We start from the raw sequence: 110,645 nt of genomic DNA on the forward strand, positions 1-110,645 counted from the left end.
ACGATGCCAGGTGTACGGCCAGTGATACGCAGACGGCGGCTCGCACCCGTTCCCTGCTTAGCGCGCTCAAAAGCGACAAATTTCATAATTAACTCCAGTAAGAACCCACCGCGACCAGTGTGGCTCCAGTTTCAAAAATAGGCTGCACAAAGGCAGCCCGGGGTCGATGTTCGACGACTTGGACGTTGTTCTGTTAGAACAATTGGTCTTGGTCGGAGAACAAACTCATGACCGACTCGCCGCTGGCAATGCGTTGAATCGTCTCGGCGATCAACGGAGCCACGGTGAGTTGGCGAATCTTTTTGCAGGCGCGGCCGGCTTCGCTCAAAGGAATGGTGTTGGTCACCACAACTTCGTCGAGGGCATCGCCTTTGGCAATGCGTTCAATCGCAGGGCCGGAGAAGATGGGGTGTGTGCAGTAGGCGTAAACCTTCTTGGCACCACGAGTTTTCAGAACTTCAGCAGCTTTGACCAAAGTACCTGCGGTGTCGATCATGTCGTCCATGATCACGCAGTTGCGGCCTTCGATGTCGCCAATGACGTTCATCACTTCAGACACGTTGGCCTTGGGGCGGCGCTTGTCGATGATGGCCAAATCGCAACCAAGCTGCTTGGCCAAAGCGCGTGCACGCACTACGCCACCCACATCGGGGGATACCACGATCAGGTCTTCGTAGTTCTTGGTGCGCAAGTCGCCCAACAACACGGGAGACGCGTAAATGTTGTCGACTGGAATGTCGAAGAAGCCTTGAATTTGGTCAGCGTGCAAGTCCATGGTCAACACGCGAGCCACGCCTGCGGTTTGCAGCAAATCGGCCACCAGCTTGGCGGAGATTGGCACACGGCTTGAACGTGGGCGACGGTCTTGACGGGCGTAGCCGAAGTAAGGAATGACCGCGCTGATGCGTTCTGCTGAGGCGCGCTTTAAGGCGTCCACCATGATCAGCAGTTCCATCAAGCTCTCGTTGGTGGGGGCGCAAGTGCTTTGCACCACGAACACATCGCGGGCACGCACGTTTTGGTTGATTTCGACGGTGACTTCGCCGTCAGAGAAGCGGCCCACATGTGCTGCACCAACTTCGATGCCGAGGTGGGTTGCAATTTCGGCAGCCAAGGTTGGATTGGCGTTGCCGGTAAAGACCATGAAGTCGGGGGTGTGGTTCGACATGATGACGTATGACTTTCGCTTCAAGACCAATGACGCATGAGTCGTCACTTGCAAACCAAGCACTGATGTGCTTTTGAAATTAAGCACTTTGTGCTTTGAAACATTTGGCAGGGGAAGAAGGACTCGAACCTTCGCATGCTGGAATCAAAATCCAGTGCCTTAACCAACTTGGCGACTCCCCTACACAGGTCAACAGCTTTGCAGCTGTTCACCGTTAACTTTCACTGGCTGCCCACCCCGCTTGTGGATGAACTGCCATATTGCTGCATGTTCGCATTTGCCAGTTGTGTGGGGCTGAGTCAATCAGCACACCATCTGGTAACTTGGCAAACACTGCGCTGCCAGAACCGGTCATGCGTGGGCTTAATCCTAAAGAGCCTAGCCACTGAAGGGCTTCGGTAATCTCTGGGCACAGCGCCTGAGCGACTGGCTGCAAATCGTTACGACCAAAACCGTAATGATTAACAGCGAAGACCGGCATTGTAGCAGTTTCTGTGGCGCGTTGCAGCTCTGGAGAACGAAAAATTTTCGCAGTCTCCAACCCCGCATTGGGTTTGATCACGGCAAAGCGTGCCGCGGGCAAATCAACAGGCGTGATTTTTTCGCCAATGCCTTCGATCCAAGCGTTGTGGCCACCCAGAAAAAACGGCACATCCGCGCCCAAAGCCAAGCCCAGAGGCATGAGTTTAGACAGCGGCCAGTTCAGGCCCCACAAGCGGTTAAGGGCTAGCAAGGTGGTGGCGGCATCTGAGGAGCCGCCGCCCATGCCGGCTTGTGCGGGGATGTGTTTTTCAATGGCCATGTGCGCACCTAGGTGCGTGCCGCTGGCGCGTTTTAGCGACTGCGCCGCTCGCATGACCAAGTCATCGGCAGGCAGGGCAATAGTGAGGTCTTCGCGCTCAATCACGCCGTCGTCGCGCAAATCAAAGTGCAAGGTGTCGCACCAGTCAATCAGCATGAAGACCGATTGCAGCAAGTGGTAGCCATCGTCGCGCCTGCCTGTGATGTGCAAAAACAGGTTGAGCTTGGCAGGGGCTAAGACGTTGTGTAGCGAACGCATGGTTTACTGGTCGAGTTTGATGCGCAATGTCACTTCGGGGGCCGGTGCTGTGCGGCGTGCTGTGAGCAGGCCTTGAGACACGGCTGACAAATCAGCTAGCCAGCCGGAGGCTTGCACATCGCGACCTTGCAGCCAGCCAAAGATCGCATCCACGGGCAGTGCTGCGCCCGTAGCTTTTTCGGTCAGCTCGGACAGCGATTTGAAGTGTTGGTGCTTGCCACCGTCGCTGAGTTGCACCCACTGCGGCGTCCATTGCAAAGCACCAAGGGTGGTGCCCAGGGGGGAGTACAAATCAAGCTCGCCATGTTTGGCGTCGCCACGCAGCAAAAAGCTAGCGCTCATCGACGTTGGGTTGTCGCCTTGTACGTTTACGCTGATGCGGCCTTGCCATTCTGGGCTGTTTGGTTGCGCAGCGCTCAAAGGTTTACCCGTGCCGCTAGGCGTGGCACAGCCAGCCAGTATGGCGCCCATCAGCAGTGCAAGCCACCAAACGCGCATCGGTTACAGCGCAGGCTTGAGGCGTTGCAAAGTTTCTTGCAAGGTCTCGTTGTTAGGGGCGGTGTCTAGGCCTTCACGCCAAATTTTGATGGCTTCATCTGGGCGCTTCATCTTCCACAGCACTTCGCCTAGGTGGGCGGCAATCTCTGCATCAGCGCGGTCTTTGTAGGCCTTTTGCAAATAGCTGAGCGCTGAGCCTAAGTTGCCCAAACGAAACTCTACCCAACCCAAGCTGTCGGTGATGAACGGGTCGTCGGGTGCAAACGTCAAAGCTTTGACGATGAGTTGCTTGGCTTCTGGCAAACGCATGTTGCGGTCTGCCAGCGAGAAACCCAAGGCGTTGTATGCGTTGTAGTAGCTAGGGTTTTGCGCGATGACTTTGCGCAACAGCTTTTCCATCTCGTCGAGTTGGTTAAGCTTTTCGGCCAACATGGCTTGCTCGTAAATCAGGTCGGTGTTGTCGCCGTTGTTTGCCGCCAGCAAATCAAAAGCGGCTTGCCATTGGCGGTGCTCGCGCAAGAGTTGCACTTCGGCCAGCACGCGGCTGCGTTGCTCTTCGGCATTGCTGGCGGGAATTTGGTGAATCAGTTCACGGGCTTGGCCCATCTTGCCTTGGCGAGCCAGCAGGGCTGCGCGACGTGTTTGTGCTTGGTTTAGGCCACGTGTGCTGGTGTCGGTTGGCGTTGCGTTGGCTAGGACAACGTATCGGGACAGCGAGGCTTCGGCCTCTTTGTCTTGGCCTTGCTCAAATTGCAGCGAGCCCAGCACCAACCATGCATCGGCCAGCTTGGGGTCTTTGCGTGTGATGGCCTGCAGTTGTTCGGTGGCTTCTGGGTAGCGCTCTAGTTCAATGAGCACGCGCACATAACTCATGGCCATTTCTGTGCTGTCTTGTTTGCGCAGGCCTTGTTGCACCAAGGCCTCAGCCGCTGACACTTTTTTGCCCATCAGCTCCATGGCCAGTAACACTGGGCCTTGCGCCTTGTTATCGGCAGCTTGGGCTTTCTTTGAGGCTTCAAGTGCGCCGGCTATGTCATCGCTGGCTAATCGCATGCGGCCTAAGCTGGTCCAAGCAATAGCGCCGGTGGTGTTGTTCTTTGTTAGGTAAGGTTCAAGCGCTTGCTGCACCACGGTGGTGGCCCGTTTCTTATCGGTCACGCGTGCGTAGTGGCGGGGAATGAGGTTGATGGCAGTGTCGCGTTCAATGTCTGGCGCGAGGGCGATTTCTTTTTTGAGTGGCTCCAAGCTCTCGGCCACTTGGTTGAGGGCCAGCAAAATTTGCAGCACTTGGCTGTTGGCTTTGCGGTCTTGCGGCCAGGCTTGCGACCATGCACGTGCGGCCATCAACGCGCCGTCACCTGAGCGGGCTTGCAGAGCAATTTCTACCGCGCGGTCATACAGCACCACATCGTTGGATTTGCGGGCGGCATCGAGCAAGAGCGAAAACCCAGCAGCAGGCTCGCCTTGGCGCAGATTCATCTCGCCCAGCAAAATCTCGTAAAGCAACTCGCCGCTCATGCTTGAGTTTTCTACCTTGTCGGTGTCGCTGGCTTGTGCGCTAGCCGAGGGGGGTAGGGCGCAAGATGCGGCCGTGATGAGCGCAAGGCGCAAGGCCCAAAGACGTGCAGCAGACAAGGGGAATTTCATGTTCGCATCATAATCGCTGACTCATTTTCCTTGCCCATACATGCCTGAATTACCCGAAGTTGAAGTGACCCGTCTGAGCTTTGCCGACCGCATTGCTGGCGCACGCGTGACGGGGGTGCGTTTGGGCAAGCCCCTGCGCTGGGCGTTGGGCTACGAGCCAGATGCATTGATTGGCCGTCAGGTGTTGGGCGTGCGTAGACGTGGCAAGTATTTACTGGTCGATTTGGACGATGGCTTGTTGTTGTGGCACTTGGGCATGTCGGGCAGCTTGTTGTTTGGCAATGACCGCAGTGCCCCACAAGCCCATGACCATTTCGATTTAGACACCACCCAGGGCCTGTTGCGCCTCAACGACCCACGCCGCTTTGGTGCAGTGGTATTTGCGCCCAGCGAGCAAAGCGCCGAGGCGGTTAAGTTGCTGGGTCATTTAGGCGTGGAGCCTTTGAACGGTGGCTTCGCGCTGGACGCTTTTCACCAAGGTTTGCGCAAACGCAAAACTGCCATCAAGCAAGTTCTGCTGGGCGGCGAGCTGGTGGTGGGCGTGGGCAATATTTATGCCTCTGAAGCCTTGTTTTTGGCGGGCATTCGACCCACCACGCGTGCAGCGAACATCAGCCGACCCCGCGCTGAAAAGCTGCGCTTGGCCGTGATTGATGTGCTGACCCGTGCAGTGAAAAAAGGAGGCAGCACTTTGCGCGATTTTTCTGCTGCCGATGGCAAGAACGGCTACTTTCAACTCGAAGCCCACGTGTATGACCGCGCGGGCGAGCCTTGCCGCATGTGTGGCACGACCATTCGTCGCATTCAGCAAGGTCAGCGTTCGACCTACTTTTGCCCCACATGTCAAAAACCATGACAGCGAAAAAGAGCTTTGGCGACACCGTCGTGGCCTGGCAAAAAAAGCACGGCCGTCATGATCTGCCGTGGCAAAACACGCAAGACCCTTATGCCGTGTGGCTGTCTGAAATCATGTTGCAGCAAACACAAGTGGTCACGGTGCGCGAGTACTTTGCGCGTTTCATGGCGCGTTTCCCCACCGTGGCTGATTTGGCTGCTGCGCATCAAGACGAAGTGCTGGGTCTGTGGAGTGGTTTGGGCTACTACAGCCGAGCCCGCAACATGCACCGCGCAGCGCAAGATGTGGTGGCTTTGCACAGAGGCGTGTTTCCGCACAGCTCTGCTGCCTTGCAAACCTTGCCTGGCATTGGCCGATCCACCGCTGCTGCCGTGGCCTCGCTGTGCTTTGGCGAGTCGATTGCGATTTTGGATGGCAACGTCAAGCGCGTGCTCACACGCTATTTGGGGTTCAAGGGAGATTTGGCGTCATCGAAGGTAGAGAAAGAACTTTGGGCCATTGCCCAGACCATGCTGCCCCAGCGAGATGTGACGAATGCCATGCCGCGTTACACCCAAGGCGTGATGGATTTGGGTGCCACCGTGTGCACGCCCAAAAAACCGCAATGCGCGCAATGCCCAGTGGCGGATGCTTGTGTGGCAAAGACCGAGGGGAAGCCCGAAAATTATCCGGTGAAAACACGCAAACTCAAACGCACTTCTGAGCAGCTGTGGCTGTTGCACGCCATCACGCGCAGCGGCGATGTGTGGCTGATGCAGCGTCCTCAAACCGGTGTGTGGGCGGGTTTGTATTGCTTGCCTGTGTTTGAAAGTTTTGATGCCATGCTGGCAGCTTTGCCTGCTAAGTACCACTCTCAATTACAAGAGGGCGGTGTGTTCAAGCATGTGCTGACGCACAAAGATTTGCACTTGCATCCGGTAGAGCTGAAATTGCCTACTTCTTTGAAGCCAGGCGCTGCGATAGGTGAAGGGCAGTGGGTGGCGCAAGCTGATTGGCCCACTTTGGGATTGCCAGCGCCCATTCGTAAATTGTTAATGGCTTAAGGTGCGACGTCTAGCTCGCGGTGACGCTTGAGCGTGACCCACTCTTGTGCAAAGCGCTTCGAGAGCAACTCCACCAAATACACCGAGCGGTGTTGGCCACCTGTGCAACCAATGGCCACTGTCACATAGCTGCGATGGTCTTGGTTGAGGTCCGGCAGCCAGGTGTTCATGAAGTCGGTGATTTGACTGGCCATTTTTTCTACCGCACCGTGCTCGGCTAACCAGTCGGCCACAGGCGCATCGCGTCCGGTCAGTGGGCGCAAGGCGGGCTCGTAGTGCGGGTTGGGTAGCATGCGTACGTCAAACACATAGTCGGCGTGCACGGGAATGCCGCGTTTGAAGGCGAAAGATTCAAACATCAAGGTCAGCTGGGTGGCCGGCGCCGAGATGAGCGACTTGATGTAGCCCTGCAACTTGCTGCTACGCAACAAGCTGGTGTCGATGATGTGGGATTCTTCGCGCAACTCAGACAGCAGCTCGCGTTCAAGCTCAATCGCTTCAACCAAATCGCGTTGTTGGTCGCGAATTACGTCTTGTCCGTCTTGGCGCGACAACGGGTGGCGGCGGCGCGTTTCTGAGAAACGATGCACCAAAATTTCGGTGGTGGCATCTAAAAATAGCAACCGCACATCCACATCCATGGTGCGCAAATGGGCCAACTGTGCAGGCACCAAGGGTAGGGAGCTGGCACTGCGCACATCCATCGCAATGGCCACTTTGCTGATGCTTTGCTGTTGTTCCAATTGCACAAAAGGCAGCAGCAATTCAGGTGGTAAGTTGTCCACGCAGTAGTAGCCTGCGTCTTCCAGCGCGTTCAAGGCCACGGACTTGCCTGAGCCCGACATGCCTGTAATCAGCACCAATTCTTGTTTCATTTCGTGCCAGTCTTTGCAGAGTTTTGGAGCATTTCGCGCGCGTGGGCGAGGGTGGTGTCTGACACCTTTTCGCCGCCCAGCATGCGCGCAATTTCGTTCACACGTGCATCGGCACTCAGTGCATTTACTTGACTCGACGTGCCTTGCTCATCGGTGTGTTTAGACACCACCAAGTGGTGGTCGGCGCACGCGGCGACTTGCGGCAAGTGCGTCACAGCGAGCACTTGGCGGTCAATGCCGAGTTGCTTCATCAAGCGGCCCACGGTTTCGGCCACAGCGCCGCCCACGCCTGAGTCGACCTCGTCAAAGATGAGGGTTTGCGCCGTGCCCAGCTCGCTGGTGGTCACAGCAATGGCCAAGGCAATGCGCGACAGCTCGCCGCCCGACGCTACCTTGCCCACGGGTCGCGGTGTGCTGCCGGGGTGGCCCGCCACCAAGAAGGTAATGCTCTCTAGGCCGCTGGCCGTGGCTTGTTCGGTTTTGTCTAGCTGCACCTCAAAGCGTCCGCCTTGCATGCCTAAGCCTTGCATGGCTTGGGTGATGGCTTTGGCCAGCATGGGCGCAGCTTGCGTGCGAGCCTGAGAGACTTTGCGGGCTTCGGTTTGGTAGAACGCCGCAGCTTTGGTTTCAGTGGCTTCCAACGCATTGAGGTCAGTCGCAGCATCGAGTTGCGTCAAACGGGCTTTCCACTCAAAGTACAAAGCTGGCAGCTCTTGTGGCGTGCGCTTGAAGCGACGTGCCAAAGACATCCACAGCGACATGCGGTCGTCCAGCGTTTGTAGGCGTGCAGGGTCAAGTTCTGTGCGACCAAGGTAGGCATTGAGCGAGTGCGCCACATCGCCCGCTTGCGCGAGGCTAGAAGCCAGCACATCCACCAGCGCGGTGAATTCGGGCTCGACATCGGTTTGGTCTTGTAGCGCGTCTTGGGCTTTGGCGAGCAGGCGCAGCGCGCCGTTGTCGTCGTCTTCTAGCGCATGGATGGCGGCTTGCGCGGCATCCATCAAAGCTTGCGCGTTGGACAGGCGGGTGTGCTGGCTATTCAGTTCGTCCCACTCGCCTTCGGCAGGACTCAGCTTGTCGACTTCTGCAACTTGCCACAGCAAGCGTTCTCGCTCTTCTTGCAGGGTGGCTTGCGCGGTGCGCGCTTCGTGCAGGGCTTGGGTGGCTTGACGCCATTGCGTCCATGTTTGGGTCAGACCTTGCAGCGTCACGCCCGCATAGGCGTCGAGCAAGCCGCGCACCGCCTCGGGGCGGGTCAGGCTTTGCCAAGCGTGTTGGCCGTGAATGTCTAACACCATGTCGCCCAAGGCGCGCAGCTGGGTGGCGGTGGCGGGGCTGCCATTGATCCACGCGCGGCTTTTGCCTTGGGCGTCAATGGTGCGTCTGAGCAGCAGATGGTCATCGGCGGCGATATCGGCAAAGCCTTCTTCGTCCAACCATTTCAATATGTATGGTGTGGTGTCAAATTCGGCGCAAATTTCAGCACGGGCCGCGCCTTCGCGCACCACGCTGCTTTCAGCTCGGGCGCCCAGCACCAATTGGAGGGCGTCTATCAAGATCGATTTGCCAGCACCCGTCTCGCCGGTGAGCGCCGAAAAGCCGCTCGACAAATCGAGGTCCAGTTCTCGCACGATCACAAAATCGCGCAAAACGATGTGCTGCAAACTCATGCCACGCCCTCGTTCCAATGCAGCTTTTGACGCAAGGTGTCGTAATAGCTCCAGCCGCGTGGGTGCAAAAAGGTGGCGTGGTAGTTTGAGCGCTTGACGGTGATCCGGTCACCAATGAGCAACGAAGCCAGTGACTGCATGTCAAAGTTGGCGCTGGCATCACGCCCCGCCACCAGGTCAATCGTGATCTCACCTGTATCCGCCAACACGATGGGACGGTTTGAAAGGGTGTGCGGCGCAATGGGGGTCAGCACCCAAGCCGGCAAAGAGGGGTGCAACAAGGGGCCACCCACAGACAGCGAGTAAGCCGTGGAGCCTGTGGGCGTGGCAATGATCAAACCGTCAGCACGTTGATTCGCCACAAAGCGGCCATCGATGGCCACGCGCACTTCCAGCATGCCTGACGTTGCACCGCGGTTGACCACCACATCGTTCAATGCCAAGGCATTGAACACACAATGCCCGTCGCGCCAGACTTTGGCGCGCATCAAGGCGCGGTGATCTTCTTCATACTCCCCGGCCAGCATGGCTGTGAGGGTGTTTTTCACTTCGTTTAAGGGAATGTCTGTGATGAAACCCAAGCGTCCTTGGTTGATGCCAATCAAAGGCACCTTGTGCGATGCGAGTTGGCGGGCATAGCCCAGCATGGTGCCGTCGCCACCCAGCACAATGGCCAAGTCACACGAAGTGCCAATTTCTTCAATGCCCATCACGGTGTAGCCGCTGAGGCCGGAGCCAGCTGCTGTGTCATGCTCTAGGATGACTTCACAGCCCAGCGTGTGCAAAAACTGCGCAATTTCCTCTAGGGTTTTGCGGGAGGATGGGTTAGCGCTTGAACCCGAGTTCAAGTGGTATTTCCCAAGCAAGGCAATCTGACGAAACTTAGATTTCATAGGCAAATTACATCACTAAAATCCGACAACAGGATGACCATGCTAGACGATCGCGCCAAGTTATTGCTCAAAGCGCTGGTAGAGCGCTATATCGCTGACGGGCAACCCGTCGGCTCGCGCACGTTGTCTCGCGCCACCGGCATTGAGCTGTCGCCCGCCACCATCCGAAATGTGATGTCTGACTTGGAAGAGCTGGGCTTGATTGCCAGCCCGCACACCTCGGCGGGCCGTATCCCCACCGCGCTGGGCTACCGCTTGTTTGTAGACACCATGCTGACCGCCGAGCGCAGCCACATGCAAACCCCCATCTTGGCACCTGATCAGCCGCAAAAAGTGATTGCGAATGCAGCGCTGTTGTTGTCTGACTTGTCGCACTTTGTGGGCGTGGTCATTGCACCCAAGCGCAGCTCGGTGTTTCGCCATATTGAGTTTCTGCGCTTGTCTGATCGCCGTTTGTTGGTCATCATCGTCTCGCCCGAAGGAGACGTTCAAAACCGCGTGCTGTTTACCGAGACCGATTACTCGGCATCTCAGCTGGTGGAAGCCTCGAACTACTTGAACCATCATTTCGCAGGCATGGCCATTGAGCAGGTGCGTGAAAAGCTGCTGGCCGAGGTGGAGTCGCTGCGCGGTGAAATTGCCTCACTCATGCAAGCGGCGGTGCAGGTGAGTACCGAAGCGCTGACGCAAGTGCAAGACGACGTGGTCATCAGCGGCGAGCGCAATTTGTTGTCGGTCAGTGATTTTTCCAGCGATATGGGTAACCTGCGCCGCGCCTTTGACTTGTTTGAGCAAAAAGCGCAGCTGGTGCGTTTGCTCGACAGCTCAGCACAGGCCGAAGGTGTGCGCATCTACATCGGTGGCGAAAGCAAAATTGTGCCCATGGAAGAGCTGTCAGTGGTCAGTGCACCTTATGAGGTGGATGGCTTGGTTGTGGGCACGTTGGGTGTGATTGGCCCCACACGCATGGCCTATGACCGCATGATTCAAATTGTGGACATCACGTCTAAGTTGGTGAGCAACGCGCTCAGCCACAAATAGTCTTAGAGACTAAGAGTAAGGCGGTGCTTCAAGGTTTTGGCAGGCGCACACCAAACAAAATACCGCTAGTCACAAGCGCCAAACCTGCCAAGAGGTTGTGGCTCATCGGTTCATTCAAAAACACCACGGCACCCAACGCCGACAAACCAGGTACCAAGGCGGTGATCATGGTGGAGCGCACGGGGCCATAGTGGCGAATCATCACGTTGAAGGTGATGCCAGAAATAACGACTGAACCCACGCCTTGGTACACAGCTTGAAACAGCATTTCGCTGGCTGGCGCTGAGCCAAGGTGCGTGGGCATCCAGCCTGCATAAGCAGCCAAGGCATACAGGGGCACAAAGCTCACGCAAGCAAATGCGGTGATGGCGATGGTGGCACGCACGGGGTCAAGCGCGTGGCGGCGCACCAGCACGCTGTAGCAGGCCCAGCTAAATGCGGCGCACATGAACATCACATCACCCTTCCAAACCTCGCCACCGTCAAATGCTTTGAGCAAGCTCGCGCCACCCACGAATAAGTCGCCCAACACAATGCATGCCAAACCTATGGCGCGTGCACGCGTGATGTGTTCATGCAATAAAACGATGGCCAACAGCGATGTCCACAGCGGCAAGCTGCCTGGCATCAACACCGAGGCGTGTGCGGCAGGTGCAAAGAAAAAGCCTGAATAAGCCAGCATGGCGTAAAGCACACTGCCAAAGAAACCGGCCAAAGCGGTGATGCGCAAGGGCAGGGGGGATAAGCTCATCAGCGAGCCGACTGGCTCACCCAGCTTATTTTTTGAGCGCACAAGCCACCAGCCCCAAGGCAGCAATACGCAGCTTGCGCCGATGATGCGCAGAAAACTAATGTCGAGTGGCAGAAGGCTGTGCGACGCAGACGCACGGGCTACCACGATGAACGATGACCAAATGAGCACCGTCAAAACGGCACAAGTGAGCCCGAGGGCTCTGGGGGAGAGTTTCATGCGAGGGATGATAAATCCCTCGCCGACTTAAACCTGAAGTGGTTTAGAAATTGAAGCCGACCAAAACTGCTGCTGCGCTTTGTTTGAACTTGCCTGTTGAGCCAGCGTTGTTGTTTTCAGCGTTGCGTTGAGTCCATTCGGCTTGAATGAAATTTTGACCATAAACGTAATGCTTAATGCCAAGTCCAAAGCTGGTTCCGTTCAGGTTGCGACTTGCATTTGCGCCAGATTCAAAACGGGTGTTGTAGGTGCCCAATTTTCCGTAGAGCAAAGAATTGCTAAGTAACAAAACTCCAGGTTCAACCGTCAATTCAGTTGGTACGCTGGTTGAAAGATTTTCGGTGCTATTGATTTGAGAATTGCGCATATCAAATGTAGCGCTCACACCAAGTTTCATTGGGTAAGCCAAGGCGAACGTGTAATTCAATTTACTTTGGCCAATGCTTGTGTTGCGTGATGTTGAATTAGTCAAGTCTTTGGTGTTGTTTTGAGCAACGCCCAAGCTCAAATTGAAGCCTTCGTAATAGGCATAGCTCGGCTTTTGTGGTTGTGCCAGAACTAATGAACCCGTCATAAGCAGTCCGATTGAAATGAGAAGTTTTTTCATGTGAAGCCCTTTGTAGTGGTGAACGGTGAAATAGAAGTTATGAAAAAGATGAGACTTAAGGTGTCCAAATTTCTGTGGTGTTAGAGACTGTGCCTGTCACTCCATAGTAGGTGCCCAGCACCAAAACATTGCCATTGCTCATCAAAGTGGAGGTGTGCATGGCGCGGGCCAATGTGAGTTCTTTGTTGCCCGAGGTCGACCATGTGGGAGTAGTTCCATTGGTAAACAGCTCGGTGCTCATCAGCGTGGTTGAGGTTGAATTGTTGTAGCCCCCGATGACTAAGACCTTATCACTTGCAGGAAGATAAATGCTGGTGTGCAGTGCTCGCGCAGTAGACATGCTGGGGGTTGTTGTGCTCCAACTGGTACTTGCTATTTGAGCAGCTGTCAAAGCACCGCTGAAGTCTAATATTTCAACTTTATTTGTGCCAGCATCGTAGCCACCTGTCACCAGCAACTGGTTTGAATTGCCTATAAGTGTCGCAGCATGAGAGTAGCGTCCATACGTTAGGACAGGGCCATCTGTCCATGCTCCAGTCGTTGAGTCAGGTGTGTATATCTCGCTTGAGCGTGAAGACACCACGTTCACAAAACTACCCACTGTCGAGAGTGATCCATCGCTGTTGTTTCGGCCCACTACCAACACATGACCTGTTGGCAGCAATGTTGCGGTGTGCCCTTGACGTGAAAGACGTAGCGATGCTGCAGAGGAAAATGTGCCGGCTGTTGGGTCAAACAGTTCCACAACCGTGCTGCTAACGCCACCAGCACTCACGCTGCCGCCCACAATCAATACTTTGTCGTTCTTCAGTAAGGTGCTGGTATGCCAGCGTCGTGCTTGTATCAGCGTGCCTGTCGTGTTGGTCCACACGCCTGTGGCTGGGTCATAGGTTTCAGCCTTGTTGAGTGCCGTGGTGGCTGCTGTGCCGTCATACCCACCTGTGATCAGAACACGTCCATCGCGCAACAGCGTCGCTGCATGTCCGCGGCGTGCTGTTTTCATATCCCCTGTGCGACTCCATTTGTTGGTGACGGGGTCATAAAGCTCGACGGTTTGCTCAACGGCCCCTGCACCGTTGATGCCGCCCGCGACCATGATCATGCCGTTTGGCAAGGACGTGGTCGTGAAGTCGCTGCGTGCAATGTTTAACAAGCTGCCGGTCGAGAATTTGGTAGGGCCAGACACCACCAGAATGGTGCCGCTGGTGGCGCTTTCGCAATTAGAGGCAGACGGAATGACGCGCGTGTCTGTGTAACAAACTTTGAGCTTGTAAGTCGTGTCGATAGTGGGTGTGTGGACCACTGCCGTACCAGAGGTCGCTGCAATGGCCGCCGTGGCATCGTCATTCACCAAGATCACACTAGAGTTCATAGTCAGTCCGGCAGGTACTGAGAATGTGGGCGTGATTTGAATAGCCGTACCCGTGGTGACTGTGCCTGTTCGCGAAGTCGACAAACTTAGACTGGCGGCTAAGCTGGGCGGTGAAACAACCGTGACCGCCAGAGCCGCAGTGCCAGTGAGCATAGACGCTCGAACCGTGGTGGGGTCTTGGTATGTCACCGAGAGGGTGTAGGTGGTGGTTTGCGACGGATTCACCGACATTGGTGTGCCAGCCACGACAGGTTGGCTGTGACTGACGTTAGAGCTGTCTATCCAATTCAATACACCGTTGCCGTAATTGAACTGTGGCAACAACATGGCGGTATTGCCCGGGTAAACCGAACCTCCTGCGTCGGAGCGTGTCAATGTGATTGAAGGTAAGGCAGTCACACCGCCCGAAGCACTGCTTCCACCGCCACCCCCTCCGCCGCACGCTACGAGCAAGCAAAGGCTGCCAGCCATTAGCAAATGGCGTGGCCAGCGAATGATGTGGCTCTTGAGAGAGCTGAGAATCTCGAAGGTCATGGGTGTGATTCAGAAACAGGCTGGACGCTGAAATTAGCGTCCTACACAGATGTTTCGGCTTCACCCCTCAATACTTGAATGTCTCCAAGCCGCTGGAATTACAATTCCAAGTTCGGTTGGGACGTTAGCTCAGTTGGTTAGAGCAGAGGACTCATAATCCTTTGGTCCACGGTTCAAGTCCGTGACGTCCTACCATTTACAAAGCCACTTTTAGAGTGGCTTTTTTGTTTCCTAAAAAGGGTTATCCCTATTTAAATGACATAAATTCCCCTTTATTCTCTGTATACAGAATACGGAGTCCAGGTTATGGGCGCCACTTTTTTCGCTTTCAAAGGCAAATCAATGAATACTCGCGACAAAACCTCTCCCGTACAAGACGAATCAGAGAAAAAGCTCGTTCCCTTCGGCGGCTACTACGCTAACCGTGTGCCGGGCCATGACCCCGAGCTCACCGAATGCGGGCCTGGCACGCCGCTGGGTGAGTACATGCGTCGTTTTTGGCATCCTGTGTGCATGTCGATGGAGCTCACCGATACGCCGCGATTCCTCAAAATTTTGGGTGAGGAGTTGGTGGCATTTCGCGACGGCGCCGGCCGTATTGGCTTGTTGCACGCGCACTGTGTGCACCGCGGTGCCTCGCTGGAGTACGGCAAGATTGAGCACAACGGCATCTCGTGCTGCTACCACGGCATGGTGTTTGACATTGACGGCACCTGCCTGAGGGTGCCTTTTCCCCAAGGCGAAGAAGAAGAGGGCGAGCGTTACCGTTGCTCCATCCGTCAAGGTGCCTACAAAGCGTTTGAGCGCCATGGTTTGGTGTTTGCTTATATGGGGCCGCCAGACCAAGAGCCGCCCTTTCCTGAATGGGAATCCAATTTCACGGTGGCCGAAGGCGACGAGTTGGTGCCCTACAGCAACTTCCAGCACTGCAACTGGTTGCAGGTGCAAGACAACTCGGCTGACAACTACCACACCATGGCTTTGCATGCCAAGCGCCAAGTGACCGGTGAGCACTACCAAGGCACCACGTTTGACGAAGTGGGCGCAGCCTCGATGGAGGTGCCACCCGATATGCACTTCATGCCTGTGCATCAAGGTCGAGGTTTGGCTGCGGCGGGTGCGCGCCGTGCGGATGATGGTCACATGTTCATCCGTGTGCAGCACCAAGTGTTGCCCAACTTCAGCCTGCATGCCTACACCTCAGAAGACGGCAAAAAGAAAAAGCTCTTCAGCCGCTTTCACATGATTCGTTGGACCGTGCCCGTGGACGATCAAAACAGCAAGATGATGGGTTGGCGCGTGATGGGTCCTGGCATTGACACGCGTGGCGTGGGTGACAAGGGCATGGTGGGCTATGAGACGATTGACTTCTTAGAAGGTCAAGTGTCGATGCGCCGGCCTGAGCGCTTTGGTCAGTACGAACTCAAAGACATGCCGCCGATCCACACCGATCACCGCACACGCGCTAACTACAAAGATTGCCAATATGCGCCCGGCGACTACGAGGCCATCATCAGCCAGCGGCCGATTGCTGTGCACGCCTTAGAAAACCCCACCAAGTTTGACGCGGGCCTTTACATGTTCCGCAAGTTGTTGCGTGATGCAGTGCGCGGTTCCAACCCCAACGCGGGGCCTGAACAATTCGCGCAATGGTTGCGCGATTGCGCAGGCCAGCCCAACAGCTATTGCTCTGGCAACGTTTTCGAATTGCCCGTGGGTCGCACCACCGAGGAAGAGGTCACGCTGCGTCGCCTGTTGGCCAAGCAGGTGGTGGCGATCATCACTGAAGCAGACAAGCTCCAAGGTAAGGAGCGCGCAGAGTTTGTTCAAACCAAAATGGAAGCTTTGCAACAAGACGTGCTGGCCAAGCGCAACGCATGAGTGATGCGTTGATGACCCAAAAGCTCATGGTGCAGGCCATTCGTTGGCAAGCCAAAGGCGTTTGCTCTTACGAGTTGGCAGACCCACTTGGTCATGCGCTTGCGCCGGTTGAAGCGGGTGCGCATGTGGATGTGCATTTGCCAGGTGGGCTGGTGCGGTCTTACTCACTGGCTGGCGACCCAAATGACACCTCGAACTGGTTGTTGGGTGTGCTGCGAGAACCCAAGAGCCAAGGCGGTTCATCCGCCATGCATGACCAGGTCCGTGTGGGTGATGTGTTGGACGTGGGGCCAGTGCGCAACGCCTTTGCGCTGGCAGATCAAGCCAAACACACGGTGCTGTTGGCTGGCGGTATTGGCATCACGCCGCTCAAGGCGATGGCGCATAGCTTGGCTGCATCCGGCGCTTCTTTCGAGCTCCACTACTGTGCCCGCAGTGCCAGTCATGTGGCATTTGCCAAAGATTTAGAAGCCATCGTCCCTGCGGGGCACTTGCACTTCCACTTCGATGAGGGCGAGCCCAGCAAAGGCCTAGACATTCAAGCTTTGCTGAAAGACCACGCCTCAGGCACGCATGTTTACTATTGCGGTCCCGCGGGTTTCATGTCGGCTTGCGCTGAGGCCAGTGCCCATTGGCCACAAGAGGCGGTGCATTGCGAGCATTTCAAAGCCCCCGAGTCAGCCCCGCGCGACCTGCCGGATGGCGCTTTTGAGGTGTTCTTGGTCAAGAGCGGCGTCACCGTGCAAGTGGGACCGGATCAAACCATCGTGCGTGCCATTGAGTTGACAGGGCGACGAGTCCCCACCTCGTGTTTGTCGGGCTTGTGTGGTGCATGCAAAGTCAGCTACGTCGACGGTGACGTTGACCACCGTGACTACATACTGAACGACGACGAGCGGTCGCATTGCCTCACCGTTTGTGTGTCGCGGGCTAAGGGTAAAAGCTTGTCGTTGGATTTGTAATTTTTATCAGGAGATATCTATGTTGGATAAAGTCAAAACACCTCAGATGAATGTGCAAAAAAAGTCAATTTACGACCCAACTCAAAGTGGACTCATTTATCCCGAAATGCCCACGTTTGATAACTTTGAGGCGGAGCGCTTGCACCGCAAGCAACGCCTCGTGGCTGCTTGCAGAGCATTTGCGTTAGAGGGCTTTGATTACGGTTTTGCTGGTCACTTGACGATTCGTGACCCTGAGCATCCAGAGCTCTATTGGACCAACCCCATGTGTGTGCATTTCGCACAAGTGAAGGTGTCCAACCTCATCTTGGCAGACCACAAGGGGCATGTGGTGGAAGGTCGACACGCCATTAACAGAGCTGGTTTTGTGTTGCATGCGGCGGTGCACGAGGCCCATCCAGACATTATTTCGATGTGCCATGCGCACACTGTGTATGGCACTGCATTTGCTGCGTTGGGCCGTCCGCTGGAGCCGATCTCACAAGATGCCGCTGCGTTCTTCGAAGACCATATCGTGATCAAAGATGAAGCGGGACAAGTGGCCGTCGAAGAAAAGGCGGGCTTGGCGGTGTGTGATTGGTTCAAGGGCGTGAAAGCTGCCATCCATCAAAACCATGGCTTGTTAACGGCCAGTCGACACAGCATCGAAGCCGCTGCATTTTGGTTCATTGCGCTTGAGCGTTGCTGCCGTCAGCAAATGCTGGTGGAGGCTTCTGGCCATAAGCCTGTGCTTGTGGCTCCTGATCGTGCACGCTACAGCCGTGAGCACGTAGGCTCTGAGTACATTGGGTGGTTGCATTTCCAGCCGATATACGAGCACCTCGTTGCCACTCAGCCGGATATGTTTGCCTGAGTTGCATGCACTCGAAAAATGGAGTTTCAATGAGTTTGGCCAAGATTCCCAACCGTACTGACTATGTGGATGAAGTCTACAAATCGTTGTTGGACGCCATCAGCGCCGGAATACTTGCACCTGGTGAACGGATCACGCAAGAAGACTTGGCCGAGAAACTAAACGTATCGCGTTCGCCTGTTTTGCAGGCCCTGCGTTTGTTGAAAAAGGACGGTTTGCTCGAAGAGGCGCCAGGCCGAGGCTTGGTTGTGACGCAGCTAGATCCCACCAGTTTTGGACACCTCTATCAAGTGCGTGGCTCCTTGGATGGTTTGGCTGCACGCCTTGCCGCTACAAGACAAGCCAAAATTCCACTGTCCTTGATTGAGGACGGGCGCAAAGCTTCTGCAGGCCATGACGTGAACGCCTTGATTGACGCGGACACCGCATTTCATAAGGCCATTTATGAGGCGTCTGGTAACCCCTTCATTGTTGAATCGGCCATGCTTCATTGGATTCATCTGCGCCGAGTGATGGGGGCTGTGCATCAGCACCAATCTGGACGCAGTGGCATTTGGGATGAACATGCTGCGATTGTCCAAGCCATACACGATGGCAATGCAGAGTTGGCGGCAGCGTTGTCTGAAAAACACACCGATTTGGCAAGAGAGTCACTGATGCTGAATTTGTCCGACAACGACAAGGTGCCAGCGCGCATGAAGGCCTGATATGAATTTACAGGCCGATTCGCTTCAGCTCACCCTAGACCAACCGCACGACGTGTCTAAATACCCGCGTGCTTGGTATCTGCTGATCGGTTTGTGTTGTCTGCCCAGTGCTTTTTCGTTGCTGTTGGTGGAGCCCGCGAGCGCGTATTGGAATTCCAAACATTTAGGCGACGCGGACTTTGCGGCATTGGTTGTTCTGCTGGTCGGATCATTTTCACTGGCCAAAGCATTGAGCAGTGACATGCTCAAGGTTTGCGCGATCACGATCGCGAAGGATGGTCTGTTTTTGACTTGGAGCCACATTCCGCAAATTTTCGGTGGTGGTGTGAACAGAGAACGACATTTGCTGTGGGACGAGATCGAGGCCTTGACTTGGATTGAAGGCGAGAGTGATTTAGATTTGAAACAGTATTTAAAAATCGAATTCAAAGAAGAAATCGAGATTCGAAAAATGGCCTTGAAGGTATTGGTAAGTGACGATCAAAATGAACAGCGCTGCAAAAAGATCATGAGTCTTTTGCCCAGCAGCCTTACCCAGCCTGAGTGGCTCAAGAGTTACAAAAAAGATTGATTGGAGACCTAAATGTCGATGTTCAAAAAGCTCAAAGCACGCGCTGCTGAAGGCCGCCCAGTTCGCGTGGCAGTGATTGGTGTGGGTAAATTCGGTTCGATGTATTTGTCTCAGGCGCCGCGCACGCCGGGCATTCATGTGGTGGCTGTGGCTGATCTGTCGCCCGACCGTGCCCGTGGTTCCCTGGTTCGCGTCGATTGGGATTCTCATCGACTGGCTGCAACATCGCTGGCGCAGGCCGCCAAAGATGGCAGTACTTTTATTACCGATGACGCGCCTTCGGTCATTGCCAGTGACTTTGTCGACATCGTGATCGATGCCACGGGTAGCCCTTCAGCTGGCATTGCACATGCGCTGCTGTGCTGCGAGCATCGCAAACACATCATCATGGTCAATGTGGAGGCTGATGTGTTGGCGGGGCCGCTACTCGCGCGTCGCGCCAAAGAGGCGGGCATTATTTACTCGATGGCGTCGGGGGACCAGCCTGCACTGATTGCCGAAATGGTGGACTGGGCAAGAACGATTGGTATGGATGTGGTGTGTGCTGGCAAAGGCACCAAATACCTGCCGACTTATCACCAAAGCACGCCTGACACGGTCTGGGGACACTATGGTTTCAGTGCTGAACAAGTTGCCGGTGGAGACTTCAACGCCCAGATGTTCAACAGTTTCTTAGACGGCACCAAGTCAGCGCTTGAAATGGCCGCAGTATCAAATGCTTGCGAACTCAGCCCTCCGAAAGATGGTTTGTATTTCCCCCCTTGCGGCGTCGATGATCTGCCGCATATTTTGCGCCCCCAAGCAGAGGGCGGCATCTTGATGCAAAAGGGAACGGTGGAAGTGGTGTCATCTGTTGAGCGCGATGGGCGCCCCGTGTTTCGCGATCTTCGTTGGGGTGTCTATGCCGTGTTTGAGGCGCCTAGCAAATATGTGATGGACTGTTTTCAGCAGTACGGACTCAAAACAGATTCAACGGGCAAATATGCCGCCATGTACAAGCCCTATCACCTGATTGGTCTTGAGCTCGGTATTTCTGTTGCCAGCATTGCTGTGCGCCACGAAGCAACGGGTGCTACAGGAGAGTGGTGCGGCGATGTGGCCGCCACAGCCAAGCGATTGCTCAAGCAGGGCGAGAAACTGGATGGCGAGGGCGGCTTCACCGTTTATGGCAAGCTGATGCAAACGGCTGATTCACTGCGCATGAAAGCATTGCCCATTGGGCTGGCACACAACATGGTGCTCAAGCGAGACATTGCTGAGGGTGCAGTCGTCACTTGGGATGACGTGGACTATGACGCAAGCAAACAGGCTGTGGCTTTCCGCCGCGAGCAGGAAGATATCTTTCGCAGGGAAATGACGGTGGTCTAGTAAATTACTGTGATATACTTTCGGTTTTCCAGAGCGGCTGTAGCTCAGCTGGATAGAGTACTTGGCTACGAACCAAGGGGTCGTGGGTTCGATTCCTGCCAGCCGCACCAAATTGAACAAGGGTTTACATCTTCGGATGTAAACCCTTTTTCTTTTGTGGCGTTCAATTGTCTTCGCACCCTAAAATTCTCTTTATGAAAAATCGTTTGACTTCTTTGTCTCTTGCCATCGCTGCGGCTTTATTGGTGAGTGGTTGCGCAACGCCAGTTGCCAAGCCCGCCTTCTATCCCAATATGCATTACCAACAAGTTGGGCCAGCCCAAGCGCAAGCTGATGCACAGATGTGCGCGAGCATGGCTCAACAGTCAGAGGTTGGCGCTGTCAACAAAATTGACGCGGGCCGCGCCGCCGCCGCAGGGGCCGCAGGCGTGGGCACTGCGGGTGTGGTGGGCTCATTGCTTAGCGGTCATAAACCTGACTTGCGCAACATTGCAGCAGGTGCTGCCGCCATCGGTGCGGGTGGGGCTGCTGCCACGGCGGCAGGTCAGTCAGTGGGCGGCAGCAGCTTGTACCGTCAGTTTGTGCACCAATGCTTGGCTGAGCGCGGCTACCAAGTCATTGGCTGGCACTGAGTTGTAGGCGGCAATGAGCAAAGCCTTCACGCGTGAGGCCGATGGCGAAGATGATGACCTCACTTTGCCGCCATTGCCTGCAGGTAGCAAAAACTACATCACGCCACGAGGCTATGCCACGCTTCGAGCAGAGCTGTTTGAACTGATCGACAACGAGCGTCCGCGCATTGTGGAAATCGTGCATTGGGCAGCCAGCAATGGCGACCGCTCAGAAAATGGCGATTACCACTATGGCAAAAAGCGCCTGCGTGAGATTGATCGCCGTATTCGTTTCTTGACCAAGCGTCTGGAGATTGCCGAAATCACCGACCCCAGCAACCACCATGGCAAAGACCAAGTGTTCTTCGGTGCTACCGTCACATATGTGGACGAGGCTGATGTGGAGCGCACAGTCACCATCCTAGGCATTGATGAGGCCGACAGTTTGAAAGCCGAGGTGACTTGGGTGTCGCCCATTGCACGTGCTTTGCTCAAAGCACGCGAAGGCGATGTCGTGAAGCTGGTCACGCCCGTGGGCGTGCAAGAGGTGGAAGTGGTAGAGGTGCGATACCCCGCACCTGCTGTTGAAGAGGCTTAGGCCTCTCGTCCCACACCTGATACCACGCGCTGCGCTTGCAGCACAGCGGGCACGCGGCGAAGGTTGCTCAATACGGCGTCCAAATGCGCTTTGTCGCGCACGGTGAATACAAAGCGCAAATCCAATGCTTCTTGACCCGTCACCTCGTCGGCCATCAACACGTGGGTAATGTCAGCTTCTGCACCGGTGATGGCCGAGGCCACGCGTGCCAGCACGCCTTTGCCGTTACTCACCGTCACCACCACGGCCACTTCAAATGCGCGGGTGGGTTCGTCCGCCCACTCCACTGCAATGAAACGTTCGCTGTCTTTGTATTTCAAGCGTTGTGCCACACCGCATTGATCGGTGTGCACTACCAAGCCTTCGCCACGGCCCAGATAACCCACGATGGCGTCGCCGGGCACGGGGCGGCAGCACGAAGCGTATTGGACTGAGGCGTTTTCGCTGCCATCGACTGTCACGCTGCCTTGCGACAAGTTTTCGTGTGCCGTAAACCGTTCACGACTCAGCAGCAGAGCATCGGGTTTGAGGCCCGTGTCTGACAATAGGCTGGCCAAGCGTTTGGCCACGATGCTGGCAACGCGTTTGCCTAGGCCAATGTCAGTCAGTAATTCGGCTTGCGTTTTGCTGCCTGTGAAGTGCAGCAGCTTGTCCCACAGGCCCGCATGCTCGCCTTCTCGGGCGGGCATTTGTTCAATGCCTTCGGCACGCAGGGCTTGAGCCAACAGCTTCTCGCCCAAATCTTGGGATTCGCTATGCGCCATGGTCTTGAGGAAGTGGCGAATTTTTGAGCGCGCACGACCCGTTCGCACAAACCCCAGCCATGCCGGGTTGGGCGAGGCCACGGTTGAAGTGATCACCTCAATGATGTCGCCATTTCGCAGCTCGGTGCGCAGCGGCACTTGTGTGCCGTTGACCTTGGCGGCCATGGTGCGGTCGCCTACATCGCTGTGCACGGCATAGGCAAAGTCGACGATGGTCGCGCCGCGAGGCATGGCCATGATTTTGCTTTTCGGGGTGAACACGTACACCGCATCAGGGAAGAGGTCGACTTTGACGTGGTCCCAAAACTCGGTGGCGTCCCGAGTTTCGTCTTGAATGTCCAGCAATGACTGTAGCCACTTGTTGCCCAAGTTGGCTTCGTTGCTGGAGCCGTTGTCCTTGTAGAGCCAGTGCGCGGCGACGCCAGTTTCGGCCACCAGGTTCATGCCTTCGGTGCGCATTTGAAACTCCACGTTCAAACCCGATGGGCCGACGATGGTGGTGTGCAGTGATTGATAGCCGTTGAGTTTGGCAATGGCAATGTGGTCTTTGAACTTGCCGGGCACAGGCTTGTACATCTGGTGAAGCACGCCCATGGCGGTGTAGCAATCAATCACATTGGGCAAGATGAGGCGAAAGCCATAGATGTCCGTCACCTGCGCAAAGCTCAGGAGTTTTTCATCCATTTTTTTGTAAATCGAATACAGCGTTTTTTCGCGGCCTGAGATACGCACTTTCAAACCGACTTTGGCCAAAGATGCGCTCACCTCTTGCTCCACCTTTTGCATCAAATCGCGGCGGCGGTGACGGGCTTTCTGAATGGCTTTATTCAGCACCTGATGACGCCACGGCCACAGATGTTGGAAGGCCAGTTCTTGCAGTTCGCGGTAGGTTTGGTTCAGGCCTAAACGGTGGGCGATGGGTGCATAAATCTCTAGCGTTTCGCTGGAAATACGCCCCCACTTGGCGCGGGGCATGTCGCCCATGGTGCGCATGTTGTGGCTGCGGTCGGCCAGCTTGATGAGGATGACGCGCACATCACGCGCCATGGCCAGCAGCATTTTGCGGAATGATTCGGCTTGGTTTTCTTCGCGGGTGTTGAACTCCAGCTTGTCAAGCTTTGTCAAGCCATCGACCAAGTCCGCCACTTGAATGCCGAAGCGCTCGATCAGATCGGTTTTGGTGATGCCGCAGTCTTCCATCGCATCGTGCAGAAGCGCCGCCGACAGGGCCTGCGCATCGAGCTTCCATTCCGCGCATTGCGCGGCCACGGCGATGGGGTGGGTGATGTAGGGTTCGCCGCTGCTGCGCAACTGGCCCAAATGGGCCTCGTCTGCATAGCGGTAAGCGCGGCGCACCATGTCTAAGCCCTCGGGGTTGAGATAGCTTAGTTTTTCAGTCAATGCAGCAAAGCTGGCCGCGGCTGCATTGGCTGCAGCTGCGCTTCCCGATAGGGATGCAGGGGGCTTTAACGTGGATTGGGTAACGCTCATACGTCTGACTTTAACTGCAATAAAAAAAGCACCGACAGTGCGGTGCTTTTAGATTGGGGTAACCCCGATTTAGCCTGGTACTTTTTTCAGCATCTCGACGCCAATGTGGCCAGCAGCGATTTCGCGCAAAGCCGTCACGCCTGGCTTGTTTTTGCTTTCAACCTTGGCAGTGTGACCTTGGCTGAGCATGCGAGCGCGGTAAGTGGCGCACAGCACCAATTGAAAGCGGTTAGGGATTTGCTCAAGGCAATCTTCAACGGTGATGCGGGCCATGTGGGTACTCCAGAATTCAGGTGATGTTCAGGGCTTGAAAGATATCAGCCCGAGCCCGGCGCTGTGCCAGGTATTTGAGGCGCTGCGCATGGACGATCGCTTTCAGGTCGAACAAGGCGGTCTCAAACAATTCGTTGATTATAACGTAGTCAAATTCTCTAGCCTGTGCCATCTCGTCTGCCGCGTTTTGTAGGCGAAGTTCAATGATTTCGGGGGCGTCCTCGCCACGGTTGTGCAGGCGAGACTTCAGTTCTTCCCAGCTCGGCGGCAAGATGAAGATCAGCACCGCATTGGCAAACAGCTTTTTGACCTGAATCGCACCTTGGAAGTCGATTTCCAAAATCACGTCTGCGCCTTGAGCAATGCGGTCTTCAATGGCTTTGCGCGATGTGCCGTAGCGTTGGCCATGCACATTGGCCCATTCCAAAAACGCGTTGCCTTCAACCATTTGGTCAAACTCGGGCGGTGACACAAAGAAGTATTCGCGGCCATGCTTTTCTTGGCCACGCGGCTGGCGCGTGGTGTGTGATACGGAAGGGCGCACTTTGGCGTCGAGTTCCATCAAGGCTTTGACGAGGCTCGATTTGCCAGCCCCGCTGGGGGCTGCGACCACAAAGAGGTTGCCTGGGAAGTTGTCCATTATTCGAGGTTCTGTACTTGTTCGCGGAGTTGTTCGATGAGCACTTTCATGTCCACCGAAATACGGGTCATTTCCATCGTGGCCGACTTCGAGCCCAAGGTGTTGGCCTCGCGATGCAGCTCTTGAATGAGGAAGTCCAAACGCTTGCCCACACCTTCGGACTTGCCGCCTTTGGCCAGCAAGTCGTCCATCTCGTCAAAGTGCGACACCAAGCGGGTCAGCTCTTCGGCCACGTCAATGCGAATGGCAAAGGATGTGGCTTCGGTTAAGGCGCGGTCTTGTGCAGCTTCGGGCAGGGCTGTGCTTTCGGTCAAGGCCATGGCCTCGCGCCAGCGCTCTAAAAATTTCAGACGTTGTTGTTCGACCAGCTGAGGCACTAGCGGTGCGGCCTGAGTGGCTAGCACGCGCAGTTGGCTCAGGCGCTCGCGCAGGGTTTGGGCCAAACGTGCGCCTTCGCGTTCGCGGGCGTCACTCAGCTGGGTCAGGGTAGTTTGGGCTAGCTTGAGCACTGCAGGGCCAATGTCTGCAGGGGCGGCAGATTGGGCTGTGGCCAAACGCAGCACATCGGCCACCGACAGGCCGTTGGCCTTTGGCAAGTGGGCGTGTACAAGCTCTTGCAGGCCTAGCAGTCGCTCTAAAAGGGCGGGGGTGGGCTCTGAAAAGCTGCTGTCGGCCGTGCTTTCAATGTTGGCGCGCACCTCGACTTTGCCGCGCTTGAGGTGTTTGGTCACCAGCTCGCGCATGGCCGCTTCGTGCTGGCGCAGCTCTTCTGTCATCTTGAACGTCAGATCAAGGAAGCGGCTGTTGACCGAGCGAATCTCTAGCCCCAAGCGCAGGGCTGGGCTGTTGGCGGTGTCAGAAGGTAGCTCGGTTTGCGCACTGGCATAACCGGTCATGCTGTAGATGGGCATGGGGTGGTGTTTCGTATCAAAGGCTGAATTATCTCAGGCCTGCTGTTGCAGTTTTTTGATGCAGGTGCGGGGTATTCGGATTGGTCGACAATTGAGGTTTACCGAACCCTAGAAACTATAAAAGAATGACCACCACCTTGCCCGCCTCTCGCCACACTCGTGCCGCCGACCAACTGCGCCCTGTGCGCATCACCCGCAACTTCACCATGCACGCCGAAGGCTCGGTGCTGATTGAGTTTGGCCACACCAAAGTGCTGTGCACCGCGTCGGTGGAAGAAAAAGTGCCTGGCCACAAAAAAGGCTCGGGCGAAGGTTGGGTCACCGCCGAATACGGCATGTTGCCTCGCGCCACCCACACCCGTAGCGACCGCGAAGCCGCGCGCGGCAAGCAATCGGGTCGCACCCAAGAAATTCAGCGCCTTATCGGCCGCTCCATGCGCGCTGTGTTTGACTTGAAGAAACTCGGCGAGCGCACCATCCATTTGGATTGCGACGTGTTGCAAGCCGATGGCGGCACACGCACCGCCAGCATCACCGGCGCGTTTGTGGCCGCGCAAGACGCGGTGAACAAGCTGATCGCCGCAGGCAAGCTGACCGAGAGCCCCATCACCCAAGGCATTGCCGCGATTTCGGTGGGCATGTTGGGCGATTTGCCTTTGCTCGATTTGGAATACACCGAAGACTCAGGCTGTGACACTGACATGAATGTTGTCATGACCAGCGCTGGCCACTATGTGGAAGTGCAGGGCACTGCCGAAGGCCTGCCGTTCACGCGCGACCAAATGAACGCTTTGTTGGCCTTGGCCGAAAAAGGCGTGCGCGAACTCATCGCCATGCAGCAAGAAGCCTTGCAGTCTTGATTCACAGCTTTGCTTTAAACCTATGACGCTGGCGTTGAAAAAAATCGTTCTGGCCTCCAACAACCAAGGCAAGCTTGGTGAGTTGCAAGCCATGTTTTCGCCCTTGGGTGTCGAGCTGGTGCGCCAAGGCGATTTGCATATTGGCGAAGCCGAAGAGCCCTTTCACACCTTCGTTGAAAACGCCTTGGTCAAAGCCCGCCACGCCGCGCGTGAAAGCGGCTTGCCCGCCGTGGCCGACGATGCGGGCCTGTGCGTCGATGCTTTTGGTGGCTTGCCAGGCGTGCAAACCGCTTTTTATGCCACCCAGTTTGGCTACGAGAAAAGCGACGACAACAACGTGCGCGCCTTGCTGGAGCAAATGGCGAATATCGACAACCGCCGCGCTGCGCTGGTCAGCACCCTTGTGGCCGTGCGCCACCCTGACGACCCCGAGCCCCTCATTGCGGTGGGTCGCGCTGTGGGTGACATCACTCGTGCACCTGTGGGCGCGAATGGCTTTGGCTTTGACCCCATCATGTTCATCCCGCGCTTTGGCAAAACCTTTGCCGAGCTGCCCATTGAGGTGAAAAACGCCAACAGCCACCGTGGCCAAGCTGCACAGCAAATGCTGGCGCTCATGCGTGAACGCTGGTTTGCTTGAACTTTGCTTGAAGCTGCGTCGATGACCCAAGACATCCAACACCTCATGCGCCCCGGCACGCTGTCGCTCAGCAGCTTGCCTCCGCTCTCGCTGTACGTGCATTTGCCGTGGTGCTTGAAGAAGTGCCCGTATTGCGACTTCAACTCGCACGAGCTCAACAGCAGCGTAGGCGGTGAGCTGCCCGAGCAACGCTACCTTGATGCCCTGTGCGCCGACCTTGAACACAGCTTGCCCCTCATTTGGGGCCGCAGCGTGCACAGCATCTTCATTGGGGGTGGCACACCCAGCTTGTTTTCGCCTGCTGCGATTGAGCAGCTCATCAGCGACATGCGTGCGCGTTTGCGCTTAGAAGCCGATTGCGAAATCACGCTAGAGGCCAACCCCGGCACGTTTGAAAAAGACCGCTTTCGCGCTTTCCGCGCCGCAGGCGTCACCCGCTTGTCGGTGGGTGTGCAAAGCTTCAATGACCAACACTTGCAAGCCTTGGGCCGCGTCCACAACCGCGCCCAAGCGATTGCAGCGGTCGAAGAAGCACGCGAAGCCTTTGACACTTTCAACCTCGACCTGATGTACGCCTTGCCCGGCCAAACGCTGGCGCAGTTGGATGAAGACCTTGATATGGCTTTGTCCTTGCAGCCCCCGCATTTGTCGGTGTACCACCTCACCATCGAGCCCAATACTGTGTTTGCCAAGTTTCCACCGCAAATACCGGAGGACGACGACGCCTACGCCATGCTGGACCGCATCACCGAGCGCACCGCCGCCGTGGGGCTGCACCGCTACGAAGTGTCGGCCTACGCCAAAGACAACCACAGCTGCTGGCACAACACCAACTACTGGCAGTTTGGTGACTACCTGGGCATTGGTGCTGGCGCACACAGCAAACTCAGCTTTGCGCACCGCGTACTGCGCCAAGTGCGCAACCGCGACCCGCGCCTTTTTATGGACCACGCGCTAGACACCAGCCGCGCCGACCGCGCCGTGGCCCAAAATACCGAAGTGCCTCGCGCCGAACTGCCGTTTGAGTTCATGCTCAACGCCCTGCGCCTGCGCCACGGCTTTTCGCTGGCCGATTTCACCGACCGCACGGGCTTGCCTGTGACTGCCATCCAAGCCGCACTGACGGAGGCCGAAGCCAAAGGTCTGATCACGCGCGACTTTCAGCGTGTGGTGCCCACCGAGCGCGGCTTTGATTTTTTGAGCGATCTGCAATCTTTGTTTTTGTCTGAGGCGTGAACTCGAAAAACAGAGAAAAGAGCCATTACAATCTCGCCTGAAATTCAACAAGGAAGCGTGGCAGAGCGGTTGAATGCACCGGTCTTGAAAACCGGCGAGGGTGTGAGCCCTCCGTGAGTTCGAATCTCACCGCTTCCGCCAAATACCAAAAGTCCCAAGTAAATTTAGTTACTTGGGACTTTTTTATTTTTAGTGCTCAAGTCCTGCAGCATGGATTTGGTGGATACGCAGGCTTAGCGTGTCTTGGCTCTACAGGCTGCTTGCATGTCGCGGTCACGAATAAAGCCGCATTGCCCACTGCCGCCGCCTGTTTCAGCGCGGCATATAGCTTGTAGGTCGCTGTCTCGTATAAAGCCACATTGGCCGCTGCCCCCGCCTGTGGTGGCGCGGCAATGGGCTTGCTGGTCTGGTTTTTGAATGAACCCGCATTGGCCCGAGCTGCTAGATGATGACGTGTTGGCGCGGTCTGCGTTGGCCCGGCAAGCGGCTTGCATGTCGTGGTCACGAATGAATCCGCACTGGCTGCTGCCACCGCCCGTTTCGGCTCGGCAACGCGCTTGCAGGTCACTGTCGCGAATAAACCCACAGTGGCTAGATCCACCGCCACTGATGGCACGGCAATAGGCTTGGCGGTCAGGGTTTTGGATAAAGCCACAGTCGCCTTGTTGGGCGAATGCTGAGAGTGGCGTTAGCAGGCAGACAAGCCAAAGCAGTGCGCGAAGGTAAGGGGTGTTCATCCGTGTTCTCCTCTCTTGTTGATTCTCGTCGTGATTGAGCGTCAGGCTACCGCGTTAAAATCAACGCAACTTCCAAAGCCAACTCTTGCGGTTGGCTTTTTTATTTCGGCGAGTGCCGAAAAGCAAAGGTAACCCGTGTTTAAAAATGTGATGGTGTATCGAATTGGTGAGGGCTGGAGCCCTAGCCTTGAGCAAATGGAACAGGCGTTAGACGCCGAGCGTTTTGTGCCTTGTGGCGCGAGTCAAGAAAAAGCGATTGGCTGGGTCGAACCCCGCGGCGAGGCGCATGGTCCGCTGGTCGAAGCCGTGAGTGGCCAACGCTTGTTGAAGCTCAAGATCGAGACCAAGGGTGTGCCTGGCTCCATCGTCACGCGCAAAGCCAAAGAGCGCAGCGCGGTGATTGAAGCCACCGAAGGCCGCAAGCCCGGCAAGAAAGAAATGAAGGAAATCAAAGAAGACGTGAAGATGTCTTTGATGCCCATGGCCTTCAGCAAAGAATCATCTGTGCTGGTGTGGATTGATCCCGCCACTAATTTGATGGTGTTGGACGCAGGCAGCCAAGCCAAAGCGGACGAGGTGGTGACGATGTTGGTCAAGTCTTTCGCAGGCCTGGGCCTGACTTTGATCAACACACAAATGTCGCCCCAGTCAGTCATGGCTTCTTGGCTGATGACCCAAGAGTCGCCCGCTGCATTCAGCGTGGACCGCGAGTGCGAGCTGAAGGCGGCTGATGAGTCTAAGTCGGTGGTGCGCTACGTGCGCCACCCGCTGGACACCGATGAGGTGAAGCACCATGTGGAAGGCGGCAAGCTGCCCACGCGTTTGGCGCTGACGTGGGAAGGGCGTGTGTCGTTTTCGTTGACCGAAGCGCTGCAACTTAAAAAAATCACGTTCCTGGATGTGGTGTTTGAAGCCACTTCCACAGAAAAAGACGAAGGCTTTGATGCCGACGTGGCCATTGCCACGGGTGAGCTGAGCAAGTTGTTGCCCGATTTGTTTGAAGCTTTAGGCGGCGAGATGGCCCTGGGTTAAACGCCAGCGAGTGTGATGCGAATCAACCTTGTTACCCCATTTGCCGAGAAGGATGCGGCCAAGGCGCTAGGCGCGCGTTGGGATGCAGCCAAAAAGTGCTGGTACATCGTGGACGTGGATGACCTGACGCCCTTCATGCGCTGGATTCCTAACTTGGATGCAGCCCAAGATATGGGCGCTGCAACGGGTTCAAACCACAAAGCTAGCCACAAGGCTGCGGTGGCTAAGACCAAGCCACCCGTGGCTTCTAAACCCGCCGCAGAGGTGCCGCATTGCGGTTGCCAAGTGTTGCCGTGGGAAGACTGCGAACACTCGCTGGCGAAGCACCGTAATTAGTCGGTAATCAACTTGGCGTTCAAGCGACGTGCGCGCGGGTCCACGTAGTAGCCACCAAACTCGGTGTAGCGCAGTGCGTGTTGCTGGCATTGGCCACAGGCATGCACATCGCATCGGTTGTAGGGGAAAAACTTCAAGACCACAGGCGCATCGGCTGATTCGTAGCGCGTGCCGTTGGGGTGCTGTTCTTCAAATGTGGGCTCATACACATCGGGGTCGCGTAAGGTGGCCACGTGGGTCATGTGCTGCGCGGGCCACACGGCGTCGCTGACACTCTCCCAGCCTGCACAGTGCTGCAGGCTGCATTGGCAGGGTGTGTGGGGTTGGTCGGCCAGTTGGCGCAGGGCCTCGGGCGTATTTAAAAACGGAACAGAACTCATAGCGCGTGAGCCTACCACTGCGCTGATGTGTGAACGCCTCAAAAACACAAAAGCCCTGCAGAGCAGGGCTTGTTGCTGTCGCGCACGAGTCGCGACCAGGCTGCGTGCAATTACTTGCGCGTGGCCAATGCTTCAACGTTGCGGTGTGCTTCGCCAGTGAACAACTGACGTGGACGGCCGATTTTGTACTCGGGGTCGCTGATCATTTCGTTCAACTGAGCAATCCAGCCCACCGTGCGTGCCAAGGCGAAGATACCGGTGAACAAGTTCACGGGAATGCCGATGGCGCGTTGCACGATGCCAGAGTAGAAGTCGACGTTGGGGTAGAGCTTGCGGCTGACGAAGTATTCGTCTTCCAAAGCGATCTTTTCCAAAGCCTTGGCCAGCTTGAACAAGGGGTCGTTCTCGAGGCCGAGTTCTTTCAACACTTCGTCGCACGTCTCTTGCATCATCTTGGCGCGTGGGTCGTAGTTTTTGTAAACGCGGTGACCAAAGCCCATGAGCTTGACGCCAGAGTTCTTGTCTTTGACCAGTTCCATGAACTCGCCGACTTTAGAAATGCCACCCATTTTTTGGATGTCTTCCAACATGTTCAAGCAAGCTTCGTTGGCGCCGCCATGTGCTGGGCCCCACAAGCAAGCGACACCGGCAGCGATGGCTGCAAACGGGTTGGTGCCTGACGAACCGCACAAACGCACAGTCGATGTAGAAGCGTTTTGCTCGTGGTCTGCGTGCAAAGTGAAGATGCGGTCCATCGCGCGCTCGAGCACGGGGTTGACCACATACTCTTCGCAAGGTGTGCCAAACATCATGCGCAAGAAGTTGCCTGCGTAGCTCAGGTTGTTCTGTGGGTACATGTAAGGCTGGCCCACGCCGTACTTGTAAGCCATAGCCACGAGGGTTGGCATCTTGGCGATCAAGCGGATGGCAGCGATTTCGCGGTGCTCTGGGTTGTTGATGTCGGTGCTGTCGTGATAGAACGCAGACAAAGCGCCCACCAAGCCAGTCAGCACAGCCATTGGGTGGGCATCACGGCGGAAGCCACGCAAGAAGAATTGCATTTGCTCGTTGACCATGGTGTGGTTGGTCACGGTGTGCTCAAACTCAGCTTTTTGTGCGGCATTAGGCAGTTCGCCCTTCAACAACAAGTAGCAAGTTTCGAGGTAGTCGCAATGTGTGGCGAGTTGTTCGATGGGGTAGCCGCGATACAGCAATTCACCTTTGTCGCCGTCGATGTACGTGATGGCCGATTGGCAAGATGCGGTTGACAAGAAACCTGGGTCATAGGTGAACATGCCCGTTTGGCCGTACAACTTACGGATGTCGATGACGTCTGGACCTACGCTGCCGCTGTAGACGGGCATGTCGATGCTGGGGCTGCCGTTGCTGAACGACAGAGTGGCTTTGTTGTCTGCAAGTTTCATGGTGATTCCTAAATGTCTTTTTAAAAGCGGTGTTCGGTTCAGTGTCTCAACATACTCAGCACTTCAAGTGCTTCTTCTGTCAGGGGCTTCTCTGGCAATTCTTTGCGTTGCAAAAAGAGGTCGAGCAAATCGTTGTCAGACAAGTCCATCAACTCATACATGCCTCTGGCATGACCCACGGTGAGGCGAGATTCATGCCGCTCGAAAAACTTTTGGATGAACAAATCGTTTTCGAGCAAGCCGCGCCGGCTACGCCAGTGCAGTTTGCTGAGGGCTCTTTCGCCAAGCGATTGCTTGCCATCTAAGCCGTTCAGCGTCGGGTCACCGACTGAGGTGTCGCGAAAGGTGGCGTCCGCGTCCATCGTTAGATCGCGCGACGAACCATCAATTCTTTGATCTTGCCAATGGCCTTAGTTGGATTCAAACCTTTGGGGCACACATCGACGCAGTTCATGATGGTGTGGCAACGGAACAGACGGTAGGGGTCTTCCAAGTTGTCCAAACGACCAGCGGTGTCTTCGTCGCGGCTATCGGCAATGAAGCGGTAGGCTTGCAACAAACCGGCAGGGCCCACAAACTTGTCGGGGTTCCACCAGAACGAGGGGCAGCTGGTGGAGCAGCTGGCGCACAAGATGCACTCGTACAAGCCGTTCAACTCATCGCGCTCTTCGGGCGACTGCAGGCGCTCTTTTTCGGGCACTTGTGTGTCGTTGACCAAGTAAGGCTTGATGGAGTGGTATTGCTTGAAGAACTGAGTCATGTCCACGATCAAGTCGCGGATGACAGGCAGACCTGGCAGAGGCTTCAACACGATCACGCCGGGGAGGGTGCGCATGTTGGTCAAGCAGGCCAAGCCGTTTTTGCCATTGATGTTCATCGCGTCTGAACCGCACACGCCTTCACGGCATGAGCGACGGAACGAAATGGTTGGATCGACGGCTTTGAGTTTCATCAAAGCATCCAAGAGCATGCGCTCGTTGCCATCCAATTCGACCTCGATGGTCTGCATGTAAGGTTTGGCGTCGGTGTCTGGGTCGTAGCGATAAATTTGGAACGTGCGTTTTGTCATGGTGTTTACCTGATCAGAAAGTACGGGTCTGCAGCGGGATGCTGTCGACAGTCAAAGGCTTCATTTGCACGGGCTTGTAAGTCAGCTTGTTGCCTTCTTTGTGCCACAGGGTGTGCTTGTGCCAGTCTTGGTCATTACGGCCGTTGGGATGCGCAGGCGTGTCGCCATAGTCATTCACGGTGTGAGCGCCGCGGCTCTCGCGTCGTGCAGCGGCAGACACCATCGTGGCCTCAGCCGCTTCGATCAAGTTTTCCACTTCCAAGGCTTCGATGCGTGCCGTGTTGAAGACTTTGGAGTTGTCTTTCAAACCAATGTTGTTCACGCGCTCGCGCAGAGCGGCGATTTGCTTGACGCCTTCGTCCATCAAGGCCTGTGTGCGGAACACGCTGGCGTGTGACTGCATGGCGTCGCGGATGTCATTGGCCACATCTTGTGCGTATTCGCCAGTTTGGTTGGCTTCCAAACGTGCCAAACGTGCCAAGCTGATATCTGCCGCATTGGCAGGCAACGCCTTGTGCTCTTTGTTCTTTTGGTTGAACTCAACAATGTGGTTGCCAGCCGCGCGGCCGAACACCAACAAGTCGAGCAAAGAGTTGGTACCCAAGCGGTTGGCGCCGTGCACCGACACGCAAGAGCATTCGCCCACAGCGTACAAGCCGTTGACCACAACGCTTTCGTTGTTGGCATTTTGCGTGACCACTTGACCATTGATGTTGGTCGGGATACCGCCCATTTGGTAATGGATGGTAGGGATCACGGGGATGGGCTCTTTGGTGATGTCGACGTTGGCAAAGTTGTGGCCAATTTCGAACACCGAAGGCAAACGCTTCATGATGGTGTCAGCGCCCAAGTGGGTCATGTCGAGGTTGATGTAGTCCTTGTTAGGACCGCAGCCGCGACCTTCTTTGATCTCTTGGTCCATGCAGCGTGACACGTAGTCGCGTGGGGCCAAGTCTTTGTAAGCGGGGGCATAACGCTCCATGAAGCGCTCGCCGTTGCAGTTGCGCAAAATCGCACCTTCGCCACGGCAGCCTTCGGTCAACAACACGCCTGCACCGGCCACGCCGGTGGGGTGGAATTGCCAGAATTCCATGTCTTCGAGCGGAATGCCGGCGCGTGCGGCCATGCCGAGGCCGTCGCCGGTGTTAATAAACGCGTTGGTAGACGCTGCAAAGATGCGGCCTGCACCACCGGTGGCCAACATCACGGTTTTGGCTTCCATGATGTAAAGCTCGCCAGTTTCCATTTCAAGGGCGGTCAAACCGACCACGTCACCCGCGTCGTCGCGGATCAGATCAAGAGCCATCCACTCCACGAAGAAGCTGGTTTTGGCTTTGACGTTTTGTTGGTAAAGCGTGTGCAACATGGCGTGACCGGTACGGTCAGCGGCAGCACAAGCGCGCTCCACGGCCTTTTCGCCGTAGTTGGCGGTGTGGCCGCCGAAGGGGCGTTGGTAAATGGTGCCGTCTGGGTTGCGGTCGAAAGGCATGCCCATGTGCTCCAAGTCGTACACGACTTTAGGAGCTTCACGGCACATGTATTCAATCGCGTCTTGGTCGCCGAGCCAGTCGGAGCCTTTGACGGTGTCATAGAAGTGGTAGTGCCAGTTGTCTTCGTTCATGTTGCCCAAAGAGGCGCCGATGCCGCCTTGAGCTGCCACGGTGTGCGAACGTGTGGGAAACACTTTAGACAGAACAGCAACGTTCAAACCTGCGCGGGCAAGCTGCAACGAAGCGCGCATGCCAGAGCCACCGGCACCGACGATGACCACATCAAATTTGCGACGTGGGATAGAGCTTTTAACGGTCATGACTTAGAGCCTCCAGAGAACCTGAATGGCCCAGCCGAGACACGACACCAGCCAAACCAAAGTGAAAACTTGCAAAGACAAACGCACGCCCACAGGCTTGACGTAGTCCATCCAAATGTCGCGCATGCCTACCCACACGTGCAGAGCTAATGCGATGAAAACAGAGAAGGTCAAAGCCTTCATGAACTGGCCACTGAAGATGCCAGCCCATTTGTCATAGCTGATGTCGCCGCTGGTCAAGAGCACTTGGCCCAAAACAGCCAAGGTGAACAAAACCATCAAAACACCGGTGACGCGCTGGGCAAGCCAGTCACGCAGACCGTAGTGCGCACCCACGACGACGCGCTTGGAACCGTAATTCACGGACATGTTGTTGCTCCTAGGAAATCAGTAAAGGCCAAACAATTTGGCGCCCAATGCGGCGGTCAAACCCAAGCTCAGCACCAAAGTGACGATGGCGGAAGATTTGCCAAATTCTTTGGTCACAGCATGGTTCACGTCCATGTAGACGTGACGAACGCCAGCGATCAGGTGGTGCAAGTAAGCCCAGATCAGACCCAACACCACAACTTTCACCAGCACAGCAGGCACAAAGCCTAAGCCGACGTTGAACGCGGCGCTGAATTTGGCGAAGGAAATTTCAGAAGACACAGAAGTGTCAAACATCCAAACGATGAGTGGCAACAACAAAAACATGATCAAGCCGCTGATGCGGTGCAAGATCGACACGATGCCAGCCGCGGGGAGGCGGTAAGTGGGCAGATCGGTCAGGGCGTTGATGTTGCGGAACTCAGGCCGCTTTTTGGCAAGCTGGGTCATGTGGGCTCTTTCTTCGGGTTTATCTGTATATCAAAGCAACTTTAAATTCTATTTCACTTCATCAAACTGACGTGAGGGTTTCATGTCAGCTCAAAGCATTACGGTAGTGATGCGTATCGGTTCTGTAGAGTCCGCGGCGCAATTCCATGGGTGTGTCGTTGTAGGTGTAGGCCACGCGCTCGACGCTGAGCAGCGGCGTGGTTGCTTGAACCTTGAGCAAGCTGGCTTGTTCGGCGTCTGGGTTGATGGCGCGAATACTTTCTTCTGCACGCACCATGCGCACGCCAAATTCAGTTTCAAACAGCGCGTACATCGGGCCGTTGTAATTACTTAAGCGTTCGGCGGTCAGGCCCTTGAACGGGGCGCCGGGCAGCCACAGCTCTTCCAAAATGGTGGGCACGCCCGCATAGGCCAGCACGCGGCGCACTTGCAGCACAGGATCTCCGCTGCGCAGGCTCAGAGCGCGTGCAATGTCGGCACTGGCGCGCAGGCGCTTGCAGTCGATGATGGTGCGCTCGGCAGGGCCTTCGCTTTGGGCGTCGCCGTTGTCGGGCTGCAGCTTCAAGAAGCGGTATTGCACATGCTGTTCGGCGTGCGTCGCCACAAAAGTGCCTTTGCCTTGGCGGCGCACCACGAGGTTTTCTGCGGCCAATTCGTCAATGGCTTTGCGCACCGTGCCTTGGCTGACGCGAAAGCGCCCGGCCAAATCCATCTCACTGGGTATGGCTTCGCCTGGTTTCCATTCACCCGATTGCAGGCTTTGCAAAATCAGACCTTTGATTTGCTGGTACAGCGGACTGAAAGCGGGAGTGAGGCCGGACGCGCCCAAAGCATCGCTGCCCGCATATGGCGGGTTCGCGATGGTCGCAAAAGTGGGTGCGGAGTGGGTGGCCATTTTTTATTGGGTAGGCGCGTGTGCGTCAGTTCTTTGTCAAGCGCATATCATATCTTCTATAAGACATAAGACAGACCGTTTGCACGAATTCGCGGGTAAACTCTGTCACCATTCTTTTTTAATCACTACTTGGAGTTTTCCCCATGAGCAAGAAGCCTGTTCGCGTTGCCGTCACCGGTGCAGCTGGTCAAATTGGTTACGCACTGTTGTTCCGTATCGCCTCTGGCGAAATGTTGGGCAAAGACCAACCCGTCATCTTGCAATTGCTGGAAGTGCCTGTTGAAGGCCCACAAAAAGCCCTGCGCGGCGTGATGATGGAACTCGAAGATTGCGCATTCCCCTTGTTGGTCGGAATGGAAGCCCATGGCGACCCCATGACAGCCTTCAAAGACGTCGATTACGCCTTGTTGGTCGGCTCACGTCCACGCGGCCCAGGCATGGAGCGTGCTGAATTGCTCGCCATCAACGGCGCCATCTTCACAGCGCAAGGCAAGGCTTTGAACGCTGTGGCTTCTCGCGACGTGAAGGTTTTGGTGGTCGGCAACCCAGCCAACACCAACGCTTACATCGCCATGAAGGCAGCGCCTGACCTCAAGCCAGGCAACTTCACCGCCATGCTGCGTTTGGACCATAACCGCGCTGCGTCACAAATCGCTGCCAAGACTGGCAAAGCCGTGGCTGACATCGAGAAATTGACGGTGTGGGGCAACCACTCACCCACCATGTACGCTGACTACCGCTTCGCCACCATCAAGGGCGAGTCTGTCAAGACCATGATCAACGACCAAGAGTGGAACGCCAACGTGTTCTTGCCAACCGTCGGCAAGCGCGGCGCCGCCATCATTGACGCACGTGGCTTGTCTTCAGCTGCTTCTGCTGCCAACGCTGCCATCGACCACATGCGCGATTGGGCTTTGGGCACCAACGGCAAGTGGGTGACCATGGGTATCCCTTCACAAGGCTGGTACGGCATTCCTAAAGACGTCATGTTCGGTTTCCCCGTGACCTGCGAAAACGGCCAATACACAGTCGTCGAAGGTTTGGAAATCGACGCTTTCAGCCAATCTTGCATCGACAAGACTCTGAAAGAGTTGACCGACGAGCAAGCTGGCGTTGCCCACTTGATCTAATTCTCAACAGAGAAATAGAGTGAGCCATCCGCGCGACGTTCTGTTGGGTTCGCAAGCAGGTAGCGTTCAGCTACCCGTTTGTGACCATTACAGCGGTGTCGAAGCGCGGATGCGCAAAAGCTTGCAGCTGCAAGCTGACATGACGCAAGAGTTTGGAACCTGCGTCTTTGATGTGACCCTAGATTGTGAAGACGGTGCCCCCGTGGGCGGCGAGGCAGAGCATGCCGCGCTGGTCACCGAGTTGGCGCTGAGTGCCGCACCCGAGGCCCGCGTGGCCGTGCGTGTGCACCCCGTGGATCACCCCAGTTTTCATGCAGACATGGCCACCATTGCAGGCCGTGCTGCCAACCGCTTGACGCACATCATGGTGCCCAAGGTCGAGTCAGTGGCCGATGTGCAACTGGCCGAACAAGCCTTGATTCAAGCGGGTGCCAAAGATTTGGCATTGCATGTGTTGATTGAGTCCCCCGCTGCGGTACACCGCGCTTTTGACATCGCTGCGCATCCGCGCGTGCAGTCGCTCAGTTTTGGTTTGATGGATTTTGTGTCGGCTCATAGCGGCGCAATTCCTGCGCACGGTATGTCTGGCCAAGGCCAGTTCACTCACCCGCTGGTGGTGCGTGCCAAGCTCGAGATTGCCAGCGCCTGCCACGCCCATGGCAAAGTGCCGTCGCACTGCGTGGTGACCGAGTTCAACGACACAACTGCCTTGCGTGCTGCTGCCCAACGTGCCGCGCATGAGTTTGGCTATACCCGCATGTGGAGCATTCACCCCGCACAAATTCGCCCCATCCTTGAGGCCATGGCCCCTGATGCCGCCGCCATTGAGGTGGCCAGTGAGATTGTGTTGGCGGCGCGTGCCGCTCAGTGGGCGCCCATCAGCCACCAAGGTCAGTTGCATGACCGCGCCAGTTACCGCTTCTTTTGGCAAGTGCTGGAACGCGCGCACAGCACGGGCTGTAGCCTGCCAGCCGAAGTCCAGTTATTCTTCAAGGATTAACAGGAGATGCGCATGCCCAAGTTATGGATAGCTGTTGTTTCGTTGGCTGTGTTTAGCATGAGCCATTTGGCTATTGCTGCTGAGTCTGCGGCTCCATTGCAGCCAAAAGCGCCTGTCAAACAGCAACCAGCTAAGCACGCTGCGGCAAAGCCCGCACTGGCACAACAAGCGCAAGTCAAGCCCAAGCCAGCTGCGCCTAAATACTATTACGTCAGAGCCACACCCTTGGCTGCTGTGCCTGTGGCGGCTGCGGCTGCAGCAGTTACTGTGCAACCAGTGCAAGCTGCTGCACCTGAGCCGGGTGAAGTGCACACCGGTCGTATGGTGTGTGAGCTGGGCAACTCGGTCACTGTTTCACCCGATCCACAGCAGCCTGCACGCTTTGTGGTGCAGATGAAAAAGATCACCTACATCATGACGCCGGTGGAGACCACCACAGGTGCCGTGCGTCTGGAGGACGCACAAGCGGGCGCCATGTGGCTGCAGCTGCCGCACAAGTCGATGCTGATGAATAGCAAGTTGGGCCAACGCATGGCCGATGAGTGCCAAAGCGACCACCAAACCACGGTGGCCCATCGCATGAAACTAGACCCACCGCCAAGCTTGCTTGACGCGCCTACCCTTGCCAAGAAATAACCCTTTTAATTTTTGATTTGATAGACCGGAGAAAACCATGTTGAAAGCCTACCGTGACCACGTAGCCGAGCGCGCAGCGCTGGGTATCCCACCTTTGCCATTGGACGCCAAGCAAACGGCTGAATTGATCGAGTTGATCAAAGCCCCCGCCGCTGGCGAAGAAGCGTTCTTGATGGACTTGTTGACCCACCGCGTGCCACCCGGCGTGGACGATGCGGCCAAAGTCAAAGCCTCTTTCTTGGCTGCTGTGGCTCATGGCGAAATCAAAGTCGGCTTGATCTCTAAGTCCAAAGCCACTGAGCTGTTGGGCACCATGGTGGGCGGCTACAACGTGCACCCACTGATCGAATTGCTCGACGACGCTGAAGTGGCCGCTGTGTCCGCTGAAGCTTTGAAGAAAACTTTGTTGATGTTCGACTTCTTCAACGACGTCGCTGAAAAAGCCAAGGCCGGTAACGCCAAAGCCAAAGAAGTCATGCAAAGCTGGGCCGATGCCGAGTGGTTCACCACACGTCCTGAAGTCGAGAAAAAAATCACCATCACCGTGTTCAAGGTGCCAGGCGAAACCAACACCGACGACTTGTCGCCAGCGCCTGACGCCTGGAGCCGACCCGACATTCCATTGCACTACTTGGCGATGTTGAAAAACACCCGCGAAGGCGCAGCGTTCAAGCCAGAAGAAGACGGCAAGCGCGGCCCAATGGCAATGATTGAAGAGCTGAAGAAAAAAGGCAATTTGGTCTCTTACGTCGGCGACGTGGTCGGCACAGGTTCCTCACGCAAGTCAGCCACCAACAGCATCATCTGGGGCTTTGGTGAAGACATTCCGTTCGTGCCAAACAAGCGTTTCGGCGGCGTGACATTGGGCGGCAAGATTGCCCCCATCTTCTTTAACACCCAAGAAGACTCTGGCGCTTTGCCGATCGAAGTGGACGTGACCAAACTCGAAATGGGTGACGTGGTTGACGTGTTGCCCTACGACGGCAAGATCGTCAAGAACGGCGAAACCATCACCACCTTCCAACTCAAGAGCGATGTGCTGTTTGACGAAGTGCGTGCCGGTGGCCGTATCAACTTGATCATCGGTCGCAGCTTGACCGCCAAGGCCCGTGAGTTCTTGGGTCTGCCTGCATCGACCGTGTTCCGTTTGCCCACAGCACCGATCACCACCAAAGCTGGCTTCACGCTGGCGCAAAAGATGGTTGGTCGTGCAGTCGGTTTGCCAGAAGGCCAAGGCGTTCGCCCCGGCACTTACTGCGAACCCAAGATGACCACCGTGGGTTCACAAGACACCACAGGCCCCATGACACGCGACGAGTTGAAAGACTTGGCTTGCTTGGGCTTCTCTGCTGACATGGTCATGCAATCGTTCTGCCACACAGCGGCTTACCCCAAGTCGGTTGACGTGAAGACACACCGTGAATTGCCAGCGTTCATCAGCAACCGTGGCGGCGTGGCATTGCGTCCAGGCGACGGTGTGATTCACTCTTGGTTGAACCGTTTGTTGTTGCCTGACACCGTCGGTACTGGTGGCGACTCACACACACGTTTCCCTATCGGTATCAGCTTCCCAGCTGGTTCTGGTTTGGTGGCGTTCGGTGCGGCCACAGGCGTGATGCCTTTGGACATGCCTGAGTCCATCTTGGTTCGCTTCAAAGGCGAAATGCAGCCTGGCGTGACCTTGCGCGACTTGGTGCACGCCATTCCTTTGTACGCGATCAAGCAAGGTTTGTTGACTGTGGCTAAAGCCGGCAAGATCAACGAATTCTCTGGCCGCATCTTGGAAATCGAAGGCTTGCCAAACCTCAAAGTGGAACAAGCATTTGAATTGTCTGACGCGTCTGCCGAGCGTTCTGCAGCCGGTTGCTCGATCAAGCTCAACAAAGAGCCCGTCGAGGAATACCTGAAGTCGAACATCGTTCTGATGAAGAACATGATTGCAGACGGCTATGCCGACGCACGCACCTTGGCTCGCCGTATCGAAAAAGTTGAGCAATGGTTGGCAGCCCCCAACCTCTTGGAAGCCGACAAAGATGCCGAGTACGCACACGTCATCGAAATCGATTTGGCCGACATCAAAGAGCCCATCGTGTGCTGCCCGAACGACCCAGATGACGCCAAGTTCTTGTCTGAAGTTGCTGGCACCCACATCGACGAAGCCTTCATCGGTTCTTGCATGACCAACATTGGTCACTTCCGCGCAGCTGCCAAGTTGCTCGGCGGCCAACGCGACATCCCTGTCAAGTTGTGGGTTGCTCCTCCCACCAAGATGGACGAGAGCGAGCTGATCAAAGAAGGTCACTACGCTGCGTTCGGTACTGCCGGTGCGCGTACCGAAATGCCAGGCTGCTCCTTGTGCATGGGTAACCAAGCGCAAGTGCGCGAGGGTGCCACGGTGGTGTCTACGTCTACACGTAACTTCCCCAACCGTTTGGGCAAGAACACCAACGTGTACTTGGCTTCTGCCGAGTTGGCAGCCATCACCTCGAAGATGGGCAAGTTCCCAACCGTGGCTGAATACCACGAAGCCATGGGTGTGGTGAACAGCGACGGCGCAGCCATCTACAAGTACTTGAACTTCAACCAAATCGAAGAGTACGTTGAGACTGCCAAAGGCGTGACAGCGTAAGCTGCCCGCGTCTTCATCCAGCACCTCGGTGCTGAGTGACAAAAAAAACCCCGCAAAGCGCGAGCCTTGCGGGGTTTTTTATGCGTGGCTAAAAATCACTCAGGGTCGATTTTTGCGTCTCGGACTACTTTGGCCCAACGTGGTGCCTCTGACTTGATGAGTGCCGCAAACTGCTCTGGCGTACCTCCGCCGATTTCATTGCCTTGGCTCAGGATTTTTTCCTTCACCTCAGCCGTTTGCAGGGCCTGGTTGCACAGGGTATTGAGTTGCTTGATCAGCTCAGACGACATGCCTTTGGGGCCAATCAAACCCTGCCAATTCAGCACTTCGACTTCAGGAAAACCTTGCTCGGCCATGGTGGGGATGTTGGGCAAAAGTGGTGAGCGCTTCTTGCTGGTGATGGCCAGTGCGCGCATGCGACCGCCTTGGATGGATGGCATGGCGGCGTACATCTGCTCAAACATCATGTGCACTTGGCCGCCCATCAAATCGGTGGCAGCAGCGGAACCGCTTTTGTACGGGGCGTGAATCATGTCAATGCCGGCTGAGTGCTCAAACAAGGCGCCGCTCAAATGGTGCGAGCCACCGATGCCACCTGAGCCGTAGCTGAGTTTGCCTGGGGATGCTTTGGCTGCAGCCACAAGGTCTTTGACGGTTTTGTAAGGCGAATCGTTGCGCACCATCAAGATGAGTGGGCCACGCTCGATCAAGCAAATCGGTGTGAGGTCATTCAAAGGGTCGAAGTTGAGCTTTTTAAACAAAGCTTGGTTCACAGCCAAAGGAGCGAAGTTGCCCATCCCAAGGGTGTAGCCATCGGGCTTGCCACGTGCGATGGCTTCCGTGCCAATGTTGCCACCTGCACCTGCCTTGTTGTCGATGATGATGGGTTGACCCAGAATCGTGCCCATGGCCTTGGCCACTTGGCGTGATCGGCTGTCGGCGTTGCCGCCAGCAGCGTAGGGGCAAATCCATAGAATGGTTTTGGCCGGGTTGGGGTATTTGTCTTGGGCTTGCGCCAACAGTGGCAGCAAGCCAGCGCTGGCAGTGGCTTGAATCAGGGTGCGACGTTTCATGGCTGAAGTCTCCTTGGTTTTGGATGCAGCAAATCATAGGCTTGTCCATTGATTTTTTGCGGATGACAGACATAGCACAATCACGTATATGAATCGAAATATCTTGATTGCAGGTGGCGGCATTGCAGGCATGGCGGCTGGCTTCTCCGCTGCGCGCGCGGGTTGGCAAGCGACGGTATTTGAGAGAGCGCTTGAGTTTTCTGAAGTGGGTGCTGGTGTGCAACTGGGGCCTAACGTGACCCGCATTTTGCAAGCTTGGGGCTTGGGTGATGCACTGAGGCAAGTGGCGGCATTTCCTTCGGGCTTGCATGCGCGCAGCATGACTACTGGAGAGGTGTTGGCTAAGTTGCCTTTAGAAGACGCCAAGACAACCTATGGTGCGCCTTACGTCACCCTTCATCGCGCAGACTTGCATGGCCTGTTATTGCAAGCAGCTGCGCATGAAGGTGTTCAAGTGCACAGCGATGCGAATGTGCAACGCATGAAGCAAACATCAGACACCATTGCTTTAGATGTGGTTCAGCAAGGGCAGCCTCAACAGCACACCGCCGCGGTGGCCGTCGTGGCTGATGGGGTGTGGAGCCCGTTGCGTCAACAGCTTTTGGGTGATGGACCACCTAGCTTCACTGGTCATATCGCTTATCGTGCACTGGTCGCACAAGCAGATTTGCCCCCCCATTTGCGTAGCCAACATGTGTCGGTGTGGATGGGCGCACAAGCGCATGTGGTGAGTTACCCCGTGCGTGGTGGCGACTATCTGAATGTGGTGTGTTTGGCAGAAGGCAGTTTGCTCGACGGCGATGCCAACAACCTCCAAGCCTTGCAAACATGGAATGCGACTAAGTCTGAAGCGCAAACTTTGGCCGAGTTGCATCACGCTTTGCGTGACGCGTGTTCCCCGTTGACCGACTTGATGGCCGCATGTCGCGACTGGCGCTTATGGCCCTTGTGTGGCAGGCCAGCGATGCAGGGCGCTCATCAGCATGCACAAGGCCGTGTAGCGTTGCTAGGCGATGCGGCCCACCCCATGCTGCCTTACTTGGCGCAAGGCGCTGGCATGGCGATTGAAGACGCTGATGAGTTGGCTGCGCAGTTGTTGGGCGCCACACCAGTAAATGCGCATGAACGATTGCAGCTGTTTGCCCAAGCCCGCTGGCAACGCAATGCGCGTGTGCAGGCGAGAGCGGTTCGCAATGGACAAATTTTTCACGCCTCAGGACCCATCCGTCTGGGCCGAGACATGGGCTTGCGCCTCATGGGCGCACGCTTGATGGATATTCCTTGGTTGTACGGCTACCGTTAAACCAAAAGCGCTTTAGCTGAGTGCAGCCAGCCCGTGACGCATGCGCGCACGCTGACATGCATCGCTGCCTTCTTCAAACTCTCTGCACGGGGAGGGGCGCCATTCGTAAATGCCGCAGGTGGCTTTCTCGCCCACTTTGCCACTCAGCGCGCCGCAGCGTGGTGGCGAGTAATCGGTACCACGCATGCGGCACATCGAGGCGGTGAGTTCTTGGCCTAAGCCTGTGGGCACAGTGCCGCCGTGCGTGTCCATTTCTTCCACGCTGAAGTCCACCCGAAAACTGGAGCAGCAGGCGCCGCAGCTGGTGCAGGCTGACATGGTTATTGACGGCCGAGTAGCAAGTACTCCATGAGTGCTTTTTGCACATGCATGCGGTTTTCAGCTTCGTCCCACACCACGCTTTGGGGTCCGTCGATCACGTCGGCCGACACTTCTTCGCCACGGTGTGCGGGCAAGCAATGCATGAAGAGGGCGTTGGGTTTGGCCACGGCCATCATCTCGCTGTCGACGCACCAATCGGCGAAGGCTTTTTTGCGGGCTTCGTTTTCAGCCTCAAAACCCATGCTGGTCCAGACGTCGGTGGTGACCAAGTCTGCGCCTTCGCAGGCTTGCATGGGGTTGCCAAACACTTTGTAGCAGTTGCTGTTGCTCAGGCCCGCAATGGCAGGGTTCACCTCGTAGCCGCTGGGCGTGCTGACATGCACGGTGAAGCCCAGCATGTCGGCCGCTTGCAGCCAAGTGTTGGCCATGTTGTTGCCGTCGCCCACCCAAGCCACGACCTTACCTTTGAGGCACTCAAGCGGGTGCACGGTCAAGCCTCGGTGCTCGATGAAGGTGAACAAGTCGGCCATGATTTGGCAAGGGTGAAATTCGTTGGTCAAACCGTTGATGACCGGCACGCGCGAGTTGGCGGCAAAGCTGCTGATTTTGTCTTGACCATAAGTGCGGATCATCACCAAGTCGGTCATGCGACTGATCACTTTGGCGCTGTCTTCGATGGGCTCTGCTCGGCCCAGTTGGCTGTCGCCTGTGGTGAGGTGAACCACCGAGCCGCCCAGCTGATACATGCCGGCTTCAAAGCTGACGCGGGTGCGCGTGGAGGCCTTCTCAAAAATCATGGCCAGCGTGCGGTCGGCCAGTGTGTGGTGCTTTTCGTAGGCTTTGAATTTCTTTTTAATCAGTGCTGCGCGTTGGAACACGTAGGCGTATTCGTCCGCTGATAAATCGGTGAACTGCAGGTAATGTTTCAGCGCGTGGGTCATGGGGCTTCTGCCAAGAATGTTTGGATGAGCGGCACAAGGATAGCCACCACTTCGTCGGCCTCAGCCTCGGTGATGATGAGCGGTGGTACCAATCGCACCACGCTGTCAGCGGTGACGCTGAGCAACAAGCCTGCGTCGAGTGCGCGTTGCATCAAGGCGCCGCAAGCGCGGTCAAGATCAATGCCAATCATCAAGCCTTGGCCACGAATTTCTTTCACACCCTTCATGCCGTCGAGCTCACGGTGCAAAGCCGCATGCAGGTGGGCGCTGACCTTGGTCACGTTGTCGAGCAACTTGTCTTCTTCCATGATGCGGATGGTTTCCACGCCCGCACGCATGGCCAGTGGGTTGCCGCCAAAGGTGGTGCCGTGGTTGCCGGGTTGGAAGATGTGGGCAGCTTTGGGGCCTGCCACGACTGCACCAATTGGCACGCCAGAGCCAAGTCCTTTGGCCAGTGGCATCACGTCAGGCACGATGCCGGCCCATTGGTGGGCAAACCATTTGCCGGTGCGGCCCATGCCGCATTGCACCTCATCAATCATCATCAGCCAATCGCGCTCGTCGCACAGCTGGCGCACTTGCTGCATGTATTCGGCGCGCATAGGTGTCACGCCGCCTTCGCCTTGGATGGCTTCCATGAACACAGCCACCACATTGGGGTTGCCTTCGGTGGCTTTTTTCAGGGCGTCAATGTTGTTCACTGGCACGCGGATGAAGCCGCCCATCATGGGTCCAAAGCCTTCTTTGATTTTTTCGTTGCCTGTGGCAGCCAATGTGGCCAGTGAGCGACCGTGGAATGATTTTTCGTAAACCACAATTTCTGGCAGGTCAATGCCCTTCATGTGGCCAAACTTGCGTGCCAGTTTCAGGGCCGCTTCATTAGCTTCCAAGCCACTGTTGCAAAAGAACGCATTGGTCATGCCCGACAACTCCACCAGCTTGACCGCCAGCGCTTCTTGCAGGGGGATGTGGTAATAGTTGCAGCTGTGCATCATCTTGCCCACTTGGTCTTGCAGGGCAGGGGTGAGCTTTGGATGTGCGTGGCCCAAGGTGTTGACGGCGATGCCAGCCAAGGCGTCGAGGTAGCACTTGCCGTCGACATCCCACACGCGCAAACCTCGGCCATGCGACACCGTCATTGGCAGGCGGCCATAGGTGTTCATGCAATGGGGGGATGCGGCAGGCGTGGTCATGTCAACTCCAAAAATAAAAACGACCCAACGAAGGTTGAGCCGTTGAGGTGTGATTTTAAAGGCAGTGACATGACAAAACCGTGGCGGTGTGGGGGCATTCAAATGCCACAAGTCTTATATAAGATAGAATACTTGACACCCGAGCGACAGAGGGAGATCCCCCGTCGCCACGCAACCGATTTCAGCCTCTACCCGATGGTTTCACACTCCGCCAAAGAAGTTTTTATTCTGGGTTTGACCCACGAAGGACGCACGTTTCGCCCCAGCGATTGGGCCGAACGTTTGGCGGGCGTGATGAGCCAGTTTCGCCCCGGCGGCGCAACGCCCGGCAGCCACTTGAGCTATTCCCCTTGGTGTGTACCCAATGTGTTGGACAACAACAAATGCGTCATCGTCCACACCGACTTACGCGACGAAGACCCCATGGCCTGGAACTTCGTGATGAACTTCGCCCGTGACAACGACTTGCAAGTGGTAGAAGCTTGCTTGTTGCCAGAGCACCCACCTGCTGCTTGAAATAGACAACAAAAAACCCGCTCAAGAGCGGGTTTTTGCTTTTTCTTTGCTGACAGCGCACCCGTTACAAACGGCGGGCTGAACGTTCAGCCCGGGCTGGTGGCCTAATAAATTAGGCGGCGAGAGCCAAGGATTTCACCTTGGTAGACAAGCGGCTCTTATCGCGAGCTGCTTTGTTTTTGTGGAAGATGCCTTTGTCAGCAATCGTGTCCACAACGGCTTGCATCTTGGCAAACAGTTCGGTAGCTTTGGTTTTGTCGCCAGCGATGACAGCTTTCTCGACGTTCTTCACGGCAGTGCGGTACTTCGAGCGCAACGAGGTGTTGGCAGCGTTGATTTTGATGTCCTGACGGACGCGTTTACGGCCTGATGCTAGGCGCGGGTTCTTTTTCTTGGGTTTGGCTGAAGCCATGATAGTTTCCTTAAGTGTCTGAGGATGTTGTCAGCAAAGCCTACGATTGTAGCAAACTCCAAAAATAGGGTCGAAGCCACCCGCACCCTCAGCCAAGCCGCCGCTACACTGCAAATGTGTCACTGTTCAAATCTGCCTCCATCGTCTCGGGCTTGACCCTGGTTTCCCGCATCACTGGTTTGATGCGTGAACTGCTGATTGCTTCGACTTTTGGGGCCAGCGCCCTGACCGACGCATTTAATGTCGCGTTTCGGATTCCCAATTTGTTCCGCCGCTTGTTTGCCGAAGGCGCGTTCAGCCAAGCCTTTGTGCCCGTGTTGGCTGCCAGCCGCCAGCAGCATGGCGACGAAGCCACCCATGTTTTGGTTAACCAAGTGGCCACCTTGCTCATTTGGGCTTTGTTCATCACGTCGGTGGTGGGCGTCTTGGGCGCACCTTGGTTGGTGTGGGCTATGGCCAGCGGCTTGAAACAGTCGCCCGAGGGCTTTGACGTGGCGGTGGTGATGACGCGCTTCATGTTCCCCTACATCGCCTTCATGTCACTGGTGGCCTTGGCTGCGGGGGTGCTCAACACTTGGAAGCGCTTTGCCGTGCCTGCGGCCACGCCCGTGCTGCTCAATGTGTCCATGATTGCCGCCGCTTGGTGGGGGGGGCCATGGTTTGGTACTTTGGGTGTGCCACCTATTTACGCCTTGGCCGTGGGCGTGATGCTGGGCGGTGTGGCCCAGCTCAGCGTGCAGCTTTGGGCTCTGCGTCGTTTGGGTCTATTGCCCCGCGTGGGCCTGAGTTGGCTTGCCGTGCGCGAGGCTTGGGGCGGCGAAGGTTCCAAGCGCATTTTGCAGCTCATGGCGCCTGCCTTGTTGGGTGTGAGCGTGGCGCAGATTTCCTTGCTCATCAACACGCAAATTGCTTCTCAACTCATACCTGGCAGCGTGAGCTGGCTCAGCTATGCCGACCGCTTGATGGAATTTCCCACCGCTTTGTTGGGCGTGGCTTTGGGTGTTGTCTTGATGCCTCAGCTCTCTGCGGCCAAAGCGGCCAACGACACGGCCAAATATTCAGACATGCTCGACTGGGGCTTGCGCTTGGTGCTGCTGCTGGCGCTGCCATGTGCATTGGCTTTGTTGATTTTCTCGAAAGCCTTGGTGGCGGTGCTGTACAACTACGGCGCGTTCACAGCCCACGATGTGCAGCAAACCACGGTGGCACTCATGGGCTATGGCGTGGGCCTGTTGGGCTTGGTGGCCATCAAGGTGCTGGCGCCTGGCTATTATGCCAGTCAAGACATTCGCACGCCGGTGCGCATTGCGGTGGCGGTGCTGGTCATCACGCAGTTGTTCAACGTGGCCTTGGTTCCCTATTTGGCCCATGCGGGCTTGGCTTTATCGATTGGCTTAGGCGCATTGGTCAATGCCGTTTGGCTGCTGTGGGGCTTGGTCAAAAACGGCACCTATGTCATGAGCGCAGGCTGGCTAAGCTTTGTGCTCCAAGTGCTGGCCGCGTGTGCGGTGCTGGGCGCTTGGCTGTGGTGGTCCGCCCGGTATTGGGACTGGACGGCCTTACACGCCACGCCGCTGTTGCGCGTGGGCTTGATGATGGTTGTATTGGCCGTGAGTGCGCTGGTGTACTTCGCCACTCTCACCGTCACCGGCTTGAAGCTGCGCGCCTTGCTGCGCCGATAAACTGAAACAAGAGGAGGCTGCGCCATGGATTTCAAACTCGAAGTGCCCACCGCCCTGGAATACTTTGCTTCTCTTGTACAGAGCGATGCGCATTTTCCGCTGCTCGAAGCGGTGACCAGTTTGGCCCAAGACGAGTACCCAGAGCTCGACATTCAAGAGGTGCTTGACCATGTGGACCAACTCAGCGGTCGTTTGAAACAACGCTTGCCTGCTGATGCGGGCGCTTTGCAAAAACTGCGCTTGCTCAATAAGTTTTTCTTTGACGAGCATGGCTTTGGTGGCAATCTCAACAACTACTACGACCCCGACAACAGCTATTTGCATGTCATTCTGCGCACGCGTCGCGGCATTCCCATCAGCTTGGCGGTTTTGTGGTTAGAGCTCGCGCAAAGCATTGGGCTGAACGCCCAAGGCGTGGGCTTTCCCGGCCACTTCTTGATCAAAGTGCGTTTGCCTCACCCCAACGAAGGACAGGTGGTGATGGACCCGTTCACCGGCGAGTCGTTGAGCAAAGAAGACTTATCCGAGCGCTTGGTGCCCTTGCATGCCGAGTCTGGCTTGATGCGCGAAGGCCATGTGTCGGACGAGTTGCTCAAACACTATCTGCGTGCCGCCACGCCGCGCGAAATCGTAGCGCGCATGTTGCGCAACTTGGAGGAGGTCTACACCTCGCACCAAGACCCAGAGCGGTTGATGTTGGTGCGGCAGCGACTGATGGTGTTGCTGCCTCAAGTGCTAGACGATGACGAATAAAAAAAGCACCCGAAGGTGCTTTTTTTATTGGGGCAAGGTGGTTTAAGCCACGACCACTGCAGCCCCATCACCCAGCTCAGCAATGACACCAATCGTGTGCACTTGCTCGCCATGGGCGCGCAGCATTTCTGCACAGGCCTCGGCGTGGGCGGCGTCAATGACCACCACCATGCCAATGCCATTGTTGAAGGTACGGTTCATTTCCATGTCGTCGATGCTCGCGGTGTTTTGCAACCACGCAAACAGTTCGGTTTGTGGCCAGCTGCCTTTGGTCAGGTGAGCGGCTGTGCCTTCGGGCAAGACGCGAGGAATATTTTCTAACAAGCCTCCGCCCGTGATGTGGGCAAGGGCTTTGATGCCGGAGTCATGTTCCGTATTGGGGAATGCGGCCAAAGCTGCCAACACGCTCTTCACATACAAGCGGGTCGGGGCCATGATGGCTTCTTTGAATGGCTTGCCGTCTAAGGTGGCGGGCGCATTTGCACCTGCACGCTCAATGACCTTGCGCACCAGTGAGAAACCGTTCGAGTGAACGCCAGCTGAGGCCAAGCCCAACACCACATCGCCTGGTTTGACGTTTTGACCGGTCAAGATTTTGAATTTTTCAACCGCACCCACCGCAAAGCCGGCGAGGTCGTATTCGCCATCGGGGTACATGCCGGGCATTTCAGCGGTTTCGCCGCCAATCAAGGCGCAACCTGACAGCTCGCAGCCTTTGGCAATGCCACCCACCACCGCAGCGGCGGTGTCGATGTGCAATTTGCCACAAGCAAAGTAGTCGAGGAAAAACAGGGGCTCAGCGCCTTGCACCAACACGTCGTTCACGCTCATCGCCACCAAGTCGATGCCCACGGTGTCGTGCATTTGCCATTCAAAGGCCAGCTTGAGCTTGGTGCCCACACCGTCGGTGCCGCTGACCAGCACGGGTTCTTTGTAGCGCTTGGGTACTTCAAACAGCGCGCCAAAACCGCCGATGCCAGCCAAGACGCCCTCGCGCATGGTTTTCTTGGCCAAGGGTTTGATGCGTTCGACCAAGGCATCGCCTGCGACGATGTCGACGCCGGCGTCTTTGTAGGAGAGGGGTTTGTTCATAGTGAGGAGGAGCTGGGGCGCTGCCAAGATGGGCGTGGATTGTGCGCCGATAGAATCAAACTGTAATTTTAAAGCCAACATCAACAATCGCTGTATGCAATTCACCCCCGCGCAACAACACGCCTTAGCTTGGACCAGCCTCTCTGCTGTGGCCGCGCTTGTTTTGTGGCTGCTGGGCCCTGTGCTGATGCCGTTTGTGGTGGCAGCCGTGTTGGCCTATGTGCTCAGCCCTCTGGTGCGCGGCTTGCAGCGTGTGTGTGGACGCCGCTTGCCCCGCTTGGTGGCCGTGGTGTTGGTTGAAGTGCTGTTTTTGTTGTTGCTGGTGGCCTTATTCACCTTGTTGATTCCCATCTTGGCCCACGAGCTGCCGCGCATGCGCGACCAAGTGCCAATCTTGGTCGAGCGACTGCAAAACGACATTGCGCCTTGGCTGCAAGCCAAAGGCATTCCCGTCATGCTCGACAGTGCCAGCATCAAAGCCTTTGTGTTGCAAACCTTCAACACTTCGTTTGACGATGGTTTCAAACAAGCGCTGACCTCGCTGCGCATTGGTGGCAGCGTGGCCTTGGCTGTCATTGGCAATTTGGTGCTGATTCCTGTGGTGCTGTTCTATTTGTTGGCCGATTGGCAGCGACTTGTGCGGCACGTCGAGGCACTCGTGCCCATGCCTGCACGCAGCACCTACGACAGTTTCGTAACGGAGTGCGACGACGTGTTGGGCCAATATCTGCGCGGTCAGTTGTCGGTCATGGCTTTGCTGGCTGTTTATTACAGCGTTGCCTTATGGCTGTTTGGTTTGGAGTTGGCGTTCCCCATTGGCGTGTTCACCGGCTTGGCTGTATTTGTGCCGTATGTGGGTTTTGGCTTGGGGCTGGTGTTAGCTGTGCTGGCGGGTGTGTTGCAGTTTGCGCCGAGTGAAGCACTGCTGATGGTGGCAGTGGTTTACGGCTTGGGCCAGCTCATCGAGAGTTTTGTGCTCACCCCCCGGTTAGTGGGCGAGCGCATTGGCTTGCATCCGCTGCATGTGATTTTTGCCTTGATGGCCTTTGGCCAGTTATTTGGTTTTGTGGGCGTGTTGGTGGCTTTGCCTGCCAGCGCAGTGCTGTTGGTGGCCATTCGTCGCTTGCGTGCGCAGTACCAAGCCAGCGCTTTGTACCGTGGTGTTTGAGTGCAGATGAAGCAAATCGCGCTCGACATCGGTTTGGCCCCCGGCCCCACACTTAAAAACTTTTTTGCAGGCCCAAACCTTGCCGCCTTGCAGCACCTGCAGTTGTGGGTGGGTAACGACAAACGCTCCCCCGTACCAACCTATGTATGGGGCGAGAGCGGCAGCGGGAAAACCCATTTTTTACGCGCCGCGCAAGCCAGTTTGCGCGACCAAGGCTGTGCCGTGGGTTGGTTGGATGCGTCGGTGGCCGAGCCCCCAGCGTTTGATGAATCGTGGCGCGTGGTCATCATGGACGATGTGCACCTCTACACCGCGGTGCAACAGCACGCCGCCTTCAACTGGTTTGTGAATGCCACCACGCCTGGCGATGGCCAACAGCGTTGGGTTCTGGCCGCAGGCGCCGTCCCGCCCAGCGACTTGGCCCTGCGCGAAGACCTGCGCACCCGTTTGGGCTGGGGTCATATTTTTCAATTGCAGGTGCTCAGCGAGCCTGAGCGCCGTGCCGTGCTGCGCCAACAGGCTGACGACCGAGGTGTATTTTTGAGCGACGAAGTGATGGACTTCATGCTCAACCGCTTCAGCCGCGACCTGAGCAGCCTCATTCAACTCCTCGACCAACTTGATGACTACGCCTTGCAAACGCAACGCGCCATCACCATCCCGTTGATCAAAGCTATGCTGGAAGCCATGTGATGAAACTCGCCTTATTTGACCTCGACCACACGTTGCTGCCCATTGACTCTGACCAATCATGGGGTGAGTTCACCGTCCGCTTGGGCTGGCATGAACGTGATGTGTTCATTCAACGCAACGACGAGTTTTATGCCCACTACCAAGCGGGTACTTTGGATATTCATGATTACGTGCGTTTTGCGTCAGAGGCTTTTTGCCAGCGCGGGCCAGAGCAGGCGGCACAGGCCCACGCGCAATTCATGCGTGAAGTGATTCAACCCGCCATTCGCCCAGAAGCGCTGGCGTTGGTGCAAAAGCACCGCGATGCGGGTGATCGCGTCATCATCATCACCGCCACCAACGAATTTGTGACCCGCCCAATTGCCAAAGTCTTTGGTGTGGACGAGCTGATCGCGGTGGAGCTGGTGCGCGATGCCAAGGGCTGGTACACCAACGAAATCAGCGGTGTGCCGTCCTTGCGAGAAGGCAAAGTGCAACGTCTGCAACAATGGCTCACACGCGAAGGCTTGGACTGGGCTGATGTAGACACCACGTTCTACAGCGATTCCCGCAACGATTTGCCTCTGTTGGAGCGTGTCAACCACCCCGTGGCGACCAACCCCGACAACACACTGCGCGCCGTGGCCTACGATAAAGGCTGGCCGATTTTGGAACTGTTCCCAAAACAATGATCAAACAATTCATCAACAAGCTGATGGGCAAAGCCCCCGCCAGCACCCTGCCTAGCTTGGGCAAACGCCATGTGGTGCCTGCCAAGGTGCACGGCATCAACGTCGACTGGGTGGACGAACGCGCCTTGAATGTGGTGCGCACTCTGCAAGACCGTGGCTTTGAGGCCTACATCGTTGGCGGTGCTGTGCGCGATTTGTTGCTCGGCTTGAAGCCCAAAGACTTTGATGTGGCCACCAACGCAACGCCTGAGCAAGTCAAAGCTGCATTCCGTCGCGCCTTCATCATTGGCCGACGCTTTCGCATCGTGCACGTGGTGTATGGCCGAGGCCGTGAGCATGAAGTGATTGAGGTGTCCACCTTCCGTGCACACCTAGATAACGCCGACGCTGAGCAAGTCAAAGGCAACGAGCGCAGCAGCAAACAAGAGCTGGCCAACATGAAGCATGCCGTTGACGCCAGCGGCCGTGTGCTGCGCGACAACGTGTGGGGCCCGCAAGACCAAGACGCTGCTCGCCGCGACTTCACCATCAACGCCATGTACTACGACCCCGAAACGGGCAACGTGATTGATTACCACGGCGGTATTGCTGACGCGAAGAAAAAAGTCATCCGCATGATTGGTGACCCTGCCACGCGCTACCGCGAAGACCCTGTGCGCGTGATTCGCGCGGTGCGTTTTGCCGCCAAGCTCTCGGTCTTGGGTTTCAAGATGGAAGCCAAAACCGCTGCACCTTTGAAGCGTGCTGCCAAGCTGTTGGCTGATGTGCCCCAAAGCCGTTTGTTTGACGAAATGCTCAAGCTCTTGCAAACCGGCCACGCGCTGGCCAGCATTGAGCAGTTGAAGCTCCAAGGCTTGGCCAAAGGTATTTATCCGTTGCTCGATATCGTCGTGGCGCGTGCAGACGAACAATTCGTCACCACCGCGTTGAACGATACCGACCGCCGCGTGGGCGAGGACAAGCCGGTCGCCCCTAGCTTCTTGTTAGCCTGTGTGTTGTGGTCTGACGTGCGCGAAACTTGGGCTCAGCGCAGTGTCAAGCAGCCATCATTCCCTGCGTTGCAAGATGCGATTGACGAAGTGTTTGACTCCCGCATTGGCGATGTATCAGGCCGCGGCAAGCTCGGCGCAGACATGCGCGAAATTTGGATGATGCAGCCGCGCTTTGAAAAGCGTACAGGCAGCGGTCCTTGGACCTTGGTGGACCAAGCGCGTTTCCGTGCAGGCTTTGACTTCATGCGTTTGCGCGCCGATGTGGGCGAGGTAGATGAAGCCTTGTCTGACTGGTGGCAAGAGTTCAGCGTGGCCAGCGACAGCGAGCGTGAAGACTTGTTGCAGCAAGTGCGACAGGAGCAGCAACAACAAAAATCCCAGCGTGCGCCTCGCGTGCACTCGGTGCGCCGTGCGCCAAAACAGGAAGTTGAAGACCCACGTTTCAGAGACGTCGAGCCTGATGGCGTTGATGCGGGTGAAGACGGTGCCATATCTCCCGCCAAGAAACGCCGCCGCCGCCGCCGCAAGCCCACGGGTGAAGCGGGTGGTTCACCCGCCGCCCAATAAGCCAGGGCCCTGCCATGTCTGTTACCCCCGTCATGGCATGCGTGGCTCTGGGTGCCAATTTGGGTGACGCAGTGGGCACCGTGCTGCAAGCTTTGCGCGATGTGGCGGGCTTGCCTGAGACGCAGCTGGTCAACGCTTCATCGCTCTACCGCAGTGCGCCCTACGAGGCGCAAGGGCCAGACTTCATCAACGCCGTGGCTTTGGTGAATACCCAGCTCAGTCCGCTGGCGTTGTTGCATGCCTTGCAAGCGCTAGAGCTGCAACACGGCCGTGAGCGGCCTTACCTCAATGCGCCACGAACCTTGGACCTTGATGTGATTTTTTACGGCGATGTAGTTTTAGAAACGCCAGAGTTGACTTTGCCGCACCCACGCTGGCATGAACGCGCATTCGTGTTGCTGCCTTTGGCTGAGGTTTGGGCTGAGGGCGTGAGTGCTACGCAGCTAGCAGCCGTCAAAGATCAATCTATTCAACGTATCCAGCCTTAGACGTTTAATAATTTGTCTGACATGGCTTGCGAGGGCTGAGATATGTGGTGGCGAGCTGCGTTTACACTTCTGTGTCATTTAACTGTCACAAATAAGTCATCCACAGGAGCTCCAAATGCTATTTGGAAAGTTGTTGCCCACAGAAGGCAATTTTTTCGTCATGTTCAATCAACACGCCGATCGGATCGTCGAAGCCTCACATGCTTTTTCTAATTTGGTAGCCAATTACGGCGATCCTATTCTTCGCGACAAATACAGCCAAGAAGTAGACAACGCCGAGCGCGGCGCAGACCGCGTGACGCACGAATGCAATGTGGCCATCCACAAAACCTTCATCACGCCTATTGATCGTGAGCAAATTCACTCATTGATCAACACCATGGACGACGTGGCTGACTTGATTCAAGACACCGCTGAAACCATGGCCTTGTATGACGTGCGTGCCATGAACGAAGAAATCGTACGTTTGACTGACCTGAGCGTGAAGTGCTGCGAACGCTTGCGCGACGCTGTGTACATGCTGGAAAAAATCTCTGACCACAATACCGCCGAAGCTGCGTTGAAGACGTGCGAGGAAATTGATAAGCTCGAATCAGACGCTGACCGCGTGATGCGCAGCGCCATGAGCAAGCTGTTTCGCGAAGAGCCTGATGTGCGTGAAGTGCTCAAGCTCAAAGCCATTTATCAGCTGTTGGAAACCATCACTGATAAGTGTGAAGACGTGGCCAACTTGATCGAGGGCATCGTCCTCGAGAACTCTTAATCACGGGCTGATCATGGAAACCGTACAAACCGCCTTTTGGGTGGTCGCCTTGTTGGTCGTGCTCGCCTTGATGTTTGACTTCATGAATGGCTTTCACGACGCTGCAAACTCCATCGCTACAGTGGTGTCGACGGGTGTTTTAAAGCCCGGGCAAGCTGTTTTGTTTGCCGCCTTTTTTAACTTTGTAGCCATCTTTATCTTCCACCTCAGCGTGGCCGCTACCGTTGGTAAGGGTATTGTGCAGCCCGGTATTGTGGACACACACGTGGTGTTTGGTGCTTTGTTGGGCGCCATCACTTGGAACATCATCACTTGGTATTACGGCATTCCTAGCAGCTCGTCGCACGCTTTGATTGGCGGTATTTCGGGTGCCGTGATTGCTAAGGCTGGTACCAGCGCTTTGGTGTCTGCGGGCATTTTGAAAACCGTAGCTTTCATCTTTGTGTCACCTTTGCTGGGCTTCACTTTAGGTTCTTTGATGATGGTGGCCGTGGCTTGGATTTTTCGAAGTTTCCGCCCCTCGCGCGTGGATAAATGGTTCCGCCGTTTGCAGCTTGTGTCCGCTGGCGCCTACAGCTTGGGTCACGGTGGCAACGATGCACAAAAAACAATTGGCATTATTTGGATGTTGTTGTTAGCGACCGGTTATGCCTCAGCCGAAGATAAATCGCCACCGAGCTGGACCATCGTCAGCTGTTACATGGCCATTGGTCTAGGCACCATGTTTGGTGGCTGGCGCATTGTGAAAACCATGGGTCAGAAAATTACCAAGCTCAAACCTGTGGGTGGTTTTTGTGCCGAAACCGGCGGGGCCATGACCTTGTTTTTGGCGACTGGCTTGGGCATTCCTGTTTCCACCACGCACACCATCACGGGTGCCATCGTGGGCGTGGGCTCCACGCAGCGCGCCAGTGCGGTCCGTTGGGGCGTGGCTGGCGGCATTGTGTGGGCTTGGATCTTGACGATTCCTGCCAGCGCCTTTGTAGCTGGTGTGGCGTATTGGATCAGCCTGCAGATTTTTTAATTACTCTGACAGCTCTTTGGCTGCTTCGATTTGATACTCAAAGTAGCGCTGAAAGCTAAACACGATGCTTGACATGAGCACTGTGGTACCAATTAACAAGGCGAGCGCAATCGCACCGATGGTCAACCAATTGGTTTGACCTGCCGGTGTGTCGTTATTCTCAGTGCTGTTGAATCGCGCGTTCCAAGCTTCTGGCGTCATCAGGCCATACACGATGGCGTTCAGCGCGCACGCCGCAAAGGTGAAGCCCGCAATAGGAATGAGCCACCAGCTGGCCACATCGTCCAGGCCGTATTGCTGAACCCGCTCAACGCCGTAAATGCCCAGCGCTGTGGGGATGGGCAACAGCCAAGCCAGTGTGTCCCACATGCCAAACAGGTAAAAGCGGTGAAGCCCGAAAGGGCCGCCCACAAAGGCCAACCAAGCTGCGATGGTTTTGTTTTTCATACTCGTAGTGTAAGGCGCTATAATGGAAGGCTTTTCAGCGTGTCGCAGGCCGGGTGGCTTAGCGCGTGTCTCAAACGTTGAAAAAAATTCCACCCGAAGGATTCATCATGGTCGTCATCCGACTTTCACGCGGCGGTTCTAAAGCCCGTCCGTTTTTTAACATTGTTGTTGCCGACAAGCGCGATCGTCGCGACGGCCGTTTCATCGAGCGCATTGGTTTTTACAACCCAATCGCCAAAGGTCAAGCGGAAAGCTTGCGCGTTGCGCACGACCGTTTGACTCACTGGACCAGCGTGGGCGCACAATGTTCGCCAACCGTGATCCGTTTGGTCAAGCAAGCCGCTGCCAAGGTTGCTGCTTAATTGAACCAAAGCAATGCAATGATGCTGGGCCTTGAGTCCGCAGAACTTCCTGCGGACGCCATTGAGGTTGGGCGGATTGCAGTTGCTTGGGGCGTCAAAGGCTGGTTCAAGGTCTTGCCCCATAGCGCTTCTCCGGAGGCGCTTTTTTCTTCCAAGCGTTGGTTTTTACAACCTGCTGAGCGAGGTGCCAAAACATTTGCTGGCACCGTGCTTCTGAAAATCATCGAAGCCAAAGAACATTCTGATTCTGTGGTTGCCACGGCCCAAGAGGTGCCCGACCGCAACACCGCAGAACTGCTTAAAGGCGCGCGCATTTTTGTGTCGCGTGCGAGCTTTCCTACCCCCGAGACAGACGAGTATTACTGGGTCGACCTGATTGGCCTGGACGTGATCAACCGGGAAGGCGTGGCACTCGGCGCTGTGCGCGAGCTGTTGCACACCGGTCCACAAACCGTGTTAGTGCTTGCTTACGAGGTAGAGGGCAAGGCCCTAGAGCGCATGATTCCGTTTGTGTCTGCCTACATCGACACCGTCGATTTGGCTGGACGCCGAATCACCGCCGATTGGCAGCCCGATTACTAAATCGACCCGTCCAAGGCCATAGCCATGCGCTTTGACATCATCACGCTTTTTCCAGAGCTGTTTGAGCCGTTTTTAAAAATCGGTATCACACGTCGCGCCTACGAGGCTGGGCTGGTGGATGTGCGCTTGTGGAACCCCCGCGATTACGCCGAAGGCAACTACCGTCGTGTGGACGACCGCCCTTTTGGTGGTGGCCCCGGCATGGTGATGATGCCCGAGCCCTTGTCTGCCTGTTTGGCCGCGATTCGAGCTGACCGTGGCCAAGCCCGCGACGTGGCCCCGTTGGTGTTGTTCTCGCCGATTGGCGAGACGCTGCGTCACGCGGCCGTGCAGCGCTGGTCGGACAGCCAAGGCGCAGTACTACTCTGTGGCCGCTACGAAGGCGTGGACCAGCGGTTTATCGACACGCATGTGGATGTGCAAATCAGCATCGGCGATTTTGTGTTGTCGGGTGGTGAATTGGCGGCCATGACCTTGTTGGATGCCGTGGCTCGCTTACAGCCAGGCGTGCTCAATGACGAGGGCAGCCACCAGCTCGACAGTTTCAACCCCGCTTTGGACGGTTTGCTCGACTGCCCTCATTACACCCGTCCCGAGCAGTGGCAGGGGCAGGGCGTGCCTTCAGCGCTGGTGTCTGGCCATCACATCAACATCGAGCGCTGGCGCCGTGACCAACGTTTGCTACTCACTGCCCGCCTGCGCCCAGAGCTGATTGATGCTGCCCGCGCCGAGTGTAAGCTCACGGCGCAAGACGAAGCTGTTTTAAAGGCTCAAAACTCGCTATAATGGTGGGCTTTTCGATCCTCTGGTCGGCCGCTTCGTGCCTTTGATGCAAGAAGCCTTTTGTGTAGCGCGACCAAGATCCTTTAGAGGAAAACATGAACTTAATCCAAACTCTCGAGGCAGAAGAAATTGCTCGCCTCGCTAAAGTTATCCCCGAATTCGCACCTGGCGACACAGTCATTGTGAGCGTCAACGTGGTTGAAGGTACACGCAAGCGTGTGCAGGCCTACGAAGGTGTGGTGATCGCTAAGCGTAATCGTGGCCTCAACAGCGGCTTCACAGTTCGCAAAATGTCTAGCGGCGAAGGCGTGGAGCGTACGTTCCAAACTTACAGCCCCTTGATCGCGAGCATCGAAGTCAAGCGTCGCGGTGATGTGCGTCGTGCCAAGTTGTACTACTTGCGCGACCGTAGCGGTAAGTCTGCCCGTATCAAAGAAAAATTGGTCAGCAAGTCGGCCGCAGCGCTCAAAGCCGCAGCAGCCGCTAAATAAGCAGGTTCCACCTTGCTTAGAAGCCACCCCAAGTGAAAGCTTGCGGTGGCTTTTTCTATGTCCAAACTCCCAGCCTTTGACCCACAACTTGTGCCTGTGTTCCAAGTGGACACGCACTTGGCAGCTGTGCCTGCAGAGCACCTCACGCCTGACGCTTTACAGGCACGGTTTGCCAATCCGCCGGTGTGGCAGCCCGAGCTCTTGCGCGAGCGCAAGTTCATGGACCGCGCACCCGCCCAAGCGGCTGTGTTGCTGGGGCTGGTGATGCGTGATGAACCCACCGTGCTGCTCACCCAGCGCCCCGCGCATATGTCCACGCACGCAGGGCAAATTGCCTTTGCGGGCGGCAAGTGTGACGAGGGCGATGCCGATGTGGCTGCCACTGCCTTGCGTGAGGCGCACGAAGAGGTGGGGCTAGACGCCCGCCATGTGCAGGTGCTCGGCACCTTGCCTGAATACGTGACGGGCTCAGCGTTTTATGTCACGCCCGTGGTGGCCTTGATATCGCCGGCTATGACGCTGCAACTTAACACCCACGAGGTGTCAGATGCGTTTGAAGTTCCTTTGGCGTATTTGATGAACCCCGCCAACCACCGCTGGCACCGCTATGAGTTTGAAGGGGTGACACGCGAATGGCTGTCCATGCCTTACCAAGACGGTGAACAGCAGCGTTTTGTGTGGGGTGCGACGGCTGGCATGCTGCGCAACTTTTACCGCTTCTTGCTGGCTTGAGGCACTTAAATTGCGTTGACCTGCCGCTATCATCCGAGCATGAGTTTTCTTTCCCTGCTACTTGCGTTGTTGATTGAACAAGCCCGTCCTTTGGTACGCGGCAATTGGGTGCATGGCACCGTGCGCACGTGGGTCAATTGGATCAGTCAGACTTTGGACGCTGGTCATCCGCGTCTGGCATGGACCACTTGGTTGTTGGCGGTGGGGTTGCCAGCGGTCATTGCCGCGGTGGTGCATTGGTTTTTGATTGGTGTGTTTGGATGGCCTGTGGCCATGATTTGGAGCGTGGCGGTGTTGTACGTCACCTTGGGTTTTCGCCAGTTCAGCCACCATTTCACTGACATTCGTGATGCTTTGGATGTGGGCGACGAGCGCTTAGCGCGTGAACTACTGGCCGAGTGGCAGCACGTGGAAGTGGGAAGTTTGCCGCGCAGCGAATTGCTGCGTCATGTGATTGAGCATTCTGTGCTGTCAGCACACCACCATGTGTTTGGTGTGTTGACTTGGTTTTCTATTTTGGCCGCTTTAGGCTTTGGCCCCGCAGGTGCGGTGATTTACCGCATGAGCGACATGGTGGCGCATGCTTGGCAAGCGCAACCCAAAGCCACCAAAGGCTGGGTGAGCGATACCTTGCAAAACGCAGCACGGGAAGCATGGCGTCGTGTCGATTGGCTGCCTGCACGTTTGACCGCCGTGGCCTTTGCCGTGGTGGGTAACTTTGAAGAAGCCATCGACTGCTGGCGCACCCACGCGCAGCGCTTTCCTGATGACAACGACGGTGTTGTGCTGGCCGCTACGGCTGGTGCTTTGAATGTGCGTTTGGGTGGCGAAGCTTTGCGTGCAGAAGACGGCAGTGATGAAAACTTCGACAGCGAAAGCACTCCGGGCCGCACACCAGAAACGGCCCATTTATCTAGCGTGGTGGGTTTGGTCTGGCGCAGCGTGGTGCTGTGGATGGTGCTGTTGGCCTTGCTCACTTTGGCCCGCTTACTGGGTTAAATCTCGGGGTGCAGCGTAGCGTTTAATCGTTCACGTTTCAGTAGTTCACAGGCTAGTAATTCACAGGCTGCGTGAGCTCAGCAAACAACATGCCGTAGAGCTTGTAGCGCGACGTGCTGATCGCCCCTGCGTTTGCCGCATCTTGTACGCCGCATGAAGGTTCGTGCAAATGCGTGCAGTTGTAAAACTTGCAGTGCGCCACATGCGGCTTGAAGTCGGGCATGTAAGCTGCCAACTGCATGGCGTCGATGTGATGCACGCCAAATTCTTGAAAACCAGGCGAGTCAATCAAACCCGTCTTGCGCTCAGCATCCACCCAATGCCAGGTGGTCGATGTGGTGGTGTGTTTGCCCGAATTTAGCGCTTGCGAAATTTCGGCTGTGGCCACATTGGCATTGGGCACCAATGCGTTGATGAGGGTACTTTTGCCTGTGCCCGAGGGGCCCAGCACCAAGGTGGTTTTGTGCTTCAAGCGCTCTGGCAAGTCGCCTAAATCACCCGATTTAAATGCACCTTGCAGCACGGTGTAGCCCATCTTCACGTAAGGCTCAAGGCGGGAGAAAGCTCGCGCATGCAGCTCAGTCAAATCGCGCTTGTTGAGCACGATGATGGGCGTGATGTGCTCCGCCTCGGCGGCAATAAGGGCTCGCGTGAGCTGCATCTCAGAGAACTCAGGCTCGGCCGCCAAAAGAATAAGCACTTGGTCTAAGTTGGCTGCAAACGACTTGGTGCGTATCTCATCTTGTCGGTAAAACAAGTTGTGACGTGGCTCAACTTTTTCGATCGTGCCCTCGTCTGTGCTGGCCAACCATTGCACACGGTCGCCCACGACCACTTGGCTTTTCTTGCCACGCGGGTGGCAAATGCGACGCTCGCCATCAGGTGTTTCCACCACACAGTGTCGTCCGTGGCTGGCCACCACTAGGCCGATTTGCTTCATGCAGCCATCCGCGCCAAGCGCTGTGAAGCGGGCGGGTGCGAGTAGTAAAACGCCACGTACCAAGGGTCTGGCGTGAGGGTGGATGCGTTATCTTGGTAGAGCTTAAGCAAGGCGTTAGCCAGCGCTTTGCCATCGCTGTTGGCGACGGCATACGCGTCGGCTTCAAACTCAAACTTGCGTGAGCGACGGGCCGACAAGGGCGACACAAAGAAGGTGAACAAAGGCAGCACCAACATGAACAACAACAATGCCAATGCGCTGTTGTTGCCGTTCAAATTGGGCATCACGCCCAAGCCTGTGTAAAACCAAACTTGCTGTGATACCCAGCCTAGCAAAGCGAGTCCAGCCAAACTGGTGGCAAAGCTGGTGGCCATCATTTTCAAAATGTGGCGGTGTTTGAAGTGGCCCAGTTCATGAGCTAGAACGGCTTCCATTTCGTCGCCATTTAACTTGGCCAGCAGCGTGTCAAAAAACACCACGCGCTTGGCCGCACCAAAGCCTGTGAAAAATGCATTCGAGTGGGCTGAGCGGCGGCTGCCATCCATCACAAAAAAGCCTTTGGCAGTGAAGCCCGAGCGGGTCATCAGCGCGGTGACGCGCTCTTTGAGCGTGGCGTCTTCCAACGGAGTGAACTTGTTAAATAAGGGCATGATGACGTTGGGTGCAATCCACATCACAAACAGTTGGTACACCACCAAGGCCACCCAGGTATAGATCCACCACAGCACGCCGCCCGCTTGCATGAGCCACAGCACAAGCCACAGAATGGGCAAGCCCAGCGCCATGCCCACCAACAAGCCTTTGAGCATGTCGCTCACCCACAGCTTCGGCGTGGTGTTGTTAAAGCCAAAACGTTGCTCAATGCCAAAGGTTTGAAACAAAGACAAGGGCAGGCCAATCAAGCCGCCAATCAAGCTAAAGCTGACCACCAGCATGATTTGTTGGCCTATGCCTTCGCCCATCCAATCCAGCGTGACTTGGTTGAGCAGGTCTAAGCCACCGAGTAATGTCCACGCCATCAGCGTGATGGCATCAAGCCCTAAGTCGGCCACGCCCACGCGCGCTTTGGCTAGCGTGTAATCAGCCGCTTTTTGGTGTGCGTCTAAGCTGATGGTGTGCGCGAAGGCCGCAGGCACTTGGGCTCTGTGTTGCGCCACGTGGCGCACTTGACGGCCGCTGAGCCACAGTTTGGTGAGCAGGTTGGCCACTAGCAGAACTGCCAGCGTCAAGGTCATCGCGAGAGAGGGATTCATCATGGAGGAGGAGTTTAGATGATGGGCGACAATCTCATCCATGTCTGAAGTTGCAACCACTCCTGTTACCCCCGTCGTCCCCAAACTCGCCAAGTCAGACCTGAACTTGGTTTGGCTGGATTGCGAAATGTCTGGCCTTGATCCTGAGCGCGAGCGCTTGCTTGAAATTGCGGTCATCGTGACCAGCCCCGATTTGTCGGTGCGCATTGAAGGCCCCGTATTCGTCATTCACCAAAGCGATGAGTTGCTGAGCAAGATGGACGCATGGAACAAAGGCACGCACGGCAAGAGCGGGCTGATTGACAAAGTCAAAGCCTCCACCGTGACCGAAGAACAAGCGCAAGAGCAACTGATTGCTTTCATGAAGCCCTATGTGTCCAAAGGCGCGTCGCCCATGTGTGGCAACACCATTGGCCAAGACCGCCGTTTCTTGAATAAATACATGCCCAAGCTCGAAGGTTGGTTTCACTACCGCAATGTGGATGTGAGCACGCTCAAAGAGCTGTCGCGTCGCTGGAAGCCGGAAGTGTTGAATGCCTTTAAAAAGGCCCAGAAACACACAGCCTTGGCCGATGTGCACGAGTCGATTGACGAGATGATTCACTACCGTGAACACTTCTTGAAACTTTAATTAGGTAAAAACCCGAATTCGTGCCATAATCAAGGTCTTCGCTACAAAGCAGTAGCGAATTTGTACATCTCCCTTCATTCACCGGGCTCGCCAAATGAGCCCCAAGCACTGAATAAACCCCTAGCGGGTCAGAGCAGGTTCCGTTTGATGGTTGATGTTTTTTAACCTAGAACGGAGCAGCCGCACAACTTGTGGCGCTCACGTGCGAGAAAAAATCATGACTGACACTTTAAATGTGACAGGCGAATTTGCGCCTGCCGAAACTATTTCTATGGCTGCTGAAAATGCAGTTTCCACTGAGGGCGTTCACACTCCTGAAGTTGCCCACGCTGAAGCTGAAGCACCTCAAGTCGACGTGCCCAACGGCTTCGTCGAACTGGGCTTGGCACCTGAACTGGTGCAAGCTGTGGCCGATCTTGGCTACACGCAACCCACCACGGTTCAACTCAAAACCATTCCTTTGGCTTTGCCATCTGCCAACGCAGATGCCAAGGCAGGCTTCATCGACTTGATGGTGTCCAGCCAAACAGGTAGCGGCAAAACAGCGGCTTTCTTGTTGCCTGTGTTGCACACCTTGCTCCAGCAGCAAGCGCAAGCCGATGCCGCTGACAAAGCAGCTTGGGACAAGCTCGTGGCGGATGCTGCGGCCAATGGCGAAGAGCCACCCAAGCGCGCCAAGCGCAAAGACCCCACCAACACACGCAACTTCAAAGCCCCAACTCCTGGCGCCTTGATTGTTTGCCCAACCCGCGAATTGGCACAACAGGTGGCGCATGACGCCATCGACTTGGTTAAGCATTGCCGTGGTTTGCGCGTGGCCAACGTGGTGGGCGGCATGCCTTACCAGTTGCAAATTGCCAAACTGCAAAACGCTGACTTGGTGGTGGCTACACCTGGCCGTCTGCTCGACCTGCAACGTTCCATGCAAATCAAGTTGGACAAAGTTCAATTCTTGGTGGTGGACGAAGCCGACCGTATGTTGGACCTCGGTTTCTCGGACGACTTGGCAGAAATCAACCAGCTCACCATCGACCGCAAGCAAACCATGATGTTCAGCGCCACGTTTGCGCCGCGCATTCAGCAGTTGGCCACACGCGTCATGCGTCAACCCCAACGCGTGCAAATTGACTCACCTCAAGAAAAGCACAACAACATTCGTCAAGTGCTGCATTGGGCGGACAACGCGCAACACAAGCGCCGTTTGTTGGACCACCTCTTGCGCGACACCACGATCAACCAAGCCATCATCTTTGCCAGCACCCAAATCGAGTGCGACGGTTTGGCCAATGACTTGCAACAAGAAGGCTTCTCCGCTGTTGCTTTGCACGGCGCTTTGAGCCAAGGCTTGCGTAACCGTCGCTTGATGGCTTTGCGTCAAGGTCAAGTGCAGTTCTTGGTGGCAACCGACGTGGCCGCTCGCGGCATTGACGTGCCCACAGTGACGCACGTGTTCAACTTTGGCTTGCCGATGAAGTCTGAGGATTACACCCACCGCATTGGCCGTACCGGTCGTGCTGGCCGTGATGGCTTGGCGATCACTTTGGCTGAGTTCCGCGACAAGCGCAAAATTTATGACATCGAAGCCTACACACGCCAGCAGTTCACGGCTGAAGTGATTCCAGGCATGGAACCCACTCAACGCGTTGAACAACGTGGCGGCGCTGGTCGTGACTACGACCGCAAAGGCGGCGGCAAGTTTGGCGGCGGTGGTAACCGTGGCGGCTTCGGCGGCGGCAACAAGTTTGGTGGCGGCGGTGGACGCTTTGAAGGCAACGGCCAAGGCCGCTTTGAGCCACGTTCGGAAGGTCGTTCTGAGGGCCGCTTTGAAGGTCGTTCAGACAACGCACCTCGTGGCAACAGTTTCGAGCCACGTCAAGGTGCACCGCGCGGCAACTTCGGCGATAACCGCGGTTTCGGTGAAAACCGTGGCTTCGGCGGTGATAGTCGTGGTGCTCCACGTGGCAACTTTGGCGAAGGCCAAGGCGCACCACGCGGCAACTTCGGTGCCCCACGTAGCTTCGAAGACCGCGCACCGCGCAGCTTTGATGACCGTGCCCCAGCACGTGGCCCACGCGCCCCGTTCGAAGCAGGTCGCACACCTTTTGACAAGCCAGCACGCCCAGCGGCAGGCAAGTCGTTTGGTGGCGGTTTTGATGCCAAGAAGCGCGCACCTAAGCCACGCACACCTCGTTAATGAGTAGCCGCTTCACAGCGGCCTCAAACGCATTCAGCCACCGCGTTGCACCTTGTGTGCAACTCCGGTGGCTGAATTGTTTGTGGGCGGTGCTTTTTACGGCTTGAGTGCGTCGGCCACAAAGTCCAAACGGTCTTGACCCCAAAACATCTCGCCGTCCACCACAAAGGTGGGCGCGCCAAACACTTGGGCGTTGATCGCGCTTTGGGTGTAGCTGTCATAGCGTGTTTGCACTTCGGGCGTGTTGGACAACGCCAAGCAGGCGGCATCCAGTTGGTGTTCGCTTAGCAGGCTTGCCAAAGTAGCGGCATCTGCAATGTCGCGTTCCTCGTGCCACACGGCTGATAGCACCGCACCTGTGATGGCTAAGGCTGCATCGGAGCCGTGGTGCATATCCACCGCAATGATGAGCTTGGCCGAAGGGTCACCGGCCACGGGAAAGAACTTGGGATGTAAATTTAATGGCAGATTCAGCGCCTTGCTGAAGCGCGTCAACTCGATCAAGCGATACGCTTGGCGTTGCGGCGCACGTTTGCCCAAGGGCAAACCACCCGATATGGGAAACACTTGGCCTAAATCCATGGGTATCACACGCACCGTAGCGCCTGCTGCTTTGGCAATTTGCACAAAGCGTTGGTGGCCCAAATATGCCCAAGGACTCATGGGGGCAAGGTAGTAATCAACGGTTTTTGACATGGGAATCTCCTTCTTAAACTTAGATGAAGACGATCGACAGCATGGCCGCATCGTCAATCAGGTTGATGGTGGCGTAAGCACTGAGCCTGTAAAGCGTAGAAAGCACAAGCTCACCCAATTCATATGTGTGCGATGTTTGCATGGCTTCAGTCATGGGCTTGATGGCTGCCTCAGTAGTGCGGTGGCAGTTCATCGCGCAAACTGGTGAACCCGCCCGATCCGCCATCTGGCGTTTGTTGGCGCAACTGGCTCACTTCGCGAATGAGCGCGTCGATTTGCTGCTGCTGTTGAAAAATGGTTTGGTTGAGTTGCTCTACCAAGTCTTCGGTGAAGCTGGCCTTCACTTCTAAATTCATCAGGCGTTTGTCTATGTCTGTGTGTGGCATTTATGGATTGGTTTTTATTTGAGTTTGGCCAGTTCGGAGCGCAGATTTTCCAGTTCGTCCTTGTAGCTTTGGGCATTGCCAAAGTCAACAAAGCCGGTGTAATAGGGGTGAGCTGCCATGATTTTGCGGGCGTGCTTGATGGGGCACCAATATTGCTCGGTGCGAGCGACCACTTCGCGGCCATAGGCCATCACGCCATTGCCGTAGGAGCAATAGGCACAGTTGATTTTTTCAATCAGATTCAGGTAGGCCAAATGCGTGCGGTCATACACAAAGTAGTCGCTGCGTTTGACGCGGGCAAGCCCATAAGCCCGAAAACAAATATGCTGGTAGATCGTGACGGAGATGTCTAGCAACAGGATGGGAAGTAAAAGGGCGTAAATCACGGGGGCGGTCAGCACGCTCCATAAGTTGGCGGTGAGCAGGTAGGCCATCGCGCCTGTTTTGAAGCGGCGTTGCTGTTCTAACACTTCGCGCTCAAAGCGCACACGGGTTTCGTCGAAGTCTGCTTGCAGTTCAGCGCGCTTGCGTTTCATTTCAAGCTCGATCTCTGACTCCATGTGCTGGATGCGGGCGAGCAATTCGCTGATGATTGGATTCATAAATGCCTTTGGTTTGGTCGATTATGGGCGGTTACATGCGAAAATACGCCAAACATGTGGCCTAATTAGGGGCTGTAACTTTTTTAATTGGAAAATTTCATGGGAAACAAAATCGTCACCGAAGCCGACCGCCAACGCGCACCAAAACCAATCCCACTGCCAGGCACCATGCTGCGCACCGGTGGTCGTGGCCAACGTGTGAGTCTTGAGCGCGGTGTTGCGACACGTAGCAAAAAGAACCCTGGCAAGCGTTCAAACAAAGGCGGTTAATTCCCCTTTTGCTTGAAAAAGCCAAATAAAAAGCGACCCTCGGGTCGCTTTTTGTTTTAGCGAGTACTTAAACCCTTCACTCGACATTTACTCTGGCAATTCGATTTTGACTTCGAGCACTTCGAGGTTGTCGTGACGTTCCAAATTGACCTTGATGTCGTTTGGATTGATCTTCACGTATTTAGACAACACGGCTACCAAATCGCGCTGCAAATCAGGCAGGTAGTCGGGCTGTGGGTTACGGCCCGTACGCTCGTGGGTGAGGATGAACTGCAAACGTTCTTTGGCAACGTTCGCCGTTTTTTTCTTTTCACCGAGCAAGAAAGAGAGCACAGACATGGCTTACTTCCCACCAAACATGCGTTTGAGGAAACCAGGCTTGACGTGCTCGGTAAAGCGCATGGGCACGTCTTCGCCCAAGAAGCGGCTGATCACGTCTTTGTAGGCTTCTGACACGTCGGTGTTGTCCAAATGCACCGCTGGCAAGCCTTGGTTAGACGCAGTCAACACGGTTTCTGATTCTGGAATCACGCCGATCAATGGAATGCGCAAGATGTCTTGAATGTCTTCGAGCGACAGCATGTGGCCTTCTTCCACGCGGCTGGGGTTGTAGCGCGTGATGAGCAAGTGTTCTTTGATGGGCGTGTCGCCGTCAATGGCACGTTTGGTTTTGCTGCTGAGCATGCCCAAGATGCGGTCAGAATCGCGCACCGAAGACACTTCAGGGTTGGTGACCACCAAGGCTTCATCGGCAAAGTGCATGGCCATCATGGCGCCCACTTCGATGCCCGCAGGGGAATCGCAGACTATGTAGTCAAACTTCATTTCTTTGAGTTCGTTCAACACGCGCTCCACGCCGTCTTGTGACAGCGCGTCTTTATCGCGTGTTTGCGAGGCGGCCAGCACGAACAAGTTGTCGCACTGCTTGTCTTTGATCAAGGCTTGGTTCAGCGTGGCTTCGCCGTTGATGACGTTGATGAAGTCATACACCACACGACGCTCGCAACCCATGATGAGGTCGAGGTTACGCAGGCCGACGTCAAAGTCGATGACCACCGTTTTGAAGCCGCGCAAAGCGAGGCCAGAGGAAAAACTGGCGCTGGTCGTGGTCTTGCCTACGCCGCCCTTGCCAGAAGTCACCACCACGATTTTTGTCATGAATAAAGCCTTAGTTGTTTCTGTTATTTGATCTGCAAATTTTACAGTGCTTGGATCACCAACTTATCACCCTGTAGGCTGATTTGCGCGGCTTTGCCAGCGACATCCGCTGGCAGTGGCGCATCGCCGCTGGTGCGGTAAGTCCCAGCAATCGACAGCAACTCGGCTTCTAGGCATGAGGTGAAGATGCGTGCCTGTTCATCGCCGCGAGCGCCCGCAATGGCTTTACCACGCAGTGGTGAGTACACATGGATGTGGCCATCGGCCATGATTTCGGCGCCGGGGTTGACCATGGCCAACACGATCAGGTCGCGGCCTTTGGCATACACGTGCTGGCCAGACCGCAATGGTTTGTCGATGACCATGGCTGCGCCGCTGCCAGTTTGCACCTCGCGCACCACCTCGACTTCTCGAATCACCTCTTGCACCACGGTTTCCACGCGTGTGGTTGCTGGTGCTTGAATGCTCAAATCGCTTGCTTCAAACAAGCCCGCCTTACGTGCATTAGTTAATTGGTGTTCATTTGCGCCACGCACCGCCACAGGCAGCATTTGGTGCGTGCGCAGCATCAGGCACACCGAGGCGAGGTCGAGCTGGTGGTTGGGGTCTTCTAGGACGCTCAGATCGATCACCACGGGGTCGTTGTCAAAGAAGCCGGGGGTTGCACCTAGGCGGCGAGCCATATCGGCTTGCAGGGCTGATGTGTCAGGGGTTTTGAGGAGAAAAGACACCAAGGGCAATGAGGCACTTTTGATTTCGTAGGCGTGTGGCGCAGCAGCTTGGCTCATGGAACTTGCGTGAAAAAGAAAACCTGAACTTTACACGGCAAGGACATTGATACCTCGGTAAACTTTTTGCCATGCAACTCACGCCTAACGCTCGCACATTACTTGTTCCTTTTGCTTTAAGCACGTTTGCCGCTTTGGCCCAGCAAACCACCGCACCTGCGGCTGCCACATCGGACATGGGCCGTATTGAAATTACCAGCGGCCGCGACAACGAGACACAACAGCGCCGTGAATCCACCGCCAGCAAAATTGTGATTGGCCGAGAAGAAATTGAACGTCAAGGCGACTCCAACCTCGGCGAAATATTGAAGCGCATGCCCGGCATCACCTTGGGCGGTGCGCCAGGCCGAGGTGGTGGCATTCGCATGCGCGGTTTGAGCCAAGGCTACACACAAATCTTGCTCGATGGCCAACGCGTGCCACCCGGCTTCTCGGTGGAGTCCCTCACACCAGAGATGATTGAGCGTGTGGAAATTTACCGCGCTCCCACGGCTGAGACGGGCGCACAAGCCATTGCCGGCACCATCAACATCATCACGCGCGAAGGCCGCAAAGGCATGCCCACCGAGTTGAAAGTGGGCTCGTCTTTTCAAGGGGGCTACGCATCGCCCTCGGCTTCTTTGGTCAAGTACCACGATGCCGAGAAGTGGACGGCCAACTACACGCTCTCTGTCAACCGCTATGCAGCGCCTGACCACAGCGAGAACGATTTAACGCGCACCGATGGCACAGGCACCACCTTGCGTCATCGCGTGAGCGACAGCCATTACGGCCGCGAAGGCATGAATGCCACGGCGCGTTTGCAGCTCAAGGGAGATCCGGGCGAGACCTTCACCTTGATGCCGTTCATCGCGCTTTCACAAGGGTCAACGCCCGGGCTGATTCAAACCAATCAAACCTCACCCGCCGCGCTGACCACGGGTTCCACCAGTGCCACCACCAACAACGACAACCACTTCATGGTGGCACGCTTGAACGGTCAGTGGCGTCGCAAGCTATCGACGGATAGCAATATGGAGTGGAAGTTCAACCTGGGCGGCTGGAACAGCCACAACGAGTATCAGCAAGTTTCTGGCAACGGTTATTTGTTGCCGAACGTCAAAGACGACACACACACCCGAGACCGCTCGGCCAACCTCAGCGGTAAATACACCAATGTGATGGGCGGCGGTCATCAGTGGGTAAGTGGTGGCGAGGTGGAATCGGTGCGTCGCACCCAGTCGACCGTGGGTGCTTATCAAACCATCTCGGGTAGCGCAGATTTCAGCGCCAGTTCGATGCGTTATGCCATGTACTCGCAAGACGAGTGGCAGCTGACGCCGAATTGGTCAAGCCATGTGGGCGCTCGTTATGAAGGTTTGACCACCCAGGGCAGCACCAGCGCGGGCGATGTGACCAACAACAACAGTGTGTTTACACCTTTGTTGCATGCCATGTGGCGCCCAAACCCCGATAGTCGCGACCAAGTGCGCACGAGTCTCACGCGTAGTTTCAAAACGCCGACCATGCCCACCTTGCTGGCGCGTCGCACCTACACACGAGACAGCAACAGCGCTACCAATCCTGATGTGTCTGGTAACCCCAGTCTCAAGCCAGAAGTTGCTACCGGCTTAGATGTGGCCGTTGAGCGCTATTTGCCACAAGGCGGTGTGTTGAGCGCCAGTGTTTTTCACCGACGTGTGGAAAACCTTATTCGCAATGTGACCACGCTAGAGCCAGGCGTGAATGGCCGTTGGTTGTCTAGTCCGCAAAACATCAGCGAAGCCGTGACACAAGGCCTTGAGCTAGAGGCCAAGTTCCGCATGGACCAGTGGATTGCCGACGCCCCACACATTGACTTACGCAATAACCTGAGCTTCTACCGATCACGTGTGCTCAGCATCATGGGGCCCGATAACCGACTGGATCAACAGCCGGGCATGACGGCTAACTTTGGTGCTGATTACCGACTCAAAGCCGCACCGCTCACGGTGGGTGGCAATATCAATTACAACCCCGGCTACAGCACCCGCTTGAGTGCTGAGCAGCTCACCACCATCTCGCAAAAGCGCGTGATGGATGTGTACGGTTTGTGGCGCGTCGACAGCAGCACCGCATGGCGCTTGACGTTGAGCAATCTTGATCCACGCAACTACAACACCGGCAGCGTCTATAGCGGTAACGGTGTGACGGAAAACAGCCGCACCCAAAACAGCAGCTGGACCAACGTGCAAATTCTTCTGGAGAAAAAACTATGACCCAACATGATGGTGCTTGGTACGACCGCATGTACAACAACCGCGCTTTGGTGCCCGAGCATGCGGCCCACTTTGTGCATTGGAGCGAGGCATCCGCTCACGTGCGTGCCACGCACCGCTGCTTCGAAGACGTGGCCTATGGCCGTGGCTTGAACGAAACCCTGGATATTTTTCCTAGCGACACAGCCGGCGATAAAGCCCCTGTGGTGGTGTTCATCCATGGCGGCTATTGGCGCTCACTCGACAAGGCCGACCATTCGTTCATCGCGCCCACCTTCACTGCGCAAGGCGCCCATGTGGTGGTGCCCAACTACGCGCTGTGTCCCGCCGTGACGGTGTCAGATATCACCCTGCAAATGGTCAAGTGCGTGGCTTGGGTGTGGCGCAATATCCACCGCTTTGGTGGCGACCCTAGTCGCATCACTTTGGTAGGGCATTCAGCAGGCGGCCATTTGGTAACCATGTTGTTGGCATGCGATTGGAAAGCCTATGCAGCTGATTTGCCCGCGCATTTGGTCACCAAAGCCCTGTCGATTTCCGGCTTGTATGAGCTTGAGTCTGTACAAGCCACGCCATACCTCAAGGACAGCTTACGACTGACCGATGACGTGGTGCTGCGCAACAGCCCCGCTTGGATGCCAGCGCCCAAGCAAGGCACGCTCTACAGCGTGGCGGGTGGCATCGAGAGCGAAGAATTTATTCGACACAACTTTTTGATTCAGCAGGCTTGGGGAAAAGACCGCGTGCCTGTGGCCGAGACCTTGGAAGGCTTGCAGCACTTCAGCATTGTTGAGGCCATGACACAGCAGGGCAGTCGCCTGAACACGCTGGCGCTTGAGTTGCTACACAAGTAAAAAACCACAGCAATGAAAAAGCCTGTCATGCGCAAAGCAGACAGGCTTTTTTGTTTGGCCAAAATTTGGCCAAAGTGCGAGGTTTACATCAACAGATGTTCGCCAGCGTTGTCGCCGCCCAAGGTCACGTAGTTCACTTTGCGGATGTCCATCAGCTTGAGACCACCGGCATAGCTGATCGAGCTTTGCACGTCTTGCTCCATCTCAATCAGCGTGTTGGCCAGCGTGCCCTTGACTGGCTCGAGGATGCGCTTGCCTTCCACGTGCTTGTATTCGCCTTTGTTGAAGTCAGAGGCTGAGCCGTAGTATTCCTTGAACAACTCGCCGTCCACTTCCACGGTCTTGCCTGGCGACTCTTCATGGCCAGCAAACAGGGAGCCAATCATCACCATGCTCGCGCCAAAGCGGATGCTCTTGGCAATGTCACCGTGACTGCGAATGCCGCCGTCCGCAATGATGGGCTTGGTCGCCACGCGCGCGCACCACTTCACCGCAGACAACTGCCAGCCGCCAGTGCCAAAACCTGTTTTGAGTTTGGTGATGCACACCTTGCCTGGACCCACGCCCACTTTGGTCGCATCAGCGCCCCAGTTTTCGAGGTCGATCACGGCTTCAGGCGTGGCCACGTTGCCCGCGATGATGAAGCTCTTAGGTAACTTGGCCTTGATGTAGCCAATCATGTCGCGCACGCTGTCGGCGTGGCCGTGAGCGATGTCGATGGTGATGTATTCAGGCGTGAGGCCAGCGGCTGCCAGTGTGTCCACGGTGGCGCGGTCTGGGCCTTTGACGCCCAAAGAAATAGAGGCGTACACACCCTTGGCGTGCATGTCTTTCACGAATTGGACGTTGTCCAAATCGAAGCGGTGCATCACGTAGAAGTAATTGTTTTGCGCCATCCACAAGCAGATGGTTTCATCCACCACAGTCTTCATGTTGGCGGGGACAACAGGCAAGCGGAACTTGCGGCCACCGAGTTCAACACCTGCATCGCATTCAGAGCGGCTTTCCACGCGGCACTTGCGTGGCAGCAACAAGATGTTGTCGTAATCAAAAATTTCCATATTCCCAAGCTCCAGAAAATAACGTTCGAAGATTGAGCGCTTGGCTTGGCCGGTTTTTTCAGGTGCAAAAGGCAGGCATAAAAAAACCGAGCGCAAGAATCTTGGGCCCGGTGGCTGATTCTAAACCCTAAAATTGACGGATGCATTTTTCACCCGATACCTCGCCCTTGCTTCAAGGCCTCAACAACGAACAAGCGGCGGCGGTCACGTTGCCGCAGACGCACGCACTCATCTTGGCGGGCGCAGGTTCGGGCAAGACGCGGGTGCTGACCACGCGCATTGCGTGGCTCATGCAAACCGGGCAGGTGTCACCCGGCGGTTTGCTGGCCGTGACCTTTACCAACAAGGCGGCCAAAGAAATGCTCACACGTTTGTCGGCCATGTTGCCCGTCAATGTGCGCGGTATGTGGGTGGGCACGTTTCACGGGCTGTGCAACCGCTTTTTGCGAGCCCACTGGAAGCTAGCCAACTTACCCCAGTCCTTTCAAATTTTGGACACCCAAGACCAGCTCAGCGCCATCAAGCGCCTGAGCAAACAGTTTCAGGTGGATGACGAGCGTTTCCCGCCCAAGCAAACCATGCGCTTCATCGCTGGCTGCAAAGAAGACGGCTTGCGGCCCAAAGATGTGGTGGTGCGCGACCCAGACGACCGCAAACGCGTGGAGCTTTACGAGCTGTACGAAGCCCAATGCCAACGCGAAGGTGTGGTTGACTTTGGTGAACTCATGCTGCGATCGTACGAGCTGCTGCGCGACAACGACCCACTGCGCGAACACTACCGCCGCCGCTTTCAGCACATCTTGGTGGACGAGTTTCAAGACACCAACAAGCTGCAATACGCATGGCTCAAACAACTTGCTGGCCCTGTCGATGGCGGCGGTGGCGCCATCTTGGCGGTGGGCGACGATGACCAAAGCATTTATGCCTTCCGTGGTGCACGCGTGGGCAACATGGCCGACTTTGTGCGCGAGTACAACGTGACCCACCAAATCAAGCTCGAGCAAAACTACCGCAGCTTCAGCAACATCTTGGACAGTGCCAACCACCTGATCAGCCACAACAAAGGCCGCTTGGGTAAAAACTTGCACACCACCCAGGGCGCAGGCGAGCCCGTGCGTGTGTATGAGTCTCCCACCGACTTTGCCGAAGCGCAATGGATGGTGGAAGAGATGAAGCAACTTTTGCGCGATGGCAAAAACGGTGATGGCGCGAGCGGTGTGCAACACCGCAGCGAAATTGCCGTGCTTTACCGCAGCAACGCACAAAGCCGCGTGATCGAAACCGCGCTGTTCAATGCCGCCATGCCGTACCGCGTGTACGGTGGTTTGCGCTTCTTTGAACGCGCTGAAATCAAACACGCTTTGGCCTATTTGCGCTTGCTAGAAAACCCGCGCGACGACACCAGCTTCATGCGCGTGGTCAATTTCCCGCCGCGCGGCATTGGTGCACGCAGCATTGAGCAGCTGCAAGACGCCTCGCGTGCCATGGGCTGCGCCATGAGCGATGCCGTCACTGCGGTGGCTGGCAAAGCAGGTGCCAACCTCAGTGCCTTTGTGGCCAAGATTGATGTGCTGCGCGAACAAACGCAAGGTCAAAACCTGCGCCAAATCATTGAACTGTTGCTGGACCATTCCGGCTTGATCACCCACTACCAAACGGAGCGCGAAGGCCAAGACCGCATTGAAAACTTGCAGGAATTGGTCAACGCTGCTGAAAGCTTTGTCACACAAGAAGGCTTTGGTCGCGATGCTGTGGCCTTGCCGGTGGACGAGCACGGCCAGCCTGTGGTGATGGACGTGAGTGCGGCATCAGCTGATGTGGCTGGTGAGGCCGTCACGCGCCAGCCCGCAACTCAAACCATGATCAACGCCGACACCGGCGAAACCTTGTCCCCCTTGGCTGCCTTCCTCACCCACGCGGCGCTGGAGTCTGGCGACAACCAAGCGCAAGCGGGTCAAGACGCGATTCAGTTGATGACGGTGCATGCCTCCAAGGGTTTGGAGTTTGATTGCGTGTTCATCACGGGCATGGAAGAGGGCTTGTTCCCGCACGAAAATTCGATGAACGACTTTGATGGCCTCGAAGAAGAGCGCCGTCTCATGTATGTGGCCATCACGCGCGCGCGCAAGCGTTTGTATCTCAGCCATTCGCAAACCCGCATGTTGCATGGCCAAACGCGCTACAACCTCAAAAGCCGTTTCTTCGAAGAGCTACCTGAGCACACGATGAAGTGGATCACGCCTGCGCGTTCAGCGTTTGCCGATGCCATGCCCTCACGACGCGATGCTTGGCAGAACAACAACGGCTGGCAAAACAACGCATGGGGCGGTGGTGCAGCCACAGCCGTTGCGCCTAAGCCCGTTCCTCAGCGTGCAGCCCCTGTCACCAGTGGCCCTAATGCCTGGGTGCGCAGCGGTGTGCAGGTGTTCCATGCCAAGTTTGGTGAGGGCGCGGTGGTGAGCATTGAAGGTGTGGGCGACGACGCCCGTGCGCAAGTGAACTTCCCGCGTCACGGCACCAAGTGGCTGGCGCTGAGTGTGGCCAAGCTCACGCAGGTGTGATTACGCGTAAATCACATCTGACGTGAAGCAGTCTTTGAAGCTGTAATACGTCGAGCAAAAAAACATGGACGCCAACATCAGCATGGCGGGCAGCAAGGCCATGGCGGCAAAGTCGCCATCGCCCACCATGCTGCCAATGAGTGTGATCACCAACGTGGTGCCCAAGAAAATGGCTGTCCACATCAGGCCAAAAACCAAGAACGCACGCCAGTTACTGAGGCATGCCACGGTGCTGAAGAACAGGCTTTTGCTCACAGGCACAGCATGCCAGTGGGTCAACGCGGGGGCATGCCAAAACACCAAAGACAAAGGCAGGTACAACATGAGCGAAAGCCACATGGCGTTTTGAAACTCGGGCTTCATGATGGTCTCTACTTCTAGTGAGCCACCCACCAAATACAACCTGGCAAAGTCTCCGCCGTCCACCAATGTGGACAAGCCCATCACGCCTACAAAACACAGTGCGTAAATCAAGCCCAGCACGACCATGTTGCGCTTGCCATCGGTGCCGGTTCTAAAGCCGGCTGCCAAGATGAATGGCATGGGGAACTTACCTAACTCCACCTCACGCGTGGCGGCCATCAACCCAAGTGAAGCTGCTGGTAACAGCATCAAAGCCAAGAAGCCGCCCAACACTGGAACGATAGACAGAATGGACATGCTTGCCATGAACATGAAGAACAAGCCCGAGAGCGCCAGCGGTTGCTTCCAAAAAGCGCGAATGCCTTGGCGCACCCAGAGTGAGCCATTTTTTGCGGGAACGACGTTGAGTTTCATAGCTTAGAGTGTGACAGGGTGAGTCACACGTTGGCGCAACACACGTTCAAAGTGTGTGGGGTCGTGGGGTTGCAGCATGCTGGCTTCGCGCGGCAGGTAGAAGTCCCACAGGCGCGAGGTCCAAAAACGCAAAGCGCCCGCACGCAACATGGGGTTGAGCAGTTGGCGCTCCGCGGGTGTGAAAGGGCGTACGGCTTGATAAGCAGCGATGAATGCCTGTGCCTTGGCGGCGTCGTGCGTGCCATCTGTGTGGATGTCTTCCGCGTGGTGGGTGCACCAGTCGTTCAAGCACACGGCCACGTCAAATAGCCAAGTGTCCACGCCTGCAAAGTAAAAGTCGAAGAAGCCGCTGAGTTCGGGGGCTTTTGCGCTGCCATCAAACATCACGTTGTCGCGGAACAAGTCGGCATGCACGGGGCCGCGGGGCAGGGCGGTGTAAGCCGATGACGCGGCAATGTGGTTTTGGTGGGCCAGCTCGGTTTGAATGAGCGCCGCTTGCGATTCGTTCAAATACGGCAGCACCACAGGCACGGTTTCGTTCCACCAAGGCAGGCCGCGCAGGTTGGGCTGTTGGCGGTTGTAGTCGCGGCCAGCCAGGTGCATGCGTGCCAGCATGTCGCCCACAGCCGCGCAGTGGGTAACAGTGGGGTTGAGTTCGCTTCTTCCCAGTAAGCGGTTGACCACGGCAGCGGGCTTGCCTTCAACGCTAAGCAAGATGTCGCCGTCTTGGTTACACACTGGATCAGGCACAGGAATGCCGCCTTGTGCCAAGTGTTTCATCAGGTACAGATAAAACGGCAGCTGCTCGTGTGTGAGGCGCTCAAACAGCGTGAGCACGTATTGGCCTTCGCTGCTGGTGAGGAAGTAATTGGTGTTCTCAATGCCGCCTTGGATGCCTTTGAGTTCGACCAACTCGCCCAGCTTGAGTTGGGTCAGCAGTTCTTGCGCGGAGGACTCTGAAACTTCGGTGAAAACTGCCATGACTGCCAAGGTATTAAAAGTAGAGGCCATTGTAGTTGGGGCTTGTTTGCTTCCTTTGCTTTTGGTTCTGGGCTCGCTTGGGGTTTAAGGGATGAGCGGGTTCCTCATGCTGGGGTACCAGAAATCGTCACCCGCTCATCCCTTAAACCCCAAGACTACGGCCTGCGTTGTTTGTTTGAGGCGTGCCAAAACCTATGTCGCAGACTGGGCGTGGCTGGTGGGCGTCGCCATGATTTCTGGTACTCCAGCATGAAGCAGCGACGCCCACCAGTTGCGTCCAGCGAGCCCAGCAACAAAGCACAAATGCCACGCAACAACCCACGGCACAATCAACAGTTATGAGTGAATCCAAAACATTGCTGCTGGTCGACGGCTCCAGCTACCTTTACCGCGCCTTCCATGCCATGCCCGACCTTCGCGCCGTGCCAGGCGACCCGACGAGTGCGGCCACGGGCGCCATTCGCGGCATGATCAACATGATGCAGGCCCTGCGCAAAGAGGTGCCTACCCAGCTGGCCGCATGCGTGTTTGACGCCAAGGGCCCCACCTTCCGCGACGAGATGTACCCCGCTTACAAAGCCAACCGCTCGCCCATGCCTGACGACTTGCGCGCGCAAATTGAGCCCATTCACGCCATGGTGCGCATGTTGGGTTGGACCGTGCTCGATGTGCCGGGCGTGGAGGCCGACGACGTGATTGCCACTTTGGCCGTGACCGCTGCTCAACAAGGCGTGACGGTGGTGGTGTCGAGTGGTGACAAAGACTTGAGCCAGTTGGTGAACGAACACATCACCATCATGGACACCATGAACGGTAAAAAGCGCGACGTGGCTGGCGTGACAGCCGAGTTTGGCGTGCCGCCTTCGCTGATGATCGACTACCAAACCTTGGTGGGCGACACGGTCGACAACGTGCCCGGCGTTGCCAAGGTGGGCCCCAAGACGGCGGCCAAGTGGCTGATGGAATACGGCTCGCTCGACAACTTGCTGCAAAACGCCAGCGCCATCAAAGGCGTGGCGGGCGAGAACCTACGCCAAGCTGTTGAGTGGTTGCCCACAGGCCGTCAATTGGTGACCATGAAAACCGATTGTGATTTGTCGGCCTATGTGCCCAATTTGCCCGCACTTGACGCGTTGCACTTGGCCGAGCCTGATAAGCCTGCACTCAAAACCTTTTACGAAACTTATGGTTTCAAAGGTTTGGCCCGCGCCATCAGCGAAGGCACGGATTCAAGCAGTGCAGGCGCTGAAACCAAGCCCAAATTTGAACCCAACCCCAGCCTGTTTGACGAGCCCGAAGCCGTGGTGTCTGCTGTGACCGACAAGCATTACGGCTGCGTGCTGGACTGGGCCATGTTCGACACATGGCTGGCCAAACTGCAAGCTGCTGAGCTGGTGGCGTTTGACACCGAGACCACCTCACTCGACGCCATGCGTGCTGAGATTGTGGGCTTGAGCTTTTCAGTCAAGCCCGGCGAGGCCTGCTACATCCCGCTGGCGCACAGCTATGGCGATGCACCCACGCAGCTGCCCATCAATGAAGTGCTGGCCAAACTCAAGCCTTGGTTTGAAAACGCCGACATCAAGAAGCTGGGCCAACACATCAAATACGACCGCCATGTCATGGCCAACCACGGTATTGAGGTGAAGGGCTATGCGCACGACACCATGCTGCAAAGCTATGTGCTGGAAGTGCACAAACCTCACGGCTTGGCGAGCTTGGCTGAGCGACACGTGGGCCGCAAAGGTTTGAACTACGAAGACCTGTGCGGCAAAGGCGCGCACCAAATTCCGTTTTCGCAAGTGGACGTGGCGCGTGCCACCGAATACTCCTGCGAAGACTCCGACATGACGCTAGACGTGCACCAAGTGCTGTGGCCACGTTTGCAAGCCGACGACAAACTTCGCTTCATCTACGACCTAGAAATTCAAAGCAGCGAAGCGCTGTATCGCATCGAACGCAATGGTGTGTTGATTGACGCGCCCACTCTGGCAGCACAAAGCCACGCTCTGGGCCAGCGTATCGTGCAGCTAGAAACCGAAGCGTATGACATTGCAGGCCAGCCGTTTAACTTGGCCAGCCCAAAGCAACTGGGCGAAATCTTCTTTGACAAACTGGGCTTGCCCGTTATCAAAAAAACCGCTACGGGCGCACGCAGCACCGATGAAGAGGTGCTGGAAAAACTGGCTGAAGACTACCCACTGCCCGCCAAAATTTTGGAGCATCGGTCCTTAAGCAAACTCAAAGGAACGTACACCGACAAGCTAGCTCTTATGGCCCACCCACGCACAGGCCGCGTGCACACGCACTACGCGCAAGCGGTGGCCGTGACGGGCCGCTTGTCGAGCAACGACCCCAATTTGCAGAACATCCCAATTCGCACGGCAGAGGGCCGCAAAGTGCGCGAAGCATTTGTGGCCCCTGCGGGCTGCGTGATAGCCAGTGCCGACTACAGCCAGATCGAGCTGCGCATCATGGCGCACATCAGTGGTGACGAGGCATTGGTTAAAGCATTCCATGATGGCTTAGACGTGCACCGTGCTACGGCGGCTGAAGTGTTTGGCGTGGGTGTGGATGCCGTCAGCACTGAGCAGCGCCGCTATGCCAAGGTCATTAACTTTGGCCTCATCTACGGCATGAGCGCGTTTGGTTTGGCCAAAGCGCTGAACATCGACAACGGTGCGGCCAAGAACTACATCACCCGTTACTTTGAACGCTTCGCGGGCGTGAAGCGCTACATGGACGACACACGCGAACAAGCCAAAGCACAAGGCTATGTAGAAACCGTGTTTGGCCGCCGCTTGTACTTGCCCGAAATCAACAGCCCCAATGGCCCACGCCGCGCAGGCGCAGAGCGCGCTGCGATTAACGCTCCTATGCAAGGCACAGCCGCGGACCTCATCAAGATGAGCATGGTGGCCGTGCAAAAAGCCATTGACGATCAACAACGCCAAACCAAAGTCATCATGCAAGTGCACGATGAACTGGTTTTTGAAGTGCCCGAGTCAGAAGTGGAATGGGTGCGCACCGAAGTGCCACGCCTGATGGCTGAAGTGGCGCAACTGAAAGTGCCGTTGTTGGCTGAAGTTGGAGTTGGACCGAACTGGGATAAGGCGCATTGATTGCCTAGGCTGATTAGTTTTCGTTCGTCAATTTTTCATGCCACACCACTTGCCGTGCCAGCTTGATAAAGCGCTCTTGCTCTGCTGCACTCAGGGGGTGAAGAATGTCAGCTTGCAGCTCATGCACGATGGGCTGCAGGGCCAAGTAAATTTTGTTGCCCTTGGCTGTGAGTGATAGCTCGCGCGATCTGCGGTCTTGTTCGCTCACCACACGGCGCACCCAGCCTTTGGTGTCCAAACGCTCAATCACACCGCCAATGGTGGCGCGGTCGTAGCCAATGATTTCGGCCACGGTGGCTTGGTCTACATGTGGGTTGTTGGCGATGGCGTCTAGCGCGGCGTATTGCACTGAGGTCAGGTCATAGCCTGCGGCTTGGGTGCGCTGCGCAAAAATTTGGGTAGATTGCTGTTGCAGGCGACGTATCAAGTGCCCCGCCATGTCATGCATTGCCATGCCTGTGCCTCCGTAGAAATACCAAGATGGTAATCATACATACCATCTTGACGGATATTGATAAGTACAGTTATCATTTATCAATACCGAGGTTTCGGACACATTTCATTGACGGAGACAAGACATGCAGTTTTACAAAGACGGATTTCGTGGTGGCAGTCCAGACATCAAACCAGCTGCGCCTAACCGACGTAACCGTGGCATCAACGAGCCCTTGCCCGAAAAAGTAGATGTGTTGATTTCAGGCACAGGTCCTGCTGGCCTTTGTTTGGCTGCGCAGTTGGCTCAGTTCCCAGAAATTGAGGTGATGATCACCGAGCGCATGCCCAGCAACATCATCAAGGGTAAAGCGGATGGCATCAACACGCGCACGATGGAAATGTTTCAAGCGTTCGGGTTTGCCGACAAGGTCAAGCGCGAAACGTATTGGGTCAACCAAACTGCGTTTTGGATGCCGGACCCCAAGAACTCCGCGCACATCAAACGCGTGGGCCGCGTGCAAGACGTGGCCGACGACAGCTCTGAGATGCCGCACATTTTGATCAACCAAGCGCGCTTGCACGAGTTGTTTTTAGAAGTGATGAAAAACTCACCCTCACGCCTAGAGCCCGACTACAGCTGGGAAGTGGTGGACCTGAAGATTGACCACACGACCGAAGACCACCCCGTGACTGTTACCCTGCGCGACGCCAGTGGCTTGAACTGGGGCGCCACGCGTACCGTGCGTGCCAACTACGTGGTGGGCTGCGACGGTGCGCACTCGGCCGTGCGCAAAGCGATTGGCGGTGAGCTACATGGTGATGCCGCGAACCAAGCTTGGGGCGTGATGGACATCTTGGCCAACACCGATTTTCCCGATGTGCGACAGAAGTGTTTGATCTCTTCAGCCAACGAGGGCAACCTCTTAATTTTGCCCCGCGAAGGCGGTTATGTGTTTCGCATGTATGTTGCGCTCGACAAGCTTCGCCCCGACGAAAAAGCTGCACATCGCAAGTTCACCCAAGACGACATGATTGCTGCGGCTAACCGCATCATCCAACCTTATTCGATTGATGTGAAAGAAGTGGTGTGGTGGTCGATCTACGACATTGGCCACAGCATCACCGATCGCTTTGACGATGTGCCCGAGGGCGTGGACCGCGACCCACGCGTGTTCATCGCAGGCGATGCGTGCCATACCCATTCACCCAAAGCGGGGCAGGGCATGAACGTGTCGATGCAAGACACCTTCAACCTCGGCTGGAAACTGGTGCATGTGCTGCAAGACCGCGCCAACCCCAGCCTGCTTCGCACCTACACTCAAGAGCGTTTGACCGAGGCCAAACGTTTGGTAGAGACAGACCATAAATGGTCGCGCATCATGTCTGCCCCCACCACACAGGCCGAGCGCGATGGCGCAGAAGAGCCGCGCATCATTCGCCAGTTCAAAGACAACCTAGAGTTCACAGGCGGTACAGCCGTGAAGTACGACACCTCGACTTTGTTTGCCGCCAGCGCACACCAAGCACTGGCCAAAGGCGAAGAGGTGGGCCGACGTTTCCACTCAGCACCTGTGGTTCGTGTGTCTGACGCCAAGCAAATGCAACTGGGCCATGTGGCACAGGCCGATGCACGCTGGCGCGTGTATGCGTTTGCTGCGAAGGCCGATAACTCTAGTGCAGGCTCGGGCCTTCACAAACTGGCTGACTGGTTAGAGACCAACGCCAACTCACCCATTGTCAAACACACGCGCAAGGGTGAAGACATCGACGCGGTGATCGATTTCCGCGCCGTGTTCCAACAAACCTTCGATCAACTCGCTTACGAGCACATGCCGTCTTTGCTCAAACCCAAAACAGGCAAGCTGGGTTTACAGGACCACGCAAAAGTCTTTTGTGTGGACCACAAAGGTGTGGGTGATATTTTCGAGATGCGCGGCATCAACCGCGACAAGGGCTGCATGGTGGTGGTGCGCCCCGACCAGTATGTGGCGCACGTGTTGCCACTCGATGGCTATGCCGAATTGGCGTCATTTTTCGCTGGCGTTCTGAGGTAATTTCACGTCACCTGAGTGTCAGTGTGAGACATCACAGATACATCAGAGCGTTAAAAGTCAGACATGTTGGTGAACAATGCAGCCGATACGCAAGCGCTGGATATTGAAGCCACCAACCTGTTCAAACTTTTCTAATTTACTTTGACTGAATTGCCATGACACAAGCCTATATTTGCGACGCCATCCGAACCCCCTTTGGCCGTTATGGCGGTGCACTCAGCAGCGTTCGCGCCGACGATTTGGCTGCACTGCCGATCAAAGCTTTGATGGAGCGCAATCTGTCCGTGGATTGGTCGCAAGTGACTGATGTGCTTTATGGCTGTGCCAACCAAGCCGGTGAAGACAACCGCAATGTGGCTCGCATGGCTGCTTTGCTCGCAGGCTTGCCCATGGAGGTGCCTGGCGGCACCATCAACCGTTTGTGTGGTTCGGGTTTGGATGCAGTGGGCACAGCGGCACGCGCCATCAAGTCAGGTGAAGCTTCGTTGATGATTGCGGGTGGTGTGGAGAGCATGAGCCGCGCCCCCTTTGTCATGCCCAAAGCTGAGAGTGCTTTCAGCCGCAACAACGCGGTGTATGACACCACCATTGGCTGGCGCTTTGTCAACAAGCTCATGAAAGCGCAATACGGCGTGGACAGCATGCCCGAGACGGCCGAGAACGTGGCGGTGGATTACAAGATTGAACGCGAAGCCCAAGACCTGATGGCGTTGCGCAGCCAGCGCAATGCATTGGCTGCGATTCAAGACGGTCACTTTGCACGCGAAATTTGTCCTGTCAGCATTCCCCAGAAAAAAGGCGATGCCTTGGTGGTGAGCCAAGACGAACATCCACGCGACACCAGCCTTGAATCCTTGGCCAAACTCAAACCCGTGGTGCGGCCAGAGGGCAGCGTGACCGCAGGGAACGCCAGTGGCGTGAACGACGGCGCGTGCGCTTTGTTGCTGGCCAACGAAGTGAGCGTGAAGCAATATGGCTTGATACCCAAAGCCCGCGTGGTGGGCATGGCCACGGCCGGTGTGGCGCCGCGTGTGATGGGCATTGGCCCTGCGCCTGCGACTGTCAAAGTGCTGGCGCAAACCGGGTTGACTTTGGATCAAATCGATGTGATTGAACTCAACGAAGCGTTTGCGGCCCAAGGCTTGGCTGTGTTGCGCATGCTGGGCTTGAAAGACGACGACGCTCGCGTCAACGCTTGGGGCGGCGCCATTGCGTTGGGCCATCCCCTAGGTGCTTCGGGTGCGCGTTTGGTCACCACAGCCATGAACCGCTTGCACACCACGGGTGGGCGCTATGCCTTGTGCACCATGTGCATTGGTGTGGGGCAAGGCATTGCCTTGATCATCGAGCGAGTTTGAGCGAGGTTCGTCCACTTGCCGGCAGTCGTTCTTAGGCGCGAGATAATCAGGCCATGACCTTGATTTCAATTCTTGTCGGCACCTTGGTGGCGGGCATGGGCAGTGTGTGGCTGGCAGCCTTGTTGGCTTATGCGTTGTTGTCGCGCTTTACCCAACATTTGCTCAGCCTTGCAGCGGGTGCTTTGTTGGCCACGGCTTTCACGCGGTTGCTGCCAGAGGCGTTTGAGATGTCGGTTGAAGCAGGCGTTTCAGCGCAAGCTTTGTTTGGCGCTTTGTTGGTGGGCTTGGTGTTTTTCTTTTTACTCGACAAAGCTGAGCTGTGGCACCACGGGCATGAGCATGGTCACGACCACGGCGCACACGCTCACCACGATCATGACGAACATCACCACCACGGCCACAACCACCACAGCGGTGGCTGGGCGGTGTTGCTGGGTGACAGCGTGCACGCCTTTGGCGATGGCATTTTGATTGCTGCGGCTTTTGTGGCCGATCCGCGTTTGGGCATTGCTGCTGCTTTGGCGGTGATGGCGCATGAAGTGCCGCACCATGTGGGTGACTTGGTGGTGTTGCACCAAACGCTGAGCAATCCACGTGCTGCATTGTTCAAGCTCACCCTTGCGGGGGGGGTGACTGTTATTGGCGGGCTTGTGGGTTACTTGCTCGTGGGTGCACTGCACGAGTACTTGCCGTTCTTCTTGGTGGTGGCTGCCAGCAGCTTTATTTATGTGGCGCTGGCTGACTTGATTCCACAACTGCAAAAGCGTTTAAGCCCCCGCGAAACAGCGGCCCAAGTGGCATGGCTGTTTGCAGGCATTGCCATCGTCGCTGCTTTAGGCGAGTGGGCGCAGCACTAGGTTCCAGACTTTTCGCAAGGCAGGTCGGGGGTGTTGCACCACTCGCTCCAGCTGCCCGCATACAAAGCTGTGCGACCTAAGCCCGCCACTTCCATGGCCAACACATTGGGCACAGCACTGACACCACTGCCGCAGTGGTGGACCACGCTTTCTGCTTTTGCGTTGCCCAGTAAGGCGGCAAATTCTGCCCGTAGTTCATCCGCGCTTTTGAAGAAGCCATCGGCCTTGAGATTGGTGTTGAACGGGCGGTTCAATGCACCCGGAATGTGGCCTGCGACTGGGTCGAGAGGTTCAACTTCACCCCGGTAGCGTGGTGCGCCGCGCGCATCGATGAGGGTTTGTGTCCCATCGCCCAAATGTGCAGACACGGTGGCGGTGTCTACCAATTTCTGTAACGGCTCGCGCAGTGCAAAGTTGCCTGTTGCATGCATGGTGTGGGTAGCTTCGCCAGAAGCCACAGCACCGCCCGCAGCTAGCCATGCTTGAAAACCGCCATCGAGCACAGCCACCGCGTTGTGGCCACACCACTTGAGCATCCACCACAAACGGCCGCAGTAATTCATGCCATTGCGGTCGTACACCACCACTTGTGTGTCCTGGTTCACGCCCACACTTTGCAACCAAGCTGCAAAGACCTCGCGCTGGGGCAGCGGATGCCGGCCACCGTTCACGCGTTTTGATACATCGTGTGTGGCGAGGTGTTGGTCTAAATCAGCGTGCCGTGCGCCTGCGATGTGTTGCTCCACATACTGAGCGCGGCCCGCGGGTGGGTTCATCAAATCGAAGGTGCAGTCAAACAAGACCAAGGGTGAGCCGCTGGTTTGCAAGGCTTTCAGTTGTGCAACAGAAATGAGTGTGGTGAACATAGGGGTTTCCTTTCAGTGTTCTTCAGCGGGTGCATTGGGCGCAGCGCGAGCACGTAGCAATGTGGCGCTCATGCCGCTCACCACGATCAAGGCCATGCCCGCCCAGCCGATCAGTGGAATGTCGTCACCAAACAGCAGCAAGCTGTAAAGCGCCGCAAACACAATGCCCGAGTATTGCAAATTAGCCACCACCAAGGTGGCGCCTTGGCTGTAGGCACGTGTCATGCACAGCTGACCCAGTGATGCAAAGATGCCCACGGGCAGCAGCCAAACGGCGTGTTGCCAGTCCCACTCGGACACACCTGCAAACCCCATCCCAATCAGCCCAGCCACTGTGGTGCCAATGGCAAAGTAAAACACGGTGCGAGTTTCGGGTTCACCCAAGCGGCCAAGAGCCATGACTTGCATGTAGGCGAAGGCAGCGACAAAGCCTGACATCAAGCCAATCAAGCCTGCAAAAATTTGGTTTTGCTCTACGGTGGGGCGCAGCATCATCACCACGCCAGCAAAGCCTGCAAGCACGCTCAAAGCGAGTGGGCCTTGTGACCATGGGCTGCGGCTGTCTTGTGGGCTCCAGTTGACCAGCGAGCCACCCACGATGAAGGCTGCAATCCAGACGCTGCTCATGTAGTTCAGCGTCATTGCGGTGGCCAAGGGCAAGTGGGCAATGGCATAAAACCAGGCACTGAGCGATGACACGCCAATGGCCGATCGCCACAGGTGCATGAGCGGGTATTGCGTGCGCAATGACACTTTTTGTTGCTTGGCAATGATGGCCAAAAATACCAAACCCACCATGCCACGGTAAAAGACCAACTCAGCCGAGTTGAAGTGCTCCGAGCCAAACTTGACGCAAACCCCCATGGTGGCAAAGAAGGCTGCACCCAGCAGCATCCACAGAGCTTGCATGTCAGTGGTTTAGCGTTGCGTGAAGTTGAGCTTGCCGCGGTACCACTCGTGGAAGTGCTGCATGCCGTCTTCCATCGGGCTTTGGTAGGGGCCAACTTCGTTGTCGCCGCGTTGCATCAGGGCTTTGCGGCCCGCATCCATGCGCTCGGCAATTTCGTCGTCTTCGATGCAGGTTTCCATGTACGCAGCTTGCTGGGCTTCCACAAATTCGCGCTCGAACGCCACGATTTCTTCTGGGTAATAAAACTCCACCCTGTTTAGTGTTTTGGTGGGGCTGATCGGGTGCAGCGTGGAGACAGTCAACACGTGTGGGTACCACTCCACCATGATGTGGGGGTAGTAGGTGAGCCAAATCGCACCACGCTCGGGCAGCTCGCCGTTGCGGTACTTGAGCAGCATGTCGTGCCAGGTTTGGTAGGTGGCTGAGCCCGGTTTACCAAAGCCCTCTGACACACCCACGGTTTGCACCGAGTAGTTGTCTTTGAATTCCCAGCTCAAGTCGTCGCAGGTCACAAACTGGCCGAGGCCCGGGTGGAAGGGGCCGACGTGGTAGTCCTCTAGGTAGACCTCGATGAAGGTTTTCCAGTTGTAGTTGCATTCGTGCAGCTCCACGCGGTCAAGCGCAAAGCCTGTGAAGTCGAGGGCGGCGCGAGGACCCATATTGGCCAAATCGGCTTCGATGTCTACGCCGTTGTCTTCAAACAGCAAGCCATTCCACTCGCGCAGTTTGTAGTTGTTGAGGTTGAGGCACGGGTCGTGCGAGAAGTGGGGCGCACCCAGCAATTCGCCAGAAGGGGCATAGGTCCAGCGGTGCAAGGGGCAAACAATGTTGCCGCCCGCAGAGCCAGGGGCTTGGGTGTGGAGCGAGCCACGGCCCTTCAGCATCACTGCTTGGCGGTGGCGGCACACGTTGGATACCAGTTCAACGCCGTTGGCCGAGCGCACAAGCGCACGCCCTTCGCCCTCGTGCGGCAAAGCGTAGTAGTCGCCCACGTTGGGCACGGCAAGCTGGTGGCCCACGTAACGGGGCCCTTGCTGAAAGATGGTCTCCAGTTCGCGCTGAAAAAGCGCGTCATCAAAATAACTGGTAACTGGTAGTTGGCTATGCGCCTGCTGCAGTTGAAGACTTAAATCAGACATGGGTGACCTGACCTAAAGACTCCCCACAGGGAGATAAATGGACAAAAATAAATCGGCCCGAAGGTCGATTGAAGGATGCCCATTGTACCCAAGGGGGCAAACTTTGCCCCGCTTGCGGCCTAAAATGGCATGCTATTTGACCCACCTCAAAAACGGATATCCGCACACCATGCCCAAGGCCAAAATTACCCCAAGCGGCGCAGACACTGCGCCCGTCAGCTATGAGGCTGCTCTGAAAGAGCTAGAAGGCTTGGTGCAGCACATGGAATCGGGTCAACTGCCTTTGTCCGATTTGTTGTCGGGTTATCAACGCGGTGCTGAACTTTTGGGTTACTGCCGTGCGCAGCTGGATGCGGTGGAGCAGCAAATCAAGGTGCTTGACAACGGCGCACTAAAAACTTGGACGCCGACATGAGCAACGAAATGACACATGCCATGACGCCTTCTGAACTCGATCGATGGAGCAACCACTGGCTGGCTGTCGTTGAAGACGCCTTGTCCAGTTGGATCAGCCCGCAAGCACCTGCAGGCTTGGGCGAGGCCATGCGTTACGCCGTGCTCGATGGTGGCAAGCGTTTGCGCCCCTTGTTGGTATTGGCTGCGCGTGAGGCGGTGGCCCACGGCAAGAAAGACGCTGCGCTCGATGAGGCCGCTTTGCGTGGGGCGTGTGCGGTGGAATTGATCCACGCTTATTCGCTGGTGCACGATGACATGCCTTGTATGGACAACGATGTGCTGCGCCGTGGCAAGCCTACGGTACATGTGCAGTTTGGAGAAGCCCAAGCTTTGTTAGCGGGCGATGCTTTGCAGGCATTGGCCTTCGAATTTCTCACCCCCGATGCATCGACCATCCCTGCGGATGTGCAAGCGCGTTTGTGCCGATTGCTTGCCACTTCAGCGGGCCACGCAGGCATGGCAGGGGGGCAAGCCATTGACTTGGCCAGCGTGGGCATGGCTTTGACTGAAGACCAGCTGCGCCACATGCACCGCCTGAAAACAGGTGCTTTGCTAGAAGGCAGCGTCATGATGGGCGCGGCGTGTGGAGAGGCCACCACGCAAGCGCTGATTGGTTTGAAGCGCTATGGTCAAGCGCTTGGTTTGGCCTTTCAAGTGGTGGACGATATTTTGGATGTCATCGCCGATTCAGCCACCCTTGGTAAAACTGCAGGCAAAGACGCTGCGAATGACAAACCCACCTATGTGTCCTTGTTGGGTTTAGAAGAGGCCAAGTCTTATGCGCAGTCGTTGTTGCGCGAGGCGCTAGACGCTTTGCGCAGCACAGACTTGTCGCACACCCACACGCTGGCCGCCTTGGCCGAGCGCGTGGTGAACCGCAATACCTGAACACCTATGCCTAATTTGCTGCAAACCATCAACTCGCCCGCCGACCTGCGTGCGGTGCCACGTCACCAGTTGCCAGCTGTGGCAGATGAGTTGCGCTCTTTCGTGCTCAACAGCGTCGCCAAAACAGGCGGGCACCTGAGCTCTAACCTCGGTACGGTCGAGTTGACCGTGGCTCTGCACTATGTCTTCAACACACCGCACGACCGCATCGTGTGGGACGTCGGCCACCAAACTTACCCCCACAAAATTTTGACGGGTCGCCGTGACCAAATGGGCACGCTGCGCCAACGCCACGGCTTGAGTGGTTTTCCGCGTCGTGACGAAAGCGCGTACGACGCCTTCGGCACCGCGCACTCGTCCACCAGCATTTCGGCTGCTTTGGGCATGGCCATTGCCGCACAGCAAAAAGGCGAGCAACGCCACGCCATTGCTGTCATCGGTGACGGCGCAATGACCGCAGGCATGGCCTTTGAGGCTTTGAACAACGGTGGGGTGTCCACGTCCAAGCTGCTCGTCATCTTGAACGACAACGACATGTCCATCAGCCCGCCCGTGGGCGCGCTCAACCGCTATTTGGCGCAACTGATGAGCGGCAAGTTTTACGCGACGGCCAAAGAGGTGGGCAAGCAAGTTCTCAAAGGTGCGCCGCCCTTGTTTGAACTGGCCAAGCGCTTTGAAGAACATGCCAAGGGTATGGTGGTTCCCGCCACTTTGTTTGAAAAATTTGGCTTCAACTACATCGGCCCGATTGATGGACACGACCTTGATTCCCTCATTCCCACACTTGAAAACATCAAGCACTTAGATGGCCCGCAGTTTCTGCATGTGGTGACCAAAAAAGGTCAGGGCTACAAGCTGGCTGAGGCCGACCCTGTGGCTTACCACGGCCCAGGCAAGTTTGATCCTGCGGTGGGTTTGGTGCCTGCGACAAGCCCCGCCAAAACCACCTTCACCCAAGTGTTCGGCCAATGGCTGTGCGACATGGCCGAGCACGATCCGCTGTTGGTTGGCATCACCCCTGCCATGCGCGAGGGTTCGGGCATGGTCGAGTTCAACAAACGCTTTCCTGAGCGTTACCACGACGTGGGCATTGCAGAGCAACACGCCCTCACGTTTGCCGCCGGTCTAGCCTGTGAAGGCCTGAAACCTGTGGTGGCGATTTACTCCACCTTCTTGCAGCGCGCGTATGACCAAGTCATTCATGATGTGGCTTTGCAAAAGCTGCCCATGGTGTTGGCACTGGACCGCGCAGGCATTGTGGGTGCTGACGGTGCGACGCACGCAGGCTTGTATGACATTCCTTTCATGCGGTGCATTCCTAACGTCAGCATGGCTTGCCCTGCAGACGAAAACGAGTGCCGCCAGTTGCTGACCACGGCCTACCAACAAGACCATTGCGTGGCAGTGCGTTACCCACGCGGCGCGGGCGCTGGTGTGCCCGTGCAGCCTGGTTTGAATGCTCTGCCCTTTGGCAAAGGTGAAGTACGCCGCGAAGGCAAACGCATTGCCATCCTTGCGTTCGGTACCTTGCTCTACCCCGCGTTGCAAGCGGGCGAAGCCCTCAATGCCACGGTGGTGAACATGCGTTGGGCCAAGCCACTCGACACAGAATTGTTGGCCCAAATTGCAGCTACCCACGATGCTTTGGTCACGGTGGAAGAGGGCGCCATCATGGGTGGTGCTGGCTCAGCGGTGCTGGAGGCTTTGCAAGAGCTGCAACAACCCAAACCTGTGTTGGTGTTGGGCATTGGCGATGTGTTCACCGAGCACGGTGACCATGCGCAACTGCTGGCTGAGTTGGGACTGGATGCAGCAGGTATTCAAGCGTCCATCGAAAAGCGTTTTGCAACGCTTTTGAATTAACTTTTTATTGAAGTAATTTCACACCCTCAAAAGAATTTTGAAATACAAGTTCTTTGGGGGTAAACCCGCGCGTCTAGAGGCATTTACAACTGCATACAATGCCCCATCGTTCTGGGCCTCGCGTCACAAATGTGGGCCCTAAAAACGATTTGTATCAACAACTCAAGGGAGTCTTCTATGGACCGTCGTTCCGTCATTAAAAACGCAGGTATTGCAGGTATCTTGGCTGCCGGTGCAGCCCCCGCAGTGCATGCACAACAGCAAGCCAACGTTCGTTGGCGCTTGGCTTCTAGCTTTCCTAAATCGCTCGACACCATTCACGGTGCTGCCGATACCTTTGCCAAGGCTGTCAAAGCCATGTCGGGTGGTAAGTTTGAAATCTCGGTGCATGCTGCTGGTGAAATCATGCCCGCGTTCGGCGTGGTTGACGGTGTGCAACAAGGCTCCATCGAAATGGCTCACACAGCCCCTTACTACTTCTTCGGTAAGGACGAAACGTTTGCTTTGGGTTGCGCCATTCCTTTCGGCTTGAACAGCCGTCAAACGACAGCTTGGATGTACGAAGGCAACGGCTTGAAGCTGATGCGCGAGTTCTACGCCAAGTACAACATCATCAACTTCCCAGGCGGCAACACGGGCGCTCAAATGGGTGGCTGGTTCCGTAAAGAAATCAAATCTGTGGCTGACCTCAAAGGCTTGAAGTTCCGTATCGGCGGCTTCGGCGGCAAGGTGTTGGAGCGTTTGGGCGTTGTGCCACAAAACATTCCTGGCGGCGATATTTACCCAGCCCTGGAAAAAGGCACCATCGACTCAGCCGAGTGGATTGGCCCATATGACGATTTGAAATTGGGCTTCAGCAAGGTCGCGCCTTTCTACTACTACCCAGGTTTCTGGGAAGGTGGCCCACAGCTCGACTTCTTCATCAACGACAAAGCATTTAATGCCCTGTCGCCAGAGTACAAGGCTATTGTGGAAGCCGCTGCGGCCATGGCACACACCGACATGCAAGCCAAGTACGACGCACGTAACCCCGCTGCCTTGAAGCAGTTGGTGGGCTCTGGCACTAAGTTGCGCGAGTTCCCGAAAGACGTGATGGCTGCGGCCTTCAAAGAATCCATGGCTTTCTACGATGAAATCAGTGCCAAGAACGCCAACTGGAAAAAGGTCTACACCGACTACGCCAAGTTCCGTGGTGATGCCAACTTGTGGTTCCAATTTACAGAAATGAAATTTGACCAGTTCATGCAAAAGCAAAAGCTGTAATTCAGCCTTCGCTTGAACAAAAAACCGCGCCTCGGCGCGGTTTTTTTATGGTCGGTGTTCAGCTGTTTTAAAGATCGCTTTAAAACTCACGAAACGCGGACAGCTCGGTACTCAGGCGTTCGCACTCCTGTTGCACATGCGGGCTGCTCACGTAAAACACGGCAAATTTGCCCAGCAGGGTGCGCACATAAAAGCGCGGTGCCATGAACCACTCCAAGCCGCGAATGCGGATGAGCTTGGCATAGGCCAGCTCGTCGTAGCTCATGTGCTTGTCCCAAATCCATGTTTGGTGAATGCCCTTGTCGTCCAAGCGCGCACGGCTGAACATGACATGCCAAGTGGTCCACGCCAACAAGCTCCAACCCAACACGAACCAACCCGCAGCGCGAAGGCCCCCTAAGCCGGTATCCCCGCCAAACTTACCTTCTTGCCACAGGCTGAGCAGCCAATAGCCAGAGCCCAGCAGCGTGACCCAAGTGATGGCTTGAAACGCACGAGAGAAAGCAGGGCCTTCAATCGTGTCTGTGGTGGGATGAAAAACAAAAGGCTTGGGACCCAAGGCGGCCAGCTGTGCAGCGGGCGAGTCAGAGCTCGGGGAGGTATCAGGTGTAGACATGGTGTGTGCTTTGTTCTGGCAAGAAAAAGCCCCTCACGGATGAGCCGGAGGGGCTGGTCGTTGTGACAGACTTTATTTCTTAAACAAGTCTTCCATGCGCTTTTGCTCTTCGGCAGCGCTTTCGCCTGCCGATGGCTTGGCGCCGTCGAGTTTGAGCTCGGCTTCGGGTACTTCTTGCTCGGTGGGCATTTCAATGACAACCTTGTCGAGGTCGACCTTTTCTTCTTTGTCCAAGAACATGGTCACGGTCTCAGGCACGAAGATCACGATCACCACCAAGATCAGCTGCATGATCACCCAAGGAATGGCGCCCATGTAGATGTCGTTGGACTTGACGGGTTTTTCGATGCGGCCTTCTTTGAACAGCGTGTCGGCAATGCCGCGCAAATAGAACAGCGCAAAGCCGAACGGTGGATGCATGAAGCTGGTTTGCATGTTCACGCACAGCAACACGCCGAACCACACCATGTCGATGCCCATCTTCTCGGCAACGGGGCCGAGCATAGGCAAGATGATGAAGGCGATTTCAAAGAAGTCCAAGAAGAACGCCAAGAAGAAGATGAAGATGTTGACCACCACGAGGAAGCCCACTTGACCGCCTGGCAAACCAGTTAACAAATGCTCCACCCACTTGGCACCGTCCACACCTTGGAACACCATCGAGAACACGCGTGAGCCGATCAAGATGAAGACCACCATGGCTGTGAGGCGCATGGTGCTGTTCATGGCTTGCCAAATCAGGTCTTTGTCCAAACGGTTATGGATGGCAGCCAAAATCAAGGCGCCCACGCAACCCATGGCACCCGCTTCAGTGGGGGTGGCGATGGCTGTGTCGATGCCGGGCAAGCCGCCCATGGAGCCCAACACAGCGAAGATCAAGAAAGCGGAGGGGATGATGCCGCGCAAGCACTTCATCCACAGGTGGAAGCCATCGGCCGTGCGTGCTTCTTTAGGAATGCCAGGCACGTGTTCAGGTTTGATGATGCTCAAGCCAAAGGTGTAGAGCGCAAAGATGCCGACTTGCAGCATTGAAGGGCCCCAGGCGCCTTTGTACATATCGCCCACAGAGCGTCCGAGTTGGTCAGCCATCACCACCAACACGAGTGAGGGTGGCACCAACTGCGTGATGGTGCCTGAGGCTGCCAGCACGCCTGTGGCGTAGCGCATGTTGTAGCCGTAGCGAATCATCACAGGTAGAGAAATCAATGCCATGGCAATCACTTGGCCAGCTACCGTACCTGTGATGGCGCCCAAGATGAAGCCCACGATGATGACTGAGTAACCCAAGCCACCGCGCACGGTACCAAAGAGCTGACCCATCGAGTCGAGCATGTCTTCTGCGAGGCCACACTTTTCAAGAATGGCACCCATGAAGGTGAAGAAGGGAATAGCCAACAACAAGTCGTTGCTGAGAATGCCAAAAATGTTCAACGGCAAGTTGGACATGAAGCTCACGGGGAACCAGTCCATGCTGATGGCGAAGAGACCACAAGCCAAGCCTAAGAACGACAGCGAGAACGCTACCGGGAAGCCAATCAACATTGTCAGCACAAGGCCGACAAACATGATGGGTGCGAAGTTTTCCATTTGCATGATCATGAGTCCTTATTGCACTGGCTTTTCGTAGTGCGTGTCCATCTCAAACTTGCCTTGCAAGTAAGACACGCGCTTGATGATTTCACTCACGCCTTGCAAGAACATCCAAGCAAAGCCCAAGGGGAGAAGAAGCATGGCGGGCCAACGAATCAGGCCACCTGCGTTGCTAGACATTTCGTTGGTGAGCAGCATCTTGAGAAACAAGGGAAAGCTCAACCACGCCAACATGGCCATCACGGGCAACAAGAACAGCACCAAACCAAACAAGTCCACATACACGGGGCCTTTGTCTTTGAGTTTGCCGTAGAACAAGTCCACGCGTACGTGTTCGTTGAGTTTGAGTACCAAAGGTGCGCCCAACATGACCGTCGCGGCAAACAAGTACCACTGGATTTCAAGCCAGCCATTTGAGCTGATATCGAAACCGTAACGAATGAATGCATTGCCAGCCGAAATCACGGCCGCCGCTAAAACGCCAAATGCCGCCACGTGGCCAAACTGCTCACTGATGCGGTCAACGCCTAATGCAAATTTAAGAAGTTTTGACACTGAGTGCCTCCATTTTTTGCCAACCTGCGATGGTACCAAGACTAAGGCTTTGTCAGCCCTTGTTGTGCTGAAGTTTTAGGGGTGTCTTTGAAAAAAGTTCAAACGAAGCAAAGGGTATTAATTAATTTTCTTCGCGCGTTTGAAGGTCCACCAAGGCAAGCGTTTGCTGAGGGATTGCACCTCGCCGCTGTGTTGGGTTTGATAGCCCGGCAATGAGTTCAGCACTTGCTGCCAGGTTTGCTCTTGTAAAAATTGCCGCAGAGCTTGGGTGGCGGGGGTGTCAAGCGCAGACTTGAGACACACCAAATGGAACTCTTCTTGAACCAGGGCTACAAAGCCAAGGCCCCTCGCACGGGCGGTGCTCTCGATGCCCAAACCCACATCGCAGCGTCCAGAGGCAATGGCCTCGGCCAGTGCCGTGTGCGAAGGCTCTTCGTCAGGCCAGTTGTTGAGGTCTTGGATACTCAGTTCAGCTTGAGCGAGCAAGTCGTCTAGCAGTACGCGTGTACCCGTGCCGGGGCTACGTTGCACAAAACGGGCTTGGGTCTTGACCACATCGGCCAAACTGTGCAGTTGCTTGGGGTTGCCAGTGGCGGTGATGAGGCCTTGGGTGCGCGTGGCAAAGCCGATGATTTTGTGCAGACCGGGTTGGAGCAAATCGCGGTAAGCCTTGGCGGTGTGCGAGGTGTCGCTGGGCTGGCTTTGGGTGTGAAAGCCAGCCAAGGTGCAACGGCCTTCGTTGAGGGCGCGAATGGCGTCAACGCTGCCGCAAAAGCGGATATCTAAATGCAGACCTGCGCTGGCAGCGTGTTCGCGCAAACGGGGCAGGGCGTCGTCGTGGCTGGCGTAGAGCGTCAGCACATGGGCATCCGGGTCAAAGGCCACGGCAAAGGTGCGCTCTAGGTCGGCGCGCAAGACTTCGAGTTGGGGGGCCAGACGGGCTTGGGTTTGGCGCTCGGCCCACATGAGCTTATCGCCAAATTCGGTGAGCTTGGCTGACTGGCCCTTTTCCCAAATGATGAGCTCGTGGCCCAGCTCATCTTCCCAGCGCTTGAGCTCACCCCAAACATGCCGGTAGGACAGGTTCAGCTCGCGCGCTGCCGCAGAGATGGAACCCTGTTGTGCGACCGCTTGCAGCAAGTCCATCAAGGGATGACGCAACAAAGCCGCTTCTGTATTTGAAGCGGTGTCGGTGTCATCACGATGACCGAGTGTGTAGTGAAAGTGGACGCTATGCACAGAATTACATATGTTGGGGTATTGAGTAGCTGGCTACGATAACTGAAGTTTTGATTGATTTATGACGACGTTTACCGATACCGCGCTGACTGCGCTTCATTTGCTGACTGAATTAGACCCCGTGCTTTGGTCCATCGTGGGCCGTTCTCTTTGGGTGAGTGTGCTGGCCACGGCCTTGGCGTGCAGCCTTGGTGTGGTGCTGGGCGCTTGGCTGGGCGTTGCGCGTTTTGCGGGGCGCGATGCGCTTCTAACTGTGCTCAATACTTTGCTGGCGCTGCCCTCTGTGGTGGTGGGGTTGTTGGTGTATTTGCTGCTGTCGCGCACGGGGCCTTTGGGGCACTTGGGGTGGTTGTTCAGCCTCAAGGCCATGGTGCTGGCGCAAGCTATTTTGGTGTTACCCGTGGTCACCGCATTGACCCGTCAATGTGTTGAAGATGCCGAACGCAACCACGGCGAGCAGCTGCAGTCGCTGGGCGCTCAGCCTTGGCTGCGCAGCGTGTTGCTGGCGTGGGACGAGCGTTATGCCTTGCTCACCGTGTTGATCGCGGCCTTTGGCCGGGCCATTTCAGAAGTGGGTGCGGTGATGGTGGTGGGCGGCAACATCGAAGGCTTCACCCGAGTGATGACGACAGCCATTGCGCTGGAAACCAGCAAAGGCGATTTGCCCTTGGCGCTGGCCTTGGGGCTGGTGCTGATGAGCGTGGTGCTGCTGTTGAATGTGTTGATTTCAGCCTTGCGTCGCTGGCGACAACGTATCGACGGTGCGGGTGCCGACCCCGTGCAGGGGGTGTTGGTATGAGTGCCGTCTTGAGCTTGCGAGATGTATCGGTGCAGTTTGACACGCACGTGGCTTTGCATGCCGTGCATTTGCACATGCAGGCGGGTGAGCGTGTGGCCTTGGTGGGCGCAAACGGTTCTGGCAAAAGCACGCTGTTGCGTGTTGCGCATGGGTTGCTCAAGGTGTCTGGCGGTCAAGTATCGGTGCCCATTGAGGTGCACCAAGCCATGGTGTTTCAGCGCCCGCACATGCTGCGTACCTCGGTGCTGCGCTTCGTCATGTGGGGGCTGTGGCTGCAAGGCACGCCTTGGCGTGAGGCGCATTTGCTGGCTAGGCAGGCGTTAGAACGTGTGGGTTTGCAAGACATGGCCGAGCGCTCCGCACGCACCTTGTCGGGTGGCCAGCAGCAGCGCTTGGCTTTGGCAAGGGCGTGGGCCTTGAAGCCCAACTTTGTATTGTTGGACGAGCCGACCTCTAGCCTAGACCCGCATGCCAAACGCGAGGTGGAGCGCTTATTGGCTGATTGGGTGGCCGCGTCGCCTGTGAGCCTGCTGTTTAGCAGCCACAACTTGGGCCAAGTGAAGCGCTTGGCGACGCGTGTGATTTATTTGGAGGCGGGCCGCGTCTTGGCCGACCTACCCGTAGATGAGTTTTTCAATCGACCTTTGGGTGAGAGTCACCCCGAGGCGCATTTGTTTTTAAAAGGAGAGTTGGGATGACACGTCGTCAGCATTTAATTTCATTGGCCAGTTTGTTGGCTGTGGCTTTGACATTGGGCAGCAGCGTTGCGCAGGCGCAAGCACCCAGCATCGTGATGGCATCCACCACTTCGACCGAGCAATCCGGTTTGTTCTCGCATTTGCTGCCCGCTTTCAAACAAGCCACGGGCATTGACGTCAAGGTGGTGGCTTTAGGCACCGGCCAAGCCTTGGACACCGGCCGTCGCGGCGACGCTGACGTGCTGTTTGTGCACGATCAAGTGGCCGAAGAAAAGTTTGTCGCCGAAGGCTTTAGTTTGAAGCGTCTGCCTGTGATGTACAACGACTTCGTGTTGGTGGGCCCCGCCAATGACCCTGCCAAAGCCCGCGGCAAAGACATTGTGTCTGCCTTGCAAAAAGTGGCCAACACACAGGCTGGCTTTGTGTCGCGCGGCGACAAGAGTGGTACACATGCTGCTGAATTGCGCTTTTGGAAACAGGCCAGCTTAAACAACAAAGGCGCAGGCTACAAAGAGTGTGGTTGCGGCATGGGCCCAGCGCTGAACATTGCCTCATCCACCGGTGCGTATGCGTTGACGGATCGTGGCACATGGTTGAACTTCAAGAACCGTCAAGATTTGCAAATCTTGGTCGAAGGCGACAAGAGTTTGTTCAACCAGTACGGCGTGATGGTGGTTAACCCAGCCAAGCATCCGCATGTCAAAGCTGATTTGGCGCAGAAGTTTGTGGATTGGGTGGTATCGCCTGCGGGCCAAGCCTCGATCAACGGCTACAAAATTGGTGGCGAGCAATTGTTCTTCGCTAACGCTCACAAATAAGCGCTCGCGGTGCGGCTAGGATTCGTGCATGAGCATCGAATCTTTAGCTTGCATGTCTTTGAGCGATGGGCCTAGCGCACAGGCCTTTTTCGCTGAGGCGCAAGCGCTTGCCGTGCAATGGGGTGTCGTCTTACGTACGCCACCGCCTGAGCCCACCACATGCTGCGGGCGTGGTTGCAATGGCTGTGTGTGGGAAGGTTTCTTCGCTGCTACCGCGTTTTGGCGTGAAGATGCGTTAGCCGCTTTGATTGCTGCTAAGGCTTTGTAGCGAACGCTTGGCCATTGACGGTCAAGCCTTGCTCTGACAACTGCTTAGATTTGTTTTGTCGAATGCCTGAGACACGCTGCATCAGATCGGCCCAATTTATGAACGGCCCTTGCGCACGGGCTTTGAGCACCTTGGCGCTGAGTGCTGGACCCATGCCTTTGATGCTGTCTAACTCTGCCTCGCTGGCTTGGTTGATGTCTAGCGCTAGGGCTGTGTTGCCGCACATCAGCACGATCAAGCTGCTGACCAACGCACGAAATAAAACGCGCAATAAGCCAAGCTGAGCGACGCGCTTCGCTGCTTTGAATACAGAGCCATCACCCAAGATATTTGGCAGTGTGCTCATGGATGAGAGGCTTATTTAGCCAGGGTCGCCATGTATTGCGTGACACCGCTTTGCACATCGGCAAATTGGTGGTCGCAACCGCTGGCGCGTAGGTTAGTCAGATCGGCTTGTGTGTAGCACTGGTATTTGCCACGCAGCGCGTCGGGGAAGGGCACGTATTCGATCAAACCCGCTTTGGCAGCACCGGCCAAATCAAGCGCTGATTCACCCTTCTTCGCACGCATGGCGTTGACCACCGACAAGGCCACATCGTTGAAGGGCTGTGCGCGGCCAGAGCCAAGGTTGAAGATGCCAGACTTGTCTGGGTTGTCCAAGAACCACAGGTTCACAGCCACCACGTCGTCGATGAAGACGAAGTCGCGCATTTGTGCGCCTTGGGCGTAGCCGCCGTATTCGCCAAACAACTTCACTTTGCCTTCAGCGTTGAACTGATTGAATTGGTGAAACGCCACGCTGGCCATGCGGCCTTTGTGTTGCTCGCGTGGCCCATAGACGTTGAAGTATCGAAAGCCCACCACTTGACGCTTGAATTTCTTGAAGTTGTTGTGGCACTCCAAACGCATGCGTTGATCAAACAACAACTTAGAGTAGCCATACACATTGAGTGGCAACTCAAACTCGGGCGACTCCACAAAGGTGTCGCTCCCGCCATACGTCGCTGCTGATGAGGCGTACAGCAAACGTGTGCCGCTTTGCTGGCAGGCGTTGAACAAACCGCATGAGAGCGTGTAGTTGTTGTCCATCATGTACTTGCCGTCACTCTCCATGGTGTCGCTGCAAGCGCCTTCGTGGAACACGGCCTCAACTTTGCCAAACGCGTTCTCGGCAAAGAGCTCGTAGAACACATCTTTGTCGAGGTAGTCGGCAATTTTTAAGTCGGCAATGTTGCGAAACTTGTCACCCTCAGTCAGGTCATCCACCGCAATGATGTTGGTGATGCCGCGAGCGTTCAAGCCCTTGATGATGTTGCTGCCGATAAAACCAGCGGCGCCTGTGACGACGATTTTCATAATTTTTCCTGATTGGCTATGGTCTTGACTCAGGCCATCAATTCTTCGTAGCTGACCGTGGCGGTACCAAACTTGCCCACCACCACACCGCCAGCCTTGTTCGCCAATGGCATGGCTTCGCGCAGGCTCAAGCCAGCAGCCACCAAGGTGGCCAAGGTGGCAATCACAGTGTCGCCAGCGCCTGTGACATCAAACACTTCGCGTGCTTGGGCAGACACTGTCAGCTCGCCTTGCGCATCGAACAAGGTCATGCCTTCTTCGCTGCGGGTCAGCAGCAGGGTATTGAGCTTGAGCTCTTGGCGCAAGGCGTGGGCTTTTTGCACCAGCTCGGCTTCGGTGCTCCATTTGCCAATGACTTGTTCGAGTTCAGCGCGGTTGGGTGTGATGCACGTGGCGCCTGCATATCGTGAATAGTCGCTGCCTTTTGGATCAATCAGCACAGTTTTGCCCGCGGCACGAGCTGCTGCAATCATTTGCGACACATGTGCCAAACCGCCTTTGCCATAGTCCGAGAACAGCACCACGTTGTGGTTAGCCAGCAATTGCATGAACTGGTCGGTTTGTGAGGCCAGCACTTCGTTTTGCGGCGTGTTTTCAAAGTCCACGCGCAGCAGCTGCTGTTGGCGGCCAATGACGCGCAGCTTGACGGTGGTTTTGAGTTGGCTGTCGCGACCAAAGTGTGGTGCGATACCGGTCTTGGCGACTAAGTCTTCCAACAAGTGGCTGGCATCGTCATCGCCGACGACGGACAAGAGCGAAGCTTTGCCCCCCAAGCTCACCACGTTGTAGGCCACGTTGGCGCAGCCGCCCAAGCGGTTTTCTTCACGCGTGATACGCACCACGGGTACGGGTGCTTCGGGGCTGATGCGGTCGACGGCGCCATACCAATAGCGGTCGAGCATGACATCGCCCACGACCAACACGTGGGCATGGCTGAGTTGTTCTAGGGTGACTGGCGTGCTTAGGGTCATAGTTCCTCCACGCGTCGTGCGGGGTAGCTGTCCCAAGCTTGGCAGCCCGGACATTGCCAAAAGTGTTGGCTGGCTTCAAAGCCGCAAGCTGCGCAGCGGTAGCGTTGCAGTGGCTTGGCGGCGCGTTCAAGGGCGCGTTGCACTTGTGGGTGAAATTCTTCGTGCTCAAACTTTTCATTGGCAATCCACTGTGTGGCAGCCACCAACGAAGGTTCACGCTCCAAGTGTTTGGCAAACAATCCGCCCGTGTTGGCGTCACCTTGGGCTTTGCGCAGCGTGACGATGGCGTTGAGCACATCGAGCGATGGGGTTTTGGCGTAGCTGGTTTCAAGCAATGCCAAGGCTTTGGGTGTGCAGTTCAAGGACTGCGCCAAAGCCGCCAGCTTGGGCGCGAGCAAAGGCAAAGACGAGGGCACTTGTGCGGCCAAGTTTTCTAGCGTGGCATAAGCTTCAGCTGAGCGGTTTGTTTGTTCGTATGTTTTCGCCAAGGCCATGCGCGCCCGCGCATTGTTGGGAGCCGCATCTGTGGCTTGCATCAACAAGACCACCACTTGGGCTGCATGCTGCGTGACATCCAGGCTTTCAGCTTCTTCGCACAAATAATGCGCCAAGCGGCCTTGAAAGCTGCCTTGGCCGCTGTCGCCTAGTTTTTTAGCAACCACAGAGGCCTTGGCCCAATCGCGTGAGCGCTCGTAAATGCTAAGCAAGGCCAAGTGCGCTTGTGCTTCATGGGCCGTACCTTCGAGTTTGCTGAGCGCTTCTTCGGCGCGGTCGAGCAAGCCGGCTTTGAGGTAGTCCAAAGCGAGGGCATGCTGTGCACGGTCGTGCTCGGTTTGGCTCAAGTCACCCCGTGACAGCAAGTGCTGGTGCACACGCACGGCGCGTTCATATTCCCCACGGCGGCGAAACAAATTGCCCAAGGCAAAGTGCAGCTCTGAGGTGTCGGGGTCGTGTTGCACGGCCTCGATGAAGGCGTCGATGGCTTGGTCTTGCTGTTCGTTCAGCAAGTAGTTCAAGCCTTTGAAATACGCTTTGGGTGTTTGGCGGTTTTCAAGGCGCAGCTGGCGCAAGTCCATGCGCGAGGCAACCCAGCCCAAGATAAAGGCGAGGGGCAAGCCCAGCAAAATCCAGCTGAGGTCAAATTCCATGTGTAGGGTCCGCAGAAGAGGGGGCTGAAACTGTCGGCTTAGAGGTTGAGGTGCTGGCCAGTTGTGCCAAGCGGCGGTGCTTCCACCAGCGCGGCACCATGCCAATCACGCCCACTGCCACGCCCATGACGAAGACGGTCAGCAGCACCAACACCAACGGCGCGCTCCACGTGGTGCCAAAAAAGAAATGGACCACGGCATCGTGTTGGTTGTTCAGTGCAAAAGCGAACAGGGTAAAAAAAATGGCTGCTTTCAGTAACAACTGAAGCAGCCACATGAGGTTTTTCAAGTTAGCTCCTCTGTGACGAGGACCATTTTAGCCTTGCGGCCATTTGAAAAAACCGTTGATCAACCTTTGGGTGCAGACCCCGCCAACAATTCTTGGGTGCGTGTGTCCACCGCTTCGCGCAGGGCTTTGCCCGGTTTGAAATGAGGCACACGTTTCTCAGGAATCGCCACGCTTTCGCCGGAACGCGGGTTGCGTCCCATGCGAGGCGGGCGACGGTTGATCGAAAAACTGCCAAAGCCACGCAACTCAATGCGGTGCCCGCGCACCAGCGCGTCGCTCATCGCGTCAAGAAGCGTCTTGACAGCGAACTCGGCATCGCGGTGCGTGAGCTGCCCAAAGCGGGCAGCCAGTTCTTCGACCAGGTCTGAACGGGTCATCAGTTGTTGTCGAGCTTAGCGCGCAACAAAGCGCCCAAGCTGGTCGTACCAGCGTTTTCGCTCTTCGACTGGTGTGACAACGAAGCCATGGCTTCTTGTTGGTCCACAGCGTCTTTGGCTTTGATCGACAACTGGATGTTGCGGGTCTTGCGATCCACGTTCACCACCACAGCCGTCACTTCGTCGCCGACTTTCAACACGTGGCTTGCGTCTTCCACGCGGTCACGTGAAATTTCGCTGACGCGCAAGTAGCCGATGATGTCTTCGCCCAGGTCGATTTCAGCGCCCTTGGCATCCACAGTCTTAACCTTACCGGTAACGGTTTGGCCTTTGTCGTTGATCGACACGAAGGTGGTGAATGGGTCTGAGTCGAGTTGTTTGATACCTAAGCTGATGCGCTCGCGGTCCACGTCCACAGCCAAGACCAAAGCCTCAACTTCTTGACCCTTCTTGAATTCACGCACAGCGTTTTCGCCGGTTTCGTTCCAAGACAAGTCAGACAAGTGAACCAAACCGTCGATACCGGCAGCCAAGCCAACGAACACGCCGAAGTCGGTGATCGACTTGATTGGGCCCTTCACGCGGTCGCCGCGCTTGGTGTTTTGAGCAAAATCTTGCCAAGGGTTAGCTTTGCATTGCTTCATGCCCAAGCTGATGCGGCGCTTGTCTTCGTCGATCTCGAGGACCATGACTTCGACTTCGTCACCCAATGACACGATCTTGGAAGGAGCCACGTTCTTGTTGGTCCAGTCCATTTCAGACACGTGCACCAAGCCTTCGATGCCGGGTTCGAGTTCCACAAACGCGCCGTAATCGGCGATGTTGGTGATCTTGCCGAACAAGCGAGTGCTTTGTGGGTAGCGGCGGTTGACGCCCATCCAAGGATCGTCGCCCATTTGCTTGAGACCCAAGGACACGCGGTTTTTCTCGGTGTCAAACTTGAGGATCTTGGCAGTGATTTCTTGACCAGCCGTGACCACTTCAGAGGGGTGACGCACACGACGCCATGCCATGTCGGTGATGTGCAACAGGCCGTCGATGCCGCCCAAGTCCACGAATGCACCGTATTCGGTGATGTTCTTGACCACACCATTGACGATCGAGCCTTCTTTCAAAGTCTCCATCAACTTGGCGCGCTCTTCGCCCATCGAAGCTTCCACCACAGCGCGGCGTGACAACACGACGTTGTTGCGCTTGCGGTCGAGCTTGATAACTTTGAATTCCATGGTCTTGTTCTCGTAAGGAGACAAGTCTTTGATCGGACGTGTGTCGATCAATGAACCAGGCAAGAAGGCGCGGATGCCGTTGACCAACACGGTCAAGCCACCCTTGACTTTGCCGCTGGTTGTACCAGTGACAAACTCGCCAGATTCCAGAGCTTTTTCCAAGCTCATCCACGATGCCAAACGCTTGGCAGTGTCGCGGCTCAAAATGGTGTCGCCGTAGCCGTTTTCAACGCTACCGATCGCAACTGACACGAAGTCGCCAGCTTGGACTTCGAGCTCGCCCTTGTCATTCTTGAATTCTTCGATTGGCACGTAGGCTTCAGACTTGAGGCCAGCGTTCACCACAACGTGGTTGTGCTCGATGCGGATCACTTCAGCAGTGATCACTTCACCTGTGCGCATTTCGGAGCGCTTCAGGGATTCTTCAAATAGGGCGGCAAAAGATTCAGACATTTTTTTCCTTAGTCTCATCACGGGAAAGAGGGCAGCGACATTGCTACGCCACATGGGCCTGCGATAAGCGGTGGTTTTGTGGCGTGAGCCACGGGTTAAGTTTTAGATCCGTTGGGCCAGTGCGCCAATGCAGCGCGAGAGGAGCCAAACGGGCCAGTTTGCGCGGCCTTTTAAAAAGGCTGCTTGGCTTGCCACCACGTCAACACTTGATCTACCGAGGCTTCGATAGAGAGCGACGAGTTGTCGAGTTGGTAAGCATCTTGTGCCGCTTTCAAGGGCGCCACGCTGCGCGATGAATCGCGTGCGTCGCGGGCCTCTAAATCGGCGCGAAGACCATCGAGTGTAGTCGAAATCCCCTTTGAAATCAACTGCTTATGACGACGCTCGGCACGTTGCGCGGCGCTCGCCGTCAAAAACACTTTCAAAGGCGCATGGGGGAAGATGACGGTGCCCATGTCGCGGCCATCGGCCAGTAGGCCGGGGAGGCGCTGGAAGTTGTGCTGTAGGGCCACCAAAGCAGTACGAACGGCAGGTAAAACAGATACTTTAGAAGCATTCATGCCCGCTTGTTCGGTGCGAATGGCGTCGCTCACGTCTTCGTCGCCCAGCCACACCGCTTCGCCTTCGAAGCGAACGGGCAGGGTGCGGGCGAGGTCAGCAATGCGTGCTTCGTCGTTGGCTTCCAGCAACAAGCCAGCTTTCAACGCCGCATAGGCAGTCACGCGATAGAGTGCGCCTGAATCGAGGTAGTGGTAACCCAAAGCCTGCGCCACACGGCTAGCCAAAGTGCCCTTGCCCGAGGCCGTTGGCCCGTCGATGCAAATGACGGGGATGTCTTGCGTGTTGGCGTGCGACACAGAGAACAAAGCTTCGAAGTAATCGGGGAAGGTTTTGGCCACGCACTTGGGGTCTTCAATGCGCACGGGCACCTGGTCGGCATTGAATGCAGCGAGCGAAAAGCACATGGCGACGCGGTGGTCGTCGTAGGTGTGAATGCTGGCGGCTTTCCAGTTGCCTTTCGGCATTGGGTGAACCGTGATCCAGTCTGGGCCTTCTTCCACCGTTGCCCCCAGTTTGCGGCATTCAGTGGCCATGGCCACAATGCGGTCGGTTTCTTTCACACGCCAACTGGCGATGTTGCGCAATGTGGTGGGGCCGTCGGCGTAGAGCGCCATCACAGCCAGCGTCATGGCTGCATCAGGGATGTGGTTGCAGTCGAGGGTTATGCCTTTGAGTGGCCAAGCGCCGCGGTTGATTTCGAGCCAATTGGGGCCGCTGGTAATTTTGGCGCCCATTTGCTCGGCGGCGTCCATGAAACGGATGTCGCCTTGAATCGAGTCAGCGCCCACGCCTTGAATGCGAATGCCGTCACCCTTCGAGCCCTTTGACGAATCGCCTTCGGCAATGGCTCCTAGCGCGATGAAGTAGCTGGCAGACGATGCATCGGCTTCGACGTGAATCGTGCCGGGCGATTGATAGTTGGACCCCTGTGGAATCGTAAAACGCTGCCAGCCATCGCGCTGGACGGCAATGCCGTAACGCGCCAACAGGTTGAGCGTGATGTCGATGTAGGGCTTGCTGATGAGTTCGCCCACCACCTCAATCACGATGTCTTGCGTCTTTGCCGCCAATGGCAAAGCCATCAACAACGCCGTGAGGAACTGGCTCGACACATCCCCTCGCACTTGAATGGGGGCATCCACCTTGAGCGATGGCTTGCCAATATGCAGCGGAGGAAAACCGTCGTTGCCCAAGTAGTCAATCGAACAGCCGAGCAAACGCAGCGCATCGACCAAATCTCCAATCGGGCGCTCATGCATGCGTGGCACACCTTTGAGCGTGAAGGCGCCACCCAATACGGCAAGCGCCGCGGTGAGCGGTCGCATGGCTGTACCGGCGTTGCCCATGAAAAACTCAATCGCGTCGTGGTGCTTGAGTTGACCGCCCAAACCCGTGATGGTCACGGTGGTGCCTTGGCGCTCAACACCGCAGCCAAGTTGGCTCAGCGCGGCGAGCATGACACGGGTGTCGTCGGAGTCCAGCAGGTCGTGGACGACGGTGGTGCCTTGGCACAACGCCGAGAGCAACAACACGCGATTGGAAATGCTTTTAGAGCCGGGCAGGGTGATAGTGCCGGATGCACCTTGCAACGCAGGGAGGTCGAGGAAGGCGGTGGAGAACATCTATTTATCTTCAGAGGCTGTGTTGCACGCGTTGCCCGCTTGCAATGTCCAAGCCGAGCGCACATCGCTCGCTTGTTGAATCAGCTGTTGTAGCGCGGCGGTATCGCCCGATTTCAAGGCGATTTCAAATTGGTCAAGTGCGGCACGGAAGTGCGCCACTTGCGTGAGCACTTCAGCTTGGTTGGCGCTCAAGATGTCACGCCACACGGATGCATCGCTAGCGGCGATGCGTGAGAAGTCGCGAAAGCCAGGGCCAGCCATGTCTAAAAATGAAGCGCCTTGTGGCTGGGCTGAGAGTGCATTGACAGCTGCAAAAGCCAACATGTGTGGCAGGTGGCTGACGGCTGCAAACGTGGCGTCATGCGTTTCGGGCGTCATGTTGCTCACATGGCTACCCATTGCCGTCCACACATCATGTGCAGCTTGCATTCTGTGGATGCTGGTTTTGGGCAAGGGCGTGAGGATGGTGCGGCGATCTTGGTAAAGCGAAGCCTGCGCGTGTTCAATTCCGGCCACCTCTTTGCCTGCAATCGGGTGGGCGGGCACAAAGCAGCTCAGCCGTTCGCCCAAAGTGGCTTGTGCAGCAGCAATCACATCGCACTTGGTCGAGCCTACATCCATCAGCAAGGCGTTGGGTTGCAGCACATCGCGCATGGCGGCAAAGCTGCTGTGCATGGCGCCCACGGGCACTGCGAGCAACACGAGGTCGGCACCTTGCACAGCTTCGGCAACACTGTGACACGCTTGGTCGATGACCTTGAGCTCGACGGCGCGCTGGCGAGTTTTTTCTGAAGCACTAAAACCCACGATGGTTTGCACCAGACCAGCCTCGCGCAAGGCGAGCGCAAACGAGCCGCCCATCAGGCCACAGCCGATGAGGGCAAGCCGCTGAAATTTCATTCTGAGACGGGGTA

The 110,645-nt window shown here is 56.2% G+C and carries 115 protein-coding genes, 4 tRNA genes and 1 pseudogene (1 of these 120 running past the window's edge); 58 read left to right on the forward strand and 62 right to left on the reverse strand.

Features of this window, described 5'->3' with window-relative positions; all coding sequences use genetic code 11:
- The 6 genes and pseudogenes from RMR24_RS04535 to RMR24_RS04560 form a co-directional block, all read right to left on the reverse strand.
- Positions 1–86 (reverse strand): annotated as a pseudogene (locus tag RMR24_RS04535) (50S ribosomal protein L25); the annotation flags it as partial.
- Between the two features lie 107 nt (positions 87–193).
- On the reverse strand, positions 194–1,171 hold the full coding sequence (locus RMR24_RS04540) for a ribose-phosphate pyrophosphokinase (RefSeq protein WP_104801821.1): 978 nt from the start codon (positions 1,169–1,171) through the stop codon (positions 194–196).
- Between the two features lie 102 nt (positions 1,172–1,273).
- Positions 1,274–1,350 (reverse strand) — tRNA-Gln (locus RMR24_RS04545).
- Positions 1,351–1,382: 32 nt separating this feature from the next.
- Complete coding sequence (gene ispE, locus RMR24_RS04550; protein WP_310613901.1) at positions 1,383–2,228, reverse strand: 4-(cytidine 5'-diphospho)-2-C-methyl-D-erythritol kinase; 846 nt, start codon at positions 2,226–2,228, stop codon at positions 1,383–1,385.
- 3 nt (positions 2,229–2,231) lie between these two features.
- Complete coding sequence (locus RMR24_RS04555) at positions 2,232–2,699, reverse strand: lipoprotein insertase outer membrane protein LolB (protein ID WP_310613902.1); 468 nt, start codon at positions 2,697–2,699, stop codon at positions 2,232–2,234.
- A 30-nt stretch (positions 2,700–2,729) separates the two neighbouring features.
- Entirely contained in the window at positions 2,730–4,373 is a 1,644-nt protein-coding gene (locus tag RMR24_RS04560) for a tetratricopeptide repeat protein (protein WP_310613903.1), read from the reverse strand.
- Between the two features lie 40 nt (positions 4,374–4,413).
- On the opposite strand from RMR24_RS04560, the gene mutM reads away from it, so the two are divergent.
- Positions 4,414–5,229, forward strand: a complete 816-nt coding sequence (gene mutM / locus RMR24_RS04565) for a bifunctional DNA-formamidopyrimidine glycosylase/DNA-(apurinic or apyrimidinic site) lyase (protein WP_310613904.1) — start codon at positions 4,414–4,416, stop codon at positions 5,227–5,229.
- Positions 5,226–6,272 (forward strand): A/G-specific adenine glycosylase, encoded by a 1,047-nt coding sequence (mutY, locus tag RMR24_RS04570; protein WP_310613905.1) that lies wholly within the window; start codon positions 5,226–5,228, stop codon positions 6,270–6,272. The genes mutM and mutY overlap by 4 nt, the downstream gene beginning before the upstream one ends.
- Here the strand turns inward: mutY and rapZ are convergent.
- The 3 genes from rapZ to RMR24_RS04585 are packed head-to-tail and all read right to left on the reverse strand — an operon-like array spanning position 6,269 to position 9,710.
- A complete protein-coding gene (rapZ, locus tag RMR24_RS04575; protein ID WP_310613906.1) occupies positions 6,269–7,147 on the reverse strand; it encodes an RNase adapter RapZ in 879 nt (292 codons plus the stop codon). The two genes, mutY and rapZ, sit on opposite strands and share 4 nt — an antisense overlap.
- Positions 7,144–8,817, reverse strand: coding sequence for a DNA repair protein RecN (gene recN / locus RMR24_RS04580; protein ID WP_310613907.1), 1,674 nt, complete (start codon positions 8,815–8,817; stop codon positions 7,144–7,146). Before recN ends, rapZ begins: the two co-directional genes overlap by 4 nt.
- Positions 8,814–9,710, reverse strand: coding sequence for an NAD kinase (locus RMR24_RS04585; RefSeq protein WP_310613908.1), 897 nt, complete (start codon positions 9,708–9,710; stop codon positions 8,814–8,816). Before RMR24_RS04585 ends, recN begins: the two co-directional genes overlap by 4 nt.
- Positions 9,711–9,749: 39 nt before the next feature.
- Here RMR24_RS04585 and hrcA point away from each other — a divergent pair, with 39 nt between their 5' ends.
- Positions 9,750–10,751, forward strand: a complete 1,002-nt coding sequence (hrcA, locus tag RMR24_RS04590; protein WP_310613909.1) for a heat-inducible transcriptional repressor HrcA — start codon at positions 9,750–9,752, stop codon at positions 10,749–10,751.
- Between the two features lie 28 nt (positions 10,752–10,779).
- On the opposite strand, the gene RMR24_RS04595 is transcribed toward hrcA, so the two are convergent.
- The 3 genes from RMR24_RS04595 to RMR24_RS04605 are packed head-to-tail and all read right to left on the reverse strand — an operon-like array spanning position 10,780 to position 14,234.
- Positions 10,780–11,721 carry a DMT family transporter gene (locus RMR24_RS04595; RefSeq protein ID WP_310613910.1) on the reverse strand — a complete coding sequence of 314 codons (942 nt, stop codon included), beginning with the start codon at positions 11,719–11,721 and terminating at the stop codon, positions 10,780–10,782.
- A gap of 43 nt (positions 11,722–11,764) precedes the next feature.
- Complete coding sequence (locus RMR24_RS04600; protein ID WP_310613911.1) at positions 11,765–12,328, reverse strand: hypothetical protein; 564 nt, start codon at positions 12,326–12,328, stop codon at positions 11,765–11,767.
- Positions 12,329–12,383: 55 nt separating this feature from the next.
- Positions 12,384–14,234, reverse strand: coding sequence for a kelch repeat-containing protein (locus tag RMR24_RS04605; RefSeq protein ID WP_310613912.1), 1,851 nt, complete (start codon positions 14,232–14,234; stop codon positions 12,384–12,386).
- A 118-nt stretch (positions 14,235–14,352) separates the two neighbouring features.
- On the opposite strand from RMR24_RS04605, the gene RMR24_RS04610 reads away from it, so the two are divergent.
- The 10 genes from RMR24_RS04610 to greB all read left to right on the forward strand — a co-directional run bounded on the left by RMR24_RS04610 (position 14,353) and on the right by greB (position 21,785).
- A tRNA-Ile gene (locus RMR24_RS04610) sits at positions 14,353–14,429 on the forward strand.
- A 147-nt stretch (positions 14,430–14,576) separates the two neighbouring features.
- Positions 14,577–16,115, forward strand: coding sequence for a Rieske 2Fe-2S domain-containing protein (locus tag RMR24_RS04615; RefSeq protein ID WP_310613913.1), 1,539 nt, complete (start codon positions 14,577–14,579; stop codon positions 16,113–16,115).
- Positions 16,112–17,077: a PDR/VanB family oxidoreductase gene (locus RMR24_RS04620; protein WP_310613914.1), complete on the forward strand. Its 966-nt coding sequence runs from the start codon at positions 16,112–16,114 to the stop codon at positions 17,075–17,077. The genes RMR24_RS04615 and RMR24_RS04620 overlap by 4 nt, the downstream gene beginning before the upstream one ends.
- A 19-nt stretch (positions 17,078–17,096) precedes the next feature.
- Entirely contained in the window at positions 17,097–17,930 is an 834-nt protein-coding gene (locus RMR24_RS04625) for a class II aldolase/adducin family protein (RefSeq protein WP_310613915.1), read from the forward strand.
- 29 nt (positions 17,931–17,959) lie between these two features.
- Positions 17,960–18,637 (forward strand): GntR family transcriptional regulator, encoded by a 678-nt coding sequence (locus tag RMR24_RS04630; RefSeq protein WP_310613916.1) that lies wholly within the window; start codon positions 17,960–17,962, stop codon positions 18,635–18,637.
- Between the two features lies 1 nt (position 18,638).
- Positions 18,639–19,208, forward strand: a complete 570-nt coding sequence (locus tag RMR24_RS04635) for a hypothetical protein (RefSeq protein WP_310613917.1) — start codon at positions 18,639–18,641, stop codon at positions 19,206–19,208.
- A gap of 12 nt (positions 19,209–19,220) precedes the next feature.
- Positions 19,221–20,576 carry an SAF domain-containing protein gene (locus RMR24_RS04640; protein ID WP_310613918.1) on the forward strand — a complete coding sequence of 452 codons (1,356 nt, stop codon included), beginning with the start codon at positions 19,221–19,223 and terminating at the stop codon, positions 20,574–20,576.
- Positions 20,577–20,609: 33 nt separating this feature from the next.
- A tRNA-Arg gene (locus tag RMR24_RS04645) sits at positions 20,610–20,686 on the forward strand.
- An 84-nt stretch (positions 20,687–20,770) separates the two neighbouring features.
- Complete coding sequence (locus tag RMR24_RS04650; protein WP_310613919.1) at positions 20,771–21,208, forward strand: glycine zipper family protein; 438 nt, start codon at positions 20,771–20,773, stop codon at positions 21,206–21,208.
- Positions 21,209–21,221: 13 nt separating this feature from the next.
- A complete protein-coding gene (greB, locus tag RMR24_RS04655) occupies positions 21,222–21,785 on the forward strand; it encodes a transcription elongation factor GreB (RefSeq protein ID WP_310613920.1) in 564 nt (187 codons plus the stop codon).
- Here the strand turns inward: greB and RMR24_RS04660 are convergent.
- The 4 genes from RMR24_RS04660 to RMR24_RS04675 all read right to left on the reverse strand — a co-directional run bounded on the left by RMR24_RS04660 (position 21,782) and on the right by RMR24_RS04675 (position 25,864).
- A complete protein-coding gene (locus tag RMR24_RS04660) occupies positions 21,782–24,040 on the reverse strand; it encodes a bifunctional (p)ppGpp synthetase/guanosine-3',5'-bis(diphosphate) 3'-pyrophosphohydrolase (protein ID WP_310613921.1) in 2,259 nt (752 codons plus the stop codon). The genes greB and RMR24_RS04660 overlap by 4 nt on opposite strands.
- Positions 24,041–24,109: 69 nt before the next feature.
- Positions 24,110–24,313 carry a DNA-directed RNA polymerase subunit omega gene (gene rpoZ, locus RMR24_RS04665; RefSeq protein ID WP_310613922.1) on the reverse strand — a complete coding sequence of 68 codons (204 nt, stop codon included), beginning with the start codon at positions 24,311–24,313 and terminating at the stop codon, positions 24,110–24,112.
- A 16-nt stretch (positions 24,314–24,329) separates the two neighbouring features.
- A complete protein-coding gene (gmk, locus tag RMR24_RS04670; protein WP_310613923.1) occupies positions 24,330–24,953 on the reverse strand; it encodes a guanylate kinase in 624 nt (207 codons plus the stop codon).
- On the reverse strand, positions 24,953–25,864 hold the full coding sequence (locus RMR24_RS04675) for a YicC/YloC family endoribonuclease (RefSeq protein WP_310613924.1): 912 nt from the start codon (positions 25,862–25,864) through the stop codon (positions 24,953–24,955). The genes gmk and RMR24_RS04675 overlap by 1 nt, the downstream gene beginning before the upstream one ends.
- 125 nt (positions 25,865–25,989) lie before the next feature.
- Between RMR24_RS04675 and rph the strand changes: the two genes are divergently transcribed.
- From rph to RMR24_RS04695, 4 genes are all read left to right on the forward strand, one after another.
- Positions 25,990–26,724 carry a ribonuclease PH gene (gene rph, locus RMR24_RS04680; RefSeq protein ID WP_310613925.1) on the forward strand — a complete coding sequence of 245 codons (735 nt, stop codon included), beginning with the start codon at positions 25,990–25,992 and terminating at the stop codon, positions 26,722–26,724.
- A 22-nt stretch (positions 26,725–26,746) separates the two neighbouring features.
- Positions 26,747–27,364, forward strand: a complete 618-nt coding sequence (rdgB, locus tag RMR24_RS04685; protein WP_310613926.1) for an RdgB/HAM1 family non-canonical purine NTP pyrophosphatase — start codon at positions 26,747–26,749, stop codon at positions 27,362–27,364.
- 21 nt (positions 27,365–27,385) lie between these two features.
- Entirely contained in the window at positions 27,386–28,600 is a 1,215-nt protein-coding gene (gene hemW, locus RMR24_RS04690) for a radical SAM family heme chaperone HemW (RefSeq protein WP_310613927.1), read from the forward strand.
- Between the two features lie 51 nt (positions 28,601–28,651).
- Positions 28,652–28,741 (forward strand) — tRNA-Ser (locus RMR24_RS04695).
- Between the two features lie 92 nt (positions 28,742–28,833).
- Here the strand turns inward: RMR24_RS04695 and RMR24_RS04700 are convergent.
- Positions 28,834–29,337: a hypothetical protein gene (locus tag RMR24_RS04700; protein WP_310613928.1), complete on the reverse strand. Its 504-nt coding sequence runs from the start codon at positions 29,335–29,337 to the stop codon at positions 28,834–28,836.
- A 135-nt stretch (positions 29,338–29,472) separates the two neighbouring features.
- Here RMR24_RS04700 and RMR24_RS04705 point away from each other — a divergent pair, with 135 nt between their 5' ends.
- Together RMR24_RS04705 and RMR24_RS04710 are read left to right on the forward strand one after the other, a co-directional pair.
- A complete protein-coding gene (locus RMR24_RS04705) occupies positions 29,473–30,369 on the forward strand; it encodes a recombination-associated protein RdgC (protein WP_310613929.1) in 897 nt (298 codons plus the stop codon).
- Between the two features lie 15 nt (positions 30,370–30,384).
- Positions 30,385–30,705, forward strand: a complete 321-nt coding sequence (locus RMR24_RS04710) for a DUF5710 domain-containing protein (RefSeq protein WP_310613930.1) — start codon at positions 30,385–30,387, stop codon at positions 30,703–30,705.
- Here RMR24_RS04710 and RMR24_RS04715 read toward each other — a convergent pair.
- From RMR24_RS04715 to RMR24_RS04750, 8 genes are all read right to left on the reverse strand, one after another.
- Positions 30,702–31,085, reverse strand: a complete 384-nt coding sequence (locus tag RMR24_RS04715; protein WP_310613931.1) for a hypothetical protein — start codon at positions 31,083–31,085, stop codon at positions 30,702–30,704. The genes RMR24_RS04710 and RMR24_RS04715 overlap by 4 nt on opposite strands.
- A gap of 110 nt (positions 31,086–31,195) precedes the next feature.
- Positions 31,196–32,509: a citrate synthase gene (locus RMR24_RS04720; RefSeq protein ID WP_310613932.1), complete on the reverse strand. Its 1,314-nt coding sequence runs from the start codon at positions 32,507–32,509 to the stop codon at positions 31,196–31,198.
- Positions 32,510–32,547: 38 nt separating this feature from the next.
- The gene (locus RMR24_RS04725) at positions 32,548–32,871 is read right to left on the reverse strand and encodes a succinate dehydrogenase assembly factor 2 (protein ID WP_310613933.1); all 324 of its coding nucleotides are present in this window, start codon (positions 32,869–32,871) and stop codon (positions 32,548–32,550) included.
- A 2-nt stretch (positions 32,872–32,873) separates the two neighbouring features.
- A complete protein-coding gene (locus tag RMR24_RS04730) occupies positions 32,874–33,578 on the reverse strand; it encodes a succinate dehydrogenase iron-sulfur subunit (protein WP_108283013.1) in 705 nt (234 codons plus the stop codon).
- A 13-nt stretch (positions 33,579–33,591) separates the two neighbouring features.
- A complete protein-coding gene (sdhA, locus tag RMR24_RS04735) occupies positions 33,592–35,388 on the reverse strand; it encodes a succinate dehydrogenase flavoprotein subunit (protein WP_310613934.1) in 1,797 nt (598 codons plus the stop codon).
- 3 nt (positions 35,389–35,391) lie between these two features.
- On the reverse strand, positions 35,392–35,757 hold the full coding sequence (sdhD, locus tag RMR24_RS04740; protein ID WP_310613935.1) for a succinate dehydrogenase, hydrophobic membrane anchor protein: 366 nt from the start codon (positions 35,755–35,757) through the stop codon (positions 35,392–35,394).
- An 18-nt stretch (positions 35,758–35,775) separates the two neighbouring features.
- On the reverse strand, positions 35,776–36,207 hold the full coding sequence (gene sdhC, locus RMR24_RS04745) for a succinate dehydrogenase, cytochrome b556 subunit (RefSeq protein WP_310613936.1): 432 nt from the start codon (positions 36,205–36,207) through the stop codon (positions 35,776–35,778).
- Between the two features lie 85 nt (positions 36,208–36,292).
- Complete coding sequence (locus RMR24_RS04750; protein WP_310613937.1) at positions 36,293–37,102, reverse strand: GntR family transcriptional regulator; 810 nt, start codon at positions 37,100–37,102, stop codon at positions 36,293–36,295.
- A gap of 143 nt (positions 37,103–37,245) precedes the next feature.
- Between RMR24_RS04750 and RMR24_RS04755 the strand changes: the two genes are divergently transcribed.
- Genes RMR24_RS04755 through acnB form a run of 4 tightly spaced genes read left to right on the forward strand, consistent with a single transcriptional unit; the run spans position 37,246 to position 42,497 of the window.
- Positions 37,246–38,232 (forward strand): malate dehydrogenase, encoded by a 987-nt coding sequence (locus RMR24_RS04755; protein WP_310613938.1) that lies wholly within the window; start codon positions 37,246–37,248, stop codon positions 38,230–38,232.
- 19 nt (positions 38,233–38,251) lie between these two features.
- Positions 38,252–39,232, forward strand: coding sequence for an aldolase/citrate lyase family protein (locus RMR24_RS04760; protein ID WP_310613939.1), 981 nt, complete (start codon positions 38,252–38,254; stop codon positions 39,230–39,232).
- Positions 39,233–39,244: 12 nt separating this feature from the next.
- Entirely contained in the window at positions 39,245–39,868 is a 624-nt protein-coding gene (locus tag RMR24_RS04765) for a hypothetical protein (protein WP_310613940.1), read from the forward strand.
- Between the two features lie 37 nt (positions 39,869–39,905).
- Positions 39,906–42,497, forward strand: coding sequence for a bifunctional aconitate hydratase 2/2-methylisocitrate dehydratase (gene acnB, locus RMR24_RS04770; protein WP_310613941.1), 2,592 nt, complete (start codon positions 39,906–39,908; stop codon positions 42,495–42,497).
- A gap of 95 nt (positions 42,498–42,592) precedes the next feature.
- Here the strand turns inward: acnB and RMR24_RS04775 are convergent, their stop codons facing one another.
- Entirely contained in the window at positions 42,593–43,570 is a 978-nt protein-coding gene (locus RMR24_RS04775) for a tripartite tricarboxylate transporter substrate binding protein (RefSeq protein ID WP_310613942.1), read from the reverse strand.
- 88 nt (positions 43,571–43,658) lie between these two features.
- Here RMR24_RS04775 and RMR24_RS04780 point away from each other — a divergent pair, with 88 nt between their 5' ends.
- A complete protein-coding gene (locus tag RMR24_RS04780; protein ID WP_310613943.1) occupies positions 43,659–44,873 on the forward strand; it encodes an FAD-dependent monooxygenase in 1,215 nt (404 codons plus the stop codon).
- 12 nt (positions 44,874–44,885) lie between these two features.
- Here the strand turns inward: RMR24_RS04780 and RMR24_RS04785 are convergent, their stop codons facing one another.
- From RMR24_RS04785 to RMR24_RS04795, 3 genes are read right to left on the reverse strand one after another with little or no spacing between them, the layout of a single operon-like run.
- Entirely contained in the window at positions 44,886–45,191 is a 306-nt protein-coding gene (locus RMR24_RS04785; protein WP_310613944.1) for a YkgJ family cysteine cluster protein, read from the reverse strand.
- A 2-nt stretch (positions 45,192–45,193) separates the two neighbouring features.
- Entirely contained in the window at positions 45,194–46,135 is a 942-nt protein-coding gene (gene argF, locus RMR24_RS04790; protein ID WP_310613945.1) for an ornithine carbamoyltransferase, read from the reverse strand.
- Positions 46,132–47,328 (reverse strand): aspartate aminotransferase family protein, encoded by a 1,197-nt coding sequence (locus tag RMR24_RS04795; protein ID WP_310613946.1) that lies wholly within the window; start codon positions 47,326–47,328, stop codon positions 46,132–46,134. The genes argF and RMR24_RS04795 overlap by 4 nt, the downstream gene beginning before the upstream one ends.
- 195 nt (positions 47,329–47,523) lie before the next feature.
- Here RMR24_RS04795 and RMR24_RS04800 point away from each other — a divergent pair, with 195 nt between their 5' ends.
- Positions 47,524–47,844: a DUF3579 domain-containing protein gene (locus RMR24_RS04800; protein ID WP_310613947.1), complete on the forward strand. Its 321-nt coding sequence runs from the start codon at positions 47,524–47,526 to the stop codon at positions 47,842–47,844.
- A 112-nt stretch (positions 47,845–47,956) separates the two neighbouring features.
- On the opposite strand, the gene rpsT is transcribed toward RMR24_RS04800, so the two are convergent.
- On the reverse strand, positions 47,957–48,256 hold the full coding sequence (gene rpsT, locus RMR24_RS04805; RefSeq protein WP_310613948.1) for a 30S ribosomal protein S20: 300 nt from the start codon (positions 48,254–48,256) through the stop codon (positions 47,957–47,959).
- A 116-nt stretch (positions 48,257–48,372) separates the two neighbouring features.
- Here rpsT and murJ point away from each other — a divergent pair, with 116 nt between their 5' ends.
- A complete protein-coding gene (murJ, locus tag RMR24_RS04810; RefSeq protein ID WP_310613949.1) occupies positions 48,373–49,938 on the forward strand; it encodes a murein biosynthesis integral membrane protein MurJ in 1,566 nt (521 codons plus the stop codon).
- 24 nt (positions 49,939–49,962) lie between these two features.
- Complete coding sequence (locus RMR24_RS04815) at positions 49,963–50,691, forward strand: transglutaminase-like domain-containing protein (protein WP_310613950.1); 729 nt, start codon at positions 49,963–49,965, stop codon at positions 50,689–50,691.
- Positions 50,692–50,733: 42 nt separating this feature from the next.
- Here RMR24_RS04815 and purM read toward each other — a convergent pair whose 3' ends face one another.
- A complete protein-coding gene (purM, locus tag RMR24_RS04820) occupies positions 50,734–51,783 on the reverse strand; it encodes a phosphoribosylformylglycinamidine cyclo-ligase (protein ID WP_310613951.1) in 1,050 nt (349 codons plus the stop codon).
- A gap of 94 nt (positions 51,784–51,877) precedes the next feature.
- On the opposite strand from purM, the gene RMR24_RS04825 reads away from it, so the two are divergent.
- From RMR24_RS04825 to RMR24_RS04855, 7 genes are all read left to right on the forward strand, one after another.
- Entirely contained in the window at positions 51,878–52,951 is a 1,074-nt protein-coding gene (locus RMR24_RS04825; protein ID WP_310613952.1) for an AI-2E family transporter, read from the forward strand.
- A 6-nt stretch (positions 52,952–52,957) separates the two neighbouring features.
- The gene (gene hda, locus RMR24_RS04830; RefSeq protein ID WP_310613953.1) at positions 52,958–53,644 is read left to right on the forward strand and encodes a DnaA regulatory inactivator Hda; all 687 of its coding nucleotides are present in this window, start codon (positions 52,958–52,960) and stop codon (positions 53,642–53,644) included.
- On the forward strand, positions 53,644–54,315 hold the full coding sequence (locus RMR24_RS04835; RefSeq protein ID WP_310613954.1) for an HAD family hydrolase: 672 nt from the start codon (positions 53,644–53,646) through the stop codon (positions 54,313–54,315). Before hda ends, RMR24_RS04835 begins: the two co-directional genes overlap by 1 nt.
- Positions 54,312–55,874 (forward strand): polynucleotide adenylyltransferase PcnB, encoded by a 1,563-nt coding sequence (pcnB, locus tag RMR24_RS04840; protein WP_310613955.1) that lies wholly within the window; start codon positions 54,312–54,314, stop codon positions 55,872–55,874. The genes RMR24_RS04835 and pcnB overlap by 4 nt, the downstream gene beginning before the upstream one ends.
- Before the next feature lie 14 nt (positions 55,875–55,888).
- Positions 55,889–56,362, forward strand: coding sequence for a 2-amino-4-hydroxy-6-hydroxymethyldihydropteridine diphosphokinase (folK, locus tag RMR24_RS04845; RefSeq protein ID WP_310613956.1), 474 nt, complete (start codon positions 55,889–55,891; stop codon positions 56,360–56,362).
- Positions 56,363–56,477: 115 nt separating this feature from the next.
- Entirely contained in the window at positions 56,478–57,125 is a 648-nt protein-coding gene (locus tag RMR24_RS04850) for a DUF47 domain-containing protein (protein WP_310613957.1), read from the forward strand.
- A gap of 13 nt (positions 57,126–57,138) precedes the next feature.
- Positions 57,139–58,149, forward strand: a complete 1,011-nt coding sequence (locus RMR24_RS04855; protein WP_310613958.1) for an inorganic phosphate transporter — start codon at positions 57,139–57,141, stop codon at positions 58,147–58,149.
- Here RMR24_RS04855 and RMR24_RS04860 read toward each other — a convergent pair whose 3' ends face one another.
- Positions 58,150–58,596, reverse strand: a complete 447-nt coding sequence (locus RMR24_RS04860; RefSeq protein WP_310613959.1) for a hypothetical protein — start codon at positions 58,594–58,596, stop codon at positions 58,150–58,152.
- A gap of 107 nt (positions 58,597–58,703) precedes the next feature.
- On the opposite strand from RMR24_RS04860, the gene rpsP reads away from it, so the two are divergent.
- The 6 genes from rpsP (at position 58,704) to RMR24_RS04890 (ending at position 62,545) form a co-directional block, all read left to right on the forward strand.
- Entirely contained in the window at positions 58,704–58,958 is a 255-nt protein-coding gene (gene rpsP / locus RMR24_RS04865) for a 30S ribosomal protein S16 (RefSeq protein ID WP_310614075.1), read from the forward strand.
- Positions 58,959–58,976: 18 nt separating this feature from the next.
- Positions 58,977–59,540, forward strand: coding sequence for a ribosome maturation factor RimM (gene rimM / locus RMR24_RS04870; protein WP_310613960.1), 564 nt, complete (start codon positions 58,977–58,979; stop codon positions 59,538–59,540).
- Positions 59,541–59,564: 24 nt separating this feature from the next.
- The gene (trmD, locus tag RMR24_RS04875; RefSeq protein WP_310613961.1) at positions 59,565–60,326 is read left to right on the forward strand and encodes a tRNA (guanosine(37)-N1)-methyltransferase TrmD; all 762 of its coding nucleotides are present in this window, start codon (positions 59,565–59,567) and stop codon (positions 60,324–60,326) included.
- Between the two features lie 92 nt (positions 60,327–60,418).
- Positions 60,419–60,814 carry a 50S ribosomal protein L19 gene (gene rplS / locus RMR24_RS04880; protein ID WP_104801005.1) on the forward strand — a complete coding sequence of 132 codons (396 nt, stop codon included), beginning with the start codon at positions 60,419–60,421 and terminating at the stop codon, positions 60,812–60,814.
- Between the two features lie 57 nt (positions 60,815–60,871).
- The gene (locus tag RMR24_RS04885; RefSeq protein WP_310613962.1) at positions 60,872–61,546 is read left to right on the forward strand and encodes a CoA pyrophosphatase; all 675 of its coding nucleotides are present in this window, start codon (positions 60,872–60,874) and stop codon (positions 61,544–61,546) included.
- A 39-nt stretch (positions 61,547–61,585) separates the two neighbouring features.
- Positions 61,586–62,545 (forward strand): CobD/CbiB family protein, encoded by a 960-nt coding sequence (locus RMR24_RS04890; RefSeq protein WP_310613963.1) that lies wholly within the window; start codon positions 61,586–61,588, stop codon positions 62,543–62,545.
- A 52-nt stretch (positions 62,546–62,597) separates the two neighbouring features.
- Here the strand turns inward: RMR24_RS04890 and rsgA are convergent, their stop codons facing one another.
- Positions 62,598–63,485, reverse strand: coding sequence for a ribosome small subunit-dependent GTPase A (gene rsgA / locus RMR24_RS04895; protein ID WP_310613964.1), 888 nt, complete (start codon positions 63,483–63,485; stop codon positions 62,598–62,600).
- The gene (locus tag RMR24_RS04900) at positions 63,482–64,738 is read right to left on the reverse strand and encodes a M48 family metallopeptidase (RefSeq protein WP_310614076.1); all 1,257 of its coding nucleotides are present in this window, start codon (positions 64,736–64,738) and stop codon (positions 63,482–63,484) included. Before RMR24_RS04900 ends, rsgA begins: the two co-directional genes overlap by 4 nt.
- Positions 64,739–64,778: 40 nt before the next feature.
- Here RMR24_RS04900 and orn point away from each other — a divergent pair, with 40 nt between their 5' ends.
- Positions 64,779–65,369: an oligoribonuclease gene (orn, locus tag RMR24_RS04905; protein ID WP_310613965.1), complete on the forward strand. Its 591-nt coding sequence runs from the start codon at positions 64,779–64,781 to the stop codon at positions 65,367–65,369.
- A 217-nt stretch (positions 65,370–65,586) separates the two neighbouring features.
- The gene (locus RMR24_RS04910; protein ID WP_310613966.1) at positions 65,587–67,563 is read left to right on the forward strand and encodes a DEAD/DEAH box helicase; all 1,977 of its coding nucleotides are present in this window, start codon (positions 65,587–65,589) and stop codon (positions 67,561–67,563) included.
- 96 nt (positions 67,564–67,659) lie between these two features.
- On the opposite strand, the gene RMR24_RS04915 is transcribed toward RMR24_RS04910, so the two are convergent.
- Genes RMR24_RS04915 through RMR24_RS04930 form a run of 4 tightly spaced genes read right to left on the reverse strand, consistent with a single transcriptional unit; the run spans position 67,660 to position 69,247 of the window.
- Positions 67,660–68,259, reverse strand: a complete 600-nt coding sequence (locus RMR24_RS04915) for a 2-hydroxychromene-2-carboxylate isomerase (RefSeq protein WP_310613967.1) — start codon at positions 68,257–68,259, stop codon at positions 67,660–67,662.
- A 19-nt stretch (positions 68,260–68,278) separates the two neighbouring features.
- A complete protein-coding gene (locus RMR24_RS04920; RefSeq protein ID WP_310613968.1) occupies positions 68,279–68,452 on the reverse strand; it encodes a hypothetical protein in 174 nt (57 codons plus the stop codon).
- Positions 68,430–68,645 (reverse strand): SlyX family protein, encoded by a 216-nt coding sequence (locus RMR24_RS04925; protein ID WP_310613969.1) that lies wholly within the window; start codon positions 68,643–68,645, stop codon positions 68,430–68,432. Before RMR24_RS04925 ends, RMR24_RS04920 begins: the two co-directional genes overlap by 23 nt.
- Before the next feature lie 14 nt (positions 68,646–68,659).
- A complete protein-coding gene (locus RMR24_RS04930; RefSeq protein ID WP_310613970.1) occupies positions 68,660–69,247 on the reverse strand; it encodes a hypothetical protein in 588 nt (195 codons plus the stop codon).
- 99 nt (positions 69,248–69,346) lie between these two features.
- Here RMR24_RS04930 and RMR24_RS04935 point away from each other — a divergent pair, with 99 nt between their 5' ends.
- Entirely contained in the window at positions 69,347–69,517 is a 171-nt protein-coding gene (locus tag RMR24_RS04935) for a hypothetical protein (protein WP_170108465.1), read from the forward strand.
- Positions 69,518–69,604: 87 nt separating this feature from the next.
- On the opposite strand, the gene minE is transcribed toward RMR24_RS04935, so the two are convergent.
- Genes minE through minC form a run of 3 tightly spaced genes read right to left on the reverse strand, consistent with a single transcriptional unit; the run spans position 69,605 to position 71,463 of the window.
- Entirely contained in the window at positions 69,605–69,856 is a 252-nt protein-coding gene (gene minE, locus RMR24_RS04940) for a cell division topological specificity factor MinE (protein ID WP_310613971.1), read from the reverse strand.
- Between the two features lie 3 nt (positions 69,857–69,859).
- Positions 69,860–70,675 carry a septum site-determining protein MinD gene (gene minD, locus RMR24_RS04945; protein WP_310613972.1) on the reverse strand — a complete coding sequence of 272 codons (816 nt, stop codon included), beginning with the start codon at positions 70,673–70,675 and terminating at the stop codon, positions 69,860–69,862.
- Positions 70,676–70,716: 41 nt separating this feature from the next.
- Entirely contained in the window at positions 70,717–71,463 is a 747-nt protein-coding gene (gene minC, locus RMR24_RS04950; protein WP_310613973.1) for a septum site-determining protein MinC, read from the reverse strand.
- 71 nt (positions 71,464–71,534) lie between these two features.
- On the opposite strand from minC, the gene RMR24_RS04955 reads away from it, so the two are divergent.
- Together RMR24_RS04955 and RMR24_RS04960 are read left to right on the forward strand one after the other, a co-directional pair.
- Positions 71,535–73,700 carry a TonB-dependent receptor gene (locus tag RMR24_RS04955; protein ID WP_310613974.1) on the forward strand — a complete coding sequence of 722 codons (2,166 nt, stop codon included), beginning with the start codon at positions 71,535–71,537 and terminating at the stop codon, positions 73,698–73,700.
- Entirely contained in the window at positions 73,697–74,554 is an 858-nt protein-coding gene (locus RMR24_RS04960; RefSeq protein ID WP_310613975.1) for an alpha/beta hydrolase, read from the forward strand. Before RMR24_RS04955 ends, RMR24_RS04960 begins: the two co-directional genes overlap by 4 nt.
- A gap of 83 nt (positions 74,555–74,637) precedes the next feature.
- Here the strand turns inward: RMR24_RS04960 and RMR24_RS04965 are convergent, their stop codons facing one another.
- Positions 74,638–75,615 carry a GMP reductase gene (locus tag RMR24_RS04965; protein WP_310613976.1) on the reverse strand — a complete coding sequence of 326 codons (978 nt, stop codon included), beginning with the start codon at positions 75,613–75,615 and terminating at the stop codon, positions 74,638–74,640.
- Positions 75,616–75,755: 140 nt separating this feature from the next.
- Here RMR24_RS04965 and RMR24_RS04970 point away from each other — a divergent pair, with 140 nt between their 5' ends.
- Complete coding sequence (locus RMR24_RS04970) at positions 75,756–78,176, forward strand: UvrD-helicase domain-containing protein (protein ID WP_310613977.1); 2,421 nt, start codon at positions 75,756–75,758, stop codon at positions 78,174–78,176.
- On the opposite strand, the gene RMR24_RS04975 is transcribed toward RMR24_RS04970, so the two are convergent.
- Both RMR24_RS04975 and RMR24_RS04980 read right to left on the reverse strand, forming a co-directional pair.
- Positions 78,177–78,953 (reverse strand): BPSS1780 family membrane protein, encoded by a 777-nt coding sequence (locus RMR24_RS04975; protein WP_310613978.1) that lies wholly within the window; start codon positions 78,951–78,953, stop codon positions 78,177–78,179.
- 3 nt (positions 78,954–78,956) lie between these two features.
- Positions 78,957–79,934: a homoserine kinase gene (locus RMR24_RS04980; RefSeq protein WP_310613979.1), complete on the reverse strand. Its 978-nt coding sequence runs from the start codon at positions 79,932–79,934 to the stop codon at positions 78,957–78,959.
- A 338-nt stretch (positions 79,935–80,272) separates the two neighbouring features.
- Between RMR24_RS04980 and polA the strand changes: the two genes are divergently transcribed.
- Positions 80,273–83,056, forward strand: coding sequence for a DNA polymerase I (polA, locus tag RMR24_RS04985; RefSeq protein ID WP_310613980.1), 2,784 nt, complete (start codon positions 80,273–80,275; stop codon positions 83,054–83,056).
- Between the two features lie 13 nt (positions 83,057–83,069).
- On the opposite strand, the gene RMR24_RS04990 is transcribed toward polA, so the two are convergent.
- Positions 83,070–83,510: a MarR family transcriptional regulator gene (locus RMR24_RS04990; RefSeq protein WP_310613981.1), complete on the reverse strand. Its 441-nt coding sequence runs from the start codon at positions 83,508–83,510 to the stop codon at positions 83,070–83,072.
- 124 nt (positions 83,511–83,634) lie between these two features.
- On the opposite strand from RMR24_RS04990, the gene RMR24_RS04995 reads away from it, so the two are divergent.
- From RMR24_RS04995 to RMR24_RS05005, 3 genes are all read left to right on the forward strand, one after another.
- Complete coding sequence (locus RMR24_RS04995) at positions 83,635–85,545, forward strand: FAD-dependent monooxygenase (protein ID WP_310613982.1); 1,911 nt, start codon at positions 83,635–83,637, stop codon at positions 85,543–85,545.
- Positions 85,546–85,700: 155 nt separating this feature from the next.
- A complete protein-coding gene (gene pcaF, locus RMR24_RS05000) occupies positions 85,701–86,903 on the forward strand; it encodes a 3-oxoadipyl-CoA thiolase (RefSeq protein ID WP_310613983.1) in 1,203 nt (400 codons plus the stop codon).
- Between the two features lie 53 nt (positions 86,904–86,956).
- Complete coding sequence (locus RMR24_RS05005) at positions 86,957–87,760, forward strand: ZIP family metal transporter (protein WP_310613984.1); 804 nt, start codon at positions 86,957–86,959, stop codon at positions 87,758–87,760.
- Here the strand turns inward: RMR24_RS05005 and RMR24_RS05010 are convergent.
- From RMR24_RS05010 to RMR24_RS05020, 3 genes are read right to left on the reverse strand one after another with little or no spacing between them, the layout of a single operon-like run.
- Positions 87,757–88,626 (reverse strand): sulfurtransferase, encoded by an 870-nt coding sequence (locus RMR24_RS05010; protein WP_310613985.1) that lies wholly within the window; start codon positions 88,624–88,626, stop codon positions 87,757–87,759. The two genes, RMR24_RS05005 and RMR24_RS05010, sit on opposite strands and share 4 nt — an antisense overlap.
- 12 nt (positions 88,627–88,638) lie before the next feature.
- A complete protein-coding gene (locus RMR24_RS05015; protein WP_310613986.1) occupies positions 88,639–89,535 on the reverse strand; it encodes a DMT family transporter in 897 nt (298 codons plus the stop codon).
- A 9-nt stretch (positions 89,536–89,544) separates the two neighbouring features.
- Positions 89,545–90,675 (reverse strand): aromatic ring-hydroxylating dioxygenase subunit alpha, encoded by a 1,131-nt coding sequence (locus tag RMR24_RS05020; RefSeq protein WP_310613987.1) that lies wholly within the window; start codon positions 90,673–90,675, stop codon positions 89,545–89,547.
- Positions 90,676–90,844: 169 nt separating this feature from the next.
- On the opposite strand from RMR24_RS05020, the gene RMR24_RS05025 reads away from it, so the two are divergent.
- The 4 genes from RMR24_RS05025 (at position 90,845) to RMR24_RS05040 (ending at position 95,145) form a co-directional block, all read left to right on the forward strand.
- Positions 90,845–91,090, forward strand: coding sequence for an exodeoxyribonuclease VII small subunit (locus tag RMR24_RS05025; RefSeq protein ID WP_310613988.1), 246 nt, complete (start codon positions 90,845–90,847; stop codon positions 91,088–91,090).
- A gap of 8 nt (positions 91,091–91,098) precedes the next feature.
- Positions 91,099–92,019 carry a farnesyl diphosphate synthase gene (locus tag RMR24_RS05030; protein ID WP_310614077.1) on the forward strand — a complete coding sequence of 307 codons (921 nt, stop codon included), beginning with the start codon at positions 91,099–91,101 and terminating at the stop codon, positions 92,017–92,019.
- A 6-nt stretch (positions 92,020–92,025) separates the two neighbouring features.
- Positions 92,026–93,882: a 1-deoxy-D-xylulose-5-phosphate synthase gene (gene dxs / locus RMR24_RS05035; protein WP_310613989.1), complete on the forward strand. Its 1,857-nt coding sequence runs from the start codon at positions 92,026–92,028 to the stop codon at positions 93,880–93,882.
- A gap of 177 nt (positions 93,883–94,059) precedes the next feature.
- The gene (locus tag RMR24_RS05040; protein WP_310613990.1) at positions 94,060–95,145 is read left to right on the forward strand and encodes a TRAP transporter substrate-binding protein; all 1,086 of its coding nucleotides are present in this window, start codon (positions 94,060–94,062) and stop codon (positions 95,143–95,145) included.
- Between the two features lie 79 nt (positions 95,146–95,224).
- Here the strand turns inward: RMR24_RS05040 and RMR24_RS05045 are convergent, their stop codons facing one another.
- The 4 genes from RMR24_RS05045 to RMR24_RS05060 form a co-directional block, all read right to left on the reverse strand.
- Positions 95,225–95,761 (reverse strand): hypothetical protein, encoded by a 537-nt coding sequence (locus tag RMR24_RS05045; protein WP_310613991.1) that lies wholly within the window; start codon positions 95,759–95,761, stop codon positions 95,225–95,227.
- A 72-nt stretch (positions 95,762–95,833) separates the two neighbouring features.
- Complete coding sequence (locus RMR24_RS05050) at positions 95,834–97,354, reverse strand: TRAP transporter large permease subunit (RefSeq protein ID WP_310613992.1); 1,521 nt, start codon at positions 97,352–97,354, stop codon at positions 95,834–95,836.
- Positions 97,355–97,366: 12 nt separating this feature from the next.
- A complete protein-coding gene (locus RMR24_RS05055; RefSeq protein ID WP_310613993.1) occupies positions 97,367–97,906 on the reverse strand; it encodes a TRAP transporter small permease subunit in 540 nt (179 codons plus the stop codon).
- A 117-nt stretch (positions 97,907–98,023) separates the two neighbouring features.
- A complete protein-coding gene (locus RMR24_RS05060) occupies positions 98,024–99,145 on the reverse strand; it encodes a substrate-binding domain-containing protein (protein WP_310613994.1) in 1,122 nt (373 codons plus the stop codon).
- Positions 99,146–99,206: 61 nt separating this feature from the next.
- Here RMR24_RS05060 and RMR24_RS05065 point away from each other — a divergent pair, with 61 nt between their 5' ends.
- The 4 genes from RMR24_RS05065 to RMR24_RS05080 are packed head-to-tail and all read left to right on the forward strand — an operon-like array spanning position 99,207 to position 101,728.
- Positions 99,207–99,944 carry an ABC transporter permease gene (locus RMR24_RS05065; protein WP_310613995.1) on the forward strand — a complete coding sequence of 246 codons (738 nt, stop codon included), beginning with the start codon at positions 99,207–99,209 and terminating at the stop codon, positions 99,942–99,944.
- Complete coding sequence (locus tag RMR24_RS05070; RefSeq protein WP_310613996.1) at positions 99,941–100,642, forward strand: ATP-binding cassette domain-containing protein; 702 nt, start codon at positions 99,941–99,943, stop codon at positions 100,640–100,642. Before RMR24_RS05065 ends, RMR24_RS05070 begins: the two co-directional genes overlap by 4 nt.
- Positions 100,639–101,460 carry a substrate-binding domain-containing protein gene (locus RMR24_RS05075; RefSeq protein WP_310613997.1) on the forward strand — a complete coding sequence of 274 codons (822 nt, stop codon included), beginning with the start codon at positions 100,639–100,641 and terminating at the stop codon, positions 101,458–101,460. The genes RMR24_RS05070 and RMR24_RS05075 overlap by 4 nt, the downstream gene beginning before the upstream one ends.
- 28 nt (positions 101,461–101,488) lie before the next feature.
- Entirely contained in the window at positions 101,489–101,728 is a 240-nt protein-coding gene (locus tag RMR24_RS05080; protein WP_310613998.1) for an oxidoreductase-like domain-containing protein, read from the forward strand.
- Here RMR24_RS05080 and RMR24_RS05085 read toward each other — a convergent pair.
- From RMR24_RS05085 to pheA, 10 genes are all read right to left on the reverse strand, one after another.
- Entirely contained in the window at positions 101,715–102,074 is a 360-nt protein-coding gene (locus tag RMR24_RS05085; RefSeq protein ID WP_310613999.1) for a helix-hairpin-helix domain-containing protein, read from the reverse strand. The genes RMR24_RS05080 and RMR24_RS05085 overlap by 14 nt on opposite strands.
- Positions 102,075–102,085: 11 nt before the next feature.
- On the reverse strand, positions 102,086–103,084 hold the full coding sequence (gene rfaD / locus RMR24_RS05090; RefSeq protein ID WP_310614000.1) for an ADP-glyceromanno-heptose 6-epimerase: 999 nt from the start codon (positions 103,082–103,084) through the stop codon (positions 102,086–102,088).
- Positions 103,085–103,113: 29 nt separating this feature from the next.
- Positions 103,114–104,055, reverse strand: coding sequence for a D-glycero-beta-D-manno-heptose-7-phosphate kinase (rfaE1, locus tag RMR24_RS05095; RefSeq protein WP_310614001.1), 942 nt, complete (start codon positions 104,053–104,055; stop codon positions 103,114–103,116).
- Positions 104,052–105,203: a lipopolysaccharide assembly protein LapB gene (gene lapB / locus RMR24_RS05100; RefSeq protein WP_310614002.1), complete on the reverse strand. Its 1,152-nt coding sequence runs from the start codon at positions 105,201–105,203 to the stop codon at positions 104,052–104,054. Before lapB ends, rfaE1 begins: the two co-directional genes overlap by 4 nt.
- A complete protein-coding gene (locus tag RMR24_RS05105) occupies positions 105,193–105,492 on the reverse strand; it encodes a lipopolysaccharide assembly protein LapA domain-containing protein (RefSeq protein ID WP_310614003.1) in 300 nt (99 codons plus the stop codon). The genes lapB and RMR24_RS05105 overlap by 11 nt, the downstream gene beginning before the upstream one ends.
- Before the next feature lie 59 nt (positions 105,493–105,551).
- Positions 105,552–105,869 carry an integration host factor subunit beta gene (locus RMR24_RS05110; protein ID WP_108357859.1) on the reverse strand — a complete coding sequence of 106 codons (318 nt, stop codon included), beginning with the start codon at positions 105,867–105,869 and terminating at the stop codon, positions 105,552–105,554.
- On the reverse strand, positions 105,869–107,548 hold the full coding sequence (gene rpsA / locus RMR24_RS05115; protein WP_310614004.1) for a 30S ribosomal protein S1: 1,680 nt from the start codon (positions 107,546–107,548) through the stop codon (positions 105,869–105,871). Before rpsA ends, RMR24_RS05110 begins: the two co-directional genes overlap by 1 nt.
- A 170-nt stretch (positions 107,549–107,718) precedes the next feature.
- A complete protein-coding gene (locus RMR24_RS05120) occupies positions 107,719–109,731 on the reverse strand; it encodes a bifunctional 3-phosphoshikimate 1-carboxyvinyltransferase/cytidylate kinase (protein WP_310614005.1) in 2,013 nt (670 codons plus the stop codon).
- The gene (locus RMR24_RS05125) at positions 109,732–110,631 is read right to left on the reverse strand and encodes a prephenate dehydrogenase/arogenate dehydrogenase family protein (protein WP_310614006.1); all 900 of its coding nucleotides are present in this window, start codon (positions 110,629–110,631) and stop codon (positions 109,732–109,734) included.
- Positions 110,628–110,645 carry the end of a prephenate dehydratase gene (pheA, locus tag RMR24_RS05130; RefSeq protein ID WP_310614007.1) on the reverse strand. 1,083 nt of this gene lie beyond the right edge of the window, so 18 of the gene's 1,101 nt are visible here — the last part of the coding sequence; the start codon falls outside the window, past its right edge — the gene reads right to left on this strand; it ends in the stop codon at positions 110,628–110,630. Before pheA ends, RMR24_RS05125 begins: the two co-directional genes overlap by 4 nt.

It is taken from the genome of Limnohabitans sp. (assembly GCF_031539105.1).
In the GTDB taxonomy this organism is placed as follows: Bacteria; Pseudomonadota; Gammaproteobacteria; order Burkholderiales; family Burkholderiaceae_C; genus Limnohabitans.

Bases quoted from the DNA above. Each gene is read 5' to 3' on its own strand.
- RMR24_RS04910 (WP_310613966.1), top strand. From the start codon at position 65,587: ATGACTGACACTTTAAATGTGACAGGCGAATTTGCGCCTGCCGAAACT.
- rimM (WP_310613960.1), top strand. From the start codon at position 58,977: ATGATGCTGGGCCTTGAGTCCGCAGAACTTCCTGCGGACGCCATTGAG.
- purM (WP_310613951.1), bottom strand. From the start codon at position 51,783: ATGAACAAACCCCTCTCCTACAAAGACGCCGGCGTCGACATCGTCGCA.
- RMR24_RS04710 (WP_310613930.1), top strand. From the start codon at position 30,385: ATGCGAATCAACCTTGTTACCCCATTTGCCGAGAAGGATGCGGCCAAG.
- RMR24_RS05125 (WP_310614006.1), bottom strand. From the start codon at position 110,631: ATGAAATTTCAGCGGCTTGCCCTCATCGGCTGTGGCCTGATGGGCGGC.
- RMR24_RS04605 (WP_310613912.1), bottom strand. From the start codon at position 14,234: ATGACCTTCGAGATTCTCAGCTCTCTCAAGAGCCACATCATTCGCTGG.
- RMR24_RS04995 (WP_310613982.1), top strand. From the start codon at position 83,635: ATGCAGTTTTACAAAGACGGATTTCGTGGTGGCAGTCCAGACATCAAA.
- acnB (WP_310613941.1), top strand. From the start codon at position 39,906: ATGTTGAAAGCCTACCGTGACCACGTAGCCGAGCGCGCAGCGCTGGGT.
- RMR24_RS04560 (WP_310613903.1), bottom strand. From the start codon at position 4,373: ATGAAATTCCCCTTGTCTGCTGCACGTCTTTGGGCCTTGCGCCTTGCG.
- rpsP (WP_310614075.1), top strand. From the start codon at position 58,704: ATGGTCGTCATCCGACTTTCACGCGGCGGTTCTAAAGCCCGTCCGTTT.
- rdgB (WP_310613926.1), top strand. From the start codon at position 26,747: ATGACGCTGGCGTTGAAAAAAATCGTTCTGGCCTCCAACAACCAAGGC.
- pcaF (WP_310613983.1), top strand. From the start codon at position 85,701: ATGACACAAGCCTATATTTGCGACGCCATCCGAACCCCCTTTGGCCGT.
- RMR24_RS05070 (WP_310613996.1), top strand. From the start codon at position 99,941: ATGAGTGCCGTCTTGAGCTTGCGAGATGTATCGGTGCAGTTTGACACG.
- ispE (WP_310613901.1), bottom strand. From the start codon at position 2,228: ATGCGTTCGCTACACAACGTCTTAGCCCCTGCCAAGCTCAACCTGTTT.
- RMR24_RS04850 (WP_310613957.1), top strand. From the start codon at position 56,478: ATGCTATTTGGAAAGTTGTTGCCCACAGAAGGCAATTTTTTCGTCATG.
- RMR24_RS04730 (WP_108283013.1), bottom strand. From the start codon at position 33,578: ATGACAAAACGCACGTTCCAAATTTATCGCTACGACCCAGACACCGAC.
- RMR24_RS04965 (WP_310613976.1), bottom strand. From the start codon at position 75,615: ATGGAAATTTTTGATTACGACAACATCTTGTTGCTGCCACGCAAGTGC.
- dxs (WP_310613989.1), top strand. From the start codon at position 92,026: ATGCCTAATTTGCTGCAAACCATCAACTCGCCCGCCGACCTGCGTGCG.
- minD (WP_310613972.1), bottom strand. From the start codon at position 70,675: ATGACAAAAATCGTGGTGGTGACTTCTGGCAAGGGCGGCGTAGGCAAG.
- RMR24_RS04960 (WP_310613975.1), top strand. From the start codon at position 73,697: ATGACCCAACATGATGGTGCTTGGTACGACCGCATGTACAACAACCGC.
- RMR24_RS04720 (WP_310613932.1), bottom strand. From the start codon at position 32,509: ATGAAACTTGCAGACAACAAAGCCACTCTGTCGTTCAGCAACGGCAGC.
- RMR24_RS04750 (WP_310613937.1), bottom strand. From the start codon at position 37,102: ATGGCCACCCACTCCGCACCCACTTTTGCGACCATCGCGAACCCGCCA.
- RMR24_RS04890 (WP_310613963.1), top strand. From the start codon at position 61,586: ATGAGTTTTCTTTCCCTGCTACTTGCGTTGTTGATTGAACAAGCCCGT.
- RMR24_RS05045 (WP_310613991.1), bottom strand. From the start codon at position 95,761: ATGTCTACACCTGATACCTCCCCGAGCTCTGACTCGCCCGCTGCACAG.
- RMR24_RS04855 (WP_310613958.1), top strand. From the start codon at position 57,139: ATGGAAACCGTACAAACCGCCTTTTGGGTGGTCGCCTTGTTGGTCGTG.
- rfaD (WP_310614000.1), bottom strand. From the start codon at position 103,084: ATGAAAATCGTCGTCACAGGCGCCGCTGGTTTTATCGGCAGCAACATC.
- minC (WP_310613973.1), bottom strand. From the start codon at position 71,463: ATGAGCCAAGCTGCTGCGCCACACGCCTACGAAATCAAAAGTGCCTCA.
- RMR24_RS04795 (WP_310613946.1), bottom strand. From the start codon at position 47,328: ATGACCACGCCTGCCGCATCCCCCCATTGCATGAACACCTATGGCCGC.
- minE (WP_310613971.1), bottom strand. From the start codon at position 69,856: ATGTCTGTGCTCTCTTTCTTGCTCGGTGAAAAGAAAAAAACGGCGAAC.
- polA (WP_310613980.1), top strand. From the start codon at position 80,273: ATGAGTGAATCCAAAACATTGCTGCTGGTCGACGGCTCCAGCTACCTT.
- RMR24_RS04630 (WP_310613916.1), top strand. From the start codon at position 17,960: ATGAGTTTGGCCAAGATTCCCAACCGTACTGACTATGTGGATGAAGTC.
- RMR24_RS04620 (WP_310613914.1), top strand. From the start codon at position 16,112: ATGAGTGATGCGTTGATGACCCAAAAGCTCATGGTGCAGGCCATTCGT.
- RMR24_RS05080 (WP_310613998.1), top strand. From the start codon at position 101,489: ATGAGCATCGAATCTTTAGCTTGCATGTCTTTGAGCGATGGGCCTAGC.
- RMR24_RS04975 (WP_310613978.1), bottom strand. From the start codon at position 78,953: ATGAAACTCAACGTCGTTCCCGCAAAAAATGGCTCACTCTGGGTGCGC.
- RMR24_RS04675 (WP_310613924.1), bottom strand. From the start codon at position 25,864: ATGCCCATCTACAGCATGACCGGTTATGCCAGTGCGCAAACCGAGCTA.
- RMR24_RS04765 (WP_310613940.1), top strand. From the start codon at position 39,245: ATGCCCAAGTTATGGATAGCTGTTGTTTCGTTGGCTGTGTTTAGCATG.
- RMR24_RS05065 (WP_310613995.1), top strand. From the start codon at position 99,207: ATGACGACGTTTACCGATACCGCGCTGACTGCGCTTCATTTGCTGACT.
- sdhD (WP_310613935.1), bottom strand. From the start codon at position 35,757: ATGTCCGTGAATTACGGTTCCAAGCGCGTCGTCGTGGGTGCGCACTAC.
- rfaE1 (WP_310614001.1), bottom strand. From the start codon at position 104,055: ATGACCCTAAGCACGCCAGTCACCCTAGAACAACTCAGCCATGCCCAC.
- RMR24_RS04615 (WP_310613913.1), top strand. From the start codon at position 14,577: ATGAATACTCGCGACAAAACCTCTCCCGTACAAGACGAATCAGAGAAA.
- RMR24_RS05010 (WP_310613985.1), bottom strand. From the start codon at position 88,626: ATGTTCACCACACTCATTTCTGTTGCACAACTGAAAGCCTTGCAAACC.
- RMR24_RS04780 (WP_310613943.1), top strand. From the start codon at position 43,659: ATGAATCGAAATATCTTGATTGCAGGTGGCGGCATTGCAGGCATGGCG.
- RMR24_RS04885 (WP_310613962.1), top strand. From the start codon at position 60,872: ATGTCCAAACTCCCAGCCTTTGACCCACAACTTGTGCCTGTGTTCCAA.
- trmD (WP_310613961.1), top strand. From the start codon at position 59,565: ATGCGCTTTGACATCATCACGCTTTTTCCAGAGCTGTTTGAGCCGTTT.
- rsgA (WP_310613964.1), bottom strand. From the start codon at position 63,485: ATGAAGCAAATCGGCCTAGTGGTGGCCAGCCACGGACGACACTGTGTG.
- RMR24_RS04725 (WP_310613933.1), bottom strand. From the start codon at position 32,871: ATGGACGCGGACGCCACCTTTCGCGACACCTCAGTCGGTGACCCGACG.
- RMR24_RS04600 (WP_310613911.1), bottom strand. From the start codon at position 12,328: ATGAAAAAACTTCTCATTTCAATCGGACTGCTTATGACGGGTTCATTA.
- RMR24_RS04775 (WP_310613942.1), bottom strand. From the start codon at position 43,570: ATGAAACGTCGCACCCTGATTCAAGCCACTGCCAGCGCTGGCTTGCTG.
- orn (WP_310613965.1), top strand. From the start codon at position 64,779: ATGTCTGAAGTTGCAACCACTCCTGTTACCCCCGTCGTCCCCAAACTC.
- RMR24_RS04715 (WP_310613931.1), bottom strand. From the start codon at position 31,085: ATGAGTTCTGTTCCGTTTTTAAATACGCCCGAGGCCCTGCGCCAACTG.
- hda (WP_310613953.1), top strand. From the start codon at position 52,958: ATGAAGCAAATCGCGCTCGACATCGGTTTGGCCCCCGGCCCCACACTT.
- sdhC (WP_310613936.1), bottom strand. From the start codon at position 36,207: ATGACCCAGCTTGCCAAAAAGCGGCCTGAGTTCCGCAACATCAACGCC.
- RMR24_RS04650 (WP_310613919.1), top strand. From the start codon at position 20,771: ATGAAAAATCGTTTGACTTCTTTGTCTCTTGCCATCGCTGCGGCTTTA.
- RMR24_RS04755 (WP_310613938.1), top strand. From the start codon at position 37,246: ATGAGCAAGAAGCCTGTTCGCGTTGCCGTCACCGGTGCAGCTGGTCAA.
- RMR24_RS04990 (WP_310613981.1), bottom strand. From the start codon at position 83,510: ATGGCAATGCATGACATGGCGGGGCACTTGATACGTCGCCTGCAACAG.
- RMR24_RS04955 (WP_310613974.1), top strand. From the start codon at position 71,535: ATGCAACTCACGCCTAACGCTCGCACATTACTTGTTCCTTTTGCTTTA.
- rpoZ (WP_310613922.1), bottom strand. From the start codon at position 24,313: ATGGCCCGCATCACCGTTGAAGATTGCCTTGAGCAAATCCCTAACCGC.
- RMR24_RS04920 (WP_310613968.1), bottom strand. From the start codon at position 68,452: ATGAACTGCCACCGCACTACTGAGGCAGCCATCAAGCCCATGACTGAA.
- RMR24_RS04930 (WP_310613970.1), bottom strand. From the start codon at position 69,247: ATGAATCCAATCATCAGCGAATTGCTCGCCCGCATCCAGCACATGGAG.
- pcnB (WP_310613955.1), top strand. From the start codon at position 54,312: ATGATCAAACAATTCATCAACAAGCTGATGGGCAAAGCCCCCGCCAGC.
- RMR24_RS04635 (WP_310613917.1), top strand. From the start codon at position 18,639: ATGAATTTACAGGCCGATTCGCTTCAGCTCACCCTAGACCAACCGCAC.
- RMR24_RS04825 (WP_310613952.1), top strand. From the start codon at position 51,878: ATGCAATTCACCCCCGCGCAACAACACGCCTTAGCTTGGACCAGCCTC.
- sdhA (WP_310613934.1), bottom strand. From the start codon at position 35,388: ATGACCGTTAAAAGCTCTATCCCACGTCGCAAATTTGATGTGGTCATC.
- gmk (WP_310613923.1), bottom strand. From the start codon at position 24,953: ATGGACAACTTCCCAGGCAACCTCTTTGTGGTCGCAGCCCCCAGCGGG.
- RMR24_RS04935 (WP_170108465.1), top strand. From the start codon at position 69,347: ATGGGAAACAAAATCGTCACCGAAGCCGACCGCCAACGCGCACCAAAA.
- RMR24_RS04785 (WP_310613944.1), bottom strand. From the start codon at position 45,191: ATGTCAGCCTGCACCAGCTGCGGCGCCTGCTGCTCCAGTTTTCGGGTG.
- RMR24_RS05030 (WP_310614077.1), top strand. From the start codon at position 91,099: ATGACACATGCCATGACGCCTTCTGAACTCGATCGATGGAGCAACCAC.
- RMR24_RS05020 (WP_310613987.1), bottom strand. From the start codon at position 90,675: ATGTCTGATTTAAGTCTTCAACTGCAGCAGGCGCATAGCCAACTACCA.
- RMR24_RS04860 (WP_310613959.1), bottom strand. From the start codon at position 58,596: ATGAAAAACAAAACCATCGCAGCTTGGTTGGCCTTTGTGGGCGGCCCT.
- RMR24_RS05025 (WP_310613988.1), top strand. From the start codon at position 90,845: ATGCCCAAGGCCAAAATTACCCCAAGCGGCGCAGACACTGCGCCCGTC.
- RMR24_RS04595 (WP_310613910.1), bottom strand. From the start codon at position 11,721: ATGAAACTCTCCCCCAGAGCCCTCGGGCTCACTTGTGCCGTTTTGACG.
- RMR24_RS04900 (WP_310614076.1), bottom strand. From the start codon at position 64,738: ATGAATCCCTCTCTCGCGATGACCTTGACGCTGGCAGTTCTGCTAGTG.
- mutM (WP_310613904.1), top strand. From the start codon at position 4,414: ATGCCTGAATTACCCGAAGTTGAAGTGACCCGTCTGAGCTTTGCCGAC.
- RMR24_RS04585 (WP_310613908.1), bottom strand. From the start codon at position 9,710: ATGAAATCTAAGTTTCGTCAGATTGCCTTGCTTGGGAAATACCACTTG.
- rpsA (WP_310614004.1), bottom strand. From the start codon at position 107,548: ATGTCTGAATCTTTTGCCGCCCTATTTGAAGAATCCCTGAAGCGCTCC.
- RMR24_RS04815 (WP_310613950.1), top strand. From the start codon at position 49,963: ATGGATTTCAAACTCGAAGTGCCCACCGCCCTGGAATACTTTGCTTCT.
- rpsT (WP_310613948.1), bottom strand. From the start codon at position 48,256: ATGGCTTCAGCCAAACCCAAGAAAAAGAACCCGCGCCTAGCATCAGGC.
- RMR24_RS04625 (WP_310613915.1), top strand. From the start codon at position 17,097: ATGTTGGATAAAGTCAAAACACCTCAGATGAATGTGCAAAAAAAGTCA.
- lapB (WP_310614002.1), bottom strand. From the start codon at position 105,203: ATGGAATTTGACCTCAGCTGGATTTTGCTGGGCTTGCCCCTCGCCTTT.
- RMR24_RS04925 (WP_310613969.1), bottom strand. From the start codon at position 68,645: ATGCCACACACAGACATAGACAAACGCCTGATGAATTTAGAAGTGAAG.
- rapZ (WP_310613906.1), bottom strand. From the start codon at position 7,147: ATGAAACAAGAATTGGTGCTGATTACAGGCATGTCGGGCTCAGGCAAG.
- RMR24_RS04970 (WP_310613977.1), top strand. From the start codon at position 75,756: ATGCATTTTTCACCCGATACCTCGCCCTTGCTTCAAGGCCTCAACAAC.
- RMR24_RS04915 (WP_310613967.1), bottom strand. From the start codon at position 68,259: ATGTCAAAAACCGTTGATTACTACCTTGCCCCCATGAGTCCTTGGGCA.
- rplS (WP_104801005.1), top strand. From the start codon at position 60,419: ATGAACTTAATCCAAACTCTCGAGGCAGAAGAAATTGCTCGCCTCGCT.
- RMR24_RS04555 (WP_310613902.1), bottom strand. From the start codon at position 2,699: ATGGGCGCCATACTGGCTGGCTGTGCCACGCCTAGCGGCACGGGTAAA.
- recN (WP_310613907.1), bottom strand. From the start codon at position 8,817: ATGAGTTTGCAGCACATCGTTTTGCGCGATTTTGTGATCGTGCGAGAA.
- RMR24_RS05040 (WP_310613990.1), top strand. From the start codon at position 94,060: ATGGACCGTCGTTCCGTCATTAAAAACGCAGGTATTGCAGGTATCTTG.
- RMR24_RS05085 (WP_310613999.1), bottom strand. From the start codon at position 102,074: ATGAGCACACTGCCAAATATCTTGGGTGATGGCTCTGTATTCAAAGCA.
- argF (WP_310613945.1), bottom strand. From the start codon at position 46,135: ATGACCCACGCGCTGAAACATTACCTGCAGTTCACCGATTTATCAGCG.
- RMR24_RS05015 (WP_310613986.1), bottom strand. From the start codon at position 89,535: ATGCAAGCTCTGTGGATGCTGCTGGGTGCAGCCTTCTTTGCCACCATG.
- folK (WP_310613956.1), top strand. From the start codon at position 55,889: ATGTCTGTTACCCCCGTCATGGCATGCGTGGCTCTGGGTGCCAATTTG.
- mutY (WP_310613905.1), top strand. From the start codon at position 5,226: ATGACAGCGAAAAAGAGCTTTGGCGACACCGTCGTGGCCTGGCAAAAA.
- RMR24_RS04980 (WP_310613979.1), bottom strand. From the start codon at position 79,934: ATGGCAGTTTTCACCGAAGTTTCAGAGTCCTCCGCGCAAGAACTGCTG.
- hrcA (WP_310613909.1), top strand. From the start codon at position 9,750: ATGCTAGACGATCGCGCCAAGTTATTGCTCAAAGCGCTGGTAGAGCGC.
- RMR24_RS04660 (WP_310613921.1), bottom strand. From the start codon at position 24,040: ATGAGCGTTACCCAATCCACGTTAAAGCCCCCTGCATCCCTATCGGGA.
- RMR24_RS04700 (WP_310613928.1), bottom strand. From the start codon at position 29,337: ATGAACACCCCTTACCTTCGCGCACTGCTTTGGCTTGTCTGCCTGCTA.
- RMR24_RS05005 (WP_310613984.1), top strand. From the start codon at position 86,957: ATGACCTTGATTTCAATTCTTGTCGGCACCTTGGTGGCGGGCATGGGC.
- hemW (WP_310613927.1), top strand. From the start codon at position 27,386: ATGACCCAAGACATCCAACACCTCATGCGCCCCGGCACGCTGTCGCTC.
- RMR24_RS04835 (WP_310613954.1), top strand. From the start codon at position 53,644: ATGAAACTCGCCTTATTTGACCTCGACCACACGTTGCTGCCCATTGAC.
- RMR24_RS05110 (WP_108357859.1), bottom strand. From the start codon at position 105,869: ATGACCCGTTCAGACCTGGTCGAAGAACTGGCTGCCCGCTTTGGGCAG.
- RMR24_RS05120 (WP_310614005.1), bottom strand. From the start codon at position 109,731: ATGTTCTCCACCGCCTTCCTCGACCTCCCTGCGTTGCAAGGTGCATCC.
- rph (WP_310613925.1), top strand. From the start codon at position 25,990: ATGACCACCACCTTGCCCGCCTCTCGCCACACTCGTGCCGCCGACCAA.
- RMR24_RS05075 (WP_310613997.1), top strand. From the start codon at position 100,639: ATGACACGTCGTCAGCATTTAATTTCATTGGCCAGTTTGTTGGCTGTG.
- greB (WP_310613920.1), top strand. From the start codon at position 21,222: ATGAGCAAAGCCTTCACGCGTGAGGCCGATGGCGAAGATGATGACCTC.
- RMR24_RS04800 (WP_310613947.1), top strand. From the start codon at position 47,524: ATGGTTTCACACTCCGCCAAAGAAGTTTTTATTCTGGGTTTGACCCAC.
- RMR24_RS04640 (WP_310613918.1), top strand. From the start codon at position 19,221: ATGTCGATGTTCAAAAAGCTCAAAGCACGCGCTGCTGAAGGCCGCCCA.
- RMR24_RS05050 (WP_310613992.1), bottom strand. From the start codon at position 97,354: ATGCAAATGGAAAACTTCGCACCCATCATGTTTGTCGGCCTTGTGCTG.